Here is a 111,865-nt window from a genome sequence, read left to right on the forward strand (position 1 = left end):
CGGTGCGCTTCATCGCCGTCTCCTTCTACCTGATGGTCACGGCGATCGTGCTGGCGGCCGTCATGGCCGACGACACGCAGGCCCGGCTCGAGGCGCTGAAGCGCGGCTACCTGTTCGCGACCTGGTGCACCGGCCTGCTCGCGATCGTCGGCTATTTCGACATTGCCGGCCTTGGCGACCATTTCACGCTGTGGGGCCGCGCGACCGGCACGTTCAAGGATCCGAACGTGCTCGGCCCGTTCCTGGTGCTGCCGATCGTCTTCGTGCTGCAGGATATCCTGGTGGGACGGCGCGGGCTCGTCGGCGGCCTCACCCTGATCAGCGTGCCGCTCGCTGCTCTGTTCCTGACCTTCTCGCGCGGCGCCTGGGGCAATCTCGCGGCTGCGGTGCTGCTGATGGCGGGCCTGACCTTCCTGACCGCGGGCACGGCCAGGATGCGGGCACGGATCGTCGCGCTGGCCCTGACCAGCCTCGTGCTCGCCGCCGCCACCCTGGCGATCGCCCTCTCCTTCGACGTCATCCGCGAGATGTTCGAGGTCCGGGCCAGCCTCGACCAGAGCTACGACCTCGGCGTCACCGGCCGCTTCGGCGCGCAGCTGCGCTCGATCCCGATGCTGCTCTCCGAGCCCAACGGCTTCGGGCCGCTGCGCTTCCGCTGGCTGTTCCTCCAGCAGGATCCGCACAATGTCTACATCAACGCCTTCGCCTCCTATGGCTGGCTCGGCGGCTTTTCCTGGCTGGCGCTGACCGTGGCGACCTGCTGGGCCGGCTGGTGGCTGGTGTTCCGGCGCGGCCCGTTGCAGGGCCAGGCGATCGCGGTTTGGTCGGTCCTCTTCGTCACGATCCTGCAGGGCTTCCAGATCGACACCGACCATTGGCGCCACTTCTACCTGCTGCTCGGGCTGATCTGGGGCCTTGCAGCCATTGCGCGTCGCCCGGGCGCTGAGACCGCGCCATGACCGGGAAGACGGGGGAAGCCCGGCAGAACCAGGCGATCCAGGTGCTGCGCGGCGTTGCGGCGCTGCTCGTCGTGATCGGCCATGCGATCCATGAGACGCAGGCGATGGGCAGCGCGCTCGGGCGCGCACCGCTCGACGGCTCCCTGCTGCGATGGAGCACGGGCGTCGACATCTTCTTCGTCATCTCCGGCTTCATCATGGTCTACAGCTCGACGCAACTGTTCGAGCGCCCCGGCGGATGGCGCAGCTTCCTCTGGCGCCGCTTCGTGCGCATCGTTCCGCTCTACTGGCTGCTGACGACACTGTTGCTGCTCGGCGCCCTCGTCGCACCAAGGCTGCTGAACGTGCCGATCGACGATTGGCGGCATGTGCTGGCCTCCTATCTCTTCATCCCGTCCCTGCGGGCGCCCGGAGAGATCCGCCCGGTCATGGCGCTGGGCTGGACGCTGAACCTCGAAATGTTCTTCTACGTGCTGTTCGCCTGCACGCTCGCCTTGCCGATGCGCCTGGCGGTGCCGGTGCTGACGGCGATCCTCGCCGTGCTCGCCGGGGTCGGTCTCGCCTTCGAGCCGACGCAGGTCCAGCTCGCCTTCTGGACCCAGTCGATCATCCTCGAATTCGCCTTCGGCTGCCTGCTGGCGCTCGCCTATCTCGGCGGCCTGCGGCTGGGCGCGCCGACGGCGCTCGTATTGGCCTGCGCCGGCATGGCCGGCCTGGTGCAATGGCCCGCTCTGGCCGATCAGCAATGGCCGGACGCGCTGCGCTGGGGCGTGCCTGCCCTGATGATCGTCAGCGCCGCGGCTCTGCACCGAGGCGCCAGCGCGGCGCGCGGGAGGCCGTCACGGCTGCTCGGCGTCGCGGTGCTGCTCGGCAACGCCTCCTACAGCCTTTACCTGGTACACCCCTTCGTACTGCGCCCGCTGCGCAATCTCTGGACGCAAGCCATTGGCGATGCGCTTCCGCTGACGGCCTATGTCGTGGTCGCGACGGCAGCCTCCTGCGTCACTGCCCTGCTGCTCTACCGCTATGCAGAGCAGCCTTTGCTGCGGGCGATGCGGAGCCGGCGGCCGGAGGGAGCCGGCGAGCGCGAAGCGCGCTCGCCCCTGCCAGCTCAGCGTTCCTTGCGAACGACCACATAGGCATAGGTCGTCACCAGGCGCCAATCGGCCTTGGCGGCGAGCTTGTTGAAGGCCGCATCGAGGCCGCGCAGGCCCGGCATCCGCTCGAAGTAGCCGCTGCCCCAGAAGGGCTGGACGTGGACGTCGCGGAAGCCGGCCCGCTGGAGCATCGGCTCCAATGCCGCGCGGCTGCCACGGCACTGATCGTAGAAGGCCGGGAAGACCGGGTCGTCGCCGTCCTGCCGCCGCGCTGGGAAGAGCGCATGCATGATGGCGCGCGACGCCGCCTTCGGCAGGATGTGATTGAGCGCGAAGACCGGCGCCCAGAGCGTCGGCATGAAGGCGAGCCCGATACCGCCCGGCGCCAGCAAGGCATGGATGTTGGCCCAGGCACGCTCAACGTCATGGACATGCTCGAACACCATGCGCGAGATCATCATGTCGTAGCCGCCGCGGGCGACGTCCGGCTCGGACAGATCGCCGGCGATGTCGAAACGCGCGGTGCGCAGCCCTTTCGGCGTCAGCGCGAGTTCCCCCGCATCGATGTCGTTGACGATGAGGTCGAGCCCATGACGGCGCGCGTCCTCGACGGTGAAAAGCGGATCGCGGCCGCCACCGATCTCGCAGAGCCGCCTCAGGCCGAACTGGTGCATCAGCGCCAGGATCGTCGCCTCGTAATGATCCCAGGCCCAGTTGGAATGCCAATCGGGCTGGAGTCCGGCGAAGAAGCTCTCGATCGAGCCCCTGTCCACCGCCGCGGCATCCTGCGACCGCAGCGGCCGACGTTCGGTCAGCGCCATCGACATGACGATATGTCCCGTTTCCTGCTGTGAGGCCCCGACCCTGCGCCCGCTGCACGGGCCGCGCAATCGAAGCCTTAAGGAAGGGTTAACGAGCCACAGAGCCAGCCGCCCCGAAAAGGGACAACTGCGGCATCCCGAACCCGGTCAGCTGCCGACACGCGCGCGCGGAACCTCATGGCAAGAGACTATTGAAACTGGCGTGCGAAGCCGCAGCGCTACCGAGATTATCGCACGCAGCGACTCAGTTCCCGATGGCGACGATGAGCCGTCCGACCCGAATAGGCTGTAGCGGCTCTTCCGGCCGCTCCGGGATCCTGCCGTCTCTGAACCAGAGATAGCCACATTCTGCCGCCCGACGACGCAATAGTAGCCGCAGCTGGCCGGGTTGCGGCAACGCTCACTTCGGCGTTTCAGCCGAGAGCCGATCTGAATCCGCGTCAGCCGGCCGGCCGCGTGGAAAGGAGGTGGCGATACCTCTTACCCATGCCAGCATCGCCTTGTCCTTCTGCTCAATCAGGACGAAGGACCGATCGGCAAGGATTGCCGAAATCGGCAGAACGAGCGCGGCCTGGAGGGCTCCGTAGAAAATGGGATTTGAGAAGGCTTGCGGATAAAGCTTGAGGATACCGACCCAGACGAGCGCCATTACGGGGTAGTGGACCAGATACAGCGAATAGCTTCTGTTCCCGATCCAAAGCAGGCCCCGATAAAGAAGTCCGTCTTTGCCTTGGAAGGCGTTCTCCCGCGACGCCAGCAACGCGGCGAGCGCAAAGCAGATGCCGATGACCGGCTGCCCGACACCCTCCAGCAGTCTGCGCGCGTCCGCGTTGAGCAGATCTCCGCATGCGATCGCAACCGCAAACGGCGCGCAGAGCGCCGCTGCGGCAAGCACCTTCCCAATTCGCCAGTTCGCGACGCTGGTGAGAGACACGAAATAGGTCAGCGCGCCCAGGGCCAAGAAGTCGAAGCGCCAAGCGGTTAGGTATATCAAAGTGTCTGTATTCACTGACCTTACGACGCCGGCCGTCGCTATCGACAGTCGCTCCCAGATGATCAGCGCATAGAGCGCTGCCGTCAGGGAGAAGATCAGCACGCAGGCAAGCCGATGCGAGAGGCGCAGTGCCGCTATCACCGCTAGCACCGCCGCGAAGGCTGCGTAGAACTGGAACTCGACCGAGAGCGACCACATCGCACTATTGAAATAAAGCGGCTGATTCACCCTATTGACGTGGTATCCACCCAGTATCGACAAGGCCTGCGCCAAGAACTCCTTGCGCGTGACGGACAGATTCGCTATCGCCCATGCGTCTTCACTAGCAAATCTATAGGCAACGAGCGCCGTCACTGCGCTGAGTACTATAAATGCGAGAATGGCCGGGAGCAGTCGGAACGCGCGCCGCGACAGGAAGCGGCCCGGGGACATCGATGGGCCTTCGATAATCGTCTTCGTCACAATGAAGCCGGAAATCACAAAAAACAGTTCGACCCCGAAAATTCCGATCCAGAAGGGCGGCAGCGGATTGTTCGGCACCATCGCCAGCAGCGCGGCAGGCAGGCTGAGGTGAGCGCACAGCACCCAAAGGATAGCGAGAGCGCGCAAGATCTGCAGGTCGGCGATCTTTTTGCGCGGGGCAACCGGCAGGCCTGTCGTCGATGACATCGCAGCTTCCTGATGGGGGCGTCTCTATGACATGCCGTAGGAGACACGACAACCAATCTACCTACAGGCCAGCATGTGCGGTTCGCGCGGAAACGTGACGAATCGGATCACCCAATCCGAGCCTCGGCCTGCTGCTCGCTCGGCATGGTCGTCGCCATCTTCCGATAATACTTCCGCGTCATCCAGATGTAAATCGCCACACTGGAACTCATGGACGCGAAGATAGACGTTGCGTTCAGGCTTTCGGCGGCTCCAAGTATCGGCGAAATAATCCAGTTAGCACCGCTGTGACGAATCTCCGGCGGTCTATCGAAAGGCGTGCGGTTTGCTGGTGATCATCGCCGCGCTGGGCGGCATCCCGATCGGGCAGTTGATGAAGCGATGCGAGTAGCCCCCTGCCCGCTCGAATCGGCCAATCGGCAAGAGCGCCTTGCGAACACTGATGGGACTTTTGATGGGACTTTTCGTGCCGAGCGGCGCGATTTGTTCCCGTTTTGTTCCAAATCGAGCAAGCCAAGCCGTTGATGCGACTAGGCTAAATATCTCAACTACAAGAGAAAAAATGGTCGGAGCGAGAGGATTCGAACCTCCGACCCCTTGTCCCCCAGACAAGTGCGCTAACCGGGCTGCGCTACGCTCCGACGGGTCGGCTTATAGAGCGCACGACGCCGCGATGCAACGCGGCAATTGCCGGATCGGGCCGCTGGATTCACAGCTACCTGTCGACATGCGCAGGGGTGCGACCTCGGCCGGCGTGATGCCCCTGCGTCCGGCATGGCGGACGATGGTGCGCACGAGCCCGACAAAGACGGTCGCCAGCGGCAGGGCCAGCGCTGCGTTCCCCTCCAGCGCAAGCCAGAGCGAGGCGGGCAGCGTCGCAATCGTCGCGACGACGAGGAGAGTGCTGGTCATGCCGTGTCCAATCCGGCCCAGGACCGCCGCTGCGGCCTGCTCGACTGCTCCTCGATGGGCTTCGCACCGCGGCCAGGCCACGCTTCAGCCAGCTAAATATGACAAGGGCTTTTCGGGTGCACGCACGAGCGTCAAGCCACCTTCGGCGCTGGACACCGGCAGGTGGGCACCGGCAGGTGGGCACCGGCCCCTGGCCCATCAGTTGCGCCGGACGCGCTGATCGTTTCGTGCCTTCGCCGAACACGCGTCCGGCTCGTCAAGCGCTACCGGCGGTGGCGATGCCGCGATTCCGACCAGAGCGAACCCCCATGGATTTGCGGCCTGCGTCAGCGTCCTCGCGACGATCCGCGCCTGCGCGCTGGCATAGTCGGCAGCCTGATCGCTGACCCGGCCAGCGATCGCCTCGAACAACTGGAACATCATCGCTTTTGCCTCCGTGCCGCAGCGCGGCGTCGCAGGGACAACGCGCGAAAGCGGCACAGGTGCCACCGTACCGCGATAATCTCGGTGCCTTGCCCGGCGTCTTGCCGCATGCTGAGGCGCCTCGAACCAGGGGAAACGCCATGATCCGCCCGGCCCTGCTCGTCCTGTCCGGCCTTCTGCTCCATCCAGGCGACGCCAGCGCCTCGCTGTTCTGCCTCGTCCCGGAAACGGCCGACGGGTTCGTCGCCCTGCGCGCCGCGCCGGGCGCGCAAAGCCGGCTGATCCTGCGCATGAGGGCCGGCGACGAGGTCCAGATCATCGAAGGCGGCCGCGGCGGCTGGAGCAAGGTCAGGCATTGGCCCGGCGATACCAGACTGGCGAAGGGCTATGAGGGCTTCAGCGAGGGCCATGTCGCGCGCCGTTTCCTCAGGGATTGCGGCTGAGCGGCGGGGCCGGGCCGCGGCCGAGTGCGGCCGCCTGCCGCATGAGCAAAAGCCCGCAACGGCAAGATTCTGTTAACGTAGTCCGTTCAAATGAGGTTCACAGAGTGAAGGTTATCTTCATGATACTGGCACCAATTCATGGAGGCCCCGTCATGACCTTGGACTGGCGCAACAGCCTGATGCTCGGCTTCATCGCGGCCGTGTTCGTCACCTGCCTGTTCGGCCCCTATATGATCTCGGTTATGCTCGGCGGGCTCGGCCTGACGTGCTATCTCACCAAGCAAGCCAGGCCCGGAGCCTGAGCCCGTCTCACGCCGCGAGCGCGAGGCGCTGAGCCAACCAATCCCGCACCAGCCCCAGATCGGCCTGTGACAGGCCGTGACCGGTCGGCAGGCTGCGATGCTCCACCGAAGCCCCCGCCCCGGAGAGCGCCGCCGCCAATCGCGCCGCATTCTCCTCCGGGATAATCGGATCGAAGCTGCCGGAAACGATCAGCACCGGCTTGGCCGCCAGCGTCACCACAGGCGGCTTGGCGAAAGGCGACATCGCCCGCAGCAGCACCGCTCCCGACAGCACCTGCGGCCGCAGCAGCAGCATCGCGGCTGCGATGTTGGCGCCGTTCGAGAAGCCGAGCGCGATCGGCGCCGGCAGCCCGTATTCCGCGCGCGCCTGCTCGACGAAATCGGCGAGCTCATGCGTCCGCCGGATGAGATCGTCCTCGTCGAAGACGCCCTCGGCCAGACGGCGGAAGAAGCGCGGCATGCCGGCCTCCAGCGTCCGTCCGCGCGGCGAGAGCAGCGCCGCGCCCGGCGCGACGGTGCGCCCGAGCGGCAAGAGGTCGTTCTCGTCACCGCCGGTGCCGTGCAGCAGGAGGAGCGGCGCCGGGCCAGGCGCAGTCGCCGGCTCGAAGCGGTGGATGAAGGTTTCGGACGCACTCATGGCATCCCTCCTTTCACAGTGAACATCCAGCGAGGGGCGCCCCGCCCGAAGGCGGAGCGCATTCATTGATCAGACCAGAGCCGGCAGGACGGCCTCGATCTCGGCGCGACGCATCTCGTACCGCGCCGGCAGCTTGAGCGCGCCGCCGAGGTCTTCTGCCGGCTCGTCGATGGCGAAACCGGGCGCGTCGGTCGCGATCTCGAACAGCACGCCGCCGGGCTCGCGGAAGTAGACGGAGCGGAAATAGTTCCGGTCCCTCTGCTCGGTGGGGCGCAGGCCGAAGGTTTCGGTCAGCGTCTTCACCATGCGGGCCTGCTCCGCGTCGTCGCCGGCGCGGAAGGCGACGTGATGAACCGAGCCCGCGCCCATCCTTGCGGGCAGGAAGCCACCGGCCGCGCGCAGGTCGACAACCCCGCCATGGTCGGTGCCCTCCGCCCGCATGCGGACGGTGTTGCCCTCGAGCCCGGCCTCGACGAAGCCGAACACGTCGCGCAGGATCGCGACGGTCGTCTCCGTCTTGTCGAGCAGCAGCGTGACGCCGTGGAAGCCGCGGATGGCGGATTCAGGCGGCACCTCGCCGTTGTCCCAGGCCGGCTCGCTCTCGCTGCCGGGCACGCCGACCAGCGCAAGCCGCATGCCGTCGGGATCGCGGAAGCTGAGCACCGTCTCGCCGAAGCGCTTCTGCGGGGCGTCATGGGCAACGCCGTTGGCGATTAGCCGATGCGTCCAGTAGCCGACCGCCGCCGCCGGGATGCGGAAGGCGGTCACTTCCGTCTCGCCGACGCCGAGCCGGCCGGGCGCGACATGCTCCCAGGGGAAGAAAGTCAGGATCGTGCCCGGATTGCCGCCGGCATCGCCGAAATAGAGGTGCCAGGTGGTCGGGTCGTCGAAGTTCACCGTCTTCTTGACCAGGCGCAGGCCGAGCACCCGGCTGTAGAAGTCGAGGTTGCGGCGCGCCGGCCCGGCGATTGCGGTGACGTGGTGGATGCCGTTGATCTGCATGACGATAGTCCTCCGGGCTGCGAGAAGCGGCCCTCGTTGACGCCAAGATGATTGCGGCTCGCCAAATTGCCAGACCTCAATCATTGCACCTGAGCAATGTCATAATCCTGAAATGCCAATTTGAATTGCGATGTCGAAATCGACATTCTCCGCCGCAGACCCAACCGGTCCTTCGGAGAAAGACCATGATCGATACCCGTTTCGCCCCCTATGGCGCCCTCACATTGCGCGTTGCGCTCGGCGTCATGTTCATCGCCCACGCCTATCTGAAGTTCGCCGTCTTCACCGTTCCCGGCTTCACCGGCTTCCTCGGCCAGGTCGGCCTGCCCAGCTTCCTCGCCTGGCCGATCATCCTGGCTGAAGTTCTCGGCGGCCTTGCCATCCTGATCGGTTTCTATGGCCGCTATGTCTCGGTCCTGCTGCTGCCGATCCTGCTCGGCGCACTGTCCATCCACGCTCCCAATGGCTGGGTCTTCAATGCGCCGAACGGCGGCTGGGAATATCCTGCCTTCCTTGCTCTGGCCGCTGTCGCCCACGCCCTGATCGGCGATGGCGCGCTGGCGCTGCGCTCGGCCGGGCTGCCGGTCCCGGCCAAGCCCGCCTTGGCCTGAGCCTCGGCAACCGTCACGACAGAACGGGCGACAGGTTGCTCCAACCTGTCGCCCGTACCATGTATCAGGGGTAGCTGACTCGCCCGGAGCCACCGCTTGCCGACCGCCGCCTCCTCTGTCGCCTGGGACGATTTCCGGCTGATCAAGGCCATCGCCGAGGCGCGCAGCCTGCCGGCAGCCGCCGAGCTGATCGGGCTCAACCATTCGACCGTCTTCCGCCGCCTCGGCCAGATCGAGGAGAGCCTGGGCACGCGCCTGTTCGAGCGGCATCGCTCCGGCTACGTGCCGACGCCGGCCGGCGAGGAGATGGCGGTCCTGGCCGAGCGGCTGGAGACCGACATCGCCGGCTTCACCCGGCGCCTTGCCGGCCGCGAGATCCTGCCGGCGGGTGAATTGCGCGTCACCACCAACGACACACTGCTGGTCGAGCTGCTGACGCCGCTCTTTGCCGCCTTCATGCGGCAATGCCCGGACATCAAGCTTGACGTCCTGCTCGGCAACCAGGCGCTCAACCTCAGCAAGCGCGACGCCGATGTCGCGATCCGTGCCACCGACAATCCGCCCGAAAACCTCATCGGCCGGCGCGCCGCCAAGATCGGCTGGGCGCTTTATGGCCGAAGCGTCGATTTCCCCGATTCAACACCGCAGGCCGAGGAGAGCTTGCGCGATCGCCCCTGGATCTCGCTCGGCGACCAGTTCGGCGCGTTCAAGGTGGTCCAGCACGTGCAGAAGATCGTCCCGGCCGAGCGGGTGATCTACAAGATCAACACCGTGCTCGGGCTGACGGAAGCCGTCGAGGCCGGCATCGGGATTGGTTACCTGCCCTGCTTCATCGCCGACAAGCGGCCGGCGCTGCACCGGCTCGGGCCGCCGCAGGCGGGCTATGCCGCCGATCTCTGGCTTCTGACCCATCCCGACCTGCGCCACTCGCCGCGGGTGCGGCTCTTCCTCGATTTCATGGCGCAGGAACTGGCGAAGCTGCGGCCGCTTATGGAGGGCAGTTCGGCAGCGAGTGAGCCGGTCGTTGAAGCCGGGTCCGATCGAGATCTTTGACTTGCGTCGGCTCTTCCGAAAACCGGATGCCACTTTTCGGGCCGATGCTCTAGGATAACGCCATGGAGCTCCTCATCCCCCTCATCGCGGGCCTGGCGCTGATCTGGCTGATCGGCCGCGGCGTGCCCTGGGACGCCAAGCTGGTGACGATCGTCGTCACGCTGGCCGTCATCGTCGCGGTCGTCCTGCTCGAGCGCAACGGCCTCTGGCCCGAGGCCTTCCGGCGGCGCTGAGACGCCGGAAGGCGGGTACGGCGGGCTCAGGAGACGAGCTTCAACCCCACGATGCCGGCGACGATCAGGCCGACGCAAACGAGGCGCAGGGCCGTCGCCGGTTCGCCGAACAGGATGATGCCGAGGATGGCGGTGCCGATCGTGCCGATGCCGGTCCAGATCGCATAGGCCGTGCCGAGCGGCAGGCTCTTCAAGGCGAGACCGAGCAACCCGAGGCTCACCGCCATGCTGGTGACCGTCAGCACGGTCGGGACGAGGCGCGTGAAGCCGTGCGTGTATTTCAGCCCGAAGGCCCAGCCGACTTCGAACAGGCCGGCGAAGAAGAGATAAGTCCAGGCCATGGCGGCCCTCCTTTTGGAAGGGCGGGGTCGTCCACGCCTAGTGGCAAACGCAGGCCGCAAGCCTGCGGAGGTCGTCCTCGCCCGCTGATCTAGCGAGCCGGGAGCAAAGTTCAAGCACAGGCGCGCTCAACCGTCCTCGCCAACGGTCGCGCCGGCCAGGGCGCCATGCAGCAGACGGCGGCATTCGACCAGCTCGGAGAGTGTCGCCTTCAGGAACGCGAGGTCGTCGGCGTCGACCAGCGGCTGGGCCGCGCGCGGCAAGGAGGACAGAAGCGCCTTCGCCGCGAAACCCGGCTCCATGGCAGGGGCATGCTGATGATGCTGCGTCGGCTGGGCCGCCGGCATCGCTTCGCCCCGCGGCGGCGCCATGTGGGCGGCTGCGGGTGGCTGGGCAGGCGCGTTGCCACCGACGATCTCGCCGCCGCGGCCGATCGCCTGGACGTAACGGGGCCCCTGCTCCTTCAGGATGCGCTGCAGGCCCTTGATCGTGTAGCCCTCGCCATAGAGCAGGCGGCGGATACCCTTGAGCAGGGCGACATCGTCGGGCCGGTAATAGCGCCGGCCGCCGCCGCGCTTCAGCGGCTTGATCTGGGAGAAGCGCGTCTCCCAGAAACGCAGGACATGTTGGGGAATGTCGAGGTCTTCGGCGACCTCGCTGATGGTTCTGAATGCGTCTGGGCTCTTGTTATCCAATTCGGCCTCGAATCCGCTGCCGTGGAATTTTTGATCCTGCATCGGCCTAATCCGAAACCGCACCCCACTTTTCGGGCCGATGCGCCAGAGTCACTCTTCCTCACCCACGCCGTTCAATCCGTTGATCCGCGCCTTCATCACATTGGACGGCTTGAACACCATCACGCGGCGCGGCTCGATCGGGACTTCGACGCCGGTTTTCGGATTACGCCCGATTCGCTCGCCCTTGTCGCGCACGACGAACGAACCGAACGAGGACAATTTGACGTTTTCCCCACGTGCCACCGCATCGCAGATCTCGTCCAGCACCGCTTCGACCAGCTTGGACGACTCCGTCCGCGACAGGCCGATCTTCTGATAGACGGCCTCGCACAGATCAGCCCGCGTAATCGTTTGCCCCGCCATCAGCTCCTCCAAGGCGTTTCTTCAAACAGCGGCGTCCCTAATCAACCATCGCCCCATTGGAGGCGGACGCTAGGCGGCGAGGCGACTACGGTCAATCCTCGACACACCCGCACAGGTTGAAAAACGCGGAAATCCGCGCTGACGACCGCTAAGAAAATGTCATAAATCCAAAGTGCTTAGCCTGGGCGGCCCAACCGGGCCGCTACCAGCGGATCAGCGCCGACCCCCAGGTGAAGCCGCCGCCCATCGCCTCGATCAGGACGAGCTGGCCGGGCTTGATGCGGCCGTCCATATGGGCCTGCGCCAAAGCGAGCGGAATCGAGGCCGCCGACGTGTTGCCGTGCTGCCCGACGGTGACCACGACCCGGTCCTCGCTGATGCCGAGCTTGTGGGCGGTGGCGTCGATGATGCGGCGGTTGGCCTGATGCGGCACGAACCAATCGATGTCGGCGCCGCTGAGCCCCGTCTCCTCGAAAGTATGGCGCACCGTGTCGGCGAGATTGACCACGGCATGCTTGAAGACCTCGCGGCCCTCCATGCGCAGGAAGCCCACGGTTTTGGTCGAGCCAGGCCCGCCATCGACATAAAGCTTGTTCATATAGCGGCCGTCGGAGCGGACATGGGTGGTCAGCACGCCGCGATCGGCGAGCGTGCCGGCGCCCTCCTCCGCCCGCAGCACGACGGCGCCGGCACCGTCGCCGAACAGCACGCAGGTGGCGCGGTCTTCCCAGTCGAGAATGCGCGAGAAGGTCTCGGCGCCGATGACGATGGCGGTCCTGGCCGCACCGCTGGTCAGGAACTTGTCGGCGGTGGCGAGCGCGAAGACGAAGCCGGAGCAGACCGCCTGCAGGTCGAAGGCGGCGCCTTGCGTGATGCCGAGCGCGGCCTGGATCTGGGTCGCGGTCGCCGGGAAGGTGTGGTCGGGCGTCGCCGTCGCGACGATGATGAGGTCGACCTCACTCGCCGGGATGGCGGCGTCGGCAAGCGCGGCCTGCGCAGCCTTCAGGCCGAGCGTGCTGGTGGTCTCGTCGTCAGCCGCGATGTGGCGGGCATGGATGCCGGTTCGCTGGACGATCCACTCGTCGCTGGTGTCGACCTTCTCAGCCAATTCGGCGTTGGTCATGATGCGCGCCGGCAGATAGGAGCCGCAGCCGCGCAGGACGGATCGCATTCTGGACAAGGACGTTTCTCTTCCCTACTCGCCGGCGGCGACTTGTGGGCTTGCCGGTGCTGAGCTGGGCCGCGCCGTCGCGGCCATCATCTCGCGTACCTTCGCCATCAGATTCTCGCGCGCCATCTCGTAGCCGAGTTCGGTCGCGCTGGCGAACCCGACGGCATCCGTGCCGCCATGGCTCTTGATCACGATGCCTTCGAGCCCGAGGAACACGCCGCCATTGACCTTGCGCGGGTCCATCTTGTCCCTCAGCGCCGCGAAGGCGCCGCGGGCGAAAAGATAGCCGATCTTCGACATCAGTGAACGGCCCATCGCCGCGCGCAAGTATTCGCCGATCTGCTTGGCGGTGCCTTCGGCGGTCTTGAGGGCGATGTTGCCCGTGAAGCCCTCGGTGACGACGACGTCGACAGTGCCCTTTCCGAGATCGTCGCCCTCGACGAAGCCGTGATAATCGAGATGCGGCAGCGCGCTCTCGCGCAGGATCCGACCGGCTTCCTTGACCGCCTCGACGCCCTTGATCTCCTCGACGCCGACATTGAGCAGGCCGACGCTCGGCCGGTCGATATCGAGCACCACGCGCGCCATGGCCGCGCCCATCACGGCAAGATCGACCAGATGCTGAGCATCGGCTCCGATGGTGGCGCCGACATCGAGCACCACGCTCTCGCCGCGGACCGTCGGCCACAGGCAGGCGATCGCCGGGCGATCGACCTGCGGCATCGATTTCAGGCAGAACTTCGACATCGCCATCAGCGCGCCGGTGTTGCCGGCCGAGATCGTGACGTCGGCCTCGCCGGTCTTGGTGGCGTCGATGGCGCGCCACATCGACGACTTGTAGCGGCCATAGCGCAAGGCCTGGCTCGGCTTGTCGTCCATCTTCACCGAGACCTCGGTGTGGTGGAAGGTGGTGACGGCCTTCAGCTTCGGATGCGCGTCGAGCAGCGGCATGACCTCGCCCTCGTTGCCGAAGATCACGAATTTCGCGTCCGGGCGACGTTCGAGCGTGAGGGCGGCGCCCGGGATGACCACGGACGGACCGTGGTCCCCGCCCATGGCGTCAAGCGCGATTGTAACCGGGCGTGTCATGCGGGGGTGATCGATTCCAGGGCCTGCGCCCCCTGCCGGGGGCGGCCGGGCGGCGGCGGACAATAGCGGGTTGGCCGCTCGCCGCAAGGGAAAGCGCGGAGGTTTCCGCCGGTCATGGCTCGCGCTTCAGCTGCAACAGGGCAGCAAAAGGCGATTCGGCCGGCGTCTCCGGGGCGGGCTCGCTGAACGCCACGCCGGGCTTGCGCGGATAGGGATCGAGCGACAGCGCCAGGAATTCGAGCGTGACCACACCCAGATCGATCGTGCCGTCGATTATCGGCTCCGGCGGCTCCTCTTCGTTGAGCAGCACCTCGATGTCGATTTCGTCGTCCTCGGACGGCTTCGCCATGGCGGCGATCTCGGCCTCCGGCGCGAAATCGAGCTTGACCGGCACGTTGAGCTCGACCGGGAAGGGCTCGAGCGTGACGACGCAGTTCTGGTGCAGCCCCGCCTTGATCATGCCCTCGAGCTTGAGCCGCTCGCCATTGCGCGACAGCGTGTAGCTCGCCTTCAGCGCCTCGACCGAGGCGACGCCGAGATAGGTCGCGATTGCAGCAAGATCTGCCTGCTCAGGCGTGACCACGACCGGTACCGGGCGCAAGGTGATGCTCTCGACGCGAATCGGACGGTGAAGGGGCAATTTGTCCTGAGGGGAAACGGTCATGCTTCGATACTGCCTGAGAAAGGCGGGAACAACGGATCGGCGGCAAGGATATCGTCGAGCAAGCGCATGGCCAAGACGGCGCCCCCCGCCCTGGCATGGCGGGCCAGCGCCGCTGCATCGATCTGCGGGGCGATGTTGCGGGCGAGCGCGGCTTCGAAGGCTCCAGGCTCCCCGGCGGCAAGCGCCTCCTCATAGCCACTGAGCCGGCCATAGAAACTGCGGCCGATCTTCTTCATCCGCTTCGGCACGGCGACGTCGCTGATGCCGCCCTGGCGGAAACCGAGCTCGAGATAGGCAAAGCTGGCGTCGATCAGGTCCTGCGCCACGTCGGCCGCCGGGGCTGGCAAGTCGCGCAGCCGCCGCAGCACCAGGAAGAGATGCAGCGTCAGCGCCTCGAACCGCCCCTCGAAATCATCGGGCACGCGGCCCTGCAGATACAGGGCCGGCTCGCGCGAGGCGCCGACGATGCGCTCAAGCAACGTGTTGACCGGCGCCATGCGCGCACGCTTCCTGCCGAACAGGCCGAAGATCACAGCCCCTACCCGCCTTTCCCAACCAGCTTGGCTAAAAGTGACTTGCCTTGCCAAAGCCATCCTCGGGCGTTACGCCAAGCGCACCCACCCTGACAAGCGCGGCTGCTCCGCGCGCCTCCCCTTCGGATCCGCCACGCATGACTGCTCCGACCCGCCGTACCGTCCTGATCGGCTCGCTGGCCGCCGCCCTGCCGCTGGCCGGCTGCGGCACGGCCACCAATCTCGGCTTCCGCACCCCGACCTCGGCCGGCCTCAACGAGGAGTTCACCCGCGGCTTCGTCATGGATGACGAGCTGATCGCCAAGGTGAAGGTCGGCATGGACGTGCAGACCGTGCTGACCACGCTCGGCACGCCCTCGACCACCTCGACCGTCGGCAACCGCACCTTCTACTACATCAGCCAGAGGGTTCGCCGGCGCTTCCAGTTCCAGGACTTCGCCGTCATCGACCAGAATGTGCTGGTGATCTATTTCAACAAGGGCTTCAAGGTCGAGCGCATCGCCAATTACGGCCTGCAGGACGGCGTGATCTTCGACTTCATCAGCCGCACCACCCCGACCGGCGGCGAGGAGCAGAGCTTCCTGCGCAACCTGTTCCGCGGCGTCACCAAGTTCACGCCGTTCGGCGCCTGAACCCGTCTCGCCATTCATGACGCAAGAGCCCTGCGGCGACACCGCAGGGCTTTTTCATTGGCGGGCCCCCGCGTTCCGCGTCGTGACGGATGCTTCGTGCTTCCGAGTCGGGCGCTAAAGCAACAAGATAGATTCGCGACCTATCGGATGCGCGGCGATCTAGCCGCCCTTCGGCTTCCGTGCCGGCAGCGTCATCGCGAACACTCCGACGATGACCAGCGCGAGCCCGGCCCAGGCGGTCGGGCTCAGGCGCTCGCCGAGGAAGAGAACGCCCAGGGCAACTCCGGTGGGCACGCGCAGATAGGCGACCGAGGTCGTCCCGACCGTACCGAGCCGGTCGATCAACCGGAAATAGAGGATGAACGCCAGCGCGGTCGAGAACACCGACAGTGCCAGCAGCGCCTGGATCGATGCGGCCGAGGGCCTGATCGTCCAGGGCCGGTCTATGATCAGGCTGAAGGGGATCAGGATCACGGCGCCGCAGATCAAGGAGCCGGCGGCCGGCATGATCGGGTCGAGCCCCTTGAAATTGCGCCCGAACAGCGCCGCTCCGCCATAGCAGGCCGCCGCCGCGACGAGGGCGAGCTGGGCCCAGAGTTCGCGGCCGAAGCCCGAGAGCGCCTCCATGCCGATGATCAGGCAGACACCGAGCATGCCGGCGGCGACGCCAAACAGCTTCCTGCCCGCTGCGGCCTCGGTACGGAAGAGCAGCAGGCTGAGCAGGAAAGCGAAGATCGGCGACCCGGCATTGAGGATCGCAGCAAGGCCGGCATCGACGCTGGTCTCGGCCCAGGCGATCAGGGTGAACGGCACGGCGCTGTTGAGGCAGGCCTGGATCAGGAAGCGCCGCCAGATGACGGGATCTCGCGGCAGGCTGAGGCCGCGCCCGCGGATGACGACGAGCAGGAGCGCGCCGGCGACCAGTGTGCGCGCCGCGATCAAGGTCAGCGGCGGGATCGTCTCGACACCGAGCTTGATGAAGCTGTAGGAGGCGCCCCAGAGCGTCGCCAGAAGAAGCAGAGAGGCCAGATCGATCAGGTGGCCGGATCGTGCGGCGGCGGGAGCGGCTGGGGTGGTCATCGGGTCCTCCTCGGATGGCCGGGACCATGACAGGCGAAGCCAGGCCCGTCGCGCCGGAACGCTACGGCCCCGGCCGTAGCCTCGCAGATCGATTCAGCCGCTTGGCAATCTGATTCCGCAGCCGGGCGCCAATCTTTGCAGCGCAACGAAAAACCCCGCGGATCGCTCCGCGGGGCCAGGCATCTGTCAGGAGATCTGCCGCTCAGCTATGCGCCAGGATGGCGAGCAGCAGCAGCGCGATGATGTTGGTGATCTTGATCGCGGGATTCACGGCGGGGCCAGCCGTGTCCTTGTAGGGGTCGCCGACGGTGTCGCCGGTGACCGAAGCCTTATGCGCCTCGGAGCCCTTGAGATGGCGGACGCCGTCCTTGTCGACGAAGCCGTCCTCGAAGCTCTTCTTGGCGTTATCCCAGGCGCCGCCGCCCGAGGTCATCGAGATGGCGACGAAGATGCCGGTGACGATCACGCCCATCAGCATGGCGCCAACCGCGGCGAAGGCCTGGTTCTTGCCGGCGATGGCATTGATGACGAAGAAGGTCACGACCGGAGCGAGCACCGGCAGCAGCGACGGCAGCACCATTTCCTTGATCGCCGCCCTGGTCAGCAGGTCGACGGCGCGGGCATAGTCCGGCCGATCCGTGCCCTGCATGATGCCGGGTTTCTCCCTGAACTGACGGCGCACCTCCTCGACCACCGAGCCCGCCGCCTTGCCGACGGCGGTCATGCCCATGCCGCCGAACAGGAAGGGGATCAGGCCGCCGAGCAGCAGGCCGACGACGACGTAGGGATTGGACAGCGAGAAGTCGACGGTGACGCCCTTGAAGTACTGGAAGGTCGTCGAACCCGCCTTGTTGGCCTCGGCCACGAAGAAGTTGAGGTCCGAGGTGTAGGCAGCAAAGAGTACCAGCGCGCCAAGGCCGGCCGAGCCGATGGCGTAGCCCTTGGTGATCGCCTTGGTGGTGTTGCCGACGGCATCGAGCGCGTCGGTGGAGTGGCGGACCTCCTTGGGGAGGCCGGCCATCTCGGCGATGCCGCCGGCATTGTCGGTGACCGGACCGAAGGCGTCGAGCGCGACGACCACGCCGGCCAGCGCCAGCATGGCGGTGGTGGCGATGGCGATGCCGAACAGGCCGGCGAGACCGTAGGAGACGATGATGCCGGCGATGATCACGATGGTCGGCAGTGCGGTCGATTCCAAGGATACCGCGAGACCCTGGATGACATTGGTGCCGTGGCCGGTGACCGAGGCCTGGGCGATCGAGACGACAGGGCGCTTGCCGGTGCCGGTGTAGTACTCGGTGATGACGACGATCAGCAGCGTCACCGCGAGGCCGACAAGTGCGCAGCCGAACAGGCCACCCGAGGTGAAGGTCACGCCCTGCACCGTGGTGAACGAGGTGGCGAAGCCGCCGAACATCAGGTAATTGACCGCGGCGATCGCGCCGACGGAGAGCACGCCGGCGGCGATGAAGCCCTTGTAGAGCGCGCCCATGATCGACTGGTTGGCGCCGAGCTTGACGAAGAAGGTGCCGATGATCGAGGTGACGACGCAGGCCGCGCCGATCGCCATCGGATAGAGCATCATCGCGCCGAGCACGGGCTGACCGGCGAAGAAGATGGCGGACAGCACCATGGTCGCGACCAGCGTCACCGCATAGGTCTCGAACAGGTCGGCCGCCATGCCGGCGCAGTCACCGACATTGTCGCCGACATTGTCGGCGATCGTCGCCGGGTTGCGCGGGTCATCCTCGGGAATGCCGGCCTCGACCTTGCCGACGAGGTCGGCACCGACATCCGCGCCCTTGGTGAAGATGCCGCCGCCGAGGCGGGCAAAGATCGAGATCAGCGAGGCGCCGAAGCCGAGCGCGACGAGCGAGTCGATGACGACACGGCTCGAAGGCGCGAAGCCCTTCATCCCGGTGAGGAAGCCGTAATAGCAGGCGACGCCAAGCAGAGCGAGGCCGGCGACCAGCATGCCGGTGACCGCGCCCGCCTTGAAGGCGACGTCGAGGCCGTCGCCGAGCGACTGCATCGCCGCCTGGGCGGTGCGGACATTGGCGCGGACCGAGACGTTCATGCCGATGAAGCCGGCGGCGCCCGAGAGCACGGCGCCGATCAAGAAGCCGATGCCGACATAGGCGCCGAGCAGATAGGTGAGGCCGACGAAGAGTACCACTCCGACCATGGCGATTGTGACGTATTGGCGCTTGAGATAGGCCTGCGCGCCCTCGGCCACCGCACCGGAAATCTCCTGCATGCGCTGGTTGCCGGCATCGCGTTTCATCACGTCGCCATAGGCCCATAAGCCGTAGACGATCGATAACGCACTCAAGACAATGATGATGAGCAAGGCCGACATCGAATTTCCTATCCCTGAGATTTCGTCATCCGGGGTAGGACACCCCGACGGAGCCGGTTTTCCGGTTCTTTGAACGCAGGAAACGGCTCTGTCGGCCTCACGACGAATCAGGCCACAGCGCCGATCACCAGTGTCGGATCGGATTGTTGCCCAGTTTCCGCCAGAATCGCAAACGGGTCGGCTGACAATTCCGGGAGAATGTCAGGTCATCGTGCACCGATCTGCCGATCGGCCGTGACCATTTGAGGGTCACTCTAAAGTGCCACGTCCCGATTGACGTTCTTGTAGAGCAGGTAGCAGGCATCGCCGAAACCGGTCGGATAGAACTGCTGCGGGCAGTAGCCGCCCATCCAGATGAAGTCCTCGGCCCAGATCTCGTGCCAATCCTGCCCGAGGAAGTAGAGCCCCTGCCCTTCCAGCATGTAGAGCCCGTGCTCCATCACATGGGTCTCGACATCCGGGAAAAAGGCGCCTGGCTTGAACCACATCAGGTTCATCTCGAAATCGAAGCGCATGTCGCCATAGGGCAGCAGGAACTGGAAGCCGCGCCCCTCCATGCCGGTATGATTGGTCAGCGGGACCGCATCGCGATGCGACAGGATCGGCTCGGGCACGGCAAGGCCGGGCGCCGGCTCGTAGCGCTTGCGCAGGCCAAGGACGCGCACCGGCCCATCGCTGTCATTGCGCAGCGAGAACCGCGTTCCACCCGGAACATAGGCAAAGCTGCCGGGACCGAAGGCGTTGCCGCCGGCACCGTCAATGGCGAACGCCGCTTCGCCGGACAGTCCATAATAGAAGTGCTGCACGCCGTCCTCGGCGAAAGGCGCAAGCGTGCCGCCGCCGGGCTCGATCTCGAGCACGTACTGCGCAAACCGAGCCCCCAGCACCGGGGCTGCGAGAATGCGCGCAATGGTCTTCTCGACATGCGGCAACCGGCTGACCAGCACGCCCTCGGGCGGCATGAAGGCGTAGTTTCTCTGCACCACGCCGCGGTTGTGACCGATCGCGCCCGCGACGGGGCGACCGGCGCACTGGGGAAGCTGATGAGGGCGCATGCGAGGTCTCCGCTTCAGGCCGGACTATCCAGCAAGGATCACGCCACCACACGTCGCTGCAGGCCTTGCCAGGCGACCAGAGCCAGCGCGACTGCGACCGGCGGGAAGACCAGCCAGTTGACGCTGGTCCAGCCGCCGGCGCTGAGCAGTCCGCCGGAGGAGAAGGAGGCGATCGCGACCGAGCCGAAGACAAGGAAGTCGTTGGCCGCCTGGACCTTGACCCGCTCCTCCGGCCGGTAGCAGTCGGTCACCAGCGCGGTCGCACCGATGAAGCCGAAATTCCAGCCGATCCCGAGGAGGACGAGCGCGATCCAGAAATGCGCGACACTGAGGCCGCTGAGGCCGACGATCGCCGCGAGCGCCGTCAGCAAGAGGCCGGCAGCCGTGATCGTCTCCTTGCCGAAGCGGGCGATCAGGCGACCGGTGAAGAAGCTCGGCGCGAACATGGCGAGCACATGCCACTGGATACCGAGCGCGGCATCGCCGACACTGTGGCCGCAACCGACCATGGCGAGCGGGGCCGCTGTCATCACGAAGCTCATCAGCCCGTAGGCGACGAGCGCCGCGATCACCGAGGCGATGAACTTGGGTTGGCGCATGATCTCGGGAAGCGGCCGGCCGCCACCGGACTTCGCCTCCTTCACTGGTGGAGCGCGCAGCGCCAGCACGACACCAATGGCGATCAGAGCAAGCGCACCCTGCGCCAGAAAGCTTGCGGCAAAGGGCGCGGCCGGCGTCAGGTCACGCGTCCAGTAAACCGATTGCGGCCCGATCACGCCGGCAGCCAGCCCGCCGATCATCACCCAGGAGATCGCACGCGGCCGGAAGCCCTCGCTCGCCGTGTCGGCGGCGGCGAAGCGATAGCTCTGCACATAGGAGCCGTAGAGCCCGCACAGGAAGGTGCCAAGGCAGAACAGCCAGAACAGCCGTTCGGCCACACCGGTCGCGGCGACGCTGGCGCCGACGGCACCGATCAGCGCGCCGACGATATAGCCGCGGCGGCGGCCAAGCCGGCGCATCAGGAACGCCGCCGGGATGACGCCAGTGGCCAGACCGAGCTGCATCAGGCTGACCGGCACGGTGGCGAAGGCCTGGTTCGCGACCAGTTGCGAGCCGACGATGCCGCCGAGCGAGATCACGATCGCCGGGCTCGCGCCGCCGAGCGCCTGGGCGCCGGCGAGCACGAGCGCATTGCGCTTGGCGAGCGTATCGCCGTCCATCACCGGAACATGCTGGTTCATCGCAGCCGCCGCCCTTCGCGGCCGCCCAGCCGCCGTCAGAAATGAGCGAAGGAGCCGCGCGCGAAGCTTCGCGGCCGGCCCGCTTCGGTATAGCGCACGTTCCCCGCCTCGGCGGTGACGCGCCCGATGCGCGCGAGGCTGAGCCCCGCCGCCTCCGCGGCAGCAACCATAGAAGGAAATTCTCCTTCCGGGATCGTACAGAGAATTTCGTAGTCGTCGCCGCCGGTCCAGGCCAGTTCCGCCAGTGCGGGATCGGCCATGACGGCAGAGCGGGCCGCGGGCGAGAGCGGCACGGCATCGAGGTCTATCTCCGCCCCCGCCTTCGAGGCCGCCAGCAGCTTGGCAAGGTCGCCGACCAGCCCGTCGGAGACATCCATCGCAGCCGAGGCATGCGCCTGCAGGGCGGCGGCGAGCGCAACCCGCGGCTGCGGGTGCAGATAGCGATCGGTGAGGAAGGCGCGATCGGCTTCCGGGAGTTGGCCGACCCAGGCGGGCCGATCCGGCCCGTGCGCCTTCAGGCCGAGCGCGCCGTCGCCGATCGTGCCGGTGACGGCGACGACATCGCACGGCTTGGCTCCCGAACGCAGCACCATGCGGCCGGCGGGAACGCTGCCGAAGGCGGTGATCGAGAGGGTCAGCGGGCCGTTGGTCGAGACCGTGTCGCCACCGATCAGCGGACAATCGGCCTCGCCCGCCATGACACCGAGCCCCTGTGCGAAGCCGGCGAGCCAGTCTTCCGTCCAGCCCGTGGGCAGAGCGAGCGTCAGGACGAAGCCGTCGGGCCTAGCGCCCTTGGCGGCGAGATCGGAGAGATTGACGCCGAGCGCCTTGCGCCCGATCGAGGCCGGCGGGTCGTCGGCGAAGAAGTGCACGCCGGCGACGAGCGCATCGGCGGTGACCACGAGCTCATAGCCGCGCGCCGGGCGCAGCAAGGCGGCGTCGTCGATCAGGCCGAGCCCGGCGCGGCCGGCGATCGGCGCGAAATAGCGGGCGATCAGCTCGAATTCGCCGGGGCTCCGGGGTCCGGCCACGGCGCCGCTCACGCTGCCGGAGCGTCGAATTCCTCGGCGCGGACGTCGCGGGCCATCCTGTCGAGCACCGCGTTGACCATGCCGACCTCGTCGCCCTCGTAGAAGGAGCGGGCGACCGCGACATATTCCGAGATCACGGCACGGCCCGGCACGTCCTTGCGGAAGGCGAGCTCATAGGCGCCGGCGCGCAGGATGGCGCGCACCACCGCCTCGACGCGCTTCAACGGCCAGCCGGAGGCGAGGAGATCGTCGACGGAACGGTCGACCAGACGCTGCTCACGGACGACGCCGCCGAGCAGGTCGCGGAAGAAGGCGATCTCGGCCTTGGGGAGCTCGATGTCCTCGACTTCCTTGCCGATCCAGAAGGCTTCGAACTCGGCCATGGCCTCGACCACGCCGCGCCCACCGACCTCCATCTCGTAGAGCGCCTGGACGGCCGACAGCCGGGCGCCGCGGCGCATCTCGGATCGGCTCATTTCGACTCCTCCGCCAGCGAGCGCTTGTAACGCAGCACCGCGAGCGCAGCTTCCGCCGCGCCGCCACCCTTGTCCATCTCGCTGCGGTTGGCGCGGGCCCAGGCCTGCGCGTCGTTCTCGACAGTGAGGATGCCGTTGCCGAGCGGCAGGGCAAAGGCGACCGACAGGTCCATCAGCGCGCGCGAGCTCTCGCCGGCGACGATGTCGTAATGGCCGGTCTCGCCGCGGATGACGGTGCCGAGCGCGACGACGGCCTCATAAGGGTCGACCGCCTCGTCGGCGGCGCGCAGGCCGATGACGATGGCGGAGGGGATTTCGAGCGCGCCGGGGACGGTGACGACATCGACGCGGCAGCCGGCCTTCTCCAGCACGGCGGTCGCGCCGGCGAGCAGTTCGTCGGCGAGGCCATCATAGAAACGGGCCTCGACCACCAGCACACGGGCGTCGTCGAGCGGAGCGGCTGAGGCAGCCGAAGATTGCCGGGATCCGGCCATGGCGTCTTCCTTATGCAAGAGATGGTGCCCGTGAATATCCAAGCACCAAAGCCCTCATCCTGAGGAGCTGTTTCGACAGAAACTGCTCCTCAGGATGAGGGCTGAGCGTTGGGCCGGCTTTAGCCCCCCGGACGCGCCTCCGCAAGCCGCGCGGCATACCGCGCCATCAGATCGACCTCGACATGGACGCCGTCTCCCTTCCTGCGCTCACCCCAGGTTGTGACGCTGAAGGAATGCGGGATCAGCAGCACGGTGAAGACGTCGTCCTCGACCGTGTTGACGGTCAGCGATGTCCCGTCGAGGCAGATCGAGCCCTTGGCGGCGATGAAGCGAGCGAGCCCCTGCGGCGCCCGGATATGGAAGCGGGCCGTCGCGCCCCAGGGCTCGCTCGGGTCGGGCGCGATCTCGTCGATCGTCAGGATGGTGCCGACGCCGTCGACATGGCCGGTGACGAGATGACCGCCGAGTTCGTCGCCCATCTTGAGCGAGCGCTCCAGGTTGATCTTCGTGCCTGACATCCACGCGCCGACGGACGTCTTCGCCAGGGTCTCGGCGGCCGCCTCCACCTGGAACAGGCAGCCGGGCTCGCCATCCTCGCGCGGCTTGAGGGCCGTGACAGTCAGGCAGACGCCGGCACAGGCGATCGAGGCGCCGAGCTCGATGCCGGATGCCTCCCACGGGCACGAGATATCGAACTGCTTCAGGCTCGGGCCCTTGGTCTGCGAGCGGGTGACGGTGCCGATGGCGGTGACGATGCCGGTGAACATCAGGCGATCCTCGTGAAGACTTCAAAACGGTCGCAGCCGATCTGCCCGGCTTCGGTGACGGCGTAGATTTCGGGATCGGCGAGCAGCGCCGCAAGTCCCGGCCTGACGGCGACGACGCCCTCGGCCCCGAGCGGCTTCGGCGAGGTCGAGACGATGACCTCGTCGGCAAGGCCCCGCAGCGCCAGTTGCTCGCCAATCGTCGGGCCACCTTCCGAGAAGACGCGGGTGATGCCGCGGGCCGCCAACAGTCGCAGCGCCTCCGATAGGTCGAGATGGCCGTCGGCGCCGCGCGAGACGCGCATGACCTCGACGCCGGCGGCGACCAGCTTCTCCTCGGCCGCGACCGGGGCATCCTCGGCCGCGATCACCCAGAGCGGCACAGTCGCTGCGCCCTGAACCAGCTTGGCGTCGAGCGGCAGGCGGAGCGAGGAATCGAGCACGACCCGGATGGGCGAGCGGATTTCGAGTCCGGGCAGGCGCACGGTCAGCAGCGGGTCGTCGGCAAGGACGCTGCCGATGCCGAGCATGATCGCATCATGGCTAGCGCGCAGGCGGTGTACCCATTCGCCGGATTCCGGACATGAGATGGCGAGCCTAGCGCCCCCTAACCCGCCGGCGAAGCCATCTGCCGTGCGCGCAACCTTGAAGGTCACCATCGGCCGTCCCTCGGTCACCCGCAGCACATGGCCGCGATGGCTGCGCTGCGCCTGGTCCTCGAGCACGCCGAGCTTGACCTCCACACCTGCCATACGAAGCAAGGCATGGCTGAGACCGGCAATCTGCGGATTGGGATCCGACATCGCAGAGACGACGCGCCGGACGCCGGCGAGCAAGGTGCGCTCGACACAAGGCGTGCCGCCACGGATCGTGCGGTGCGAGCAGGGCTCCAGCGTGACATAGAGCGTGCCGCCGCTCGCCGCTGCGCCGGCGTTCTCGAAAGCCATCGCCTCGGCGTGCGGGCGACCGCCGGGTTGCGTGCGACCCTCGCCGACGACTACCGGGCCGTCCGGACCATCGCGCACGACGACGGCGCCGACGCTGGGATTGGGCCAGGTCTGGCCGAGCCCACGCGCGCCGAGCTCCAGCGCCCGCGCCATGAAGGCGCGGTCGATCGCGTCCTGATCAGGCATCGTCGCGGGCGGGCGCCGGCTTGGTCACGGGCTCGATCTCATCGCTACCGAGCTGGCCGAGCAGCTCCTCGAAATCGCGGGCTTCACGGAAATTCCGGTAGACCGAGGCGAAGCGGACATAGGCGACGTCGTCGAGCGATTTCAACCCCTCCATCACCAGCTCGCCGACGGCCGAGCTCTGGATCTCACCCTCGCCCGAGCTTTCGAGCTGGCGGACGATGCCGTTGACCATGCGCTCGATCCGCTCGGGCGCGACCGGGCGCTTGCGCAGCGCCACCTCGATCGAGGTCTGCAGCTTGTCGCGATCGAAGGCGGTGCGCCGGCCCGAGCGCTTGACCACGGTGAGCTCGCGCAGCTGCACGCGCTCGAAGGTCGTGAAGCGGCCGCCGCAATCTGGGCAGACGCGCCGGCGCCGGATCGAAGCGTGGTCGTCGGTCGGCCGCGAATCCTTCACCTGGGTATCGAGCGAGCCGCAATAGGGACAGCGCATGAATGGGGCCTTCAGGTTAGCTTGAGGGACGATAGCGCCCGCGGCCCTTCCTTGCCTCAGCCATGCCGTCGCAGGCCAGCGAAAAACGACCAGCCGGCGGCAAGGGAGCAAGCACGAGATTGCATGACGCTCCGGCACCGGATCGCGGCCCTCGCCAGAACATGACGCCGGACGATGCGCCTTCCCCATGGCAGGATGTCGTTCTGCGACCCGCCTGCGCCTGCCTCCCGATCCACAAAGCTCGCCAATCGGAGTTACGCAGATGTCCAATGATACTGTCGGCGACGCCTTCGGCGGCCTGGTCGTCCTGGCCTTCGACCTTCTCGACAGCGAAATCCAGAGGTCTCCCGAACGCCTCGCCGAGATCCTCAAGAGCCCTGTCGTCCTGTCGACAGCGCAGAAGGGTCTGCTGAGCTTCGCGAACGCGAAACTCAAGAGCCAGACGACCCAGCTCTCGTCCGAGGACATCCAGAAGCTGCGCTCGATCGGCGACGACGTGCTGTCCAAGGCGGCCGACGAGTATTTCAAGCAGATCAAGAAGTCGTCGAACTACAAGGCTCTGGAAAAGCAGGTCGATGCGTTCAAAGCGGCAGCAAGCTCCTCGGCGCTCGGCGTCTGGGTCGATCAGCACAAGGGCATCGTCTACGTCGTCGGCGCGGCGCTGGCGCTCGGAGCGGGCGCCGCCCTCTTCGTCACCAAGCCGAACAACGGGGCGGTGACGCTCGGCCTGCAGCAGCTGGAAAAGCTCAAATTCGAGGTCGTCAAGCTCGGCGCGCTGAAACTCGGCGTCGGCGGCATCGTCTTCGATCCGACCGCCGAGCTGGTCGGCGCCAAACTGACCGGCAAGCTGAAATGGGACCGGCTAAAGCTCGATCTCTCGATGCAGGTGGTGACCAAGTCGGCCGCGATCGAGAAGGTCGAGGGCGAGGTCATGGTCCAGTACGGCTCGTTCGAGCTCAGCGGCATCGTCAAGAAGGACGTGACCAAGCCGACCGTCGACCTCAACCTCAAGCTGAGCGCGACGGATGACCGCTTCAACGTTTCCGTCGCGGCGCAGGTCAAGGACGGCCAGTTCGGCGGCAGCGCCTCTGCCGGCTACAAGATCACTAAAGGGCTCGACCTCAACGCCGAACTCAGCCGGACCAACCGGAGCGATGCGCCCGGAGGCCCGGAGAACCTGTTCATGATCAAGCTGACCGGGACCTTCCCGTAGAAAGCGGTCCGGACGCCTCCCGCTCAGTAGATCGGGAAGCGCGCCGTCAGCTCGTGGGCCTTGGCCTTGACCGCCTGCTCGACGGCGGCGTTGCCCTCTTCGCCATTGGCGGCGAGGCCGTCCAGCACCTCGGCGATCAATTCGCCGACCTTCTTGAACTCGGCGACGCCGAAGCCGCGCGAGGTCGCAGCGGGCGTACCCAGGCGGATGCCGGAGGTGACCATCGGCTTCTCCGGATCGAAGGGGATGCCGTTCTTGTTGCAGGTGATGTGAGCGCGCCCGAGCGCAGCCTCGGCCGCCTTGCCGGTGACCTTCTTGGAGCGCAGGTCAACCAGCATCAGGTGGTTGTCGGTGCCGCCGGTGACAAGGTCGAAGCCCTTGCTCTTCAGCGTCTCGGCCAGCGCCTTGGCATTGGCGACGACGGCATGGGCGTAGCTCTTGAACTCCGGCTGCAGCGCCTCGTGGAACGAGACCGCCTTGGCGGCGATGACGTGCATCAGCGGGCCGCCCTGCAGGCCCGGGAACACCGCCGAGTTGATCTTCTTGGCGATCGCCTCGTCATTCGTCAGCACCATGCCACCGCGCGGGCCGCGCAGCGTCTTGTGCGTGGTGGTGGTGACGACATGGGCGTGCGGGAACGGCGAGGGATGGGCGCCGCCGGCGACCAGCCCGGCGAAATGGGCGATATCGACCATGAAATAGGCACCGACCTTGTCGGCGATCTCGCGGAAGCGCGCGAAGTCCCAGTGACGGGCATAGGCGGAGCCGCCGGCAACGATGATCTTCGGCTTGTTCTCGACGGCGAGACGCTCCATCGCGTCATAGTCGATCAGCTGGTCGACGACGCAGACGCCATAGGGCACGACCTTGAACCACTTGCCGGACTGGTTGACCGGGGCGCCATGGGTAAGATGGCCGCCGGCAGCGAGATCGAGGCCCATGAAGGTGTCGCCCGGCTGCATCAGCGCCATGAACACGGACTGGTTGGCCTGGCTGCCGGAGTTCGGCTGGACATTGGCGAACTGGCAGTCGAACAGGCGGCAGGCGCGCTCGATCGCAAGCTTCTCGGCGATGTCGACGAACTGGCAGCCGCCGTAATAGCGCCGGCCCGGATACCCCTCGGCGTATTTGTTGGTCATCACCGAGCCTTGAGCCTCGAGCACCGCCTGCGAGACGATGTTCTCCGAGGCGATGAGCTCGATCTCTTCGCGCTGGCGACCAAGCTCGAGCTCGATGGCGCGGGCGATCTCGGGATCGACATCGGCAAGGCCGGCGCCGAAGAAGGAGTTGGAGAGGTGCTTGTCGCGCGCGGCTTCGGTCATATCCGGCTCCTAAGAATGCGGCGGCCGATCCCGGCCGATCCCCGCGCGGTCCCTATCACGCAGAGTGAGGCTGTCCAAGCGCTAGATGGACGCGGCTAAGGAGCTGCCCGGCGCGCGCCCGAACGCCGGACGGACGGGCGGTAGACGAGCTTCCGGCGCGAGGCAGCCTGCATCAGCTTGCGGAAGGTCGGGCACTCCAGATGCGAGGGTGCGGGGCAGTCCGCGATGTGGCGCAGCATGTCACGCAGCGTGCGCAATTCAGCCATCTGGCGCTGCAGCTCGTCGGCCTTAAGGCGCAGCTGGTCGCGCGGAATATCGGGCCTGCCGTCGCGGCCGAACATGCCGGCGATCTCTTCCAGCGAGAAGCCGGCCGCCTTGCCCATGGCGATCAGCGACAGCTTCAGCAGCACATCGGCATCGAATTGCCGCCGCAGGCCCCGCCGCCGGAGCGAGGCGATCAGGCCGATCTCCTCGTAATAGCGAAGGGTCGAGGGCGCGACGCCCGCGCGTTCGGCGACCTCGCCGATATCCAGAACAGTCATGCTTGACCTCAAGTCGACTTGAATTTGTACGCTCTGCCGAACGTATCATTTCGGCAAGAGGTTCATCATGGAAGCTGTTCTCGTTTCAAGGCAAATTCCGATCTGGCAGGATCGGCGCGCCATCGCCCTGCTGATGGCGGCATCGCTCACCACCATGGCGAACGCGACGATCGCCCCGGCCCTGCCCGGGCTGGAACGGCTGTTCGCGGACGATCCCAACGCCGCGCTGCTTACGCGGCTCCTGGTGCCGGCGCCCTCGCTCAGCGTCGCGATTCTTGCACCACTCGCCGGGCTCGCGGCCGACCGCTACGGACGGCGCCGGTTGCTGCTCGTCGGCGTGATCCTGTTCGTGCTGTCAGGCTGCGCCGGGCTCGTCCTGCCCGACCTGCCGACGATCTTCGCCAGCCGGCTCGTATTGGGGGTGGCGGTCGCCCTGATCATGACGGCGCAGACAGCGCTGATCGGCGACTATTTCACCGGCGACGACCGCAATGCGCTGACCGGCCTGCAGATCTCGGCGCGCAATCTCGGCGGGCTCGTCTTCATTCTCACCGCCGGCTGGGCCGCGACGCTGTCGCCGCGCCTGCCCTTCGCGATCTACGGTCTGGCGGCTGCCTTCCTGCCGCTGATGTGGCTGGTGATCGTCGATCCGTCGCGCTTGTCGCCGACCAGCGGCGCGAAACCAGGCGCCCTGAGCGACGACAACCGCAGCTGGCGACTGCCCCTCGCGTTGCTGGTGCTGCTGCAGGGCACAACGAACATGATCTTCTTCATCATGCCGACGCAGCTGTCCTTCTTCCTGGATGCGCGAGGCCATGACAGCGCGATCATGACCGGCTCGGCGCTAGGCGTGCTGATGCTGTCGGGCGGCGGCTTCGCCCTGCTCTACTCCCGCATCCAGCGCGCTGTCGGCTACGCCGGCATTTTCGCTCTCGGCTATGGCGCGATGGCGCTGGGTTTCCTCATGCTGCTGCTCGCCGCGACCAATCCGGCGATCTTTGCGGCCGTGGCAGCGATCGGCGCGGGCTATGCGCTGGTCTCGCCGAGCTTCGTCGCCCTCGCCCTCAATCTCGCACCGACGCGGAAGCGCGGGCTCGCCGGCGGCATCCTGACCGCCTCGATCTTCATCGGCCAGTTCTGCTCGCCCCTGCTCAGCACGCCAGTGATCGCCGGGTTCGGTTACGCGAACCTGTTCGGCATCACGTCCGCCCTGCTGACGATCATGACCGTCACGGCCGCGCTGACCGGTGCCGCTGACAGGCTGCGCCGGCGATAGTGCGGCGATATGGAGTGCTGCCTCGTGCGCGGTCTGCTTTATTCACAACCCGGAGCAGCTGACTCGCTCCTTTGGCGCAATCCTCGGCTGCAATCGAAACGACATCGGGGTGTCGCAGCAGCCGGGTGAAACGGAAACCGGCGGAAGGAGAACGGCGTGGTGCAGCAGACCGACGAGATCGAAGCTCACCAGCCCGAGTGGCCGCCGAAACGCCGCTCGCCCTTGCACGCCTTCCTTGAAAGCGGTGCGGCGGCCGGTGTCCTATTGGTCTTCTCCGCCGCTCTGGCGTTGATCATCGCCAATTCGGCGCTCGGCCCGGTCTATTTCAAGCTGCTGGAGGCGAAGGTCGCCGGCCTTTCGATCCTGCACTGGATTAACGACGCGCTCATGGCGCTGTTCTTCCTGCTCGTCGGGCTGGAGATCAAGCGCGAGTTCATCGAAGGCCAGCTCGCAACCTGGAGCCGCCGCGCCCTGCCGGCTCTGGCTGCGCTGGGCGGCATGATCGCGCCCGCCTTGATCTATGCCACGCTCGCCCGCAGCGACCCTGAAGCCTTGCGTGGCTGGGCGATCCCCGCTGCCACCGACATCGCATTTGCGCTCGGCGTGCTCGCCATCCTGGGCTCGCGCGTGCCGGTCTCGCTCAAGATCTTCCTGACCGCGCTCGCCATTCTCGACGATCTCGGCGCGATCCTGATCATCGCCCTGTTCTATTCCGGCGATCTCTCGCTGCCGATGCTGGCCGGCGCCGCCGCCTGCCTCGCCATCCTGATCGCGCTGAACCTGCGCGGCGTCCGCCTGCTGCCGCTCTATCTCGCCATCGGCGCCGTGCTCTGGTTCTTCGTGCTGAAATCCGGCATCCACGCCACGCTCGCCGGTGTCGCGCTGGCGCTGACCATCCCGCTCGGCGGCCGTGGCAAGGAGAGCGACGAGCCCGAGCATTCGCCGCTGCACACGCTGGAGCACCGGCTCCACCCCTGGTCATCCTATTTCATCGTGCCGGTCTTCGGCTTCGCCAATGCCGGCGTCTCGATCGCCGGCATGTCGCCCTCGCTCCTGCTGACGCCAGTGCCGCTCGGCATCGTGCTCGGACTTTTCCTCGGCAAGCAGATCGGCGTCTTCGGCTTCGCCTGGCTTGCGGTGCGGCTCGGCCTCGGCACCATGCCAGCCAAGGCGACATGGGCGCAGCTCTACGGCGTCTCGCTGCTCTGCGGCATCGGCTTCACGATGAGCCTGTTCATCGGGGCGCTGGCCTTCGCGAACAGCGCCGCGCTCAACGACGCCACCAAGATCGGCGTGCTCGCCGGCTCGGCGCTGTCGGCGGTGATCGGCTATGTCGTGCTCCATCTCGCCGGCCGGCATCTGGTCAAGGAGGATGTGCCCGTGGCGGCGATCGCTCCACAAAAGCGAGCCCGCTGAGGCGATCTGACGATCACACAATCACCGCAGCTGCGGCGGAACCAAGGCGGCGCCTCGACGTTGTCTGCGCAGTGGCGGAGGTGGCAATGGGCTTCAGTCTTCTGGAAATCTCGATCGTGATGGGGTGCATATCGCTGCTCGGCTTCCTGATCGCCGATAATCTGGCCTGATTCGATCCAACCGCAGGCGGGTCAGCTCGCCTGCATCAGCCGCCGCAGCCGTTCGCGGCCAGCGGCTCTGATGTGATCGCGGGCGGCAGCCTCCGCCCTGATCGGATCGCGAGCTTCGATCGCCGAGACGATCGCGTCATGCTCGGCATGGGCCTGTCCCGCCCGATCTGCATCGAGCAATGTCGAGGAGCCGAGCAGCGCACGCGCATCGCGCAGCGCGTTCAGGGCCTTCAGCAGATATCGGTTATGCGCGGCGCCATTGAGTGCTGAATGGAAGCGCTCATTGTGGCGCGCCAGCTCCTGCGGGCGGGTGAGCAGCCCAGCCTCGATCGCGTGCAGATCCCGCATCAGCGCGACATCGCCCTCGGAGGCGTGGCGCGCGGCGAAGGCGGCGACAGTTCCCTCCAACACCTCGCGCATCGCATAAAGCTCGGACACCGCCTGATGGTCGAGCGTCATCACGACGAGCGTGCGCGAATCGCGGGTGAAGAAGCCTTCGGCCTCGAGCCGGCGGACCGCCTCGCGCAAGGGCGTACGGCTCATCTCCAGACGGGTGGCGAGATCCTCCTCGCGCAGGCGCATGCCCGGCCTGAGCTCGCCGGCGTCGATCGCCTCGCGCAGGCGCGCATAGGCCTGGCCCGCGAGCGAGCGTACCGGCTGGACATCGGCGAACACCGTCAAACTGCGCCCTCTCCCATTCCTTCAGGCCCGATGCCCTGATCGCCCGGCCCTGCGCCGAAATCAACGCTTGCCTCTGCGGCTCAATTCAGCATACTTCGGTATACTGACAAATCAAAACAATGTGGGAGGCATCATGTCACGCCGGTTTCCAAGGTTCCTGCTCGCTGCCGCATTCGCCGCGCTGCCGGCCATCGCCGCGAAAGCGCAGGACTGGCCGAGCAAGGCAATCACCATGGTCGTGCCTTATGCCGCCGGTGGCGGCACCGACGTGATCGCCCGGGCGGTGGCGCAGAAGCTGCAGGATCGGCTCGGGGTCGGCGTCGTCGTCGAGAACCGTGCCGGAGCCGGCGGCAATCTCGGCACCACGGCCGCGGCGCAGGCCCCGGCCGACGGCTACACAGTGCTGATCAGCAATATCGGCCCGATGGCCGTCAATCCGAGCCTGTTCAAGAACCTGAAGCACGACCCGGCCGAAGTGCTGGAGCCGGTGACGCTGATCGCCAAGGCGCCGCTGCTTCTGCTGGTCCACCCTTCGGTCAAGGCCAACTCGGTCGCGGAATTGGTCGCGCTCGCCAAGGCGCAGCCGGAGGGGCTGACCTATGGCACCGCCGGGCACGGCTCGGCCAACCACATCGCCACTGCGCTGTTCGAGCTGATGGCAGGCGTCAAGCTGAAGCACGCTCCCTATCGCGGCGCCGGCCCGGCGCTCAACGACCTGCTGGGCGGCCATATCCCGATGATGTTCGCGACGCTGCCCTCGGCGATCGGCCATGTGAACGGCGGCGGCCTCAAGGCGCTCGCCGTCACCACGGCCGAGCGGGCTCCGGCGCTGCCGCAGGTGCCGACGCTCGCGGAAGCCGGCGTGCCCGGGTACGAGGCGAGCGGCTGGTACGGCGTCTTCGTGCGCAAGGGCACAGCGCAGGCGATCGTCGACAAGCTGCGCAGCGAGGTCGCGACCATCATCAACCTGCCGGAGGTGCGCAGGAACCTGGAGCTGGAAGGCGCCCAGCCGATCGGCAATACGCCCGCCGAGTTCGCCGCCTTCGTCAAGGCCGAGCGCGAGAAGTGGTCGAAGGTCGTCGCCGAGGCCGACATCAAGATCGAGTGACGCCTCCTCGTCCCCTTTCCCTTTCATCACTTCCGGACTGACGCCGACATGACCGACGCAACCTCACCTGCCCTGCGCCTGCTCGTCCTCGAAGGGGATGGCATCGGTCCCGAGATCGCGGCGGCGACCTGCAAGGTGCTCGACGCGGCAAGCAAGCTCTTCGGCTTCGGGCTCGCTTTTGAGCGTGCCGAGATCGGCTTCGCGGCGCTCGCCAATCAGGGCACGACCTTCCCCGAGACCGTGCTCGCGGCGGCAAAACGGACGGACGGCGTCATCCTCGGCCCGGTCTCGCACAACGAGTATCCGCCGGCCGAGAAGGGCGGGCTCAATCCATCCGGGCAGCTGCGCAAGCGGCTCGACCTCTACGCCAATATCCGCCCGGCCCGCTCCCGCGAAGGTTTCGCGCCGCGCTGCGGCAAGCCGCTCGACCTCGTCATGGTGCGCGAGAACACGGAAGGCTTCTATTCCGACCGCTCTATGCATCTCGGCCCCGGCGAGATCATGCCGACGCCGGACCTCGCCATGTCGTTCCGCAAGGTGACGCGGCAGGCTTCCGTACGCATCGCCGAGAGCGCCTTTGCACTGGCCCGCCAGCGTCGGCGCAAGGTCACGGCCGTGCACAAGGCCAATGTGCTGCGCATCTCCGACGGGCTCTTCCTCGAATGCGTGCGCTCGGTGGCCGAGCGTTATCCCGATGTCGCATACGAGGAGAAGATCATCGACGCCATGGCTGCGCTGCTGGTGCGCGACGCCAGCGTCTTCGACGTCATCGTCACCACCAACATGTTCGGCGACATCCTCTCCGACCAGGCCTCGGAAATCTCCGGCAGCCTCGGCCTCGCCGCTTCGCTCAATGCCGGCGAAGATCACGCGGTGGCGCAGGCCCAGCACGGCTCGGCGCCTGATATCGCGGGTCGCGACCTCGCCAACCCGGCCTCACTGATCGGCTCGGCCGCGATGCTGCTCGCCTGGCTCGGCGAGCGGCGGCAGGCCCCTGCCCTGCTGCAGGCCGGAGAGGCTATCGAGCGGGCGATCGACCTGACGATCAAGGCGCCGGAGCTGCGCACGCGCGATCTTGGCGGCCCGCTCGGTACGCGAGCCTTCGCGGAACAGGTTCTCGGCATGCTGGCAGAGGCCGCAGAGGCGGCCTGACTCTGGCGCAATCGGCGGTCCCACGGAGGTCATGGCAAGGCGGGAACGTCCCGCCTGCTCGCGGATTGAGAGGAGGCGCTGCCAGGGCCGGGGCGCGGCCGGAGCCTAACGATGCAGACTGCCGATCATTCCGTAACCGCGATCAAGCGCCTTGCCTGCGACCTCCAGAAATGGCCCTCCTCCCTGACTGCCAAGGCGCTCGCCCGTACGGCGAAACGGGCCGGCAGCTGCGCGGACGAGCTCGCCCCCTATTTCGAACGAATTCATCTGGCGGCCACCGATCTGCTGAAACCGGGCGGCAGGCCCGATCCGACCTATGCCGAACTGCGGCAGGCGGTGGCGATCCTCGACACGGTCGCCAAGGTCAGACGGCAGACAAAGAGCCGGCTGCAATAATCTGCCAGATCAACAGAAAAGCCCCCGGCTTTCGCCGGGGGCTCGTGATGTCGACCGGCCGAAGCCAGGATCAGATGTCCTGGTCGCCCTGCAGGGCGGCGACGGCCGCCGGGCCGAGGCCATCCTTGTTGTAGATGTCATCGCGGAACTGCACGCCGCCGTCGGGCGTGGCCCAGGCGGTGATGTAGACCCAGTAGCACGGCACCGGATTGGCGATGCGGGCATTGACGCGCTCGCCAGACGCAATGGTCTCGTCGATCTTGGCGCGATCCCAGCCGGGCGTCTCCTTGAGCAGGAAGGCGATGTAGTCGCGCACGTTCTGGACGCGGATGCAGCCCGAGGACACGAAGCGGTAATCGTCGCCGAAGATGCCCTTCGACGGCGTGTCGTGCATGTAGACGCCGTGCGGGCTCGGAATGTTGATGCGCACGAAGCCGAGCGAGTTGAACTCGCCGCCCGGATCCTGGCGGAAGGTGTATCGGGTCGCCTCGTCCGAGCGCCAGTTGACGCGCTCGGGCGGGATCTCGCCATTGGGACCGATGATGCGGATCTTGTTCTCGGTGAGGTAGGTCGGCTCCTTCTGCATCTTCGGGATCAGATCCTTGCGGATGATCGAAGCCGGAACCGTCCAGGTCGGGTTGAAGTTGACCTCGGGAATCTTGGTCTGCAGCAGCGGCGACTGGCGGTCGATCTTGCCGACGCCGGCGGCATGGCGGGTCGCGACATGGCCGTTCTCGACCGTCTCGACCGCAGCGGCCGGGATGTTGGCGACGACATAGCGGTTGCCGAGATTGCCCGACCAGGTGCGCAGGCGCACGATATTGGTCTCGAGCTGGCGGATGCGCCGGTCGACCGGCACGTTGAGCGCCGCCAGCGTCGCGCGGTTGATGCTGCCGGTGGTCGACAGGCCCATGCGCGACTGGAAGCGGCGCACGCCGCCCTCGACGTAGGAGTCATAGATATTGCTGTCACCGGCCGAGGCGTCGAGATCGCCGGTGATGATCAGCCGCTGGCGCAGGGCGACCACGCTCGGACCGCGCGAACCGACGGAAAGCCGCTCGCTGACCTGCAGCGTCGGCCAGCCGCCGCGCGCGGCGATCTCGCGATAGGTCTCGACGGCCTGCTCGGTCGCCGCCAACGCGGCCGGGGAGAGCATCGGGGTCGAAGAGCGGTGGACGGCATTGCGCGAGCCGGCATCGTAGCTCTGGCGCCACTCGGCCTGCTGGGCGAAGGCCGGCAGGCTCGCGCCGGCGGCAGCAGTCGAGAGCAGGGCCAGAACCGTCTCGCGGCGGGTCAGGCGGATATTCGGCATCGATCGTTACCCCTTGGACTTCGCAATATCATCGGAGCGGGACGCGATCCGCCCCTTCGGCCGGGCATTTGCCACGGCCGGTCGCTGGGGACGATCCCTTACCACAGTTAACACGGTATGATGAGCGCGGCATTTTTGGGGCGGCGATGCGTCGCGCTCACGCGGGTTTGATCGCTGTGGCCGAAGGGAAATCGCTGTTGCCGTAAAGAAACAGGCGCGCGCCCCGGCCGGGAGGCCGAAGCGCGCTGCGGGGGATACTGTCGAGACCGGGCCCTTGGCCCGGCGCTCAGAGCTTGTAGCGGATCTGGTCGGTCCAGAAGCGCTCGAGGCGCAGCAGGGCGTTGTTCATCCGCTCGAAATCGTCGGCCGCGATGCCGCCGATCTGCTCGACCGTGCGGACATGCTTGTCGTAGACGCCCTTGACGATGTGATGCACCTCGCGGCCCTTGTCGGTCAGGCTGATGCGCACCGAGCGGCGGTCGATCCGCGAACGGGCATGATGGAGGAAGCCGAGCTCGACCAGCTTCTTGACATTGTAGGAGACGTTCGAGCCGAGATAGTAGCCGCGGGTGCGCAGCTCGCTGGCCGAGAGCTCGGCGTCACCGATATTGTAGAGCAGCAGCGCCTGCACGCTGTTGACGTCGTCGCGGTTGCGACGCTCGAACTCGTCCTTGATCACGTCGAGCAGCCGGCGATGCAGCCGCTCGACCAAGGTGAGGGACTCAAGGTAAAGCGGCTTCACCTTGAGCTGAACCTCGTCAGATGCGGCCGGCTCCACAGTCTTTACATTGCTCTTCATGGTAATATCCCGCCTGTTGATGACCGGCCAGGATTGTCTCCCGGTCCGCTTCTGAGAGACACCATAGGCGGAGCCGATGAAAACGAGTTTAAATATCAGGATGAATCAGGGATTTACCCATTTGGGTGAATCCGAAATGAACCGCAAATCCCTTAAGCTAAAGCGATTCTTACTATCGCCCAGCGTATTCGAGGCAGGCGCGCGTCTCAGGGTTCCTGGTTCTCGGCGGCCCAGGTGGCGAGGAAATAGGCCAGCATCAACGCGACATAGGTGCCGATCAGCGCCGGCGACAATGTCAGCCAGCGCGGAAAGAAGAAGCCGAGCAGCAACTGGCTGACGGCAGCGAGCAGCCAGAGCACGCCGCCCCAGGTCGCGGTCAGCCAGAGGCCGACGCCGGCGACGAGATCGAAGACCGCGAAATAGACGGTGATCGCCTGGAAGGTCAGCGGGCGCGTCTCGAAAGCGGGGCCGGGCTCGAACACCAGTCCGAGCCCAAGGATCGTCATCCAATGCATCAGGCCCTTGCCGATCCAGACCACCGAGAGCAGGCGCAGCAGCCAGACCAGCAGCAGGCGCCAGCGAACCCGGCGCTTCACCTCACCCGCCTGCCCCGGGCCGCGCAGAACCTCGCCGTCGCGTATCGTCATTTCAGCCGCCCAGCGCCAACTCGGCCGCGCCGAGCGGAGCGAAATAGGCCGCCACATCAGCCGGATCGAGTTCCTCCAGCGTCCGCGGCCGCCAGGACGGGGCCTGGTCCTTGTCGATCACCACGGCGCGCACGCCCTCGTAGAAGTCATGGCCATGCGGGATCCGCGAGACGATACGGAATTCGAGCTGCATCGCCTCGGCGAAGCCGAGCGAGGCGCCGCGGCGCATCTGCTCGAAGGCAATGGCGACGCTGGTCGGCGACTTCGCCCGGATCGTGGCGAGCGTCTTGGCGGCGAAGGCATCGCCAGCCGCTGCCTTCGCGTCGAGCCGGCCGAGGATATCCGGCAGTGTCGCGGCGCCGAAGCAATGCGCGATCGTCGCGCGCTCCGGTGCGAGCTTGCCCGGCCCGGGATCGACCGCGAAACCGGCGATCGTCGCATCGACAGGCTCGGAGCCGGTCAGGGCCTCGGCGAGCTCGGCCATGCGGGCCGAGGGAACCGCCTGCGTCGCCAGCGCGAGCGCCAGCGCATCGGCCTGGCCGACGCGGTCTCCGGTCAAAGCGAGATAGGTGCCGGCGTGATCAGGCAGGCGCGGCAAGGCATAAGTCGCACCGACATCGGGAAAGAAGCCGATGCCGACCTCGGGCATGGCGAAGAGCCAGCGCTCGCCGGCAACACGGTGGCTGCCATGCAGGGAGAGGCCGACGCCACCGCCCATGACGATACCGTCGACCAGCGCGATGTAGGGCTTGGGATAGCTCTGGATCCGGGCGTTGAGGATGTATTCCTCGCGCCAGAAGGTCAGCATCTCGTCATGCTGACCGGCCTTGCCGAGATCGTGCAGCGAGCGGATATCGCCGCCGGCGCAGAAAGCCTTCTCGCCCGCTCCGGTGACGACGATGCGCGTCACGGCAGGATCGTGCTCCCAAGCATCGAGCGCCTTGGCCAGCTCGCGCACCATGGGAAGATTGAGCGCGTTCAGCGCCTTCGGCCGATTGAGCACGACGAAGCCGGCGCTGCCGCGGATGTCACAGATGATCTCGGGCGCGTCCGACATGGCGTTCTTTCGTCTCGTTCGGCTTGAGGGCGTGTTTGGGCGCTGGCCGGGTGGCTGTCAACGCGGAGCGCCGCACGATGCGCCTTGGTAAAGCGCGGCCGGAGCCGGGTTGGCCATGCGACCATCGCGCCTGTTTTGGACGCCTTCCGATATGCTAAGGGATCGCCGGCAAGCCACTATCGCATTCACGGCGGAGGCGTCGATGACTTCCCGGGCACAGCCCCTCTCCGCGCCGCGGGCCGCAAGCTCCGCAGCCGATTCGCTCGGCCTCACCCGCCGCATGCGCCGCAACCGCAAGGCCGAGTGGTCGCGCCGGCTGGTGCGCGAGAACCGCCTGACCAGCGACGACCTGATCTGGCCGATCTTCCTGATCGATTCCGCGGAAGCCGTCTCGCCTGTCGCCTGGATGCCGGGCGTCGATCGTCTCAACATCGACGAAGCCGTGCGCCAGGCCGAGGCGGCGGCCACGCTCGGCGTTCCCGCCATCGCACCTTTTCCTTATGTCGACCGGACCTTGCGCGACGCGACCGGCTCGGAAGCGCTGAACAGCCGCAACCTGATGTGCCGGGCAGTCCGCGCGATCAAGGCGGCGGTGCCGCAGATCGGCATCATCTGCGACGCGGCGCTCGATCCGTATACCTCGCATGGCCATGACGGCGTGATGGATGGCGAGCGCATCCTGAACGACCCCAGCGTCGGCATCCTCGTCCGGCAGGCGCTCGCTCTCGCCGACGCCGGCGCCGATTTGATCGCGCCCTCCGACATGATGGACGGGCGCGTCGGCGCGATCCGGGCCGCGCTCGACGCCGGCGGCCACGAGGACGTGCAGATCATGGCCTATTCGGCCAAATACGCCTCGGCGTTCTACGGCCCGTTTCGCGACGCGATCGGCACCAACGCCACGCTGATCGGCGACAAGCGCACCTACCAGATGGACCCGGCCAATAGCGACGAGGCCATCGCCGAGGTCGCGCTCGATCTCGAGGAGGGCGCCGACATGGTGATGGTCAAGCCCGGCCTGCCCTATCTCGACATCATCGCGCGGGTGAAGGACACGTTCTCGGTGCCGACCTTCGCCTACCAGGTCTCCGGCGAGTACGCGATGATCATGGCGGCGGCCAATAATGGCTGGCTCGACGGCGACAAGGCAATGCTGGAGAGCCTGCTCGCCTTCAAGCGCGCCGGCGCCGACGGCGTGCTGACCTATTTCGCGCCGAAGGTCGCGAAGATGCTGAAGGAGCGCGGCTGAGCTAGCCCGGCAGGCGATAGACCGAGACGTGCGAGCGTGACTCCGCCGTGAAGGGCGCCCCGTTCCAATCGGCATGCCGGCTTTCAAGCGCAAAGCCGGCAAGCTCAGCCATCAGGTCGAGCTCCGCCGGCCAGATGTAGCGGTGCGGCGAGCGGAACAGCTCCGCCTTCTGGCCTTTGCCAAAGCGGACATGGTGCGAAACCAGCTGCTGATTCAGTACGTCATAGGTATCGAGGCCGATATAGCCGGCCTCGGACTGCCAGACGACGGCCTGTTGCCCGGGCGGCAGCTTGCGCAGCTCCGGCACCCACAGCTCGATCACGAAACGGCCTCCGGGCGAGAGATGGCGCGCCGCATTGCGGAAGCAGGCCACCTGCTGCGCCTGCGTGAGCAGGTTCGAGATCGTGTTGTAGACGAGGTAGACGAGCGAAAAGCTGCCCGGACAAGTCGCCGTCGCCATGTCGCCGCGGACGACGGGAATCGTGGCTTCATCGACCTTGGCCCGCAGCTCGGCGATCATCGCAGGCGAGAGCTCGATGCCCGCCACCGGCACGTTCCGCTGGGCGAGCGGCACGGCGACGCGGCCGGTCCCGATCGCGAATTCGAGTACCCTGCCGCCCTCCGCCAGTTGCGCCAGTCGCTCGACCGCCGGATCCAGCACCTCCGGCGAGAACATCCCGGTTCCCGGCGTGTCATAGGTCCTGGCCGCGTCGGCGTCCCAGATCTCGTCCTGCTGCATGCCGGATGTCCCGCTGCGTGCCCGTGCTGGCTGTGCTCCAGCGCGGATCGGATGTGCATCGTCCTGTCGATTTATCAAGCCCTGCGATTGCTCGCCCGGCGCGCGTGCCGCGAGTTCCAACCTCCTGGTTCTCGCGCTAGCGTGCGCCACGATGCGCGCCCTGTTCACGTCGATTCTGCTCTGTCTCGCGCTCGCCGCCTGCGGGCGCTTCGATACCGATCAGATTCGCGCCTGCCGGCTCGCGATCCCGGCGCTGAACCCGACCGACACCGTCATCACCATCGAGGGCACCGGCAGCGGCCCGCGTGCCGACATCCTGCGGATCGTCTACCGGGCGCAGGCGCCGGACGAGCCCCCGCGGCAGCGCACCATCGACTGCATCTTCGCCGGCGAAGGGACCGCGCTGCAGCGCGGCGCGCTGGCGGGCCTCGCCTCCGACGGCGTGCCGATGACCGATGCCAGCTTCCTGCTGCTGCGGCGCTTCTATCTCGAATACAAGGCGGAGCCGCCCGTCGATCCCGGCATGTCGCCCGGAGCCGATCTCGTCACCGTACCGCCCGGCCTCGCCTATGGCCTCCAGCAGGGTCTGGCCGCCCTGCCCTCGGCCGCGATCTACGCGCTGCTCGCCAGCGCCTATGCGCTGATCTACGGGCTCAACGGCCGCATCCTGCTGACCTTCGGCGAATTCTCGGCGCTTGGCGCACTCGCCGCGGTGGTCGGTGTGGCGCTGACCCTGTCGCTTTCGGTCTCGACGCCGGTCTCCGGCCTGTTCATCGCCTTTGCCGTCGCGATCGTCGTCAGTGCGCTGCACGGCTTCGCCATGGGCCGTTTCGTGCTGCGCCATCTCGACAAGAGCAACGGCCAGCAGGTGCTGATCGCGACGATCGGGCTCGCCATCGCGCTGTCGGAATACCTGCGCCTCGCCCAGGGCGCCGAATTGCGCTGGCTGCCGCCGGTGTTCAACGAGCCCATGCCGCTGGTGCGGGCCGAGCAGTTCATCGTCACCGCAACGCCGGTCTCGCTCGCCATGGCCGGGCTCGGCTTCTGCGCCGCGACCTGCCTCATCCTCTATCTCGCCCGCTCGTCCTATGGCCGGGCCTGGCGCGCAGTCTCCGACGACGCCAGGACCGCCTCGCTGTTCGGGATCGATCCGCGCGCAGTGCACGACCGGGCGCTGATCATCGCCTGCGCCATCTGCGGCGCGGCCGGCGTCATCGTCACGGTGATCTATGGCGGCATGGGGTTTTCAGGCGGCTTCACGCTCGGCCTCAAGGCACTCGTCGCCGCGGTCCTGGGCGGCATCGGCTCGGTGCCCGGCGCCTGCCTGGGCGGCCTCGCCATCGCCGCCTTCGAGGTGCTGTGGTCGGCGACGATGCCGCTCGAACAGCGCGACATCGCAGTCTATAGCTTGCTCGCCGTGACGCTGATCCTGCGCCCCGGCGGCTTCTTCGGCGACGGCGCGCTGACGCCGCGCCAGGTCTGAAAACGACACGACGGGGTAACGGATGGGCAGCGGCTTCGCGATCAGCTTCGCCGATATCGAGGCGGCTGCGCAGACCATCGCAGGCCATGTGCTGAAGACGCCGCTGATGCCGGCGCCGCGCCTGTCGGCCCTGACCGGTGCCGAGGTTTTCGTCAAGCACGAGAACATGCAGGCGACCGCCTCCTTCAAGGAGCGCGGCGCGGTCAACAAGCTGCTGAGTCTGAGCGAGGACGAGAGGCGTCGCGGCGTCATCGCCATGTCGGCCGGCAACCATGCCCAGGCCGTAGCCTACCATGCGCGGCGCTTCGGCATCCCGGCGACGATCGTCATGCCGGAGACGACGCCGCTGGTGAAGGTGGAGAATACGCGTGCCCATGGCGCCGAGGTCGTGCTGTTCGGCGAGACGCTCTACGAGTCCACGCAGAGGGCGCGCGAGATCGCCGAGCAGAAAAGCCTCGTTTTCGTCCACCCCTATGACGACGCGGCTGTGATGGCCGGCCAGGGCACCGTCGCGCTGGAAATGCTGCGCGAGGTCCCCGAACTCGACACGCTGCTGATCCCGCTCGGTGGTGGCGGGCTGATGGCCGGCAACGCCATCGCCGCCAAGGCGCTGAAGCCGTCGATCGAGATGATCGGCGTCGAGGCGGCGCTCTATCCCTCCTTCCACAATGCCGTCGATGGCGCCGACCTGCCGATCGGCGGCGCGACGCTGGCCGAGGGCATCGCGGTCAAGACCGTCGGCGCGCAGACCCTGCCGGTGGTGAAGGCGTTGGTCTCCGACATCGTGCTGGTGAGCGAGGACCTGATCGAGCGCGCCGTCAATGCCTGCGCGACGCTGCAGCACACGCTGGCCGAAGGCGCGGGCGCCGCCGGCCTCGCGGCTATGCTGAAGGAACCGGAGCGCTATCGCGGCCGCAAGGTCGGCCTCGTGCTCTCGGGCGGCAATATCGATGCGCGCCTGCTCGCGGCGATCATGGTACGCGAGCTCGAGCGCGAGCAGCGCATCGCCGCATTCCGCCTCACCGCCAGCGACCGGCCAGGGCTGCTCGGCAAGGTCGCGAGCCTGTTCGGCACGCTCGGCGCCAACATCCTGGAGGTCAGCCATGGCCGGCTCTTCCTCGACGTTCCCGCCAAGGGCGTGATGCTCGACGTCACCATCGAGACTCGCGACGAGGCGCACACCGCCGCGATCGAAGAGGCGCTGCGCCAGGAAGGCTTCGCGCCGCGGCGGATTTACCCCCGCGGCCTTGCGGAACCGGCCGGCTGATCAAACATTATTGTCCGGTGGGCCATCCTGGCCCCTGAGCAATGAGGAATTCAACGTCGATGTCGAACCCGTCCTATCGCCAGCCGCCGATCGTCGCGCTGGAGGACCGGCCGCTGCAGGATACGCGCGGCGTGCTCGGGTCGCGCCTGTTCGCCTGGATCGGCGACGTCGTCGTGCTGTTCATCCTGGGCAGCATGGTCTGGTTTCTGCTCGCCATCCTCGGCATCGTCACCTTCGGCCTGACCTGGCTGCTGATGGGCGGCGCGACGATCGCGGTCGCGCTCGGCTATGCCGCCATCACCATCGGCGGGCGCAAGCAGGCGACGCTCGGCATGCGCATGGCCGGCCTGCGGGTCGAGACCGCCTCTGGCGGCCGACCCGATGCGCTGGCTGCCGCCGTGCACGCGCTTTTCTTCTATGTCGCGGCTGGCACGGTCGGCCTCTGGTTCCTCGATGTCGCCTGCGGGCTGGTGCGCGAGGACCGGCGCCTCGGCCACGACATCCTGACCGGGCTCGTGGTGGTCCGCGCCTGAGCCGATCTCAAAAGCGATAGCGCAGCAGCAGGCCGATGCGGGCCAGCGGCGGGATCAACGAGAAGAACTGCATCGTAAAGCGTGCCGGCCATGACATGCGAGCGATCTGGGCGGGATCGTAACCATCAGGGTCGTAGGCCGTCATTTCGGTCACCAGTTCCAGTCCCGGCACCTGCCGCTCGAGTTCGCAGGGATCGTCGAGCGACCAGTGCAGCGCCGCGCCGGTCGCCTTGATCGAGGGCTGCATCGCGATCAGCCTGAGGCCGAACGGACTATAGGCGTCGAAGACGATCTCCGCGCTCGGGGAGCGCTGAACCAGCCGCTCCAGCAGCAATGGCACCTCTTCTTCGGGCAGATAGAGCAAAAGCCCCTCGGCCACGATCATCGTCGGGCGATCCCGCGGCAGCCCGGCGATCCAGCCTGGCTCCGTCACCGACGAGCCGATCAGATGATAGCCGTCGCGCGCCGGGTAGAGCTTTTGCCTGAGCGCGATGACATCCGGATAGTCGATGTCGTACCAATCGACACCGGCCGGCGGATCGATCCGGAAGACGCGGCTGTCGAGCCCGCAGCCGAGATGCAGCACCAGAGCCTCGGGGTGCCTGCCGAGAAAATCGCGTGTCCAGCCATCGAGCGCGTGAGCACGCATGGCGAGGCCGACCATCAGGTCGCGGTTGACCTTGAGCCTGGCGAAATCATAGTCGATGCGAGTTGCAGCCTCGGCGGCGAAACGATCCTTGAGCAGGGAATCGGGCAGCAGGCTCTCGCCGGCCTTGGCCCAGAGCGTGATCAGCAGGGTTTCCTTCTCGCGGGTCAACGCGACCGTCTCGGCCTGCATCGCATCACCCCCGCCTCTGGGGTCTCAAGGGAATCCCTGCGAGCGCAAGCTAGCACTGATTCAGGGGTTATCCCATGCGGAGTGGCCGCTCCCGGCTTCCCGCTTGTTGCCGCCGCACCGGCTGCTAAACTCAGGTTCAATTCGGCGGTTCCGGAGCCTGCCTGACGTGACACGTCCCTTGCGGGATGCCCCGCAATTCTACCTGACCTCGCCGACGCCCTGCCCCTACTTACCGGGCCGCGAGGAGCGCAAGGTGTTCACCCATCTCGTCGGGGCGCGGGCGCGCGACCTCAACGACGTACTCTCGCAAGGCGGCTTCCGGCGCTCGCAGAGCATCGCCTATCGGCCGGCCTGCGAGACCTGCCGGGCCTGCATCTCTGTCAGGATCGTCGTCGCCGACTTCCGGCCTTCGCGCACCTTCCGCAAGATCCTCTCTCATAACAGCGACCTGATCGGCGAGGCGCTGCCGCCGCAGCCGCGCTCGGAGCATTATTCGCTGTTCCGCGGCTATCTCGACGACCGCCATCCCGATGGCGGGATGGCGACGATGTCGGCGCTCGACTTCGCCATGATGGTCGAGGATACCCATGTCGAGACCAGCCTGATCGAATACCGCCGGCGCAGCCCTGACAGCGGCTTCACCGGACGAGGCCAGGGCGACCTCTTCGCCTTCGCTTTGACCGACCGGCTGAGCGACGGGCTCTCCATGGTCTATTCGGTCTATGACCCCGCCCTCGAAGCGCGATCGCTCGGCACCTTCATGGTGCTGGAGCATGTCGAGCGCGCCCGCAAGCTCGGCCTGCCTTACGTCTATCTCGGCTACTGGGTCGAGGGCTCGCCGAAAATGGCCTACAAGGCCCGCTTCCTGCCGCAGGAGCGGCTGATGCCGCAGGGCTGGGAGCGCGTGGGCTGACAGGTCGGCGCGTCATTCTCGGGCGAAGCGAAGCGCAGACCCGAGAATCTCAGGACGAGAAGGCGCTGACAGGAGCCCTTCTGGCATGAGATGCTCGGGTCAAGCCCGAGCATGACGAAAGTCACGATTTAAATCGTTTAATGCGCGCGACTGCGCTGCAAAATCCGCACTTGCCTGCTAGCCCGCCGCTGCGCAAGGTGCCTGCAAGGCCGCCGAAACGGCCGCACCGGAGGAACCATGACGGACACGCTGACCGAGCGCCTCGAACGCTGCTACACCGGCATCATCCACGATACGATGCGCGCCATGGGGCTGAAGGACTTCACCTTGCCGCCGGCGCTGCGCCCGCTGCTGCCCGGCGTGAAGCTCGCAGGCCCGGCCTTCACCGTCGAGGGCAAGACCGGCGAGTTCGATGCGCACGAGACCCTGCTCGGCTGGACCGGACTGCTCTCCGCCGCCAAGCCCGGCCATGTCTGGGTCTGCCAGCCCAACACCGAAGAGGTCGCGCTGATGGGCGAGCTCTCGGCCGAGACGCTGAAGAACAAGGGCGTGCGCGGCTGCGTCATCGACGGCCTGTCGCGTGACACCGAATTCATGGTCGAGATGGGCTTCCAGGCCTATTTCAAGGCCTATACCCCGCGCGATATCGTCGGCGTCTGGCTGCCCAAGGCGGTCGACGAGCCGATCAAGATCGGCGACGTCTGGATCCGGCCCGGCGACTACATCCTCGCCGACCGCGACGGCGTCGTCCGCATCCCCCTGGAGATCATCGAGGAAGTGCTGGAGAAGTCCGAGACCGCGATCTCGGCCGAGAACAAGGTGCGCACCGCGATCCTCGCCGGCACCGACCCGCAGCAGGCCTATCTGCAGTTCGGCAAGTTCTGATGTCCCAGCACGATCCCCGCCTGATCCTGCTAGACCCGCGCGACAACGTCTTCGTCGCGCGCACCCGCCTGCCGGCAGGCGAGCCGATCGAGACCGGCATGGGCCCGGCGGTGATCGACCGCGACATCGCGCTCGCCCACAAGATCGCCCGGCGCGCCATCGCGCCCGGCGAGAAGATCCTGAAGTACGGCGCGCCGATCGGGGTGGCGACAAAGGCGATCGCTGCGGGTCACCATGTCCATGTCCAGAACATGAAGAGCGACTACACGCCGACCTATCATCTCGAGGACGAGCGCAAGGCGGGAGCGGCGGAATGAGCGGACTGCAAGGCTATCTCCGCAGCGACGGCCGCAAGGGCATCCGCAACGTCGTCGCCGTCGCCTATCTGGTCGAATGCGCCCACCATGTCGCGCGCGAGATCGCCCTGCCCTGGCGCGAGCATGAGGTGCACGCCATCGGCTTCCCGGGCTGCTATCCCAACCCCTACGCCGAGAAGATGATGGAGCAGCTCTGCACCCATCCCAATGTCGGGGCGGTGCTGCTGGTCTCGCTCGGCTGCGAAAGCTTCAATAAATATGCGCTGGAGCGGGCGGTGCGCGCCACCGGCCGGCCGGTGAAGACCATCGTGATCCAGGGCACCGGCGGCACCCGCGCCTCGATCAAGGAGGGCCGCGGCTGGGTCGAGGAGCAGCGCATCGCGCTCGACGCTGCCGAGACCGTGCCGATGCAGGTCAGCGAACTGGTGATCGGCACCGTCTGCGGCGGCTCCGACGGCACTTCCGGCATCACCGGCAACCCGGCGGCGGGTCGCGCCTTCGACCAACTCATCGCCGAGGGCGCCGCCTGCATCTTCGAGGAGACCGGCGAGCTGATCGGCTGCGAGCACATCATGGCGGAGCGCGCGATCACGCCCGAGCTCGGTGTCGAGCTGGAGAAATCTGTGGCCAAGGCGGCGCGCTACTATGCGACGCTCGGCTACGGCTCCTTCGCCGCCGGCAATGCCGAGGGCGGGCTCTCGACCATCGAGGAGAAGTCGATGGGCGCCTATGCCAAATCGGGGGCGTCGCCGATCTCCGGGCTTCTGAAGCCAGGCGACGTGCCGCCGCGCGGCGGGCTCTATCTACTCGACGTGGTGCCGGACGGCGAGGTCCGCTTCGGCTTCCCCAATATCAACGACAACGCCGAGATCGCAGAGCTGATCGCCTGCGGCGCGCATTGCGTGCTGTTCGTCACCGGGCGCGGCTCGGTGGTAGGCTCGGCGATCTCGCCGGTGGTGAAGATCTGCGCCAATCCGGAGACCTATCGCCGGATGAGCGACGATATGGACGTCGATGCGGGCCGTATCCTCGAGGGCCGAGCCAGCCTCGACGAGGTCGGAACCGAAATCCGCGATCTCGTCGTCTCGCTGGCTCAGGGCGGGCGGACGAAGTCTGAGGAGCTCGGCCATCAGGAGTTCATCCTGACCTACAAGAGCTTCGAGCCGCTCGGCCCGGCCTGCCTGCCGGCCGCATAAGCCAAGTTGCCTTGCAGCCATCCTTGCCCCCTCCCCGAGCCCGGAACTAACCTTGAGTCACCGGGGACGGGCAGGATCGAGATCACGGCGCTCGCGTCACCGCGCTTCTCGCACAATGCGCTGATCGATCTCGGGCTGGCGATGCCGAACTCGACCAGCCAGGGCCGCACCCTGCCCAACGCCATCATCGGCCCGTTGACCATGGCGGCGCTGGAGCGCGCCATCATCGCGCAAAGCGCCCTCAACCGGCGCGCCGACGCCAACAAGGCACGCAGGCACGGTGCCGCCGTTCGCTAGATCGACGCTCCTGGCCTCATCGGCCCGGGATCACCGGGACGCCCGATATCAGCAGGAGTAGCCATGGTTGTCGCAATCGCTCCCGGCACCGCCACGATCACCGCCAACAAGGGCTTCCTGGTGACCTACAAGCTCGGCGACCACCGCAACAATCCGTTTCCCCCGCGTCAGACCAATGCCGTGACGCATTCACCGAACGTCCTGCTCATGGCGCGGCGGGACGAGGGCTTCCTCGCCCATTTCGTCGCCAGGGAACGCGGCACGACGGTGAATCATCTGGCACAGATCGGCTGGCACATCATCTGGCATGGCATGCTGGGCTGGGCCACACCGACCGCCAAGCGGACAGTCGCCATGGTGACGTCGCGCATCGATATCGGCCAGCCGACCACCGACGCGGTAGACAACACCGCTTTCCCGAAATCAGCCGCGATCGCCAAGAACCCGCAGCGGCCGACCTGCAACGAGCAGGACGGCACCGCCTTCGACTGGGGCTATGGGTCGGGCGCGCGCGAGCCGGTGAGGGTTGAATCGACCGCGCGCACCGGCAACCTGCCGAGCGTCTTCTTCCCGGCGCCGTAGATCGTCACGCGGCCGGCGCAGTCCAGCTCGTCGTCCAGGTCTCGCTGAGCGTCGCCCTTGGCGTGCGCAGGAAGATGCGCAGATCGGTGCTCTCGCCGGGCCGGAGCGTGACATCGACGATGACGCGGAAGCCTTTCGCCGCGAAGTTCGGATCGATGGTCGCCCGGGCGACCGTGCCGGTGGACACCGTCGCGACCACGGAGACGCGCTTGGGGTCGGACAGATAGTATTCGAGATCGCCGGCGTTGAAGTCGACAATGAAGCGCCGCTTCGCCAGCCCTGCGGCTGCGTCGAGCTCCTCGCGAGCGGCGATGCTGCTCTGGACTTGCGCCATTGCGTGCAGGGTCTCGGTCGTCGACACCGTGGTGATGCGATAGCTCAGCTCGGTCGGCTGGCCGCTCGGCAACGGCGTCTTCGGCGTCCAGCAGCAGACGATGTTGTCGAACTCCTCGCCCTGGGTCGGGATCTCGATCAGGTCGACGCGGCCCTCGCCCCAGTCGCCCGACGGCTCGACCCAGTAGCCGGGGCGGGCGTGGTAATGCGCCTCCAGATCTTGGTAGTGGCCGAATTCGCGGTCGCGCTGGATCAGGCCGAAGCCGCGCGGGTTGCGATCGTGGAAGGATGAGATCGTCAGCGCCTGCGGATTGCGGATCGGCCGCCAGATCCATTCTCCCGCACCGGTCTTCAGCATCAGCCCGTCGGAATCGTGGACCTCGGGCCGGAAATCGGTGCGTTGCTCCCGGTCGCCCTCGCCGGCGAGGAACATCGAGGTCAGCGGCGCGATACCGATGCGCTCGATCGTCCGGCGCGGCACGATCGTCGCCGTGACGGCGACGCTGGTCTGCTGACCGGGGGTGACGACATAGCGGAAGGCACCGCTGACGGACGGCGAATCCAGCAAAGCGTAGATGACGAGATCGACGCTGTCGGGCTGCGGCTTATCCAGCCAGAGCGCGCGGAAGAACGGAAACTCCTCGGCCTGCTCGCCACCGACATCGAGGGCGAGCGAGCGAGCCGAGAGACCATAGCGGTGGCCGCGTCCCAGAAAGCGGAAATAGCTGGCGCCAAGGAACGAGATAACCTCGTCCTGCACTTTCAGATCATTCAGCGTCGTGGTGACGGCGAAGCCGGCGAAGCCGAGCGAGACCGGCAGCTTCTGCGGAACCTGGGCCTTGCCATACTCGAACAGCGCCATGTTGAACGGCAGCGGAATCGCATTGCCGTCGCTGATCACATGGATCGGTACAGGCTTGTCGTGCAGGAAGCCGAGGTGGAATAGGTGAAGGCGGTAGTCAGAGCCGCCATCCTGCCAGAGCGCCTTCTCGCGCCGGAACCTGATCTCGCGATAGCTGTCATAAGTCAGCGATGTCAGCGCATCGGGAACGGCGGGGGCGCTGGTGTCGAACGGACGGGCCGCGAGCTCGCGGGCCTGGCGGACGACATCCTCATAGCCGAAATTGCCACGCCGTGGCTCGACAGTCGGCGCGGCGGCCGGCGGGCGGCCATCCTGGGAGCGGAGGGGCGTGGCGAGCCCGATCGAGCCCAAGGCAGCCAGCAACGTCCGGCGCGACAACCCAGTTACTGCATCGCCCGAGCCATCGACGAGTAAACGCCTGTGCGCGTCAGATCGGCTTGTCATCATGCTCCGCATCATGGGCTGTGTCGATGGCCGCAGAAGGACGGCAACCTGCCAACGTGAGCCGGGCGAGGATGTTCCGCCCGCGACGACCAAAGCCATATATCTTTGGTTGTATAAATATAAAACTGCAATCTAAAGATTGCCCTCTTGACCCTTAAATACTGGCGATTCTTCGGCCGGCTTAAGACTAAATCAAATGGCGCTGGGTAAAGTCTGCCAGGTCCCGCAAACGTGATACTTCGCCGGAAGCCACGCCGATGCTCAACACTCTGACCCGCATGCCCGCGGACATGTCGTCGGACTCCCGACGCAAGCTGCTCAATGCGGTGACGGATTTGTTCCTGCTCGATGCCGACCCAAGCGAGGAATCGAAGGATCACTACGGCGACATCGCGCTGCGTTCGTTGCCGCATCTCGATGCCGACGGCCGCCGCGAATACGCTGACTCGGTTGCCGCGACCGGAACGCTGCCGCGGCAGGTGGCGGTGACGCTGGCTAACGATGCGGATGCCGACGTGGCGCGGCTGGTGCTCAAGCTCTCCCCGGTCCTGACCGACACCGACCTGGCAGCCATCGCCGTCAGCCAGACGCAAACCCATCTCGCGGCGATCGCAGAACGCGCCCGCCTGTCCGAAGGCGTGACCGATATCCTGGTCGAGCGCGGCGACACGACGGTGCTGCGCACGGTCTCCGGCAATGAAGGGGCGCAATTCTCCGACCACGGCTTCGACCGGCTGCTGCAACGCGGCGGCGACGATGCGGGCGTAGGCGAAGCACTCTCACGCCGCTCCGACCTGTCGCCGCAGCGGGCCCAGCGCGTGCTGCGCATCGTGGAGCAGATCTCCGACCAGTCCGAGCGCAACGAGGAAACCGAGACCCTCGCGAAGCAGGCGCGCCAGCAAAGGCTCGAGGTCAAGCTGCTGCTCTCGGACCTGCGCGCGAAGACCCGCACGCTCGACGACGTCGTCACGATGCTGGCGGAGGAGGATCGCGCATTCCACCTCGCCCAGGTGATCGCGACCAGCGCCGAGGTCACCAACGAGCAGGCGCTGCGCGTGCTGATGCAGCGCGACGTCAGCGGCATCGCCGTGCTGGCGCGCATACTGGAACTCGGCAAGCACAGCTTTCACGCCATTCTGGAGCTGCGCGCACGACGCCTCTATTTCAAGGCCAAGGACATCGAGGACGATCTCAAGGACTATGAGCAGCTCGACATGGCTACCGCCGAACGGACGATGCGGTTCCTGCGCCTGAAGACCAAGCTGAGCTGACGACCTGGTGTCGCGCCACAAAAGCGCGACAATCCCACCTTCACCTGCTATGCCATGAGCATGATCCCGGTCATCGGCACCGCACGCATGAAGCTACTTTCAGCCGGCGCAGCCTTGGCCGCGCTGCTCGCGACCGGCGCCACGGCGCAGGCGCAAGCCTTCCTGCCGCTCTCCGGCTTCGGCGTCCTGCCCTCCTTCGCCTGGTCGCAGCCGACCCTGTCGCCCGGCGGCGTCAAATGGGAAGGCTCCTATGCCCGCATCTCCAGCGGCTTCCAGGTCACCAGCTCGAAGCATTACGGGACGTCCGCCGGACCGGTGATCGGGCTGGAAGCCGGCAAGATGTGGCGCGACGGCGACTTCGTCTACGGCATCGCCGGAGCGCTCGAATTCTCCCCCGCTTTCGGCGGCTACGCCAATCCCGGCTTCAACCGCGCAACTTATACCCGCGACATCGCCGGCGCGTTCCAGGTCAAGGCCGGCGTGTTCGCGACACCGGACGTGCTGCTCTACACCAAGGTCGGCCTGGCGGCAGCCAACGAGACCTTCCGCTATGGCGCGACCTCGTTCTCGGCGCCGTTCTCGCGCTCCGACATCGCCGTCAGGCCGGAGGCGCGCGCCGGCGTCGAATGGGCGGTCACCGACAAGATAACGCTCGGACTCGAAGTCGGCGTCGTCGGACCGGCGATGCGCTGAGGATGCGATTCAAGACGCTGGCGAGTTGATTCAAGCTGTCGCCCCAAGCCTTTGAAGTACGGTCATTCTCGGACGAAGCGAAGCGCAGCCGCGAGAATCTCGTGACGGTACGGCCAAGGCAGCCGCTTCAGGCCTGAGATGCTCGGGTCAAGCCCGAGCATGACGTCCTGCGTCAGCCCCCGAACTTGTTGTTCTTCGGGAAGCCCTTGGGCGGCAGGCGGCCTGCCTCGGCGCGGTGGCCGAGCCATTCGAGCAATTCGGCCTGCGCCACCGTCCAGGTCCGACCGGAGGTGTCGAGCCAGGTCAGCCCATCCTCCAGCTTGAAGACCTTGGCGTCCGACAGGCCGCCATCCTTGTAGCGCTGCAGCCTGACACCCTTGCCGCGCCCCATCTCCGCAACCTCGGAGAGCGGGAAGCAGAGCAGCTTGCGGTTCTGGCCGATGATCGCGACATGGTCGCCTTCGGCCGGCACCGCCAGCATCGCCTCCATCGGCGCCTCGACGTTCAGCACCTGCTTGCCCTTGCGGGTGTTGGCGACGACGTCGTCGGTCGGAACGACGAAGCCGCGCCCCTCGGTCGTCGCAACCAGCAGTTTCAGGCCCGCCCGGTAGGGGAACGCGGCGACGATCTCGGCGCTCTCCTCCAGCTCGATCATCAGCCGGATCGGATCGCCGAAGCCACGCCCGCCGGGCAGCTTCGAGGCTTCCAGCGTGAAGACCTTGCCGTTGGTCGCCATCACCAGGATCTTGGACGTCGTCTCGCTGAAGAAGGCGGTGCGCAGACCGTCGTCCCCCTTGAAGGACAGGGTCGAGAGGTCCTGGACATGGCCCTTCAGCGCCCGGATCCAGCCCTTCTTCGAGATCACCACCGTCACCGGCTCGCGTTCCACCATGGCCTGGGTCAGGTCGATATCGGTGGTGTCCGGCATGTCGGCGAAAGTGGTGCGGCGCTTGCCGATCGCCGTCTCCGGGCCGAACAGCTTCTTCACCTCGCGGATGTCCCAGGAGATGGTCTTCCACTGCTGGGCTTCGGAGGCGAGCAGCCCTTCGATCTGGCCCTTCTCCTGGGTCAGCTCGTCGAACTCGGTCTTGAGCTGCATCTCCTCCAGCTTGCGCAAGGCGCGCAGGCGGGTGTCGAGGATGGCGTTGGCCTGGACCTCGTTGAGCGCGAAGACCTTCATCAGCTCGATCTTGGGCTCGTCCTCCTCGCGGATGATTTTGATCACCCGGTCGAGATCGAGATAGACGATCAGGAGGCCCGCGAGGATTTCAAGCCGCTTGTCGATCTGGCCGAGACGGAAGCGCGAGCGCCGCTGCAAGACCTCGCGGCGGTGGTCGAGCCAGGCCCGCAACGCTTCAGCCAGGCTGAGCACGCGCGGCACGACGCCGCCGGTCAGCACGTTCATGTTCATCGGAATGCGCGATTCCAGCTCGGAGAGCCTGAACAGCGATTCCATCATCAGGTTGGCGTCGACATTGCGGGCGCGCGGCTCGATGACGACGCGGATGTCCTCGGCCGACTCGTCGCGCAGGTCCGCGACCAGCGGCAGCTTCCGGTCGCCCAGCAATTCGGCGATCTTCTCGATCAGCCGGCCCTTCTGGACTCCATAGGGGATTTCGGTGACGACGACGAACCAGGTGCCGCGCCCCTGGTCCTCGACATGCCAGCGCGCCCGCGTGCGGAAGCCGCCACGGCCGGTGCGATAGGTCTCGGCCATCGACGAGCGCGTCTCGACGATGATGCCGCCGGTCGGGAAGTCCGGCCCGGGCACGAAGGTCATCAACTGCTCGGACGTCGTGTCCGGATGCTGGATCAGATAGAGCGCCGCGTCGCAGAGCTCGGCGGCGTTGTGCGGCGGGATCGAGGTCGCCATGCCGACCGCGATGCCCTGCGAGCCGTTGGCGAGCAGGTTCGGGAAGGCGGCCGGGAGCACCATCGGCTCCTCGTCCTCGGCATTGTAAGTCGGACGGAAATCGACCGCGTCCTCCTCGATGCCGTCGAGCAGGAGGCGCGCGACCTCGGTCATGCGTGCTTCGGTATAGCGGTAGGCAGCGGCGTTATCGCCGTCGATATTGCCGAAATTGCCTTGCCCGTCGATCAGCGGGTAGCGCTGGGCGAAATCCTGGGCGAGGCGGACCAGCGCGTCATAGACCGACTGGTCGCCATGCGGGTGAAAGCCGCCGATGACGTCGCCGACGATCTTGGCGCATTTGCGGTGGACGACGTCGGGGTTCAGGCGCAGCAGGCGCATCGCATAGAGAATGCGGCGATGGACCGGCTTCAGCCCGTCGCGCGCATCCGGCAGGGCGCGATGCATGATCGTGGAGAGCGCATAGGCGAGGTAGCGCTCCTCGAGCGCGCTCTTCAGATCGACGCGTTCGGCTTCCTCCTCCGGAGGCGGCTCGACGGGTTTGCCCATGCTTCTATCAACCTAGTTCGACACGCAGCCCAGAGAAGGGGCCAACACCGGTCCATACCTCGCGAGGCGAGGGAATAAGGGCCCGAATCACTTGATGCAACGATGCAGCCGGGATGCAAGCGACGCAAAGCGCCGCAGCCCGAAAACCAGCGGAAATCAGTGGATTTTCGCTGCCAGCTCCAGCAGGCGCGCCCGCTCGGGCGGCTCCTGCAGGCCGCGCGGCTCATAGAGGTCGCGGCGCAGGAAAAAGCCGGTCAGGGCGAAGCCGGCAGCGATCTCGGCCGGCGCCGGCCGGCGCGCCCCCTGTCCCTCGCTCAGGAAGGGCGGCAAGGCGAGGAGCCGGTCGAGATAAGGCTCGGCCGCCTTGCGGCTGACCGCCTTGCCGGATTTCGGCGAGACATGGCTCAAGTCCTCACGCAGGCCGGTGACGGCGCAGCGTTCGAGCGAGAGCCCATAGCCGAGCTCGGACAGCATGGCGAGTTCGAAGCGCACCATCAGCGCCGGCGCGATCGCGATCTCGTCGAGATGGGCCAGCAGCACTGCCAGCCCCTCATAGAGACCCGGATGCGGATCGCGCTCCGGCAGCAGCCGCAGCAGGCCCGCGACATTGGCGAGGCCGTAGAGCGCGACCGGCTGGGCCATCAGCCTCGCCGCATGGGAGGTCAGGAGTTCGACCTTGTATTCGCCGAGATGCTCGTCGAGCCGCGCCCGCCAATTCAGCGAGACGAGATTGCCGGGCTGGAGCACCGGTTGCTGCTTGCTGGAGCGGCCACCGCGGACGAGGCCGAGATGGCGGCCATGGTCACGCGTCATCACCTCCAGGATCACGGCGCTCTCGCCATGACGCCTGACGCCGATGATCGTGCCCTCGTCGCTCCATTCCATGCAGCGGTGTTATGGTCCCACTCGTGCATAGGTCAAATGATGCGACTCGTCCCGGGCGGAGCGAAGCGGAGACCCGGGACCCATTCCGGAACCCCTTTCGGAAAAGCTCAGGAATGGATCCCGGATCGGCGCCGCTCCGCGGCTTGTCCGGGATGACTAATATTGTAAGGCGCTACGCCACGTACTGCGCGATGCCGCCGCCGAAGGACCAGTCCTCGCGCTTGACCTCGACGAGGTTGATGAAGATGTCGTCGGCCTTCAGGCCCGGCTCCTTCTGCAGGTTCTCGGCGATAGCGGCATAGAGCGCCTTCTTCTGGGTGACGCCACGGGTGTTGGCGACATTAAGCTGGATGATCACCAGGGCGTCGCTGCGGTTGAAGCCAAAAAAATTGTTGTCGAAGATGAACTCCTCGGCCTCGTGCTGGTGCACCACGGCAAAAAGGTCGTTCTCCGGCACCTCGAAGGTGGCGCGCAGGGCGCGATAGACGCCGTCGACGATGGCGGCGGGGTGCGAGGCCGGGCGGCCGCGGCGCATCGAAATCCGGATCAGAGGCATGACAGGCTCCATGTGGCAGGGGCGGTCTTTGCCGCCGACACTTGGAAACTAGGCTTGAAATCTTAATCTGAAAATCGTATTTTTGGCGATATCAATAATCGCGATTTCAGATTTATCATGAGCAACACACTCGACCTCGACGGCGTCGCCGCCTTCCTGCGCGCAGCGGAGTTCAGCAGCTTCACCCGCGCCGCCGAGGCGCTCGGCACGGCGCAATCGCTGGTCTCGACGCGCATCAAGAAGCTGGAGGAGGCGCTTGGCCAATTGCTGCTGCAGCGGCATCCGCGCCTCGTCCGGCTGACCGCCGAAGGTGAGCGCTTCCTGCCGGCGGCGCGTGACTTGATGGCGGCGCATGAGCGGGCGCTGACCTCGTTCCGGCAGGTCCAGGAGCGCATCACCATCGGCATCAGCGAGCAGGCGGTGGGAGCCGACGCCCCTGCCCTGCTGGCGCGGCTGGCCCGCCACGACCCTTCTCTGGTGATCGGGCTGCGCATCGAGCCCTCGGCGGCGCTCGATACGGCGTTCGAGCGCGGCGAGCTCGATGTCGCGGTGATCCGCCGGCTGGGCTCGGGCCGCACCGGCGAGGTGCTGCGCCGTGACGCCTTCGGCTGGTTCGGCGCGCCCTCGCTGACGAAGCCCAACGGGCCCGTGCCGCTGGTCAGCCTGATGCCGGAATGTCGCCTGCGCCGCCATGCCATGGAGGCGCTCGACAGCGCCGGCCTGCCCTGGCGCGAAGCCTTCATCGGCGGCGGCATGGCGGCGGTGCTGGCGGCGGTCGAAGGCGGCCTCGGCGTCTCGCCGCTGGCGGCCAGGATCGCCCCGCGCGGGGCGATCGATCTGGGGCCGGACTGGGGGTTGCCGGCGCTAGACACCTTCGAGGTGGTGCTGCGCAGCAATGTCGCCACGCCCCGCGCCAACGCCTTCGTCAGGGAGCTCGCGGCGGCGTTCCGGGCGGGGTGATTCAGGCCGCGTGCGCAAGCAAATAGGGTATGCGCGGGATCCCCTCTCCCGGATGGGAGAGGGGTAGGGGTGAGGGACCGCCGCGAATTATTGAAACTCAGCGGCGCCGCTGCGCCTTCTGCGGATAGGGCGGGCCCTCATCCCTACCCTTCTCCCACACGGGAGAAGGGTTCCCCGCGCCCGTGATCCCACCCTCGCGTCAAGCAACCGCGGCTCGACGCAGAGCATGACGCCTTTCTCTACGCCACGACCCTCTCGACCCTGCTGATCACGCGCTTCTCGCGCAGTTCGCTGATGATCGCGCTGAGGTGCTTCAGGTCCCAGACCGTCAGGTCGATGGTGACGTCGGTGAAATCCGGCGTCGGGCGCACCATCGAGACCGCGTCGATATTGCCGTCATGCTCGGCGATGGTGGTGGTGATCTGGGCGAGCGATCCCGGCTCGTTGATCGAGTTGAGCTGGATGCGCGCCGGAAAGCGCTGCGGGCGCTTGTCGTCGAGGTCCCAGCGCACGTCGAGCCAGCGCTCCGGCTCGTTGTCGAAGGCGGCGAGCGAAGGCGACTGGATCGGATAGATCGTCACCGCCTCGCCCGGCGTCAGGATGCCGACGATGCGATCGCCCGGCACGGCGCCGCCGCCCGGCGCGAAACGGACCGGCAGGTCGCCGCCGAGGCCGCGGATCGGGATCGCGTCGCTGCCGGGCGTCTCGTTCGGCAGCTTGAACTTGAGGTTCTCGCCCTGGCGCAGTTCGAACCAGCCCTTGCCGGAGGGCTTGGCCTTGGCGTCGCCGGTAGCGCCGCGCTTCTCCGGTTCGAGATCGGGGTAGACCGCCCGCACCACGTCGCCGGAGAACATCTCGCCGCGCCCGACCGCCGCCAGCACGTCGTCGACCGCCGTGCGGGCGAGCCGCTTCAACGCCGCCTTGAGCTTGTCGTCGGAGAACGGGCGCTCGGCCCGCATGAAGGCGCGCTCCAGAATCTGGCGGCCGAGGCCGGCATATTGCCGGCGCACGGCGACACGGGTGGCGCGGCGGATGGCGGCCCGGGCCTTGCCGGTGACCACCAGCGATTCCCAGGCGGCGGGAGGCGCCTGCCCCTCGGCGCGGGTGATCTCGACCTCGTCGCCGTTCTGGAGTTCGGTCAGCAGCGGCGCGATCCGCCCATTGATCTTGGCGCCGACAGCCGTGTTGCCGACATCGGTATGGACGGCATAGGCGAAGTCGATCGGCGTCGCCCCGCGCGGCAGTGCGATCAGGCGCCCCTTGGGCGTGAAGCAGAAGACCTGGTCGTGGAAGAGCTCGAGCTTGGTGTGCTCGAGGAACTCCTCGGGATTGTCGCCCTCGGCCAGGAGATCGACGGTGCGGCGCAGCCACTGATAGGCGCGGCTCTCGTCGGCGGCGGCGACGACCCCGGCGGTGCGCCCGTCCTTGTAGCGGGCATGGGCGGCGATGCCGAATTCGGCGACGCGGTCCATGCCGTCGGTGCGGATCTGCAATTCGACGCGCTGGCGGCCGGGACCGACGACGGTGGTGTGCAGCGAGCGGTAGTCGTTCTGCTTCGGCGTCGAGATGTAGTCCTTGTAGCGGCCTGGCACCATCGGCCAGGTCATGTGGACGATGCCGAGCACGCGATAGCAGTCCTCCGGCTTGTCGACGATGACGCGGAAGCCGAAAATATCGGAGAGCTGCTCGAAGGAGACGGATTTGCGCTCCATCTTCTTCCAGATCGAATAGGGCCGCTTGCGCCGGCCATAGACCTGCGCCTCGATGCCGCGTTCGGCGAGCTTGGCCTTGAGATCGCTCTCGATCTCGCCGATGACCTTGCCCTCGCGCTGGGTCACCTCTTCCAGCCGCTTGGTGATGGTGGCGTGCGCTTCCGGCTTGATATGGCGGAAAGCGAGCTCCTCCAGCTCCTCGCGCAATTCCTGCATGCCCATGCGGCCGGCGAGCGGCGCATAGATCTCGATCGTCTCCTCGGCGACGCGCAGGCGCTTCTCCGGCGGCACGTAATGCAGCGTGCGCATGTTGTGCAGCCGGTCGGCGAGCTTGACCAGCAGCACCCGGATATCGTCGACGATGGCGAGAAGCAGCTTGCGGAAGTTCTCGCCCTGCGCCGCCTTCTTGGAGACGAGGTCGAGCTTCTTGATCTTGGTGAGACCGTCGACGAGGCGGCGGATATCGGGCCCGAACAGGGTCTCGATTTCCTCCAGCGTCGCCTCGGTGTCCTCGACGGTATCGTGCAGGACGGCGGCGACGATTGTGGCGTCGTCGAGCTTGAGCTCGGTGAGGATCGCCGCGACTTCGAGCGGATGGGCGAAGAACGGGTCGCCAGAGGCGCGCTTCTGCGTCCCATGCGCACGCATGGCGTAGACATAGGCGCGGTTGAGCAGCTCCTCGTCGGTGTTCGGGTTGTAGCGCTTGACCCGGTCGACAAGCTCATATTGCCGCATCATGCCCATGCGGGCGCAACTCCACCGCTCAACTCGATTGGATTCGCTTCAATATCGACGATCGCGGCAGGTCGCGGCAAGATCAATCCGTCCGGTACAGGCATGAAAAAGCCCGGCAGGGCCGGGCTTTAGCAAACGTCATAAACGCTTTCCGACAGTTCAATCTTCGTCGTCGGCGCTCTCGGTCGGCGGGACGAGCCCGTCGAGACCGCGCAGCAGATCGTCTTCGCTCATCCGATCGAACTGGACTTCTGAATCGGGGGTGGCGACATGCGACTGCGAGGTCAGCAGCGGCACGGTGTCGGCCTCAGGCTCGTCGACCTCGACATGCTTCTGCAGCGAGTGGATCAGGTCTTCCTTGAGATCCTCGGGGGTGAGCTTCTCGTCGGCGATCTCGCGCAGGGCGACGACCGGGTTCTTGTCGTTGTCGCGCTGGACGAGGATCGAGGAGCCCGAGGCGATCATGCGGGCGCGGTGGCTCGCGAGGAGAACCAGCTCGAAGCGGTTCTCGACCTTGTCGATGCAGTCCTCAACGGTGACGCGAGCCATTCGCGGCTCCTTCTGATCGTGCGCGATGCGATGGAAAGGTTGAACGGCGCTCATACAGGTTGAAGCGGAGGGATGCAAGAATTTCGCTGCTGCCATGCGAGCGCGTCGGTCATTGCTTGAATGGGGCTCTCCAACTGTCTTCGCCGGAGGTTTCGGTTTGACCAGTTCCTCCCGCCCCCGCAGCCTGTCCGGTCGGTGCTTTTGCGGCGCGGTGTCCTACAGCGTTACAGACGCCTTCGACTACGCCATGAACTGCCATTGTTCGCAGTGCCGCCGGACCACCGGAGCCGCCTTCAAACCATTCGCCGGCATTGCGAGGCGGGGGCTCGACGTCACGCAGGGCGTCGACGCCCTGCTGCGCTATGGCAGCGACGAAGCCCATGACGTTCACTGCGGGCGGTGTGGCTCGCTGCTGTATTCCGTGGTCCGCAAGGGTGCTTTCGTCCATGTCACCCTGGGCACGTTGACCGACGCACCCAGCATCAGGCCGACGGCGCACATCTTCGTCGCTTCCAAGGCACCGTGGTTCGAAATCACCGATGCCCTGCCGCAATATGCCGAGTTCCCCGGCGGCCCGCTCATCGCATCCGGTTGACGATGGCGTCAGAGTCCGCGCATGCGGGCGACGAGCTCCTCGACCAGCGGCTCGCGATGCTCCGGCTGTGCCGGCATACGACCAGCCATCGCCGGCAGTTCCTCGGGTCGCTGCTCCAGGAAGCGCATACGCATCGTCGTCGCGACCGCCTCGCCGAAGGCGATCGCCTCGCGATTGCCGATCGAGGAGAGGAAGGCGATGGTGCTGGCCGAGGCATCGGCGATCGCGGCCCGGATGATCTCCTGATCGCGATCATTGCCGAGACGCATGGCGAAGACGGTCGAGCATTGCGACAGGATGGTCGGGTCGAGCTCGCCGGGACGCTGCGTCACGAGGCCGAGATAAGCGCCGTATTTGCGCCCCTCCTTGGCGATGCGGGCGATGGCCTGGCGCGTCGGCGCGAAGCCGAGCGCCTGATCCTGCGGCACATAGCGATGCGCCTCCTCGCAGAGCAGCAGGATCTCGTAGCTGCCGCGGCTCGCCATGGCGAGATCGAAGGCGAGCCGCGCCAGGCTGGACGCAACGGCGTTGACGACCTCCGAGGGCAGCCCGGCGAGCTGGAAGACGGTGATCGGCCGGCCCCGATGCGGAACGCGGAAGACCTGGCTGATCACCGGGGCGATCGTCTCCATGCTGTTGGCATGGGCGAAGAGGAAGCCGTAGCGCGGGTCGCCGTGCAACGTCTCCAGCCGCACCCTGAGCGCCCGCAGGGTCGTACGCGGATAACGCAGTTCGTGGAGACCGATCAGCTCGTCGATTGCCGCGAAGAGATCGGCGAGGCGATACGGCGCGGCGAGCTCGGCAGATCCGCTGGCGTCGGCCGGACGACGGGCGGCGCCGAACTCCAGCGGTCGCTTCAGCACGCTGCTGCCAAGATCGCGCGCCATGTCCTGCGGCGACACGGTGCGGTAGCGGCTGCGCGCAACGGCGATGACTTCGCGCAGGATCTCGGCCTCGTCCTCCAGCGGAGAGCGGCCGCGGAAGACGATGTCGGCGAATTCCTCGAAGCGGAACAGCCAGAACGGCAGGTCGAGCGTGCTCGCATCGATCCGCGCGGAGTTTTCGGGGAAGGCGTGGGCGTACTCGTTGTGGGGATCGAGGATCAGCACGCGCAGATTCGGCTTGGCCGCGACCGCCTTGCGCAGCATCAGCGCGACAGCGCTCGACTTGCCGACGCCGGTGGTGCCGAGCACGGCAAAATGCCGCGACAGCAGGCGCTCGATGTCGACGCTTGCCGCGACGCCCGCATCCTGCGTCAGACTACCGAGGACGATGCCCTTGCGCTGACCGAGATCGTGGATGCGCTCGAGGTCGCGCGAGCGGATGCGGTGCGCCGGCGCCCCGATCGGCGGATAGCTGGTGATGCCGCTGTCGAAGCGCGCAGTGCCGTTCTCGCCATCGACGACCTCGCCGAGCAGCTCGACCTCGACTGCTATGGAATTGCACCCGGCCTCGTTCCAGGCCGATTCCAACGCACGCATCTCGTAGACCAGGCCAACGATTCGGCTGGTGCCGAGATTGATCGAGAGCAGGCGGCCGATCGCACAGCCGTCCAGCGTGCCTGGCCCTGCCCCGGACGCGCTTGCCGCTATCGTGGCGCGCGCCCCCGAACAGGCAATCACGCGGCCGAGCGCTCGGTCGGACGACCGGTTCGCATCGCGCCGATCGGGGGTAACCTCGCTCTCGAACTGCCGATGGTTCGCGGGAAGCTGCATGAAAGGTCTGAAAACGCCCAAGGGAATTTTCGGAGGCTAGTTTCCAGGACTTAACAACAATCACGCCGCAGATTTCGCGCATCCTCCGATAACACACGCATTGCGTGCATCAATTGATCAAGAACGCTGACGGTGTCGATCACATTGCTTGCCTTGAACCGCTGCCGAGTGCGGCGTAGACGGCAGAGGACGGAGGGGCGACCATGACCGAGAACCGCTTGCGCCTTGGCGTGAACATCGACCATGTCGCGACCGTGCGAAATGCCCGCGGCGGCGCCCTGCCCGATCCGGTGCGTGCCGCCCTTCTCGCAGTGGCCGCCGGCGCCGACGGCATCACCGCCCATCTGCGCGAAGACAGACGCCATATCCGCGACGCCGACATGGCAAGGTTGGCAACCGAATTGTCCAAGCCGCTCAATTTCGAGCTGGCCGCGACGGAGGAGATGATCGGCCTCGCCGAGAGATTCAAACCGCATGCCGCATGCCTGGTCCCCGAGAAGCGCGAGGAACGCACCACCGAGGGCGGGCTCGATGTCGTCGGCCAGGCGCAGGTGCTCGCTGCCCCGATCGCCCGCCTAAAGGCTGCGGGTTGCCGCGTATCGCTGTTCATCGAGGCTGACGAGGCGCCGATCGCGATGGCGGCGAAACTCGGTGCCCCCGTGGTCGAGCTGCATACCGGCACCTGGTGCCACGCCGTGGCGGACGGCCATGCCGCCAAGGCGCAAGCCGAGTTCCAGCGGCTCGCCAATGGCGCAGCCTTTGCCGCCTCGCTGGGCCTCGAAGTCCATGCCGGCCATGGGCTCGACTACGACACCGCCCGAAAGCTCGCCGGGGTCGCCGATTTCGTCGAGTTCAACATCGGCCATTTCCTGATCGGCGAAGCGATCTTCGTCGGGCTTGAAACGGCCATCGCCGTGATGCGGCGAGCGATGGACGAAGGACGTGCGGCCAGCTAGACCGCTGGCATGATCCTCGGCATCGGCTCCGATCTCTGCGACATCCGTCGTATCGAGAATTCGCTCGCCCGCTTCGGCGAGCGTTTCACGCAGCGCATCTTCACGCCGGGCGAGCAGGCGAAATCCGATCGCCGCGCCACTCGCGCGGCGTCCTATGCCCGTCGCTTCGCCGCCAAGGAGGCCTGCTCGAAGGCGCTCGGCACCGGCATTCGCTCCGGCGTGTTCTGGCGCGACATGGAGGTGGTGAACCTGCCGAGCGGGCGGCCGACCATGCGGCTGACCGGGGGCGCCGCAGCGCGTCTCGCGCAGATGGTACCGCCGGGCCATGAGGCGGTCGTGCATGTCTCGCTGACCGACGATCCGCCTCTGGCCCAGGCCTTCGTGGTGATCGAGGCCAGGCCGATCCGGGCCTGACCTCGTTTCGCATAGCGCTATTCGGCGGGAGCCGGGTTGACGCCGGTGATCTGGCCCTTCGGCTCGTCGCTCAGCCAGCGGTAGAGAGCGCCGCCGAGCACGCCGCCGATGATCGGGGCAACCCAGAACAGCCAGAGCTGCTGCAAAGCCCAGCCGCCGACGAAAAGCGCCGGGCCGGTAGAGCGCGCCGGGTTCACCGAGGTGTTGGTGACCGGGATGCTGACCAGGTGGATCAGGGCGAGGCCGAGGCCGATGGCGAGCGGGGCGAAGCCGGCCGGCGCCTTGCCATGGGTCGCGCCCATGATGATGAACAGGAACATCATGGTCATCACCACCTCGGTCAGGAAGGACGAGGCCAGGCCGTATTTGCCGGGGGAGTGCTCGCCATAGCCGTTCGAGGCGAAGCCCTTGGCGAGATCGAAGCCGGGCGCACCGACTGCGATGAAGTAGAGCACGGTGGCGGCGAGGATGGCGCCGACGACCTGGGCGACGATGTAGGGCACCACCTGACCGGTCGGGAAGCGCCCGCCGGCGGCGAGGCCGATCGTGACGGCCGGGTTGAGATGGCAGCCGGAGATATGGCCGATCGAGTAGGCCATGGTGACGACGGTCAGACCGAACGCTAGCGAGACGCCAAGCAACCCGATGCCGACTTGCGGAAAGCCCGCCGCGATCACGGCGCTGCCGCAGCCCGCGAAAGTCAGCCAGAAGGTTCCGATCGCCTCTGCGACATAATTTCTCGTGCTCATGCCGATTCCCCCCCTTGGTTGCAATCACGGGACTGTGATCGCAGGCGGACCCAGCGTCAATCTGGCGCAGACGCAGGGGGTCGCGGAGGGCAGCGTTTCGCCAAGGCCCCGGCCTAAGGCCGGGCATGCCTTCGGCAGCGCTTGCAGAGGCACCCTGCACTGAGGACACCACCTCGGGGCTTTTCGGCGACGGCCGATAGGAGTATCGGCACAGCATGCCTTCGGCCCGTGCAAGGGCCGTCTCTTCTTCCATATCGCCTTGTCATATCACGCGTTCGTTGTCCGCCGCCCGATAGTCGGCTAGACCGCGCAATCGAAACGCATCCAGCAGGAGCCCCCGCGTGGCGAACGACGCCGAGATCAAAAGCAAGACCAAGGACGAAGGCGGCATCCTCGAGACGGTCAAGGTCGTCGTCCAGGCGCTGCTGATCGCCCTGGTGATCCGCACCCTGCTGTTCCAGCCCTTCAACATCCCCTCGGGCTCGCTGATCCCGACGCTGCTGATCGGCGACTACCTGTTCGTCTCGAAATACACCTACGGCTATTCGAAGCACTCGATGCCGTTCAGCCCGCCGCTGTTCCAGGGCCGGGTCTGGGCCGCGGAGCCCAAACGCGGCGACATCGCGGTGTTCAAGCTGCCGAGCGACGGATCGACCGACTACATCAAGCGCGTCATCGGCCTGCCGGGCGACCGCATCCAGATGATCGACGGCATCCTGCACATCAACAACGCGCCGGTGAAGCGAGAGCGCATCGCCGATTTCGTCACCACCGACGCCTGGGGCCGCTCGGCGCCCGTGATCCAGTATCGCGAGACCCTGCCGAACGGGGTCAGCCACAACATCATCGAGCGCGAGGGCGACACTGGCACCTTCGACAACACCCCAGTGTTCACGGTGCCCGCCGGCCATTTCTTCATGATGGGCGACAATCGCGACAACTCGCTCGATTCGCGCGACCGCAGCGTCGGCTATGTGCCGTTCGAGAACTTCGTCGGCCGCGCCGAGATCATCTTCTTCTCGATCGACGAGGGCGCGTCGGCCTGGCGCATCTGGGAGTGGCCCTGGACGGTGCGCTGGAACCGCATGTTCTCGACGATCAAGTGAGCAAGCCCAGCGATAGCGGCCGCAAGCTGCCCGAACTCTCGCGGCTCGAGGACAGGCTCGGCTACCGCTTCCGCGACCGGACCTTGCTAGAGACGGCGCTCACCCATATGAGCGCCGATCCGCGCCGGCTCGCGAGCTATCAGCGGCTCGAATTCCTCGGCGACCGCGTGCTCGGTCTCTCGATCGCCGACATGCTGTTCACCACCTACCCGCAGGCTGAGGAAGGCGACATGTCGCGCCGCCTCGCCGACCTGGTCCGCAAAGAGACCTGCGCGGCGGTGGCGGGCGCCTGGGACGTCGGCCCGCATCTTCGCCTCGGCGAGGGCGAGATCCTTTCCGGCGCGCGCAAGAACAAGGCGATCCTGGCCGATGCCTGCGAGGCGATCATCGGTGCCGTCTTCATCGACGGTGGCTATGATGCCGCGCGCAAGCTGGTAGAAGCCGGCTTCGGCGAGCGGCTGCTGACGCCGGTCACGCCCTTGCGCGACGCCAAGACCGCGTTGCAGGAATGGGCGCAGGGCCAGGGCCATCCGACGCCGACCTATGCCGAGCGCGGCCGCTCCGGCCCCGACCATGCGCCGATCTTCCGGATCGCGGTAAGAATCGGCTCGCTGGTGGAAGCAGAGGCCGAAGGCCGCTCGAAGCGACTGGCCGAGCAGGCGGCGGCCGAAGCCTTCCTGCGGCGGCAGGGATTGTGGAACGAAGGGGCGGAGGCCGACCATGGCTGAGGGCGACCAGCAAACCCGCTGCGGCTTCGTCGCGCTGATCGGCGCGCCCAATGCCGGCAAGTCGACGCTGCTGAACCAGCTCGTCGGCGCCAAGATCTCGATCGTTTCGCGCAAGGTGCAGACGACGCGCACGCAGGTCCGCGGCATCGCCCTCTCCGGCCCGACACAGATCATCTTCGTCGACACGCCCGGCATCTTCGCGCCCAAGCGCCGGCTCGACCGCGCCATGGTGACGAGCGCCTGGGGCGGTGCAACCGATGCCGACCTGATCGGCGTGCTGATCGATGTCGGCCGCTTCGACCATGAGGAGAACACCGCGCTGCTGGAAAGGCTCGCCCAGCTGAAGCAGCCGAAGTTCCTGATCCTCAACAAGATCGACACGATCCCGAAGGAGAAGCTGCTCGCCATCACCGTAGCAGTAAACGAGCAGTCCAAGTTCGAGACGACCTTCATGGTCGCGGCGCTGACCGGCTATGGCGTCAAGGACATCCTCGCCTGGCTGGAGAGCCGGCTGAAGCCCGGTCCCTGGCTCTATCCTGAGGATCAGATCTCGGATGCGCCGCTGCGCTTCCTTGCCGCCGAGATCACCCGCGAGAAGATCTTCGAGCGGCTGCACGACGAGCTTCCCTATCGCTCGACCGTCGAGACCGAGAGCTGGCAGCAGCGCCCGGACGGCTCGGTCAGGATCGAGCAGACGATCTATGTCGAGCGCGAAGGCCAGCGGAAGATCGTGCTCGGCGAAGGCGGCCAGACGATCAAGGCGATCGGCCAGAAGGCGCGCGTCGAGATCGCCGAAGCGGCCGAGGCGAAGGTGCACCTCTTCCTTTTCGTCAAGGTCCGCGAGAATTGGAGCGACGATCCGGAGCGCTATCGCGAGATGGGATTGGACTTTCCAAAAAGCTGAATATTGCAGCGCTCGCACGTGAAAATGGTAAAATCTGCTCCCAATCTTGCGCGGTACGCCACATTCACCACATAAGCGCCGAAGGATCGCTCGATTTGGAGCGTCAGCCTGACATTATTCGACCCAGATCCGTGCCGATTCTTATTGATCGACCGTATTTAAGCCAGGAGCCATTGCATGGCAGGTGAACCGCGTATCGCGCTCTTCATCGACGGAGCTAACCTCTACGCGACGTCGAAGCAGCTCGGCTTCGACATGGACTATCGACGCCTGCTCAAGGAATTCCAGGGACGCGGCAATCTGATACGTGCCTTCTACTTCACAACACTTGTGGAAAGCGAAGAGTACACCTCGATCAGACCGCTGGTCGACTGGCTCGACTACAACGGCTACCGCGTCGTCACCAAGGCTGCCAAGGAGTTTACCGACGCGACCGGCCGCCGGCGCGTCAAGGGCAACATGGACATCGAGCTCGCCATCGAGATGCTCGAGCTCGCCCCCCATCTCGACCAAATCTACCTGTTCTCCGGCGATGGCGATTTCCGCCCGCTGGTCGAGGCGGTCCAGCGCAAGGGCGTCAAGGTCTCGGTGGTCTCGACCATCAACACCAATCCGCCGATGGTCGCCGACGATCTGCGCCGGCAATGCGACGAGTTCGTCGAACTCGCCAGCCTGATGCAGAAGGTCGGCCGCGACCCGGCCGAGCGTGCGGCGCGCGCGCCCGGCGCCGGTAATCCGGGGCTGGAGCGGCGCTACGGCATCCGCCAGGGGGACGAGCTGCCGGAAGGTTGAACCTGCCCTGCCCTGTCGCGTTGTCGATGCAGGGAGCAGCGACCTTGAGCCGCGGGCACTTGACCGCAGCTGCGGCTCGCGCAACCTCTGTTTCCGCAACGACACCCGGAGGGCACGCCTTGGAACGCCGCAGCTTTCTCACCGGCCTCGCCGCCGGTTCAGCCTTCGTGATTGCCCGTCCGGCGCTGGTCCTGGCGCAGGCGGCCCCTGCGCCGGCACCCGCCGCTCCGCCGCCGGTCTTCACACTGCCGAAGCTCTCTTACGCCTACGAGGCGCTGGAGCCGACCATCGACGCGCAGACCATGCGCATCCACCATTCGCTGCACCATCAGGCTTATGTGAACGGCGCCAACGCGGCCGCGGGCCAGTGGGAAGCGCTGCGCACCACGCCGATCGAGACGGTGCTCGCCGATCTCAGCGTTGCCCCGGATAATGTCCGCACCGCCGTGCGCAACAATGTCGGCGGGCACTGGAACCACAGCTTCTTCTGGGAGCTGATGACGCCGGGCGGCGCGCAGCAGCCCGGCGCGGAGCTGAAGAGCGCGATCGACGGCGCCTTCGGTTCGATGCTCGAGCTGGTGCAGAAGGTCAATCAGGCCGGCGCGACGCGCTTCGGTTCGGGCTGGGCCTGGCTCGTCGTCGACAAGGACAAGAAGCTCGCCATCATCTCGACGGCCAACCAAGATACGCCGCTGGAGCTAGGCGCCAAGGCCGTGCTCGGCATCGACGTCTGGGAGCACGCCTACTACCTGAAGTACCAGAATCGCCGACCCGAATACCTCGCCGCCTGGTGGAAGACGGTGAACTGGGACAAGGCGAACGAGAACTTCAAGAAGGCGATGGGCTGACAGAGGGAACTTGCCCAGACCTCTCCCGTCACGGTTGCAACGGAAAAAGGGGGGCAGTTCCATGTCGGATGTCAGCGCGATCGCGCGCGCCTGCTACGAAGCTTATGTCGACAAGGATCGGGCAGCGATCGAAGCCCTGCTCGACGAGGACTTCCATTTCACCAGCCCGCTCGACAATCGCCTCGATCGCGCGACCTATTTCGAGCGCTGCTGGCCGAACAGCGAGCGCATCCGCGCCTGCACGTTCAAGCACCTGATCGCGAGCGGCGAGACGGTCTTCGTGACCTATGAGGGCGAAGGCCGCGACGGCAAGGGCTTTCGCAACACCGAGATCCTGACAATCCGGAACGACAGGATCGTCGAGGTCGAGGTCTATTTCGGCTGGTCGCTGCCTCACTCGGCGCCAGAGGGAGGTTTTGTCGAGCCTGACGGGCTGACCGCCGGATAGGCATGAATTGGGCGCCTATCCGCCCGTCTTCAGGATGCGCGCCTTGTCGCGGTTCCAGTCGCGGGCCTTCTCGGTCTCGCGCTTGTCGTGCAGCTTCTTACCCTTGCCGAGGCCGAGCTCGACCTTCGCCCGGCCCTTGTCGTTGAAATAGACCTTGAGCGGGATGACGGTGTAGCCCTCGCGCTGGATCGCGCCCATCAGCTTGTCGATCTGGCGGCGGTGCAGCAGCAGCTTACGCGGCCGGCGGACATCGTGGTTGAAGCGGTTGGCTTCGAGATATTCCGGGATATGGGCGTTGAACAGGAAGAGCTCGGTGCCCATCGGCCCGGCATAGCTCTCGCCGATCGTCGCCTTGCCGCCGCGCAGCGACTTGATCTCGGTGCCCTGGAGGGCGATGCCGGCTTCCAGCGTCTCGGTGATGGCATAGTTGTAGCGCGCCTTGCGGTTGTCGGCCGCAAGCTTGTAGCGCTCGGGATCGGGCTTACTCATCGAAACACTCCGGCAACCGGCGGCCGCAAATAGCGGGACCGATCACCTTACTTAAGCATTCAGCAGGCCGGCGTGAACCATGGCGCTGCGAATGACCTCGCCGGTCGCCGGCGTCACCGGCATCAGCGGCAGACGGACTTCCTCCTCGATCCGGCCAAGACGCTTCAGACCGTGTTTGGCGCCGGCGAGGCCGGGCTCCTTGAAGATGGCGTCGTGCAGCGGCACCAGCCGGTCCTGGATCTTCAGGGCACCGGCATAGTCGCCCTTGAGCGCGCAAGCCATCAGGTCGGCGCAGAGCTTGGGCGCGACATTGGCGACGACCGAGATGCAGCCATGGCCGCCGGCAGCCATATAGGCCAGCGCGGTCATATCCTCGCCCGAGAGCTGGATGAAATCGGGGCCGAGCACATGGCGCTGAAGCGAGACACGCGCGAGATTGGCCGTCGCATCCTTCACGCCCGCGATGTTCTTGAGCTCGTAGAGGCGCGCCATGGTCTCGACCGACATGTCGACCACCGAGCGCGGCGGGATGTTGTAGATGATGATCGGGATGCCGATCGCGTCGTTCACCGCCTTGAAGTGCTGGTACATGCCTTCCTGGGTCGGCTTGTTGTAATAGGGCGTGACCACGAGCACGGCCTGGGCGCCCGCCTTCTCGGCGTGCTTTGCCAGCGAGATCGCCTCGGTGGTGTTGTTCGAGCCGGCGCCGGCGATGACCGGCACCCTGCCCCTGGCCTGGTCGATGACGATCTCGGTGACTTGGCCGTGCTCGTCATGGCTGAGCGTCGGGCTTTCGCCGGTGGTGCCGACCGGAACGAGCGCGGTCGAGCCGCTCTCGATCTGCCAGTCGACCAAAGCGCGCAACGTCGCCTCGTCGATCTTGCCGCCCTTGAACGGCGTCACCAGCGCGGGCATCGAACCGGTGAGTGGCGCATGCTTGGTCATGGACGGTCCTGAAAACGACAAAGTTCGGCGTGAAACGGGCGACAGACATAGCCTTTCAGCCGCAGTCCGCAAAGCCGGCAACCCATCAAAAATCGTGGCGGCATGGTTAGGACTTCATAAAGCTCCCTGCGGGAGCATGGCCTACTGCTACGATCCGGCTTGCTTGGGGGGACCCCTTGATGGCGCTATCGCCGGGCCGACGGTTCTTCGGAGCTGGCCTGACGCTTATCCTCGTTGCTGTTGGACCCTGCTCCGCGGGCCCTGACGGCTCGCACCCATTGCAGATCGAGCGCCTGGCGCGCGTCAATACGAGCGACGATCCCGGACCTGCGAGCGTCGATGTCGGCGTGACGGCCTCGCTCGCGCCGCAGACCGAGCCGCCTGCGTCGCCCGTGCCGCCAGCCACGATCCTTCGGCCGGAGGAGCGCATCGATCTCGAGCCGCTGAAGAAGGCCGTGGCGGCCTATCGCGCCGGAAAGCTGGAGGATGGCGACGCCATCGCCCGCGGCATCGACGACAAGGCGGTGCGCGGCATGCTCGAATGGGTGGCGCTGCGCAGCCTCGCCAATGTCGTCAGCTTCGAGCGCATCGCCGAATTCCTCGACGCCTTCCCGAACTATCCCGGTACGACGCCGTTCCGCCGGCGCGCCGAAGCAGCGCTGCTCACCGACCGGCGCTCGCCCGAGACCGTGCGTGCCTTCTTCCACGGCCGCGAGCCGATCAGCCCCGCCGGACGCGTCGCGCTGGCGCGAGCCCTCGCCGCCGAGGGCAAGGCGAACGAGGCACTGGCGCTGGCGCGCCGGATCTGGCTCAAGGACCATCTCGGCGCCGGGCTCGAGAAGATCGTGCTCGACAATTTCGGCGAGAAGCTCACCGTCGCCGACCATCGCCTGCGCACCGAGCGCTATCTCTTCGCCGGCAAGAGCGAAGAGGCGCTGCGCAACGCGGCACGCGTCTCGCAGGACTATGTCGCACTGGCCAAGGTCCGGCTCGCCAGCGCCAAGGCCAAGGGCCCGATCGCGCAAAAGCAGATCGACGCGGTGCCGGCCGCCCTGAAGAAGGACATCTCCTTCGCTTTTCTGCAGGCGCAGCAGGCGCGCCGCTCCGGCAAGCCGGCCGATGCGGCCAAGGCGATCGCCGAGGTGCCGCGCGACCCAGGCGTGCTCGGCGACGGCGATGGCTGGTGGGAGGAGCGCCGGCTGATTGCCCGCAAGCTGCTCGACGACGGCGACGCCAAGGGCGCCTATGCGGTCGCGTCCGGCCATGGCGCCGAGGATGCAGCCGAGCGCATCGACGCCGAATGGCATGCGGGCTGGATCGCGCTGCGCTTCGAGAAGGATGCTGAGCGGGCAGCCAAGCATTTCGCCGAAGCCGCCAAGATCGCGGAGACGCCGATCTCTGTAGCCCGCGCCACCTATTGGCAAGGCCGTGCCGCCGATGCGCTGAACAAGAGCGATGAGGCCAGGACCTTCTACGCCCGCGCCGCCGAGCACCCCGTCGCCTATTACGGCCAGCTCGCCCGCGCCCGCCTCGGCCTCACCGACCTGCCGGTCCGGCGCACCATCGCGGCGCCGCTGGCGCATCTGCCTGGCTTCAAAGCGGCCAAGCTGCTCTATGCGATCGAGGCACCCGATCTCGCCGGCCAATTGCTGATCGACCTGTCGCAGCGCCTGCACGATGCCGCCGCGCTCGAGGCGATCGCCGATATCGCGCGCCAGCGCGCCGACGCCAGGACCCTGCTGACCATCGGCAAGATTTCGCTGCAGCGCGGCTTCCCGCTCGACGAGGCCGCCTTCCCGACCTTCGGCGTACCGGAATTCCCGTCGGTTGGCGATCCGATGGAGCGCGCCATCGTCCACGCGATCGCCCGCCAGGAAAGCGCCTTCGATCCGGGCGCGGTCTCGCATGCCGGCGCGCTCGGGCTGATGCAGATGATGCCGGCAACGGCGCGCGAGACGGCGCGACGGGCGCAGATGCCCTTCGAGCTCGACAAGCTGACCAAGGACCCGCTCTATTCGGCCAAGATGGGCGCGGCCCATCTCAACGACCTGCTCGGCGACTGGCGCGGCTCCTATATCCTGACCTTCGCCGCCTATAATGCCGGCTCCGGCAATGTGAAGAAGTGGATCGCCGCCTATGGCGATCCACGCACGCCCGAGGTCGATGCCGTCGACTGGGTCGAGCGCATCTCCTTCACCGAGACCCGCAACTATGTGCAGCGGGTGATGGAAAACCTGCAGGTCTATCGCCAGCGCCTCAACCAGCGCACGGCCTATATGATCGACTACGATCTGAAGCGCGGCAGCAAGCGGGATTGAGCGCCTGACCGCTGCGCCGCGCTATTCCGCGACCAGTCGTGCATGCGCCCGCACCGGGAAGGTGCCCATGCCGCTGATCTTGGGCGGAACGGCGGAAAAGCGGAAACCGGAGGCCGGCAGCCCGCCCAGCCCGGTGAGATGCTCCACGATCGGGATATCGGCGCCGAGCAGGACGGAGTGCACCGGCCGGGCCCCACCGGCGGTGTCGTCGATATTCAGTGAATCGATCCCGACGAGCACGGCGCCCTGGTCGCGCAGATAGAGAGCCGCCTTCTCGGTCAGGAACGGATGCCCTTCGAAATAGGCGTCCGTGCGCCAGTGCCGGTCCCAGCCGGTATGGACGAGCACCGCATGTCCGGTGCACGCGACAGGGACGAAATGGTGCCAGTCGATCGCCCGCCCGGCCGCGCCTTCGACCCGAACCACGACGGCCGGCACATCCGACACACGCCGCAGCTGCAGCCCCGCCAGGTCGTGGCCAGTGGCATAGCGGTGGAACGGCATATCGATATAGGTGCCGGTATTGGCAACCATGTCGATGCGGCCGATCTGAAACTCGGTGCCTTCGGCATAGAACTCGCGCGACTTGCCCCGGGAAAGATGGTCGCAGATCAGCGGGGCAGGCATCTCCTTGTAAGTGATCATCCCCGACTCGATCGTATGGCTGAGATCGACGAAAAGGTCGTCGAGCCGTTGCACCACCGCGTCCGGCGACTGCGGCGCCCGCTTGTGACGCTCTTCTATGATCACCTTGTTGAGAATGCGGACCTCGCCAACCATCAGCAGGCGCAGGTCCTTGATGATGTAGGCCGCAAGCTCGTCGTCCGAGATATCGTCACCGGCAATGTCGAGACGAAAATCCTGCCCCTGAATGCCTCCGCCATTGGAGAAGGCCACCTCGAAATCGAAACAGACCCGCTTGTCGACCATGGCCCCCTCGCTGCTGGCGATGCCGCGCGCTCGAACGAGCGCATGACGCTCCCGCATTGTCCATGCGGACCCCTGCAAGGCTCATTATGCAGACAGGCATAGCCGCGAGCCGGCCAGGCCTGCTTTCCTGTCGCTTGCGGCCGTGATTAAGGTGCGGGCTGGCGACGACGCGTTCGAGATTATGATGACCGCCTATACCGGCTTCCGCTCCCTCTTCATCAGCGCCCGCGACGGGCTGAAGCTGCACATCCGCGAGTATGGGCCACAGGCGGCGCCAAACCTCCCGATCGTCTGCCTCGCGGGGTTGGCGCGCACCTCCGCCGATTTCCACGAGCTCGCGCTGGCGCTGGCGGAAGACGGGCCGAGGCGTGTCTTGGCGCTCGACTATCGCGGCCGCGGCCGCTCCGACTACGCCAAGGACTGGCACGACTACGACATCCGCGTCGAACTCGACGATCTCATGCAGGTCCTGGCAGCGACCGGCGTCGAAGAGGCCGTTTTTGTCGGCACGTCGCGCGGCGGGCTCCTGACCATGGCTCTCGGCGCGGCACGGCCTGCAGCGATCCGCGGCGCCGTTCTCAACGATGTCGGGCCGGTGATCGACGCGCGTGGCCTGCTGCGCATCCGCGGCTATGTCGGCAAGCTGCCGACGCCGCGCAGCTTCGCCGAAGGCGCCGAGATCCTGAAGCGGCTCTCGGACCAGCAGTTCCCGCTCTTCGGCGAGGCCGAATGGGAGATCATGGCGCGCCGGACCTGGACCGAGCGCAACGGCGCGCTGGTCCCGGACTATGATCCGCGCCTGCTCAAGACGCTGGAGGAGCTCGACCTCGAAGCGCCCCTACCCGAGCTCTGGCCTTATTTCGCGGCGCTGAACCATGTCCCGGTGCTGGCGATCCGCGGCGAGAATTCCGACCTGCTGGCGGAAAAGACGCTGGACGAGATGGGCCGGCGCCATCCGCGCTGCGAGACCTTCACCGCGCCGGGCCAGGGTCATGCACCTTTGCTCGGCAGCAAGGACATGGTCCGCCGCATCGGCCGGCTGATCGCGAAGGCGGAGAAGCAGGCGGCCTGAGCCGCTCAGCGCTTCCTCTTGCGGCGCTTCGCCTTGACCGCCCGCGAATGCTCGGTCTCGCCGCCGCCGGCGAGGATCTTCGCCTCGGCCTGCCACTGCTCCGCGACATCGCGGCCCGGGAAGCCGGTGTGATGGGCGAGGAAACGCAGTTCGTCCGGTCCCAGCGCGACGATCTGGTCGAAATGCCAGATGCCGAGCGTGTTCAGGGTCTCGGCGATCGCCGGACCGATGCCATCGATCAGGCCGAGATCGTCCGGCTTGCCGCCGCGAGCGCCCGGCAGGAGGTTGCTCGGGCGCTTGCCTTCGAGCGCCGCTCCGGAGAGCGGGATCGCCGTCACCGGCTCGACCGTCGTCGCGGTTCGTGCCAGCGCAGCCGCCTGTGCCACCCAGCCCTCGCGCTCGATCCGCCCCGGGAAAGCGAGATAAGTGCCGACCCACTCGACGTTTTCAGGGGTCCAGGCGGCGATCTGGCTGAAATGCCAGATTCCGAGCGCGTGCAGGCGCGCCTCGTTCTGCGGGCCGATTCCCTTGATCAGCTTGAGATCGTCGGCCTGCCCGCCGTGGGCGGCGATGAAGCCGGCCGGGCGCTTGCCGGCGATCGCATCCTCGCCCTCCACCTTCGGCATGGGAGCCGGCTCGCCCGTCGCTGCCTCGCTGGCCTTGACCTTCGCGACCGGTGGGCGAAGAGCCGGAGCAGGCTGCGGCAAGGCAAGGCGGGGTGCCGGGGCGGCAAGCACCGGGAGCGCCTCGCCTTCACCGGCGAACAGGCTGCCGATCAGGCAGCCGGCGGCATAGGCGAGCAGATAGAGCAGCGCCGTCTCGATCCAGAACGCCGCCTGATCGTTGACGAGCCGAAGCCAGACCAGCGCCGCCAGCGCGGCCCAGAGCATGGCGAGGCCGAGGACCGGGCCGCCAGCGAAACCACGCGGGCCGCCGCGGCCGGTCAGCCAGCCAAAGACGAGGCCCATCGCGAAGGCGGCGAGGAGAAACCAGGCGAACTGGGTCGCGAGATAGAGCATCGCTCCCTCCTTACTTCGCCACGGTGAACTGGACGCGGCGGTTCTTCACCCGCGCCTCCGGATCGCCATGGGCTACCAGCGGACGGTCTGTGCCGTAGCCCTTGACCTCGAGTTGGGCCGGCCCGATGCCGCGACGGATCAGCTCCTCGCGGACCCGCAGCGCCCGCCGGCTCGACAGATCGAGATTGTTGAAGCCGCTGCGCTCGCCGTCGAGATTGGCATGGCCCTCGATGGTGACACGCGAGGCCGGGCACTGCTTGAGGATGGCGGCAGCCTCCGTCATCGCCCGCTCGGTCACCGGATCGAGCGTCACGACCGCCGTGCCTTGGCCGAACATCACGTAGTAGCGCTGGGTCAGCGCATCGAGCTCGTTCTGGCAGTTGCTCGGCGGATCGATGACGCAGCCGGTCTGGCGCATGCCGATCTCGGCCTTGCCGGAGAAGCTGTCCGGCAAGCCGCTCGCCAGATTGGTCTGCACCTCGTCGCGGATCAGCGCGCGGCAGGTCAAACCGCGGACATTGACCTCGCGATCGACTACGCTGGCCGAGCCCAGATCGAGCCGCAGCAGGTCCTGGACCGCGCCGCGCGCCGCAACCCCGAATCCGGTCGGAGCCGCCGGCAGAATCTCGGTCTCGTCGCTGATGCGACCGCGCAAGGGCGAGGCCTCGATCAGAGCCGCGATGGCGTCCTTCGCCGCGGCGTCGGGCAGATAGCCGCTGAGATAGCCGCCGGATCTGTCGATCGAGGCGCTGAAGCCATAGCTGCGCAGGGTGAGCGCGGGCCGGCCCGAGAGCGAGAGCCCGGCCGGCAAGGCCTTGCCTTTCAGAGCGTCGTCCAAGACCTGCCAGCCGGCCTTGTCCGCAGCCGCGCCAGTGAGGCTGAGTGCAGAACCCGCCAGCGAGACACTGCCCTGCGCCATCCTGCCGAGGAGTCCGAGGGCGAAGCGGGTCGCCTCGCCATAATCGGGACCGCCGCGCTGACCAGCTTCGATCACAGTCCGATCGATGACCTCGCCGCCGGACAACGCCGCGCGCGCCGCCTCCAGTGCAGCCGCCTTGGCCGCAGCGTCGGGCGCGGCACCGGACAGGACGATACCGCTTTCGGACTTCTCGGCCCGCCATTGCAGCGGCCGCGGGGCGATAGGCGGCGCTGGCCGCGGCTCGGCGGTTGCAGCGGGACCAGGCGCGGCAGGGATCGGATTGACCGGAGCCGATGGCTGGCTGGCCGGAGCCGATGGCTGGCTGGCCGGAGCAGGCACGCTCGGTGTTGCCGGCCCGGTCGGCGGCACGTCGACCGATGGAACCGGCGCAGGCTCGCTCTTAGGCGCCGGCGGCGGAGGTGGCGGGCAAGTGACGCTGGCGAGCGCGACAGAATCGGGACCGTCGCCTTGCGCGATGTTCAGCTTCAGTGCCTCGCAGGCCTCGTAACCGTCCGGTCCCTGTCCGGAGATGCGATAGGCGGCGCCATCGAGCTCGACCTTGCCGCTGCGCAGACGAGCGAGATCGGCGACGGCACGCGCCACCCTGCTCGCAAAAGCAGGCGGCTCGCCAGCAGCCTGCAGCATGCGATCGGTCACGGCTCCGGCGGAGGAGAAAGTGCGGCCGAGCAACGCTCCGATCTCGCGACGCGCCGCATCGGAGGGGTAGTAGCCGGTGACCGTGACGGCGCCGGACGCGGTCTTTTCCGCGCTCCAGCGATAGGGACTCACCGTCGCCGGGCTGAGCATGCAGTCGACGCGCGTGAAGCCTTTCGGCGACGCGCTGGCAGCGCCCTCGCGCAAGGATTGGAAGCTCTGCGGCGTCGCAGCCGTGCCTTCGACGCAATAGCGAGTGTCGTCTAGCGCGACCTTGCCGGTGGAGAGCTGGCCGAGGTCGCGCATCAGCTGGGCTGCGAGCTCGGCGAAACCGACGGGGGCTCCGAACGCGACCTTCTGCTGGTCGTCGACCTTGAACCCCGGGCCCAGCGCCCGCGCCGCCGCCAGCGTCGCCATGGCCGTCGCCTCGTCGGGCACGAATCCGGACAACGTCACGAGATTGCCCTGCCGCGTCGCTGACCAGCTATAGGGTTTCTGAGCGATGACCTGAGTCAGCCCGCCCAGCACGCGCCGGACGCCGAATTCCGATTGAAGCTGGGCCAGCGCCTTGCTCGCGCCATCGGCCGTGACAGCCTCGCCATCCAGATAGACGTCGCGCCCGCTGACGCGGACCGAGACGCCGCGCGCGCCCGCGGCTGACCCGGCGACCGCGCTCGCCGCAAGCGCCCTCGCCTCGATATCACGGCGGACGGGCTCGGTGTTCAGCGCATTGGCGGCCGCCCAGACCAAGGACAGCGGAACGAGCCCCCAGAGCCACCCGGCCTGCCGCGCCATGCCGAAATCCCCGCCTCGTCCTCGGGCCGCACGCGTCGAATCCCGACGCTCGCAACCTGTTCCAATCACGCCCTATCGTATCCCTGAGTCAAGCAAGGGACCGCCCCAGCCCTTGTGACGATCAGATGGGTTTTTGCGCTGCGAATATCGGCCCAAAACGAAAGAAGCCCCGGGTTTCCCCGGGGCCTCCATTGAACGATCGGATGATCGATCAGAAGTCGCGCTGGATGCGGAGACGACCAGCCCAGGCGTCGTCGCTCTTGACGCCCGCCAAGCCACCGACGCGAGCGCCGTTGTTGTCGACCTGCAGAACGCGCGAGGCCAGCTCGGTACGGGTGTAGAGAACCTCGACACCGATATCCAGGCCCGAAACCGGCGACCAGATCAGGTTACCAGCAACGATGAGCTCCTTCGGATCAAGCGAGCGGACCGGAGCGCCAGCGGCGTAGAGGCCGGCGGCCTGGACGTAGCCGAGCTTGACTTCCGAGTACGAGCCGTAGAGCTCCGAACGCAGCTGCGGGGTCCAGAAGTGACGCAGACCGGCCACAACCGACCAGCCGGTCGAGGTCTTGGCGCTGCCGAGCACCGAGACGCCAAGATCGCCGATCACGAGCTGGTTGCCAGCGATCGAGGAGGTCTGGCGGCCCGAGCCGTACTGACCACCCCAGCCGAGGTAGCCGAGAGCGCCGTCGGCGTAAGCGGCCTGCAGGAACAGGTGATCGCCAGCCGCAAGCATCGGCAGGTTGATCTTCACGCCGCCCTGGATGGCCCAGCCGTACTCGTCCGAGCTGGCCTGGGTAAGAACGCCAGCAGCGGTGAAGGTCGAAAGGACCTTACGCTGGGTGAACGCACCCGACAGCTGAGCCGAACCCCAGCCCTGATCGACGCGGAGCGAGGCAACGATGTCCGGGAAGTCCTGACCGCCGAGGGTCAGACCAGCGCCGGTGAAGCGACCGAAAGCGCCGTTCTCACGCTGGCCGGTGCCGGTGTTGCGATCTTCCAGCGAGACCGTGGCCGAGAAGCCCGAACCGAAGGTGGCGGTGTAAGCCAACAGGTTGAGGCGCGAGTCAGCCGTGCGGATCGTCGAGAAGCCGAAGTCGTTCGCATAGAAGTCGAAGAACGACTGAGCGCGACCGGCGGTGATCGGACCGAACTGGATGAAGGCCAGATCGAGGTTCGAGGCAGTGCCCGGGCCGGCGGCGCCGTTACGAGCCTGACCGGGGGCGATGATGCCCTGGTTGCCACCGATGGTGCCGGCATAGAAGCCCGAGCTGACCGTCAGCTCGTAGCGGAAGAACGTACGCAGCGTGCCGTAGGCGGTCGCGGTGCGGGCGTCGACGTTCAGGCGACCGCGCGAGCGGGTGCCGTAAGCGTCCTGGCCGTCGCCGTAGCGGGTGCCGACCGTGTATTCAGCACGGACACGACCACCGACGCGCAGGCAGGTGTCGGTGCCCGGGATGTAGAAGAAGCCCGCGCCGTAGGCGGAGCAAACGCGAACGTATTCGACCGGAGCGGCCTTCCGCGAAGGAAGGTCGGCGGCCTGAGCCCCGGCAACCGCGGCGATGCCGGCGGCGGAACCGAGGAGGAGGCTCTTTACGAGCTTCATTTGATAACCTCCAAAAGAGTTTCGAGACCCTCGGGCGTCGGCGTGTTCCTATCCGGTGGCCCCAGGAGACCTGTCCGGCGAACCCGCCTATCCCGGTCTTTCGCCCGCGTCCCCGAACCGTTCGGAGGCGAAGACGAAAAACAGCGACCGGGAACGTCCCGCCGCACAGTCACCATTACGAATGCCCGGCCGCCAATCAACCACGATCACGCCACAGTCCCCGCCGAGGACCCGCTTTACCCCCCGGTGTTGCAGCCGGGCCACGCTTTGACCGGCAAACTTAAGAGGGCGTTAACCGAACCGGGCCGTTTGCGAGCTTCCTGGCCCGCCTGGCGGCGAATCTCATGGGTCATGGCCTGCGCCTGAGTCGCCCGACGGCGCCACGCAGCAGACGAATCTCGCCGTCCTTCCGAAGCGGGCCAAAGGCGCGAGCTCGGGCCACGGCACCTTTTCATGCCACCATCGTGTTCATGGGTTCCGGGCTCAAGCGCTGCGCGCTGCCCCCGAATGACGGAGGAGGCTTCGGCGGGCGGCGGAGCGAATGCGGGGCTCAGTATTCCCACTCGGCCCCGACGCCGACAGCAGCGCTGCCGTCGGCATTGGTCTCGGCCTGGAGCTTCAGGCGCCGGGTCACGTCGATGCCGACCGAGACGCCGCTGTCCTCGGGCTTGGCGCCAGCCTTCACCCCGAGGGTGATGTTGTCGGAGATCGCGCGGGAGACGCCGACCGTCGGGCCGCCCGGCCCCACCTGCACATCGAGATTGTCGACGCCGAGCGAGCGACGGATGCGTTCGAAGACATCGTCGCCTCCGGCGCCGGAGAATTGCGCGGCAGTCTGCGCGAGCTGAAGCGCCTGGAAAGGCGAGAGCGAGCCGGAGGCGCGAGCGAAGAGCAGGCGCGACAACACCTCGTCAGGCGGCAGCTCGGGCGAGGAGGTGAAGGTGAACTCCGGCGCCGAAGCCTCGCCGGAGACAATGATCCGCGCGGTGACATCGGCGGCTCTGGTCTCGGCGACGAAGTCGAGCGTGGGCATGACGTCGCCGGAGAAGGTGACGCGGCCCTTGCTGAAGTCGAGGCGCTGGCTGGCGAGGTTGAGCCGTCCGCGCCGGAGATCGAAGCCGCCGATCAGGGCCGGCGCGCCGGAGGTGCCGCCGACGCGCAGGTCGCCGCCGAGCTCGGCATCGATGCCGCGGCCGCGGATGAAGACGCGCCCCGGAGCCGAGACGGTGATGTCGAGCACGGCGTCGAAGGCCGGCGCGCGCGCGCCCTTGCGATTCGCCACAGCGCGGGCCTTGCGCTCGGCGGCGAGGCGGGCCGCTGCCTGGCCCTTGGCATTGACATGGCGGATGCCGTCGACCGGCCGCGAGCTCGACGGCAGGCGATCGGGCACCGCGACCTCGATGGTGACGACATCGATGCGTCCGCCGATGCGTGGCCGCTGCGCCAGCGGGCCGGCAAGGTCGAGATTGAGATCGGCGACCGCCCGGACCAGCCCGCTGTCGACGAGCTGGGCGCGCCGGCCCTCGATGCGGATCGTGCCGGGGAAACCGGCCGCGGGATCGAGCTTGACATTGCCGCGGGCCGAGAGCGTGCCGCCGCCGGGCGTCTGCGCCGCGAAACGCTCGATGACCAGATCGGGCCCGTTGGCCGCGACGCGCGCCTCGAGCCCGGTCAGCTTCACGCCCTGGAGCGCATCGCTGAAGCTGCCGCCGGAGAGTGTCGCGCCGCCGGACAAACGCGGTGCGGCGAGTGTGCCGCCGGCACGCAGGTCGAGCGCGAGCTGGCCGGTCAAGCGTCGGCCGTCGGCTGCGAGCTGGGCGTTGGCGAGCTGAGCGTCGGCTTTTCCCTGTATGGAGAGGTCGAGCGCGCCGTCGCCGCCGAGCGGCGCCCTGCCCTTGGCGGTCAGGCTGACGAAGCGGCCGGCATTCAGGCTGGCGTCGAGGCTGGTGTGGCGGCCATCGAGCGCGCCCTGCCCCGAAATCTCTATCGGCGGCAAGCCGGCGGAGCGCGTCTGCGGCGCGACGAGGCGGGCGATGCGGACCCGCCAGGGGCCGGTCGGCGCCTCGGGCGTGCCCTTGATCGTCGCTTCCGCATCGAGCGTGCCGGAGAGATCGAGCGTCGGCGACGCCAGGCGCGCGGCCGAGAGCGGCACGTTCTGCGCGGCAAAGCGCAGGTCGAGCGCCTTGCCCACCTCGCCGTCGAGGGCGATCCGGCCGCCGTCGAGCGCGATGGAAAGATCGCGGATGGAAACACCGCCGTCGATCGCGGTGAAGCTCGCCGGCCTGGCCAGCGCGATCCTGCGGCCGTCGCGGGTCGCGGTGAAACTGGCGAGATCGAAGCGCAGGGGATCGGCGACCGAAAGCCGTCCCTTCGAGGCGAGCGAGAAGCCACGTGCGGTGGCATCGAGTCTGATGTCGCTGGCGTCGGCGCCGCCCTTCGAGACCAGGCGGATCGCGCTCACCGGCTCGCCGGCGATGACGGCGCGGTCGATCTGGACGGCGCCGTTGATCAAGGGCTTACGCAGCGCGTCGACAATGGCGATGTCGGCGTCGAGCCGATCGAGCGAAACGCTAGGTGCAACAAGCTTCTGCGCGCTGGCCTTGAGATCCAGATTCTGGCCGCCGGTCGGGCGCGCCAGCTTCACATCGGCCTCGATCCGGCCGCCCAGCTTGGCGAGCGCCAGAGCCGAGAGATCGTCGAGATTGCGCGCCGCGAGCTTGAGGTTGCCCTCGGCCAGATTGGAGGCGTCGAGATCGAGCGCTCCGTTCAAGGTGACCGAGCCTATGGCGATATCGAGCTGCGGCAGCGCCCAGCCACCCGGATCGCGCTTGGCGAAGCGCAACACACCTGTCGCCGGCCTGCCATCGACCTCGCCGGAGAGCCTGGCATCGCCGGAGAGCGCGCCCTGCAGATCGCGCAGCGTGGCGTCGAGCGCCAGGCGGGGCACCGGCCGGCCGAGCGCGGTCGCGTTGCTGATGCCGGCTTTCAGCGTCGCATCGAGCTTGTCGAGGGGGCCGGTCAGCGTCGCATCGAAAGCGCCCTGCCCCGAGAGTTTCGGATCGGCGCGGCGCAGATCGGGAATGGCGATGTTGGCCTTCAGGCTCGAGCCTTGCGCGCCGAGTGCGCCGTCGGCCGTCGCCGCGACATGGATGCCGGCGATGCGCAGTCCGTTGACGACGAGCCCGCTGCTGGCGGGCACCCGGATCTCGCCACCGAGGGTAAGCTTGCCGGCGAGCAGCCGGTCGAGCGCCTCCTGGCCGAGCGTCAGCGATTCGGCGCCGCCATCGAGCTTGACCGCATAGAGGCGCTTCTTCGGCTCGGCATCGACATCGGCGCTGATGGCGGCGGAGCCCTTGAGCGTGCGGCCAGCGAGCATGCTGAGGCGCGACAGGTCCGGCAGGCGCGCCTGCACCTTGCCGAGGATGCGGGCCGGATCGAGGCGGCCGGCATAGCCGAGCTCCGCCCCGCCGAAGGCAAGCTTCAGCGTCTCGAACTCGCCGCCACCGCCCTCAGAAGCCGTGCCGCGCAAGGTGAAGCGCAGGCGATCGCCGATGAAGCGCGCCAGGCCGGGATCGGTCAGCGCGACGCCGGAGGCTTCGCCGTCGGAGACGAGCACGGTGCGTGTCGCCGGATCATTCAGCGCGCCGGTCGGCGTCGCGGTGAAGGTGAAATCGAGCTTGCCGAGCTTGCCCATGGGAACGCTCGCGCCCTCCGCCTGCAGGCTGGCGTTGATGCGCGGCCCGGCGGCCGGCCCGCGGATCGTCGCATCGAAGGCGAGCTTGGCGATCTCGGCGCCGGAGGCGACGGTGCGCCCTTCGGCATTGGGACGGGCGGCGGCGGTGATCTTGAAGTCGAGGTTCTTGTCGGCGCCATAGAGGCCGTTCACGTCGAGCCGGGCCAGCGCCGAGACCAGAGCCATCTGGTCGACGGAGACGGCACCGCTATCGGCGAATGCGAGCGTGCCGTCGAGGCGGGTCGAGCCCTCGAAGACCGGCGCGACCGGCGGCGGCATCAGGCCGGCTATGCGGGAATCGAGCGCGAGCAGGAGCCGGCGTGCCGCCCCCTGGCGGCTGAGATCAGCCGTGCCATTGGCGCCGATGGTCGGGCCGGCAGCAAAGGCGAGTGTCGCGCGGAAGCGGTCGAGCGGGCCGTCGCCGGTCAGGTCGAGCTTGACCGGCGGGCGGTCCGGCAGGTCGGCAATGGTCGAGATCAGCCCGCCGGCCGGCTCGTCGAGCTTGACCGCGAGCTGGAGCTGCGTCGATTGCGGCACGAAGCGCAGATTGACATCCAGGCTGCCGCCCATGTCGAGCCGGCGCCCGGCGAGCCGGAAGTCGAGGCCTTCATTGGGCGGGCCGAGACGGGCCGCCCCGGTCGCCGACAATCTGGCGGGCGCGCCGATCACGGTCGGGCCGAGCGCGAGCTCGCCGAGATGGAAGGCCTCGACGATCACCTTGAGCGGCAACTCCGGCAGGATCGGCGCGTTGTCGGCCGGCGGGGGGGCGCCCGGTTCCGGCACGGGCTTGCGCAGGATCTCGAGCTTGCCGATCTCCAGCCGGTTGACCTCGAGCCGGCGCAGCAGCAGCGCCGAGCGGGTCCAGATCAGCCGGGCGCGATCGAGCCTGAGCCAGGGGCCGTCGCGGTCGGAGATGACGATGTCGCGGATGGTCGCGTCGGAGGAGAGCGCGCCGTCGACAGCGCCGATCGAGACCTGACTGCCATCGGTGGAAAGCGCCTTCGAGATCAGATCGGCGAGGACGCCGCGGTCGCCGGCGTTCTGGGCAAAGCCGCCAAGGCCGGTGAAGACGACCAGCGTTGCGGCGATGAGCAGGGCCCCCAGGCCAGCGAGCAGTCGCGAGATGCGGAGCTTGCCCATCAGAAGGCCTGCCCGATGCTGATATAGAGCGCGACCGGCTTGTCGCCCTTGCGCGGGTTGAGCGGCGCGGCGACATCGAGACGGATCGGCCCGATCGGCGTGTAGTAGCGCAGGCCAAGTCCGGCCGCGTACTGCATCTTTTCCTTGAAGCTCGGGAACTGCGACGCGAAGGCCATGCCCGCGTCGAAGAAGGGCACGATGCCGATCGTGTTGGTGATCTTGATCCGGGCCTCGACCGAAGCTTCGAACAGGCTGCGCCCGCCGGTCAGGCGGTTGAGCGGGCCGAGCGGCGAAAGCGTGCGATAGGCGTAGCCGCGCACCGAGCCACCGCCGCCGGCATAGAAGCGCCGCGTCGCCGGCACTTCATCGAGGTCGGCGCCGGCGATCGAGCCGAGCCCGATCCGGCCGGCGAGGACGTAGCGGGCGTCTTCGTCGAGCGCGTAATAGCCGGAGATCGAGGCCTTGCTCTGGATGAACGGCGCAGCGTTGTCGCCGAAGGCGGCATAGGGCGTGACCGAGGCAGCGACCCTGATGCCGCGGGTCGGGTCGAGCTGGCTGTCGGTCGAATCGTAGCGCAGGGAGAGCGGCACGCCGACCAGCATGTAGTCGACCTGCCCGAGCACGTCGCTGGTCTGGCCGCGCTCGGCCTCGATGCCGGCCTGGATCGAGAAGACGTCGCTGAAACGATGGCGAATCGCGGCGGTGACGTTGGCGTAGCGCGCGGTGTAGCCGCCATAGCGGTTGGTGCCGACGCGCTCGCGCACCCCGGTCGCGTCGATCAGCAGATCGTTGCGGCTGCCGCCGAGCGCCGGCTTCAGGAAGCTCGCCGAGAAGCGGGCGCCGAGATCGCTCGGCTCGAAATCGCCGAAGCGCTGGATCTTGGTGCCGTCGATGCGTGGCGCGAAGAAGACGGAGGCTTCGAGCCGCAGGCGCTCGGCGCCGCCGAACAGATTGCGGTGCTCCCAGTAGGTCTTCACCGCCGGGCCGTCGATCGTCGAATAGCGGGCGGAGAAGCCGAGCAGGCGCTTGGGCCGCTCGTTGACCTCGACGAAGATCGGCAGGTTGCCGGCCTGGTCCAGCCCCTTGTCCTCGCGGATGCGAACCGAGCCGACGGCGGGGATCGTCGCGATCGACTTGCGCGTGTCGGCGAGCGCCTTGGGCGAATAGGGTTCACCGGGCTCGAGATAGATGAAGGACCGGATCACCTCGGGCGGGATGTCGCCGGTCTCGGTGATCGAAACGTCGCCGAAACCGGCGACCGGGCCGGGATCGACGAGGACCGAGACGTCCATGATCTTCGCGGCGTGGTCGACGACCGGGCGAACCTCGACGACGCGCGCGAGCGGGCGGGACTTGCCCCGCCAGTAATCGACCAGCGCCGCCTGTGCCGCCCGGATCGAGGACGACGTCGCCGGGGCACCGGGCACGAGGCCGGACACCTTGCCGGGATCGGGAATCACCGCCTCGGGATCGCGGCGCCCGCTCGGCACGATATCGACATTGCGCAGCGAGAATTGCGGGCCGGGATCGACTGTGACCACGATCGGCGCCGGGGCACGGTTGCGGTAGCGCTCGGCGGTGGGTGCGAGCCCCGGCGGCGGTTCGCCAGCCTGCGTCACCGCGACGCCGTCGACCGCAATCGCGACCTGCGCGTTGAAATAACCCTGCGCCCAGAGCGCATCGATCAGCGGATTGATGTCGGCGGCGGCGCGGCGGGCCAGGGTCTCGCCGTCCGGAGGCGCATCCTCGCGCAGGCGATAGAGCAGCGAGGCGTCCTGCAGGCTGCGCTTCAGCGCGCCGGCATCGGGCACGTCGCCGAGCTCGAACTTCAATTCATAGGGAAGCGTCGTTTCGCTGACCGGCGGCGGCTTGTCCTTGCTGCCGAAGAGGTTGAAGACGTCGAGCGACGACAGGTCGAAGGCGCGGGCCGGCGAAACCTCACCGGCAAGCATCGCCGCGAAAGCAACCAAGCCTCCGCCGGCAATACCGATCCTGCCCCTTCGCCATGACCGCATCAAACCTCCAACTCAACCCAACTCAAACGCAGCGAATGCGTTGATTTTGTGATCGCGCCTCCGATTGATCACAATTCGACGCTCGGGATCAGGCTACCGTCAACCGAAAACCTGAACGAATCGTTGGCCATCCGGACATTGTCGAATGGCCGGAATCGCGGCCCTTTCAGTCGCCCTGCTCGGCCAGCGCAAAGGAGATCGCGGTGACCGGGTCGAGCCGGGCCACGACCGGGCCGACCGTCGGCGCGAGGACGCCGCCGCACAGGCTGCCGGTGGTGATGATCTGGCCGGCCTTGAGCGGGCCGAGCGGCCCCTCGACCGAACGATTCGCCCAGGCGAGCGCGGTGACCAGCGGATCGCCATTGGCATGCAGGGCCTGGCGGTCATAGAGCACGTCGCCGTCGAGCTCGACCGTGCAGGTCAGCGCCGGGACGTCGTCGAAGATGCTGAAGGGAACCTCGGGGCCGAGCAGATAGCCGCCATGGCCCATCGCGTCGGCCAGCCAGAGCGGGAACGGCACATTGGTCCAGTCGGCGATGCGGCTCTCGACGATCTCGATGCCGACGAGCGCGGCGTCGCAATGGTCGATCAGCTCCTCGCGGGTATAGGGCTGTCCGGGGCGCAGCGGCATGTCGCGGCCGAGACGGATGGCGAGCTCGATCTCGACGCGCAATTCGGCGCCGTGCACGCCGCGATAGGTGTCGCCGGATTTGAGATAGGGGCCCTGCATCAGTCCGGCCATCGGCCGGCCGCCCTCGCCGAGCGAGACCTTCCAGCCGGCGAGCGGATAGCCCATGCCCTTGTTGACCTCGGCCTGAGCGGCGAAGCCGGCATCGACATCGGCGGGGACCGGCAAGGTCGCGATGTCGACCAGCTTGTGGCCGCGACGGGCGGCGATGAAGGCGCCAGCAAGATTATCGGTCGTCACAGCCATGGTCGTCTCGTCCCTGTCGCCAGCAAGCAGGTTCCTGCCGGCTCATGCTCTCTGGCTACAGCATCGACCGGCTTGCGGGAACCCGGAGATCGCTCAACAGCTATTTGCGGCTGGCGAGCACGACGCCGAGCACCGCGACCGCCATGCCGACGAGCTGGACCAGGCTCAGCGTCTCGCCGAAGAGGATCCAGGCCTCCACCGCCACCGCGGGCGGCACGAGGTAGAGGAAGGTCGCGATGCGCGAGACCTGGCCACGGCGGATCATCACGAGATAGAGCCCGATCCCGCCGAGCGAGAGCGCCAGCACCGACCAGGCCAGCACCAGCCCCATGGTCAGGTTCCACTCGATCCGCATCGGCTCGAGCAGGAAGGCGAAGGGCAGCGTGAACAGGAAGGCGGAGATGTACTGCACCGCGGTCACCGTGCGCAGGTCGCCCTCGACGATGCGGGCCTTCTGCCAGAACGAGCCGAAGGTGACGGCGAACATGCCGACGATGTTGACGATCACCGGCAGCGCAATGGCTGAAAGCGCCTCCGGCGCGACGCCGACAAGCTTCGGCTCCAGCACCAGCGCGACGCCGACGAAGCCGAAGACGATGCCGAGCCAACGGATCGGCGAGATGCTCTCGCGCATGATCAAGGGCGCGAACAATGCGGTCAGGACCGGTTGCAAGCCGGCGATCAGGCCGGAGACGCCGGCCGGCAAGCCATGGCGCACTGCCCACCAGACGCCGCCCAGATAAACGGCGTGCAGCAGGATGCCGGCGACGACGCAATCGAAAAGGGCGCGTCGCGTCTTCGGCCAGGGCGCGCCGAGGGCGACGGCGAACACGGCGAGCGCCAGGCCGGCACAGCCGAAGCGGACCGAGAGGAAGGTCAGCGCATCGGAATAGCGGGCCGAATAGCCCGCGACGATCCAGCCGCTCGACCAGAGGAAGACGAACAGAGCCGGCGACAGGCGCAGGAAGAGCGAGGAATCGAACATGGCGGCAGCCTTCTAGGCGCCTGATAGGCCCGATAGCGGCAGTTGTCGCCGTATGCGGACGCGGTGAGGCCATGTCTCTCGCGCTCTTCGTCTTGCGCATGCTCCCGTCTTGCCAGCAGCCCCGAACCAGCGACAATCACCGCGCTGCCCCGCCCGAGACCCGCATGTCGCTGCGCTCAGTCCCCGCCCTCGCCTTCGAGCGCTTCATCGCCCATGACGGCTGGGCGATCGCCAGCCACATCGCGCTCTCGGTGCTGATGTCGCTGTTTCCGTTCCTGATCCTCGTCACCGCACTCGGCGGCTTCTTCGGCTCGCAGGCTGCCGCCGACGAAGCCGCGCAATTGCTGCTGGAAGCCTGGCCGCGCGAGGTGGCAGAGCCGATCACGCGAGAGGTCCGCTCCGTGCTGACAGCGGTGCGCAAGGATGCGCTGACGCTCGGCGCGATCCTGGCGCTCTACTTCTCCTCGTCCGGGGTCGAGGCGGTCAGGATCGGGCTCAACCGCGCCTACGAGGCCTATGAATGGCGCAGCTGGTGGCGCACCCGGCTGGAATCGATCGTCTATGTCGTCGGCGGCGCGGTCTTCATGCTCGCCTTCTCGCTGCTGGTCGTGCTCGGCCCGCTGATCTGGCGCGGCATCGTCGGCTTCGCGCCGGCGCTTGCCCCGCTCGGCTTCCTGCTCGCCTTCTTGCGAATCGCCGGGGCGACCGTGCTCGTCGTGCTGGCGCTCAGTGTCGCTCACAAGCTGCTGCCGGCCCGCGCTCCGCATATCCGGGCGATGTGGCCGGGCATATTGATGACGCTGGTGGTCTGGCTGATCGGCGGTGTCGGCTTCGGCTGGTATCTCGACTCGTTCGCCGGCGCTTACGTCACAACCTATGCCGGCCTCGCCACCGCGATGATCGCGCTGGTCTTCCTCTATTGGCTGGCGGCGATCTTCCTTTATGGCGCCGAGCTCAACGCCGCGATCGCACTGCGCCGGGCACCGGAGAAGTCGAGCGGAGACGTCTTGAGCGGGCTATGAGCCCCTCCCACCCGCGGAAGGATCAAGACGTCAGCGCGACCAGGCCTTCACGGTAGCGGCGGCTGCCGGAGAAACTCTCTCCTGTATCCATCTCGACGTCGAAATCGCCGGAGGGCTTACCGGCGATGCGCCGAATGCGGGCTGTATTCACCAGCCTTGTTCGGTGGATGCGGGAAAAACCGAACGGACGCAGCCGCTGGTCCTCACCCTGCAGGGTCGCGCGGATCAGGTGGCGCTTGCCGCTCGCCAGGCAGTACTCGACGTAATTTCCGGCGGAGACCACGGCGATGATCTCCGCCGGTTCGAGCCGCAGATCGACCGTGCCGTCGCGCAGCCAGAACCCAGAGGGGGCGCCGGCCAATACGGTCGCGGCTTGCGGCTGCGGGCGCCGCCCCCAGAGCTCGCTCAGCCAGAAGAGGGACGCGAGCAAGAGGTAGACGAGAATATCCTTGCGCAGCTCGTAGAACAGGTTGCCGCCGGAGAAGCCGAAATTGTAGTCGCCGGCGCCGGCGGCCCAATAGCCGAGCTTGCGCAGCAGAACCATCCCGCAGACATGCACGGCCGAGAACGCGAGGATCGCGGTAGCGTGCAGCGGCCCGAGGAGCCATGGCCGATGCGGCCAGGCGAGCGAGACCAGCACCAGCCGATGGACGAGCGGCGCCAGCGCGACGACCAGGATGCCACTCGAAATTTCCCAGAGCAGGGGTTGCCACAGCGGAACGGCGCGGCCGAGGCGGCTGAGATCGTGCGCGGTCGAGAACGCGTTGACCAGACAGGTCAGGGCGGTGCCCAACGCGATCGCCAGATAGGGCGGCCAGCACCGGAGACGACCCGAGCTGCCATTCGTCACGACCGCGTCGCCGCTCGTCCCAGCGCGCTGGCTTTCATCCCGCAGCATCGACTGCTCGTCCCGCACCGTCTCGACCTGCGCGCTGGCATGCCGGCCTGCTCGGGGCGAGCAGGGAACAGCCGCCATGCGGACACAAACCGATCATTCGCCCCCACAGAGCGCCGGGCGCCGACTCGATCTCGACTGGATCAGGATCGGCGCCTTCGGCCTGCTGATCCTCTACCATACCGGCATGCTCTATGTGTCATGGGACTTCCATGTGAAGAGCGCCGACCGTCTGCGCGAGCTCGAGCCGCTGATGCTGCTGCTCAACCCGTGGCGGATGGCGCTGCTCTTCCTGGTCTCGGGCGCCGCGACGCGGTTCATGCTGGGCAAATACGAGGTCGGAGCCTTTGCGCGGCGCCGCTCGGCGCGGCTGCTGATCCCCCTCGCCTTCGGAATGCTGGTGGTGGTGCCCCCGCAATCCTGGGCGGAGATCGTCGAAAAGCTCGGCTTTTCCGGCGGCTATCTCGACTTCTGGTTCGGACACTATCTCGCCTTCGACCAGAGCTTCTGCCGGATCGAGAACGGCCGGCAGGTCTGCATCATCCTGCCGACGTGGAACCACCTCTGGTTTGTCGCCTATCTCTGGCTTTACACGATGGTGCTCGCCGGCCTGCTTGCGCTGGCCCCAACTCTGGCTGCACGCGCCGAGCCGCTTCTGGAGCGCGCCTTGCCCGGCCTGCTCCTGCTGACAGCGCCGGCGCTGCTACTCGGGCTCAACCGCTTCCTGATCTTCCCGGCCGCGCCACCCACCTACATCGTCGTCGGCGACAGGTACCAGCACGCCCTGTACGGCTTCTGCTTCCTGTTCGGCTTCCTCGCCGCGCGCTCGCAAGCGCTGGCCGAGCGGACCGAGCGGCTGCGCTGGCTGGCGCTCGCCCTCGCCGCCATGGCCTTCCTCGCCACGCTCTGGCTGCGCGCGCAGCCGCAGGGCGAGTTCCAACGCCTGGTCAGGCCGTTCGTCTATGGGCTCGATCAATGGTGCTGGATCGTCGCGATCCTCGGCTTCGCGCGCCGACACCTCTCGCGGCGCGACGGGCCGGTGCGGCGCTACCTCGTCGAGGCCGTGTTCTGCTGGTACATCGTCCACCAGACCGCGATCATCCTCGCCGCGCACTGGCTCAAGCCGCTCGCGCTGCCGGCCGGGCAGGAAGCGGCACTGGTCATCGCCATCACGGCGCTGAGTTGCGCCGCGACCTACGAGATTGCGCGGCGCGTCGGCTGGTTGCGGCCGCTGTTCGGGATCGCAGCGGACCAGCGCGGGCGCCTGCCCGCTTCTAGCCTTCAGCCCTCCAATGCCTCGGCGACGTCCTCATAGGTGCGCAGGCCCGTGCGCGGCGCATAGACCAGCACGGCCATATTGCCCGGCGCGTGCTCGTTCTTCCACATCTTGTGATGGGCGAGCGGAATCTTGTCCCAGGGGAAGACCTCGGACATGCAGGGGTCGACGCGGCGGTCGATGACGAACTGGTTCGCGGCGGAAGCCTGCTTCAGATGGGCGAAATGCGAGCCCTGCACGCGCTTCTGCCGCATCCAGACATAGCGGGCGTCGAAGGTGATGTTGAAGCCGGAGGTGCCGGCGCAGAACACCACCATGCCGCCGCGCTTGGCGACGAGGCAGGAGACCGGGAAGGTCGCCTCGCCCGGATGCTCGAAGACGATGTCGACGTCCTTCTTGCCGGTGATGTCCCAGATCGCCTTGCCGAACTTGCGGGCCTCCTTCACCCAGGCGTCGTATTCGGGCGAGTTGACCGTGGGCATCTGGCCCCAGCAGTTGAAGTCTTTGCGGTTGATCACGCCCTTGGCGCCGAGGCCCAGCACATAGTCGCGCTTGGTCTCGTCGGAGATGACGCCGATCGCATTGGCGCCGGACGCAGCGCAGAGCTGCACGCCGAAGACGCCGAGCCCGCCCGAGGCGCCCCAGATCAGGACGTTGTCGCCTGGCTTGATCGTGTGCGGGGCGTGGCCGAAGAGCATGCGATAGGCGGTCGCGAGCGTCAGCGTGTAGCAGGCCGCTTCCTCCCAGGAGAGGTGCTTCGGCTTCAGCATCAGCTGGCGCGACTGCACCCGGCAGAACTGGGCGAAGGAGCCGTCCGGCGTCTCGTAGCCCCAGATGCGCTGGGAGGAGGAGAACATCGGGTCGCCGCCATTGCACTCCTCGTCGTCGCCGTCGTCCTGGTTGCAGTGGACGATGACCTCGTCGCCGACCTTCCAGCGCTTCACCTTGGAGCCGACGGCCCAGACGATGCCCGACGCATCCGAACCGGCGATGTGCAGCTGGCCCTTGTGGACGTCGAAGGGCGAGATCGGCTGGCCGAGGCCTGCCCAGATACCGTTATAGTTAACGCCGCCGGCCATCACGAGGAGCAGCACCTCTTCCTCGCCGATCGACCAGGTCGGCACGACCTCGACCTTGAAGCTGTCCTGCGGCGGACCATGGCGCTCGCGGCGGATCGTCCAGGCGTACATGTTGGCTGGGACATGGCCGAGCGGCGGCAATTCGCCAAGCTCGTAGAGATCCTTCAAAGCGGGCTTCGCAACGGGTTGCAGCTGTGCCATCTCACCTCTCCCTTGTCGCCACGCCGCTGATCCGGTGGCGTTGCCGGCATCATGCAGGTCAATGCTGCACTGCGCCATACGCCTATCGAATTATGCCGCAGCGCAAAAAACAAGAGGAAATGCGGAAAGTTCCCCGCCGTTTGCCTTCTGGCGAGGCCACGGCGATACCACCTGTATGGACATGATTCGAGAGCTTCACGGCACGACCGTGCTCATCTGCGCCGAAAACGGCTCGCCACTTGCCGCCGAGCGCGACATCAACGACTTCCTCGGCGCCGCCTGGGCGGCTGACGCGGCGATGGTGGCGATCCCGGTCGCGCGGCTCGATCCCGCTTTCTTCCAGCTCGCGACGCGGCTCGCCGGCGAGGTCGCGCAGAAATTCGTCAACTACCGGATGCGCCTGGCGATCGTCGGCGACATCAGCGCTCAGTGCTCACAAAGCAAGGCGCTGCGCGACCTCGTCTACGAGAGCAATCAGGGCCAGGCGCTCTGGTTCGTCGAGGACCTCGCAGCGCTCGACGCCAGGCTGGCAGCCTGAAGGCGATCAGGCCTGGCGGCTCGCCGCCAGCATGTAGTTGACGTCGAGATCGCGCGAGCGCGACCAGCGATCGGCGAGCGGGTTGTAGGCGACGCCCTCGCGGGCGAAGACCGAGAGCCCCCCGGTCTCGATCGCCGCTTCCAGCTCGTCCGGCGTCACGAACTTCTCCCAGTCATGGGTGCCGCGCGGCAGCCAGCGCAGGATGTACTCGGCGCCGACGATGGCGAGCGCATAGGATTTCAGCGTGCGGTTGAGCGTCGCCATGACGAGCAGTCCGCCCGGCTTCACCGCCGCGCAGCAGGAGGCGACGAAGGCCTCGACATCGGCGACGTGCTCGACGACCTCCATGGCGAGCACGATATCGAAGCGCGCGCCGGAGGCGACGATCGCCTCGATCGTCTCCTCGCGATAATCGACGCCGACGCCGGCCTTCTGCGCATGCGCCCGCGCTACGGCGATGTTGGTCGTGGCCGGATCGAGCCCGGTCACCTGCGCACCGAGCCGCGCCATCGGCTCGGACAGCACGCCGCCGCCGCAGCCGATGTCGACGACGCTCAGCCCTTCAAGTGCGCGCAGCGACTTGGGATCGCGATCGAAGCGCTCGCTGGCGAGGTCGCGGATGAAGGCGAGCCTGACGGGATTGAATTTGTGCAGGACCGCCATCGGCCCTTTCGGATCCCACCAGCTCTTCGCCAGCGCGTCGAAGCGCGCGACCTCGGCCGGGTCGATGGTGGAGCCTTCGCGTGCCGTTGCGGTCATCGCCTTTGATATCCCGTTTATGCGCGTGCGGGCCGTGGCTGCATTGACACTTTCCGCGCTGCCCGTCATCTACACCCGCCCTTCGCTAGGTGCGAGGGGACGTTTCGTCCCGGCCCGGCCGGGCGCAGATTAGAGAGCCTTTAGACGTCATGGCCCGTCTGGTGATGAAGTTCGGCGGCACATCGGTCGCCACTGTCGAGCGCATCAAGAACGCGGCCCGCCACGTCAAACGCGAATTCGACGCCGGCAACCAGGTCGCGGTCGTGGTCTCGGCCATGTCGGGCAAGACCAATGAGCTCGTCGCCTGGTGCAAGGAAGCGTCCTCCGTCTACGACCAGGCCGAATACGACACCGTCGTCGCCTCCGGCGAGCAGGTCACCTCCGGACTTATGGCGATCGTGCTGCAGGAGATGGGCCTGCCCGCCCGCTCCTGGCAGGGCTGGCAGATCCCGCTCTACGGCTCGGACGCGCATGGCTCGGCCCGCATCGAGGGCGTCGACGGCGCCGGCATCCTCGCCGGCTTCGACCGGAACCGCGAGATCGCGGTCTGCTCCGGCTTCCAGGGCGTCAACCCGCGCAGCCACCGCATCGTCACGCTCGGACGCGGCGGCTCGGACACCAGCGCCGTCGCGCTCGCCGCGGGCCTGAAGGCCGATCGCTGCGACATCTACACCGATGTCGACGGCGTCTATACCACCGATCCACGCATCGTCCCGAAGGCGAGACGGATGGACAAGGTCTCGTTCGAAGAGATGTTGGAGATGGCCTCTCTCGGCTCGAAGGTGCTGCAAGTGCGCTCGGTCGAGATCGCCATGGTGCAACGCGTGCCGACCTATGTGCGCTCCTCCTTCGACGACCCCGAAAACCCCAATCCAGGCACCCTCATCTGCGACGAGGACGACATCGTGGAACAGCAGATCGTCACCGGCATCGCCTTCTCGCGCGACGAAGCCCAGATCACGCTCCGGCGCGTGGCCGACAAGCCCGGCGTCGCCGCGGCGATCTTCGGGCCGCTGGCCGACGCCAACATCAATGTCGACATGATCATCCAGGTCGTCTCCGACGACCAGGCGACCACCGACATCACCTTCACCGTACCGACCGCCGATTACGAGCGCGCCCGCAAGCTGCTCGAAGATCGGCATAACGACATCGCCTATCAGGCGCTGCAGGGCGCGACCGACGTGGTGAAGATCTCGGCCATCGGCGTCGGCATGCGCAGCCATGCCGGCGTTGCGGCCCGTGCCTTCCGGGCGCTGGCCGAGAAGGGCATCAACATCCGCGCAATCACCACCTCCGAGATCAAGTTCTCGGTGCTGATCGACGCCGCCTATACCGAGCTGGCGGTGCGCACGCTGCACTCGCTCTACGGGCTCGACGCCGCCTGAGCACAGGTCGAATTCCCGGCGGCGCCGCCCTGTTCGCGCCGCCGGATGGTCACGAAATGACCTGATCACCTCCAGCCTCTCGTCCCATCGCTGGTGTTCAATCGCCCTTCCGCAACCGATGGAAGGACATGTCATGCGTATGATCACGATCGCTGCCGCGAGCGCCGCCACGATCCTGGCCGGCGCCGCCTATGCCCAGGCGCCGTCGACGGAGCGCCCCTCGGCCAAACCGCCCGCCTCCTCGCAGGAAGCTCCTGCAGGCGCCCCGACGATCACCTCGGTCAAGGTCGTCGAGATCGACGAGCTTCCCGAAGCGAGCAAGGCACAGGTCAACCAGCTGGTGGCGACCCGCACCGCGGCCGAGCTCGAGACGCTGCGTCAGGCCGTCGAGAAGGCGCCGGCTGCCAAATCGGCCGTCGAAGCCAAGGGCTTCTCGACCCGCGACGTCGTCCTGGCCCAGGTGAGCAACGAGGGCGAGCTGACCATCGTCACCAGGAAGACGAGCTGATCGGGCCGAAGCCGATCGGCTGGATGCGAACCGTGTAGCGAGCCCGGTACGGACTATGTCCAGAACGGGTTCGCCGCCTCGAATCTCCGCCAGCGCTTCTTGAGCTTGCGGCCGGCTTCGATGGTATGGCGGGATTGCCAGCCATGGATGGCGCCGGCGGCGAAATGCAGCTCCGGCCCCGGCGCCTTGCCATCGCGCAATTCGGCCAGGAGGTGCTGCGTCGTCGCCGCGTCGTTGGCGAGGCCGAGCGCCTCCTGCAAGCGCGACAACCGAGCCAGGTATCGTCGCGCCGCCGGGCCTTCATGCAGCGGCGGGAAGAATTCCGCGGTGTAGCGGAGCTTCTTCAAGGCCAGCCGCAATTCGTGACGCCCCTCGGGCCGGAGGCTGCCGAAGCCGCGGCCACGCTTCAGCGCCTGGCGATGCGTGCGCGCCAGCACCCGCCCGGCGAAATCATCGGCCGGCTCGGCGAGCACCGCCATGGCCTCGCTGGGAAGGCCGCTGCGCCAGCCGCGGCGCTCGATCAGGGCGCCGAAGGACAGCAGGAACCGGCTGGTCTGCGGGTTCTCCATCCGCTTGGCGATATCGGCATAGCTTTTCGTCTGGAATGGCTCCGCAGCCTTGCGCAGCGCCGACAACCCGGCATCGTCGAGCCCGTCGGCCTCGATATCCGGCACGGTCTGGGTGATGAAGACATCCCAGTTGCGGGCCGGCCCCAGCACATGGCCGAGGCGCTTCGCTTCCCGCCCGACCGGCTCGAATGCAGGCGAAGCGACCTCGCGCTTCAGCACCGACAGCGCCGAGCGCAGGCGGCGCAGCGACACCCGCATCTGGTGGACACCCTCAGGCCCCGAGCGCGTCGCCACCGCCGCAAGATTGCCGAGAAGCTGCCTGTAGGTGTTGGCGAGGATCGCGGCGATCGCCGCATCAGCATTGTCGTGCGCGCCGATCTCGACCGGCCTGGCCTTCACCGCCTGCGGCAGGCGCGCGAATGCGAGCCCGTAACCGCGCGCTGACTTGCTTTGCGTCGCGAGCTGCAACGGGGCGACGTCCAGCATGGCGAGCCCGAGGTCGTAGAGCGCCGCCGCCTCGCCTTCCTTCAGTTCGAGTTCGACCTCGCTGACCTGCAGGGTCTTCTCGCCGGCTTCGATCGTGCCGTCGTCGAAGGCGATCTCGATCAGCGCGCCGGCATAGTCGAGGCGGCGCAAGCGTCGCCTGACGCGCGTGGCGAAGACCGGCGCGAGCTGCCCGGCCGACAGGCTGGCGAGCGGCTCGCCGATCTCGGCGAGCGGCAGCAGAGCAAGATCGAGCGTGCCATCGGGCAGCGCGACCTCCCACTCGTCACGCGCCAGCGGGCCGCCCGAGCCCGAGCGCTTCAGCGTCTGGACATGGCGCTTGCCGCTGCGGCGCACCCGCAGCGCCAGGCCGTTGCGGTCGAGCAGACGGTCTGGCGTGTCGTAATAGACCGCGTCGAGCCGGCGGGTGACGCCCTGATTTCGGGCATGGCGCGCAATCAGATCGGCGCCGCGCAGCGCCTCCAGCGCCTCGGGCGACGCGGCCAGTTTCAGCTCGATCTCGCGCGGCGGCTGCGTCTGCGGCTCGGAGGCTGCGACACCCTCGGGCTGGGCGGCATCGTCTCTCGGCACGGCGTCCAAGGCTTCTCTCCACCGGGCAGTGCGTGAGCCGCGACACTAGCTGCGCAGGCGGCAGCTTGTCACCACTTCGCCCGAGGACCGAGCCCCGGGCGAAGTGGCGCAGGCGTCAGAGTCCTTGCCGGATCGCGGCCTCGACGGGCGAAGAGGCGCCATCTTCCCGATCCAAACGGAGCGGCTCACGCGGCAACAGCGGCGGCTGCGCCATGAAGCGCGGCGTCTCGCCGCGATGCGGCTGAGCGGAATGCACCAGGAAAGGATGGCAGAGATAGACCGTGCCGGCCTGCCCCGTCGCCAGCAGCTCCTCGCACCCGGCGCTGCCGGTGAAGCCGTCGGCGGCCAGTTCGCGCAACGACAGGCCGGCCTCGCCCGCCGGCGCGAGCTGGCGGGCGATGTGATGATGCGAGCCCGCCCTGATACGCGTCGGCGCATCCTGCTCGCCGACATCGGAGAACAGGAAAAGCATCAACAGCGCCCTGCCCTTCGAGGCGAGATTGACGCGCCAGTTCATGAAATCGGGATCGTCGAAGCCGAAGCTGACATCGACATGCCAGCCGGCATCGCCCGGGTCCTCCGCTGAGGGAAAGCGCACCGGAAAGGTACCCATGGCGCGACAAGGCAGCCAGCGCCCTGCGCCGACAAGTTGGTCGAAGGCGCCATGCAGCAACGGCGTGTTCGCCGCCGCGACGAAGGGCGCAGCGCTGTACATGCCGAGCCGGATCACCGGCTCGGTCCAGCTCGACGGATCATGCGGATCGCAGGCGAGATCGCGCCAGAGGATGGCGCGAGCCTCATCGGCAAGCGCAGGCGGGAAGGCATGATCGAGCCGGACGAAGCCGCGCTCGACGAAATGGGCGATCTGCGCGGCGTCGAGGACGCGGGCGCCGGTTTCAGGATGAACCATTGACGGATGTCTTTCGATATCGGCCAGCCGAGACGCCCGCCGCGCGGGCAGGCTGGCAAAGGACCTTCGGATGCGCAGCATCCGTTTGCGGTGCCGAGCGCGAGACGCGCTGCAGGTCCGCAGGAAGGTCAGACGAGATCGAAGACGGCAAACATCATCATGATGCGTGCAGTATCGCAGCGGCCGCCGGGGCGATCAACCCTGCGGGCCTCGGTCTGAGCCGAAAGGCGCGCTGGCCAAGCCGGCAGCTGCCCTGCCACGATATGGCATCCCCGGATTCGGGCCCGGATACTGAATGCGGATCGCCATCCTCTCCGACATCCACGCCAACCGCGAGGCGTTCGAGGCGGTGCTGCAAGCGGTGCGCCGGCTCGCGCCGGACACGCTGGTGCTGCTCGGCGATATCGTCGGATACGGCCCCGATCCGGGGTTCTGTGTCGATATCGCACGCGAACTCGTCACCGCCGGCGCGATCTGCATCCGCGGCAACCATGACCAGGCCGCCGTGCGCGGCCCCGCCGGCATGACGCCGAATGCGCATGAGGCGGCGCTGTGGACCAGGGCGCAACTCTCAGCAGGGCAAAGCGCCTTTCTCGACAGCCTGCCGCTGACGGCAAAGCTCGACGGCGTGCTCTTCGTCCATGCCAGCGCCCGCGACCCCGACGCCTGGCACTATGTCCGCGACCTCCGCAGCGCGGAAGCGTGCCTGGCGGCGACAGACGCGGCAACAGTGGTCTGCGGCCACACCCATCTGCCGACGATCTTCTATGCGAGGGCCGGGCGCGAGCCGGTGGCGTTCATCCCCCTGCGCGACGTCCCGGCGCCGCTTTCGGCCGTACACCGGCATGTCGTCGTGGTCGGCGCCGTCGGCCAGCCGCGCGACGGCGACCCGACGGCATGCTTTGCCCTGCTCGATACGCAGGCGCGCGAGGTCACCATGGTCCGCGTGCCCTACGACACGCAGGATACCGTGCGAAAGATCAGGGCGGCAGGCCTGCCCGACTGGCTCGGCCTGCGCCTGCAGATCGGCAGATAGGGGGCAAGATGGAACGGCCTCACACCGGCTCGGTCATCGATGGCTTCACCTTGGGCGAGCGGCTGAAGGCCGGCGGGATGGCAAGCCTCTGGCACGCCAGCCATCCGGATCATCCCGGACCGCTGGTCGTGAAGATTCCGGTGCTCGACCCCGGCGCCGACGTCTCTGCCATCGTCGGCTACGAGACCGAGGTGCTGATCCACAAGCGCCTGTCGGGCCCGCATGTGCCGCGCTTCGTCGCGTCGGGCGATCTTTCCCGCATCCCCTTCATCGCCATGGGTCTCGTTGCCGGCACAGCCCTGGCCGATCGCATCAGGCAGGCACCCCTACCCTTTCCGGAGATCCAGCGCATCGGCATCGCGATCGCGACGGCGCTGGCCGATCTGCACCGGCAGCACGTCGTCCATCTCGATCTCAAGCCCGAGAACGTGATCCTGACCGACAAGGGCGCGGTGCTCCTCGATTTCGGCCTCGCCCGCCATGCCGAATTGCCCGACCTGCTCGGCGAGGAGAGCACCGAGCCGATCGGGACATCAGCCTATATCGCGCCGGAGCAGGTGCTGGGCGAACGCTCCGACCCTGCGAGCGATCTCTTTGCGCTCGGCTGCCTGCTCTATCAGATGGCATCGGGCGAAGAGCCGTTCGGCCGGCCCAAGACCGTGCCCGGCATGAAGCGGCGGCTCTATCATGCGCCCAAATCCTTGCGCGCGGTCAATCCGCAGGCGCCGGCCTGGCTCGAGGCAATCATCGCACGCTGTCTCGAGGTCGATCGCGGCAGGCGCTATGCCGATGCGACCAGGCTCGCCTTCGACCTGCGCCACCCCGAGCAGGTCACCGTCTCGCGCAGGCGCCCGACCGCCGGGGAACGCAGCCTCGCCAAGCGGCTGGTCGACCTCTTCCAGAAGCGCCACGAAGCCGAGGTCACCGGCACGCCGACGGTGGCGCGACGCAAGGCCGGCCCCTCGATCGTGCTGACCGCCGTCGATCTCTCGGAGGGGCTGGATGCGCTGGCCGCCGCGATCCTCGCCGAGACGAGCCGGCTCTTGGCCGCCCGGCCAGACTCCGCCCTCGCCTGCCTGACGGTGCTCAAGACCGAGATCATCGGGGAGACCAAGACCGTCGATGCGGAAGGTCGCTCGCTCTACATTGGCCGGCTGGTAGCGCTGAAGGACTGGGCCCGGCCGCTGCACCTGCCGGAGGACCGCGTCAGCTATCACGTGATCGAGGCTGTCAGCGCCGCCGATGCGATCCTGCGCTATGCCGGGCACAACGACATCGACCATATCGTGCTGGGCGCGCGCTCCTCCTCGGCCGTGCGCCGCCATCTCGGCAGCGTCTCGACCAAGGTGGTGGCGGAAGCGCTTTGCTCGGTCTCGGTGGTGCGGGTGAAAGGCGGGGCGAGCGAGAAAGATCCCGAGAAGGATTAAATCGTACCAGGATCAGAACCGATCGGAGGTCTCATGAGCAGGACCCGATCTCTCAGCATCACTCTGCCGCATGAGATGGCGCGGATAGAGCGTCGACGACTATCTCGAGCCCCGCGATGGAGAGCGGATCGCACGCGATCATGTCGCCCGCCTCTACGTCCGCCGTAGATCGGAGCGAAGAATCGGCACCTTGGCCCCGTCCAACGCGGCTTTGGACTGAAATCCCGCAGCCGGTGGCGACGTTCTATGATCGGTGCTAGGACTTTTGGTTATCCAGCCTGACCTACGTTCATGCAGCTGAATCCGCTTCGTCACGCCGAACTCGTCACGGGCCGCAGACAGTCGGCTCTCATCGACCTCTGGGCGACGACGGGCTTTGCCGCGGCCGTCAGCGAGGTCACCGGTCCGCATCTCTACGAATTCGGGCAACTGCCGGTCCCGACGGTCGCGATCACGCTGTATGATGTACGGCGTCACGTGCTGATCGAGAACGGCAGGGTTCGGCGCGACGCGCCGGTGCGCGCTGGCCGATTTCGGATCGGCCAGCCGGGATGCAGCGTGGTTGTGGATGCCGTGCCCGATGTCGGCTCGGGCAAGCTGCTGCTGCTCTATCTCGGCGAAACCGTGCTCCGGGACGTGGCCGCCGCGCGCGGATCGACGGAGCCGATCGCCCTGATGGACAGGGCCTGGGACACCGAAGACCCGATGCTGGAGTTTTCCGCGAAGCGCCTGGTCGAGGCGAGCGCAAGCGGTCATCGCCCCAATCCGCTGCTGGCCGAACAGGTCGCCTACACGCTCGCGCTGCACCTGTCGGATCGCTACGCGATATCCGGCCCACCGAAATCCGAGCCTATGCCGCCCCTGGACGGAACGATGCGCCGGCGCATCGCCGAGTTCGTGCGCGCCGATATCGGCGCTCCCGTCACCTTGGCGGCCATGGCGAAGGTCGCCGGCATGAGTCCCTCCAGCTTTATCCGGAGTTTCAAGCGCTCGACGGGTCTCACGCCCCATCGTTTCGTGATCGAGGAGCGCGTCGGCGCGGCGAAACAATTACTGGCGACCTCCGACCTGCCGATCGTCGACATCGCCCTGGCGGTCGGCTTCTCGTCACAATCGCATTTCGGTGTCGCCTTTCGGGCGGTGACCGGCGCGAGCCCGGCACTCTATCGGCGCCAGATAGGCGGGCGTTGAGCATTTTTCGACAAAATTCCGGCATTCGAGCCGGCGCCGGAGAATTTTCCGGCAGACCGACCCGAAGGTTTTGAGAGACCTCTCCTGACGAACCTATCGCCCATCGAAGGCGAAGCGTGGGAGGTAACGACCAGTGACATCCTCAAGTACAGTCACGCCGATCGAAGACACGAGTCTGACCGGCTTCTACAAGGACATGACCGTCCCCGAAAAGCGCACCTTCTGGGCCTGCGCGACGGGGTGGGCGCTCGACGGCATGGATTTCATGATCTACCCGCTGGTGATCGGGACGATCATCACGCTGTGGAAGGTCGATGCGGGGACCGCCGGTCTCGCAGGCACCGTGACATTGCTCGCCTCGGCGGTCGGTGGATGGGGCGCCGGCTATCTCGCCGACCGGATCGGCCGCGTGCGCACGCTGCAACTCACCATCGTCTGGTTTTCCTTCTTCTCGCTGCTGTGCGCCTTCGCCCAAAACTTCGACCAGTTGCTCGTCTTCCGTGCCCTGCTAGGGCTCGGCTTCGGTGGCGAATGGGCCGCCGGCGCCGTGCTGATGGGCGAAACAATCCGGGCGCAGTACCGGGGACGTGCGGTCGGCTCGGTCCAGTCCGGCTGGGCTGTCGGCTGGGGGCTCGCCGTGCTGGCGCAGGCGGCACTGTTCTCGCTGCTGCCGGCGGAGCAGGCCTGGCGCTGGATGTTCGCGATCGGCGCACTACCGGCGCTGCTGGTCCTGTATCTGCGCGCCTATGTGAAGGAGCCGGAGGTCTCGGTCGAGACGCGCGCCAAGGGGGCAGCCTCCGGCGACAGGCCTTCGATCCTCGAGATCTTCAAAGGCCCGATTCTCAAGACGACCATCCTCGCCTCGCTGGTCGCGACCGGCTGCCAGGGCGGATATTACGCGATCACCTTCTGGGTCCCGCGCTTCCTGACGACCGAGCGCAAGCTCTCGATCGTGAGCTCCACCGGCTATCTCGCGGCGCTGATCATCGGTTCGTTCGTGGGCTACCTGGTCGGCGCCTGGTTCGCCGACAAATACGGCCGCCGCAACCTGTTCCTGACCTTTTCGCTCGGAGCGATGGTGGTGGTCCTGGCCTATACGCAGCTTCAGCTGTCGAACGAGCTGCTCTGGGTTCTCGGTTTCCCGCTCGGCTTCTTCGCCTCTGGCTATTTCTCGGGCATGGGCGCCTTCCTGACGGAGCTCTATCCGACCAGGCTGCGAGGCTCCGGCCAAGGCTTCTGCTATAATTTCGGCCGAGGCGTCGGGGCTCTCTTTCCCTTCCTGGTGGGCTATCTCTCGCAGATGACCTCGCTCGCCAACGCCATCTGCCTGTTCGCGCTCATCGCCTACGTCCTGTTCTTCCTGGCCGCCTATGCGCTGCCGGAGACGCGCGGCAAGGTGTTGCAAGCCGATGCGTGAACAGCCTCCCTCGACGGATCGGGCCCCGGCTTGCCCTGGGCCCGATCCTCATCCGCACCGGCCGACGCGCTTCGTCGTGCCGCAAGGCGCGGTCGATACCCACGCGCACGTCATCGCGGCGCCGCCGGCCCATCCCTTGGTGAGTGGACGCAGCTACACCCCTCCCCCGGCGACTCCGGAGAGCTATCTGGCGATGCTGGACGCGACCGGCATGAGCCATGGCGTCCTGGTTCAGGTCAGCGTGCACGGCACGGACAACAGCCTGATGGTCGAGACCCTGACGGCGAACCGCGATCGGCTGCGCGGCATCGCCGTCATCCCTCTCGGCCTGCCCGACAGGGAGCTCGCTGCGCTCAAGGCGGCCGGCGTCGTCGGCTTGCGCCTGAACGTCCTTTATGGCGGCGGCGTCGGCTTCGATCAGCTGGATCAGTACGCGGCGCTCGCCCGGGAGATGGGCTGGCACCTGCAATTCCTCGTCGACGCGAAGGACCTTCCGGACCTGAGCCCGAGATTGGGCAAGCTGCCCGTGCCCTTCGTCGTCGATCATTGGGGGCATTTCCCGACCTCCCGCGGGATCGCCGACCCGGGCTTTCAGGCCCTCGTCTCGCTCGTTCGCGATGGTGCCTGGGTCAAGCTCTCGGGCGCCTATCGCAACTCGGTCGGGGGCCCGCCCTATGCCGACACCGTGCCCTTCGCCCGCCTGCTTCACGAGGCGGCGCCGGAGCGCTGCGTCTGGGGCTCCGACTGGCCGCATGTCGCGCATTGGCAGCACATGATGAATGTCGGCGACCTGCTCGATCTGCTCGCCGACTGGGTGCCCGATCCGGTAGCTCGCGCTCGGGTGCTCACTGACAATGCGCACCGCCTCTACGGCTTTGCGCCCGCGGGCCTGACGACGGCCTCTTCGCCCCCTGCGGCGACGGAACCGGGACGGCAGCCCTCATGACCGGCGATTCGCGCGCCACTGAGGAGGTGCAGACGGCCCTGCATCGGCTTCTGGGCGATGCCGGGCTCGCCTCGAATCAGGCCATGGCGTCCTATTGTGTCGACCGGCGTAGCGAGTTCGGCGCCCCCGCGCTCGCCGTGGCGCGCCCGAAGACCGCCGATCAGGTCGCGGCCATGGTCCGGCTCTGCGCCCAACGGAGCATCGCCATCTTGCCGCAATGCGGCAACACCAGCCTGGCGGGCGGTGCCGTGCCGATCGCCGGGCGGGCGCAGATCGTGCTCAATCTGTCGCGGATGAACGCGATCCGTTCCGTCGATCTCATCGGCATGACCATGACGTACAAGCAGCCCGCACAGCTCGAGCTGATGCAAACGATCAAGCAAGCGCCGGACCCGCACGCCATCATCAACCCGGGCAAGATCCAGGGCTAGAGCAATTCCGCAATTCCTCGACTCGTGGAATTTCCATAAGCTATTGTTTTATCGCATTTTCTTCACGCGAACCGGTACGACTTCGCTCGAAAGTGCTCTAGAATTCGGCAGGAGGCGCGGCGAGCTGGACCGCGACCGTGCCGAACCAGCGCGTCTCGACCTCGAAGCGCACCGGCACGGGGAACTCGCCGCCCTCGCGCAGCGCGAGCAGGACCGAGCCCTTCAGAGGCCGCATCGCCGCCTCGCGATCATCGTCATGCCGGAAGCCGGCGATGGTCCGGACGGTGAAGTCGCAGCGCAGCCCGCGGCCGTCCAGTGGCCCATGGTTGCTGACCTGCACCCTGGCCGAGGAGGTCATGACCGCGAGCGAGCGGCGGCGGCCGTCATAGATCGCCGTCGAGCCGTCGCAGCTTTCGCTCTCCGCCACCTTCTTGAGCATCCCGGCGAGGCCGGAGAGCGAGTCGACTGTGCCGCGGATCAGCTCGGGCGGGACAGCCTCGCGATCCTCGTTCGACGGCTCCAGCCGCCGGATCGTCGGCACGCTGCGCGGATAGTGCATCTCGCTGACATAGGCCCGGCCGCGCCATGAGCCGTTCGCCTGGTAGAGCCGCGGCTCGGGACCGCCGCGGCCCCAGCGGCCTTCGACCTTGCCGGATTGCTCGGCCGCCCCGACGAGCTGGGCCGCCCGGTAGGGGCGCGTGCGGATCTCGATACGATAGCCGGCGCGGTCGAGCAGCGAGGTGACCTCGATCTCGCCCAGCGTGACCCCGCCCAGCACCGTCACATCGTAGCGAAGGCGCAGCTCGCGCGCCGAGGCGGCCGAGGGAGCAGCGCAGCCGAGCGCCCCGGCGATCAGGGCCCCTGCCACGAGGGCCCTGGCCTGTCTCGATGTAACGCCGGCTGCCCTCCCGCCGCGCTCGGACTTCATCGCCCTCGCCAAAGAGGCTGAGCAGCCTCGCAGCCGCTGCGCGTCGTCACTGTCGAAGCCGCACCCGAGCATCCGCCTCATCCCGCACAGGACCGGCAGGTCCCCTTCCCTCCGCGTGGCCGCCCAGCATGACAGAGCCGAGGCGATGTGCCGTTGTAGCGTGAGGGACGAGAGACCAGCCATGCACAAAGGCGCGACGGCCCACGGTTTCGGCTCAGGCGATGCAGGGCCTCAGGGCCGACGGGTTCTGCAGGGATGCGCGCTGGCCTTCACCGACAGCCCGGCGCGGCCAATTCAACCCCTTCCAGGGCTAAGTCGTGAGCACCGTTCCAGCCGCGGCTTCCGGTCAGTAGGGCGTGACGTTCGCCGGGATCGTGACGATGGTCTGATCCCGCGGCAAAGGCGGGCCGGCGGGTTTCGTTCTGCCCAGCATTTCGAGAAGCGGCAGCACCGGATCGCGCGCAAGTTCACGGATAACGCGCCGCTCCAGCCAGTTCAGCCGCCAGGGCAGCACGGCCGCCTTGAAGAGGCGGCCACGATTTCTCAGCTCCAGCCCGTCCGGCGGCCCCTTTCCCAGGGCTTCCTTCGTCAAGGCCGCCCGGATGAAATCCAGGCCCGCGAGCGTCATGACATCCATTCGGAACCAGAAGCGCGGATTGCTCTCGATGAAGAAGACCTGACCATCGGCTCGTTCTCGCAGGTCGAACCCGATCACCCCATCGAGCTTGAGATGGGCGGCGACGACCCGGCTGAAAGCATTGACATTGGGGCGTCGAACGAAACGGATGCCATGGCGCGCAAAGGTGTAGGCGACTTGACCCGTGATCTCGCCGCGCTCGCACAGATAGAAGACGCAGAGATCACGGCCTGGAATGAAATCCTGTGCCAGGATCGGACTGTAGTCGATCCGCCCGAGCAGATCCTCCGGGCCGTTGATCCGGCGCACGCCCCATCCGCCATCGAGGTTCGTCGGCTTGACGATGAAGGGGTAGATCAGTGCGCCCGTGGCGGCGGCGGCGCGCAGCTCGGACCAGGTCTCGAAGATTCTCGTGCCGGGCACGGGCAGGTCGAGATCACGGCAGAGCTGATAAAAGGTGAGCTTGTTGTTCAGCAGATCGAACGCCTGCCCAGCAGGAACAGGGAAGCAAGGCGTCTCGAAGCTGTCCGGATAGGCTGCCAGAAAGCGGGTCGTGTGCCCACAGGTCGGAAGGATACAGGAAATCTGATGATCTTTTGCGTAGCTGTCTATCGTAGACGCCTCACCAGGACCAGCAAGCGCGAACGGTTTTCCTAGATCATGGAAGGCCCGACAGTGACGAGAATGCCTGAGCCAGGACCCATCGCCAGTCCCGATGATATGAATATCGTCGAAATACGAGGATACTGCTTTCAGTATCCTGTATTCCATCCGAAATCTGTCTGCCAGAAGGATTGCGCGACCGCTCATTGCTCGACTTCCCGCTGCGGGCGCCAAATGAGGATGAGGCACATCTGAAATTTCTTTTTCCGATTATCGGATTTCCTCATATTCGCCTGCCTGCTCCCCTCCCGCAACCGATCTGCCCACGAACCAATGGTGTTAAGCCGATTGATCTCTGGAAGGCGCGAGGCCTTCGTAGATCATGAGGCAGCGCATTCGGTCCTTGGGGTCGCAGGTGGACGAGGCCGATCCTATCAACGCAATGAACAGGCAGTCGGGCACGGCGTGGCGCGGCGACCTGCCCTCTCGCCTGCCGCGCTCCTCCGGGGCCGTCCGAGCGTATCCCGCGCAGCCACTCGGCCAGGCCGAGAGGCTTGAATCGGAGATCGTCACTGCCTCGGATTTCGCGCGCTATCAGGATGACTGGGACGATCTTGTCCGTCGCGCCCTGATTCCGAACGTCTACATGCACCCGGCGGTTGCGCTCGCCGCCGAACGGCAGGCTGGACGGCCTGTCGTCGTCGCGCTGGCCTGGCGGGTATCCGGGCTCGGTCGGATTCTCGTCGGCGCCTGGCTTCTGGGCGAGTTCACAGAGCGGCGCGGCTTCTTCAGGGTTCTCGATACGGCGTTGAACCGGCTCGTCTTCTCGGGCACGCCGGTCGTCGACGCCGGCCTGGTGCCGGACGTGCTCGACAAGCTGCTGGACGCCATCGCCGACCAGCCGAACCTTCCCGGGATCATCGTCGCATCCGATCTGAATGCGGACGAGCGCTTGCTGCCGTGCCTGCGCGAGGTTCTCGCCCGGCGCCGGTCCCGCGCCGTGGTCGTGGGGCGGCGACGGCGAGCCGTCCTGACGCGCGGAACCGAGGCGGAGTTCCCGAGGCATCCGGAGGCCTCCGCGAAGCAGAAGCAGAGCTTCCGCCGGAGAAGCCGGCGAATGGCGGAGTCCGGCATCCTGCCTGTCACCCTGACGCGCGGGCCGGAGATCAGGGACGCGCTCCGGGCCTTCCTCCAGATCGAGGCCGACGGCTGGAAGGGCAAGCGGGAGTGCAAGGGCTGGGCGATCCGGCTCGATCCGGCGCTGGAGCCGTTCGCGGCCGAGATGATCGAGGGCCTGGTGCGCGCCGGATGCGCGAGCATCGAAGGCTTGCGGCAGGGCGAGCGCTGGATCGCCTTCTCGATCTGGCTCCGCTCCGGCTCGCGCGCCTTCGGCTGGAAGATGGCCTATGACGAGGCCTTCGCCAGCCTCGGCCCCGGGCGCCAGCTCTCGGAACGGGTGACGGCGACGTTCACGTCCGATCCCGCACTGGCCGATTTCGACAGCTGCAACGGCTCGGAGACGTCCTTTCACGCCACGATCTGGCCAGAGCGGCTCGACCTGGTCGACATCGTCATCGACGCCCGCCGCGGCGGCTCGGTGCCGGGCACGCTCTTCATGATCGTCGAACTCGCGTATCGCCGCGGGCGAGAATGGCTGAAGGCCGCGCGCGATACGGTGCGCGCATCTTGGCGTCGCTTGCGCTCAGGACGCTGACCACGCCTTGGCTGAGGCAGTTTCGCGACATGGCGATAGCGCGGCCTTCGGCTGAAAACGGCCCTGTCTCGATGCGATGCCGGCTGCCCCCTCCCCGCGCAAGGTCGCCGTCGCCGGAGCAACTGCACAGCCTCGCAGCCGCTACGCGTCGTCGCTGTCGAAGTCGCGCCCGAGCATCCGCATCATCCCGCACAGGACCGGCTGGTCCCCTTCCCTCCGCGTGACCGCCCGGCGTTACAGCGCCGAGGCGATGAGCCGTTGTAGCGCGGACGATAAGAGCCCCGCCATGGACGAAGGCGCGACGTGTTGCGGGTCGGGTGGTGTGCGGCTCGGTGCTGACGGATTCTTCAACGACACGCCGCTGGGCGTCATCTGTTCTTCAAGCCAGCACTGCTCCAGAGACACGCCGGACGAGGTGAACTTGCGCGCCCTCGCGCCAACTGGAATCTAGCAGCGCAATAAGAACAGACGGAGCGCGTTTGGCGACCAGGGCGTAGTCAGGCCTCGGGTGAAGGAGCGCTATAGATACCGCGCTTGTCACTCGTTCGAGCAGATAGTCCACGAGCTGGCGGACTGCCAACAATCAAGGAATCGGCCTGCACGAGCGAATCCTGACTGCCCAGTCGAGAAGCGGGCCAGCGCGCAATATCGCAACCAACAATATACAATACACTATCAATAAATATATCTAGTTGAATTTTGAATTTCATAAATTGAATTTGAAATTGACTTTTTTGAAATATTTTATTGCGAGACTGAATGAGAATGCCCCTTCGCATTCAACCATGAGCGCGGATCAGCGCCTGAGTGGGCACCCATGACGACACGCACCCGTTGGCAGTTTTCCCATCTGCGACTCAGCCATCAGATCATCTTGATGCTGTGTACCGTCCTCGGGCCGTTTGGACTGATGACATATCTCTACGTCACTAACGCCAACAAGGACATCACGTTCGTTCAGAAGGAGATGCAGGGTCTTCGCTATATCAAGACCCTGATACCCCTGTTAAACTTGAGCGATTCAGTCTATTCGTCGCCTTACGGTCCGGAAAGCTTGGCCGAAGCGCAGCGCGCCGCAGCCGAACTTGACGCAGAGCTCAAGTCGGGCGCCGCCAGCGCAGTCTTCTTCGCTGCGATGCGTAGCAGCGACAAACTGACCGCAATCGACGCTGGCGCGGCAGTGTTCACGAAAATCGCTGACGGCTCGAATCTGACGCTGGACCCAGATTTGGACAGCTACTATGCGATGGATACTCTTGTCACACGTTGGCCGGAGCTTATCGCGGCTGCAGCCGCCGTTCGCGAGAGAACCGCGAGCTTCGCCAAGACGGGCGACGTAGGGCTATTGCCATTTGCAGAGTTCGTCAGTTCCATCTCTCGCTTCGAGCGGGCCGCAGAGGCCGTGCGGACCTCGTTGTCGAACGGTTTCGAGGGAAACGCTGACGGAGAGCTGCGCACGAACCTGACTCCCTCGCTGCGATCGTTGGAGGAAATTGCCCGCATAATAACCTCCGCAGCCGACGGCGTGATCAGCGCGCCCGTGGCGTCGACTCGACAGGCAAAAGCAGCAGAGACAGCCGCGGGCGCCGAGCGCCTTATCGCAACAAGTCGTTTCTTTGCCGATGGCACGGCTTCTGAACTTAATCGCTTGCTACAAAAGCGTCTTGACGGCCTACAGTCGGACCGGGCGAAGAAACTCGGCATCGAGGCTGGCTTTCTATTGCTAACTCTACTCAGCGTGGTCGTCATTATTCGTTCGATCAACCAGCCTGTAAAAGACTTGATCCTCACGATCGGACGCTTCGAGATCGGCGACTTCCAGCTTCAGGTGCCGCATACTGAGCGTCGGAACGAACTCGGCGAGATCGCGCGCGCGCTTTATCGCTTCAAG

The 111,865-nt window shown here is 66.9% G+C and carries 108 protein-coding genes and 1 tRNA gene (2 of these 109 running past the window's edge); 51 read left to right on the forward strand and 58 right to left on the reverse strand.

Features of this window, described 5'->3' with window-relative positions:
• Positions 1-959: the 3' portion of an O-antigen ligase family protein gene (locus tag BMZ21_RS04330; RefSeq protein ID WP_091830046.1), read on the forward strand. Its footprint begins 274 nt before the window's first position; only the last 959 of its 1,233 coding nucleotides appear in the window; the start codon falls outside the window, past its left edge; the stop codon is at positions 957-959.
• Positions 956-2,098: an acyltransferase family protein gene (locus BMZ21_RS04335; RefSeq protein WP_091830048.1), complete on the forward strand. Its 1,143-nt coding sequence runs from the start codon at positions 956-958 to the stop codon at positions 2,096-2,098. The genes BMZ21_RS04330 and BMZ21_RS04335 overlap by 4 nt, the downstream gene beginning before the upstream one ends.
• On the opposite strand, the gene BMZ21_RS04340 is transcribed toward BMZ21_RS04335, so the two are convergent.
• The 5 genes from BMZ21_RS04340 to BMZ21_RS04360 all read right to left on the reverse strand — a co-directional run bounded on the left by BMZ21_RS04340 (position 2,071) and on the right by BMZ21_RS04360 (position 5,863).
• Positions 2,071-2,883, reverse strand: coding sequence for a methyltransferase domain-containing protein (locus BMZ21_RS04340; protein WP_091830050.1), 813 nt, complete (start codon positions 2,881-2,883; stop codon positions 2,071-2,073). The genes BMZ21_RS04335 and BMZ21_RS04340 overlap by 28 nt on opposite strands.
• Before the next feature lie 394 nt (positions 2,884-3,277).
• Positions 3,278-4,540 carry an acyltransferase family protein gene (locus BMZ21_RS04345; RefSeq protein WP_091830052.1) on the reverse strand — a complete coding sequence of 421 codons (1,263 nt, stop codon included), beginning with the start codon at positions 4,538-4,540 and terminating at the stop codon, positions 3,278-3,280.
• 563 nt (positions 4,541-5,103) lie between these two features.
• Positions 5,104-5,181: transfer RNA gene (locus BMZ21_RS04350), tRNA-Pro, on the reverse strand.
• Between the two features lie 10 nt (positions 5,182-5,191).
• A complete protein-coding gene (locus BMZ21_RS04355) occupies positions 5,192-5,452 on the reverse strand; it encodes a hypothetical protein (protein WP_091830054.1) in 261 nt (86 codons plus the stop codon).
• A 198-nt stretch (positions 5,453-5,650) separates the two neighbouring features.
• Positions 5,651-5,863, reverse strand: coding sequence for a hypothetical protein (locus BMZ21_RS04360; protein WP_143079648.1), 213 nt, complete (start codon positions 5,861-5,863; stop codon positions 5,651-5,653).
• 152 nt (positions 5,864-6,015) lie between these two features.
• Here BMZ21_RS04360 and BMZ21_RS04365 point away from each other — a divergent pair, with 152 nt between their 5' ends.
• On the forward strand, positions 6,016-6,318 hold the full coding sequence (locus BMZ21_RS04365; protein ID WP_091830058.1) for an SH3 domain-containing protein: 303 nt from the start codon (positions 6,016-6,018) through the stop codon (positions 6,316-6,318).
• 152 nt (positions 6,319-6,470) lie between these two features.
• Positions 6,471-6,620 carry a hypothetical protein gene (locus BMZ21_RS30225; protein ID WP_167561518.1) on the forward strand — a complete coding sequence of 50 codons (150 nt, stop codon included), beginning with the start codon at positions 6,471-6,473 and terminating at the stop codon, positions 6,618-6,620.
• Positions 6,621-6,627: 7 nt separating this feature from the next.
• On the opposite strand, the gene BMZ21_RS04370 is transcribed toward BMZ21_RS30225, so the two are convergent.
• On the reverse strand, positions 6,628-7,257 hold the full coding sequence (locus BMZ21_RS04370; RefSeq protein WP_091830060.1) for an alpha/beta hydrolase: 630 nt from the start codon (positions 7,255-7,257) through the stop codon (positions 6,628-6,630).
• Positions 7,258-7,326: 69 nt separating this feature from the next.
• Complete coding sequence (locus BMZ21_RS04375; RefSeq protein ID WP_091830062.1) at positions 7,327-8,259, reverse strand: ring-cleaving dioxygenase; 933 nt, start codon at positions 8,257-8,259, stop codon at positions 7,327-7,329.
• A gap of 185 nt (positions 8,260-8,444) precedes the next feature.
• Between BMZ21_RS04375 and BMZ21_RS04380 the strand changes: the two genes are divergently transcribed.
• The 3 genes from BMZ21_RS04380 to BMZ21_RS30230 all read left to right on the forward strand — a co-directional run bounded on the left by BMZ21_RS04380 (position 8,445) and on the right by BMZ21_RS30230 (position 10,156).
• Positions 8,445-8,870, forward strand: coding sequence for a DoxX family protein (locus BMZ21_RS04380; RefSeq protein ID WP_091830064.1), 426 nt, complete (start codon positions 8,445-8,447; stop codon positions 8,868-8,870).
• Between the two features lie 96 nt (positions 8,871-8,966).
• Positions 8,967-9,923, forward strand: coding sequence for a LysR family transcriptional regulator (locus BMZ21_RS04385; RefSeq protein WP_091830066.1), 957 nt, complete (start codon positions 8,967-8,969; stop codon positions 9,921-9,923).
• Positions 9,924-9,985: 62 nt separating this feature from the next.
• On the forward strand, positions 9,986-10,156 hold the full coding sequence (locus BMZ21_RS30230; RefSeq protein ID WP_167561519.1) for a hypothetical protein: 171 nt from the start codon (positions 9,986-9,988) through the stop codon (positions 10,154-10,156).
• 26 nt (positions 10,157-10,182) lie between these two features.
• On the opposite strand, the gene sugE is transcribed toward BMZ21_RS30230, so the two are convergent.
• From sugE to BMZ21_RS04420, 7 genes are all read right to left on the reverse strand, one after another.
• On the reverse strand, positions 10,183-10,497 hold the full coding sequence (gene sugE, locus BMZ21_RS04390; protein ID WP_091830068.1) for a quaternary ammonium compound efflux SMR transporter SugE: 315 nt from the start codon (positions 10,495-10,497) through the stop codon (positions 10,183-10,185).
• Between the two features lie 126 nt (positions 10,498-10,623).
• Positions 10,624-11,232 (reverse strand): MerR family transcriptional regulator, encoded by a 609-nt coding sequence (locus tag BMZ21_RS04395; protein ID WP_091830070.1) that lies wholly within the window; start codon positions 11,230-11,232, stop codon positions 10,624-10,626.
• A 48-nt stretch (positions 11,233-11,280) separates the two neighbouring features.
• Positions 11,281-11,595, reverse strand: a complete 315-nt coding sequence (locus BMZ21_RS04400) for an integration host factor subunit alpha (protein ID WP_057192231.1) — start codon at positions 11,593-11,595, stop codon at positions 11,281-11,283.
• A 202-nt stretch (positions 11,596-11,797) separates the two neighbouring features.
• Positions 11,798-12,775 carry a beta-ketoacyl-ACP synthase III gene (locus tag BMZ21_RS04405; protein ID WP_091830072.1) on the reverse strand — a complete coding sequence of 326 codons (978 nt, stop codon included), beginning with the start codon at positions 12,773-12,775 and terminating at the stop codon, positions 11,798-11,800.
• Between the two features lie 15 nt (positions 12,776-12,790).
• Positions 12,791-13,855: a phosphate acyltransferase PlsX gene (gene plsX, locus BMZ21_RS04410; protein ID WP_091830074.1), complete on the reverse strand. Its 1,065-nt coding sequence runs from the start codon at positions 13,853-13,855 to the stop codon at positions 12,791-12,793.
• 112 nt (positions 13,856-13,967) lie between these two features.
• The gene (locus BMZ21_RS04415) at positions 13,968-14,519 is read right to left on the reverse strand and encodes a YceD family protein (RefSeq protein WP_091830076.1); all 552 of its coding nucleotides are present in this window, start codon (positions 14,517-14,519) and stop codon (positions 13,968-13,970) included.
• Positions 14,516-15,016, reverse strand: coding sequence for a ubiquinol-cytochrome C chaperone family protein (locus BMZ21_RS04420; protein ID WP_167561520.1), 501 nt, complete (start codon positions 15,014-15,016; stop codon positions 14,516-14,518). The genes BMZ21_RS04415 and BMZ21_RS04420 overlap by 4 nt, the downstream gene beginning before the upstream one ends.
• A 173-nt stretch (positions 15,017-15,189) precedes the next feature.
• Here BMZ21_RS04420 and BMZ21_RS04425 point away from each other — a divergent pair, with 173 nt between their 5' ends.
• The gene (locus tag BMZ21_RS04425) at positions 15,190-15,684 is read left to right on the forward strand and encodes an outer membrane protein assembly factor BamE (RefSeq protein WP_091830080.1); all 495 of its coding nucleotides are present in this window, start codon (positions 15,190-15,192) and stop codon (positions 15,682-15,684) included.
• Between the two features lie 159 nt (positions 15,685-15,843).
• Here the strand turns inward: BMZ21_RS04425 and BMZ21_RS04430 are convergent, their stop codons facing one another.
• From BMZ21_RS04430 to nrdR, 10 genes are all read right to left on the reverse strand, one after another.
• A complete protein-coding gene (locus BMZ21_RS04430; protein ID WP_091830082.1) occupies positions 15,844-16,764 on the reverse strand; it encodes a DMT family transporter in 921 nt (306 codons plus the stop codon).
• 202 nt (positions 16,765-16,966) lie between these two features.
• Positions 16,967-19,123, reverse strand: coding sequence for a sodium-translocating pyrophosphatase (locus tag BMZ21_RS04435; RefSeq protein WP_091830084.1), 2,157 nt, complete (start codon positions 19,121-19,123; stop codon positions 16,967-16,969).
• A 254-nt stretch (positions 19,124-19,377) separates the two neighbouring features.
• A complete protein-coding gene (allE, locus tag BMZ21_RS04440) occupies positions 19,378-20,178 on the reverse strand; it encodes a (S)-ureidoglycine aminohydrolase (RefSeq protein WP_091830086.1) in 801 nt (266 codons plus the stop codon).
• A gap of 38 nt (positions 20,179-20,216) precedes the next feature.
• Complete coding sequence (locus BMZ21_RS04445) at positions 20,217-21,419, reverse strand: MFS transporter (RefSeq protein ID WP_244543689.1); 1,203 nt, start codon at positions 21,417-21,419, stop codon at positions 20,217-20,219.
• 35 nt (positions 21,420-21,454) lie between these two features.
• A complete protein-coding gene (gene thiL / locus BMZ21_RS04450) occupies positions 21,455-22,450 on the reverse strand; it encodes a thiamine-phosphate kinase (RefSeq protein ID WP_091830616.1) in 996 nt (331 codons plus the stop codon).
• A gap of 8 nt (positions 22,451-22,458) precedes the next feature.
• Positions 22,459-22,926, reverse strand: a complete 468-nt coding sequence (gene nusB / locus BMZ21_RS04455; protein WP_091830088.1) for a transcription antitermination factor NusB — start codon at positions 22,924-22,926, stop codon at positions 22,459-22,461.
• A complete protein-coding gene (ribH, locus tag BMZ21_RS04460; protein ID WP_091830091.1) occupies positions 22,923-23,420 on the reverse strand; it encodes a 6,7-dimethyl-8-ribityllumazine synthase in 498 nt (165 codons plus the stop codon). The genes nusB and ribH overlap by 4 nt, the downstream gene beginning before the upstream one ends.
• A 119-nt stretch (positions 23,421-23,539) precedes the next feature.
• Positions 23,540-24,187: a riboflavin synthase gene (locus BMZ21_RS04465; protein ID WP_091830093.1), complete on the reverse strand. Its 648-nt coding sequence runs from the start codon at positions 24,185-24,187 to the stop codon at positions 23,540-23,542.
• Positions 24,187-25,317: a bifunctional diaminohydroxyphosphoribosylaminopyrimidine deaminase/5-amino-6-(5-phosphoribosylamino)uracil reductase RibD gene (ribD, locus tag BMZ21_RS04470; protein ID WP_091830095.1), complete on the reverse strand. Its 1,131-nt coding sequence runs from the start codon at positions 25,315-25,317 to the stop codon at positions 24,187-24,189. Before ribD ends, BMZ21_RS04465 begins: the two co-directional genes overlap by 1 nt.
• Complete coding sequence (gene nrdR, locus BMZ21_RS04475) at positions 25,310-25,807, reverse strand: transcriptional regulator NrdR (protein ID WP_091830097.1); 498 nt, start codon at positions 25,805-25,807, stop codon at positions 25,310-25,312. The genes ribD and nrdR overlap by 8 nt, the downstream gene beginning before the upstream one ends.
• A gap of 262 nt (positions 25,808-26,069) precedes the next feature.
• Here nrdR and BMZ21_RS04480 point away from each other — a divergent pair, with 262 nt between their 5' ends.
• Positions 26,070-27,020: a hypothetical protein gene (locus BMZ21_RS04480; RefSeq protein WP_091830099.1), complete on the forward strand. Its 951-nt coding sequence runs from the start codon at positions 26,070-26,072 to the stop codon at positions 27,018-27,020.
• Positions 27,021-27,043: 23 nt separating this feature from the next.
• Here the strand turns inward: BMZ21_RS04480 and glyA are convergent, their stop codons facing one another.
• Together glyA and BMZ21_RS04490 are read right to left on the reverse strand one after the other, a co-directional pair.
• Entirely contained in the window at positions 27,044-28,342 is a 1,299-nt protein-coding gene (gene glyA / locus BMZ21_RS04485) for a serine hydroxymethyltransferase (RefSeq protein ID WP_091830101.1), read from the reverse strand.
• A gap of 95 nt (positions 28,343-28,437) precedes the next feature.
• The gene (locus BMZ21_RS04490; protein ID WP_091830103.1) at positions 28,438-28,884 is read right to left on the reverse strand and encodes a helix-turn-helix domain-containing protein; all 447 of its coding nucleotides are present in this window, start codon (positions 28,882-28,884) and stop codon (positions 28,438-28,440) included.
• Between the two features lie 67 nt (positions 28,885-28,951).
• On the opposite strand from BMZ21_RS04490, the gene BMZ21_RS04495 reads away from it, so the two are divergent.
• Positions 28,952-30,160 (forward strand): MFS transporter, encoded by a 1,209-nt coding sequence (locus BMZ21_RS04495; protein ID WP_091830105.1) that lies wholly within the window; start codon positions 28,952-28,954, stop codon positions 30,158-30,160.
• 156 nt (positions 30,161-30,316) lie between these two features.
• The gene (gene nhaA, locus BMZ21_RS04500; RefSeq protein WP_425285402.1) at positions 30,317-31,576 is read left to right on the forward strand and encodes a Na+/H+ antiporter NhaA; all 1,260 of its coding nucleotides are present in this window, start codon (positions 30,317-30,319) and stop codon (positions 31,574-31,576) included.
• A 191-nt stretch (positions 31,577-31,767) separates the two neighbouring features.
• On the opposite strand, the gene BMZ21_RS04505 is transcribed toward nhaA, so the two are convergent.
• Entirely contained in the window at positions 31,768-32,421 is a 654-nt protein-coding gene (locus tag BMZ21_RS04505; protein ID WP_244543713.1) for a GntR family transcriptional regulator, read from the reverse strand.
• A gap of 139 nt (positions 32,422-32,560) precedes the next feature.
• Here BMZ21_RS04505 and BMZ21_RS04510 point away from each other — a divergent pair, with 139 nt between their 5' ends.
• The 3 genes from BMZ21_RS04510 (at position 32,561) to BMZ21_RS04520 (ending at position 35,083) form a co-directional block, all read left to right on the forward strand.
• Positions 32,561-33,535, forward strand: a complete 975-nt coding sequence (locus BMZ21_RS04510) for a Bug family tripartite tricarboxylate transporter substrate binding protein (protein WP_091830107.1) — start codon at positions 32,561-32,563, stop codon at positions 33,533-33,535.
• Between the two features lie 48 nt (positions 33,536-33,583).
• Positions 33,584-34,687 (forward strand): isocitrate/isopropylmalate dehydrogenase family protein, encoded by a 1,104-nt coding sequence (locus tag BMZ21_RS04515; protein ID WP_091830109.1) that lies wholly within the window; start codon positions 33,584-33,586, stop codon positions 34,685-34,687.
• A 111-nt stretch (positions 34,688-34,798) separates the two neighbouring features.
• Complete coding sequence (locus tag BMZ21_RS04520) at positions 34,799-35,083, forward strand: hypothetical protein (protein ID WP_091830111.1); 285 nt, start codon at positions 34,799-34,801, stop codon at positions 35,081-35,083.
• 70 nt (positions 35,084-35,153) lie between these two features.
• On the opposite strand, the gene BMZ21_RS04525 is transcribed toward BMZ21_RS04520, so the two are convergent.
• The 4 genes from BMZ21_RS04525 to BMZ21_RS04540 form a co-directional block, all read right to left on the reverse strand.
• Positions 35,154-36,395: a L,D-transpeptidase family protein gene (locus BMZ21_RS04525; protein ID WP_091830113.1), complete on the reverse strand. Its 1,242-nt coding sequence runs from the start codon at positions 36,393-36,395 to the stop codon at positions 35,154-35,156.
• A 286-nt stretch (positions 36,396-36,681) separates the two neighbouring features.
• Positions 36,682-37,194: a transcriptional regulator LdtR gene (gene ldtR, locus BMZ21_RS04530; protein WP_057192211.1), complete on the reverse strand. Its 513-nt coding sequence runs from the start codon at positions 37,192-37,194 to the stop codon at positions 36,682-36,684.
• Positions 37,195-37,400: 206 nt separating this feature from the next.
• On the reverse strand, positions 37,401-37,841 hold the full coding sequence (locus BMZ21_RS04535) for a DUF6163 family protein (RefSeq protein WP_091830115.1): 441 nt from the start codon (positions 37,839-37,841) through the stop codon (positions 37,401-37,403).
• A gap of 1 nt (position 37,842) precedes the next feature.
• Positions 37,843-38,898 carry an enoyl-CoA hydratase/isomerase family protein gene (locus BMZ21_RS04540; protein WP_091830117.1) on the reverse strand — a complete coding sequence of 352 codons (1,056 nt, stop codon included), beginning with the start codon at positions 38,896-38,898 and terminating at the stop codon, positions 37,843-37,845.
• Positions 38,899-39,100: 202 nt separating this feature from the next.
• Here BMZ21_RS04540 and hemB point away from each other — a divergent pair, with 202 nt between their 5' ends.
• Positions 39,101-40,147, forward strand: a complete 1,047-nt coding sequence (gene hemB, locus BMZ21_RS04545) for a porphobilinogen synthase (protein ID WP_091830119.1) — start codon at positions 39,101-39,103, stop codon at positions 40,145-40,147.
• Position 40,148: 1 nt separating this feature from the next.
• Here the strand turns inward: hemB and BMZ21_RS04550 are convergent, their stop codons facing one another.
• A complete protein-coding gene (locus BMZ21_RS04550; RefSeq protein ID WP_091830121.1) occupies positions 40,149-40,886 on the reverse strand; it encodes a class I SAM-dependent methyltransferase in 738 nt (245 codons plus the stop codon).
• A gap of 151 nt (positions 40,887-41,037) precedes the next feature.
• On the opposite strand from BMZ21_RS04550, the gene BMZ21_RS04555 reads away from it, so the two are divergent.
• The 3 genes from BMZ21_RS04555 to BMZ21_RS04565 are packed head-to-tail and all read left to right on the forward strand — an operon-like array spanning position 41,038 to position 44,169.
• Positions 41,038-42,369, forward strand: coding sequence for a branched-chain amino acid ABC transporter permease (locus BMZ21_RS04555; protein WP_158673521.1), 1,332 nt, complete (start codon positions 41,038-41,040; stop codon positions 42,367-42,369).
• Between the two features lie 22 nt (positions 42,370-42,391).
• Positions 42,392-43,636, forward strand: coding sequence for a threonine ammonia-lyase (locus BMZ21_RS04560; RefSeq protein ID WP_091830124.1), 1,245 nt, complete (start codon positions 42,392-42,394; stop codon positions 43,634-43,636).
• 59 nt (positions 43,637-43,695) lie between these two features.
• Positions 43,696-44,169: an RDD family protein gene (locus BMZ21_RS04565; RefSeq protein WP_158673520.1), complete on the forward strand. Its 474-nt coding sequence runs from the start codon at positions 43,696-43,698 to the stop codon at positions 44,167-44,169.
• A gap of 7 nt (positions 44,170-44,176) precedes the next feature.
• On the opposite strand, the gene BMZ21_RS04570 is transcribed toward BMZ21_RS04565, so the two are convergent.
• A complete protein-coding gene (locus BMZ21_RS04570) occupies positions 44,177-45,007 on the reverse strand; it encodes a class I SAM-dependent methyltransferase (RefSeq protein ID WP_091830128.1) in 831 nt (276 codons plus the stop codon).
• Positions 45,008-45,173: 166 nt separating this feature from the next.
• Here BMZ21_RS04570 and BMZ21_RS04575 point away from each other — a divergent pair, with 166 nt between their 5' ends.
• The 6 genes from BMZ21_RS04575 to BMZ21_RS04595 all read left to right on the forward strand — a co-directional run bounded on the left by BMZ21_RS04575 (position 45,174) and on the right by BMZ21_RS04595 (position 49,197).
• Complete coding sequence (locus BMZ21_RS04575; protein ID WP_091830130.1) at positions 45,174-45,920, forward strand: arginyltransferase; 747 nt, start codon at positions 45,174-45,176, stop codon at positions 45,918-45,920.
• Between the two features lie 237 nt (positions 45,921-46,157).
• A complete protein-coding gene (locus tag BMZ21_RS04580; protein ID WP_091830132.1) occupies positions 46,158-46,805 on the forward strand; it encodes an RraA family protein in 648 nt (215 codons plus the stop codon).
• On the forward strand, positions 46,805-47,122 hold the full coding sequence (locus tag BMZ21_RS04585; protein WP_091830134.1) for a UxaA family hydrolase: 318 nt from the start codon (positions 46,805-46,807) through the stop codon (positions 47,120-47,122). The genes BMZ21_RS04580 and BMZ21_RS04585 overlap by 1 nt, the downstream gene beginning before the upstream one ends.
• Positions 47,119-48,318: a UxaA family hydrolase gene (locus tag BMZ21_RS04590; RefSeq protein WP_091830136.1), complete on the forward strand. Its 1,200-nt coding sequence runs from the start codon at positions 47,119-47,121 to the stop codon at positions 48,316-48,318. Before BMZ21_RS04585 ends, BMZ21_RS04590 begins: the two co-directional genes overlap by 4 nt.
• A gap of 141 nt (positions 48,319-48,459) precedes the next feature.
• The gene (locus BMZ21_RS30235; RefSeq protein WP_167561521.1) at positions 48,460-48,615 is read left to right on the forward strand and encodes a hypothetical protein; all 156 of its coding nucleotides are present in this window, start codon (positions 48,460-48,462) and stop codon (positions 48,613-48,615) included.
• Positions 48,616-48,678: 63 nt separating this feature from the next.
• Complete coding sequence (locus tag BMZ21_RS04595) at positions 48,679-49,197, forward strand: hypothetical protein (RefSeq protein WP_091830138.1); 519 nt, start codon at positions 48,679-48,681, stop codon at positions 49,195-49,197.
• A 4-nt stretch (positions 49,198-49,201) separates the two neighbouring features.
• On the opposite strand, the gene BMZ21_RS04600 is transcribed toward BMZ21_RS04595, so the two are convergent.
• Entirely contained in the window at positions 49,202-50,755 is a 1,554-nt protein-coding gene (locus BMZ21_RS04600) for an OpgD/OpgG family glucan biosynthesis protein (protein WP_244543690.1), read from the reverse strand.
• Positions 50,756-51,093: 338 nt separating this feature from the next.
• Here BMZ21_RS04600 and BMZ21_RS04605 point away from each other — a divergent pair, with 338 nt between their 5' ends.
• Complete coding sequence (locus BMZ21_RS04605) at positions 51,094-52,107, forward strand: DUF2336 domain-containing protein (protein ID WP_091830140.1); 1,014 nt, start codon at positions 51,094-51,096, stop codon at positions 52,105-52,107.
• 54 nt (positions 52,108-52,161) lie between these two features.
• On the forward strand, positions 52,162-52,800 hold the full coding sequence (locus BMZ21_RS04610) for an outer membrane protein (RefSeq protein WP_091830142.1): 639 nt from the start codon (positions 52,162-52,164) through the stop codon (positions 52,798-52,800).
• Between the two features lie 172 nt (positions 52,801-52,972).
• Here BMZ21_RS04610 and parC read toward each other — a convergent pair whose 3' ends face one another.
• The 3 genes from parC to BMZ21_RS04625 form a co-directional block, all read right to left on the reverse strand.
• The gene (gene parC, locus BMZ21_RS04615; protein ID WP_091830144.1) at positions 52,973-55,219 is read right to left on the reverse strand and encodes a DNA topoisomerase IV subunit A; all 2,247 of its coding nucleotides are present in this window, start codon (positions 55,217-55,219) and stop codon (positions 52,973-52,975) included.
• 156 nt (positions 55,220-55,375) lie between these two features.
• Positions 55,376-56,104 (reverse strand): DNA repair protein RecO, encoded by a 729-nt coding sequence (recO, locus tag BMZ21_RS04620; RefSeq protein ID WP_091830146.1) that lies wholly within the window; start codon positions 56,102-56,104, stop codon positions 55,376-55,378.
• A 172-nt stretch (positions 56,105-56,276) separates the two neighbouring features.
• A complete protein-coding gene (locus tag BMZ21_RS04625) occupies positions 56,277-56,660 on the reverse strand; it encodes a tautomerase family protein (RefSeq protein WP_091830148.1) in 384 nt (127 codons plus the stop codon).
• A gap of 117 nt (positions 56,661-56,777) precedes the next feature.
• On the opposite strand from BMZ21_RS04625, the gene BMZ21_RS04630 reads away from it, so the two are divergent.
• Positions 56,778-57,620 (forward strand): LysR substrate-binding domain-containing protein, encoded by an 843-nt coding sequence (locus tag BMZ21_RS04630; protein WP_091830150.1) that lies wholly within the window; start codon positions 56,778-56,780, stop codon positions 57,618-57,620.
• A gap of 239 nt (positions 57,621-57,859) precedes the next feature.
• Here the strand turns inward: BMZ21_RS04630 and BMZ21_RS04635 are convergent, their stop codons facing one another.
• Together BMZ21_RS04635 and rpoZ are read right to left on the reverse strand one after the other, a co-directional pair.
• Positions 57,860-60,070 carry a RelA/SpoT family protein gene (locus BMZ21_RS04635; protein WP_091830622.1) on the reverse strand — a complete coding sequence of 737 codons (2,211 nt, stop codon included), beginning with the start codon at positions 60,068-60,070 and terminating at the stop codon, positions 57,860-57,862.
• 156 nt (positions 60,071-60,226) lie between these two features.
• Entirely contained in the window at positions 60,227-60,616 is a 390-nt protein-coding gene (gene rpoZ, locus BMZ21_RS04640) for a DNA-directed RNA polymerase subunit omega (RefSeq protein WP_057192190.1), read from the reverse strand.
• Positions 60,617-60,773: 157 nt separating this feature from the next.
• On the opposite strand from rpoZ, the gene BMZ21_RS04645 reads away from it, so the two are divergent.
• Positions 60,774-61,211: a GFA family protein gene (locus tag BMZ21_RS04645; protein ID WP_244543691.1), complete on the forward strand. Its 438-nt coding sequence runs from the start codon at positions 60,774-60,776 to the stop codon at positions 61,209-61,211.
• 8 nt (positions 61,212-61,219) lie between these two features.
• Here the strand turns inward: BMZ21_RS04645 and BMZ21_RS04650 are convergent, their stop codons facing one another.
• On the reverse strand, positions 61,220-62,926 hold the full coding sequence (locus BMZ21_RS04650; RefSeq protein ID WP_091830155.1) for an ATP-binding protein: 1,707 nt from the start codon (positions 62,924-62,926) through the stop codon (positions 61,220-61,222).
• A 203-nt stretch (positions 62,927-63,129) separates the two neighbouring features.
• Between BMZ21_RS04650 and BMZ21_RS04655 the strand changes: the two genes are divergently transcribed.
• Positions 63,130-63,882, forward strand: a complete 753-nt coding sequence (locus BMZ21_RS04655) for a pyridoxine 5'-phosphate synthase (protein WP_091830157.1) — start codon at positions 63,130-63,132, stop codon at positions 63,880-63,882.
• Between the two features lie 9 nt (positions 63,883-63,891).
• A complete protein-coding gene (gene acpS, locus BMZ21_RS04660; RefSeq protein ID WP_091830159.1) occupies positions 63,892-64,296 on the forward strand; it encodes a holo-ACP synthase in 405 nt (134 codons plus the stop codon).
• A gap of 17 nt (positions 64,297-64,313) precedes the next feature.
• On the opposite strand, the gene aqpZ is transcribed toward acpS, so the two are convergent.
• Positions 64,314-65,045, reverse strand: coding sequence for an aquaporin Z (gene aqpZ / locus BMZ21_RS04665; protein WP_091830161.1), 732 nt, complete (start codon positions 65,043-65,045; stop codon positions 64,314-64,316).
• A gap of 341 nt (positions 65,046-65,386) precedes the next feature.
• Here aqpZ and lepB point away from each other — a divergent pair, with 341 nt between their 5' ends.
• The 6 genes from lepB (at position 65,387) to BMZ21_RS04695 (ending at position 69,871) form a co-directional block, all read left to right on the forward strand.
• Positions 65,387-66,151 carry a signal peptidase I gene (gene lepB / locus BMZ21_RS04670; RefSeq protein WP_091830163.1) on the forward strand — a complete coding sequence of 255 codons (765 nt, stop codon included), beginning with the start codon at positions 65,387-65,389 and terminating at the stop codon, positions 66,149-66,151.
• On the forward strand, positions 66,148-66,879 hold the full coding sequence (gene rnc, locus BMZ21_RS04675; protein ID WP_208862214.1) for a ribonuclease III: 732 nt from the start codon (positions 66,148-66,150) through the stop codon (positions 66,877-66,879). The genes lepB and rnc overlap by 4 nt, the downstream gene beginning before the upstream one ends.
• Positions 66,872-67,783 (forward strand): GTPase Era, encoded by a 912-nt coding sequence (era, locus tag BMZ21_RS04680; RefSeq protein WP_091830167.1) that lies wholly within the window; start codon positions 66,872-66,874, stop codon positions 67,781-67,783. Before rnc ends, era begins: the two co-directional genes overlap by 8 nt.
• 177 nt (positions 67,784-67,960) lie before the next feature.
• The gene (locus BMZ21_RS04685; protein ID WP_091830169.1) at positions 67,961-68,575 is read left to right on the forward strand and encodes a LabA-like NYN domain-containing protein; all 615 of its coding nucleotides are present in this window, start codon (positions 67,961-67,963) and stop codon (positions 68,573-68,575) included.
• A 119-nt stretch (positions 68,576-68,694) separates the two neighbouring features.
• Positions 68,695-69,423, forward strand: a complete 729-nt coding sequence (locus BMZ21_RS04690) for a superoxide dismutase (protein ID WP_425285403.1) — start codon at positions 68,695-68,697, stop codon at positions 69,421-69,423.
• 61 nt (positions 69,424-69,484) lie between these two features.
• On the forward strand, positions 69,485-69,871 hold the full coding sequence (locus BMZ21_RS04695; RefSeq protein WP_091830174.1) for a nuclear transport factor 2 family protein: 387 nt from the start codon (positions 69,485-69,487) through the stop codon (positions 69,869-69,871).
• Between the two features lie 15 nt (positions 69,872-69,886).
• Here the strand turns inward: BMZ21_RS04695 and smpB are convergent, their stop codons facing one another.
• Positions 69,887-70,360 (reverse strand): SsrA-binding protein SmpB, encoded by a 474-nt coding sequence (smpB, locus tag BMZ21_RS04700; RefSeq protein ID WP_091830177.1) that lies wholly within the window; start codon positions 70,358-70,360, stop codon positions 69,887-69,889.
• A 51-nt stretch (positions 70,361-70,411) separates the two neighbouring features.
• Positions 70,412-71,305, reverse strand: coding sequence for a 4-hydroxy-tetrahydrodipicolinate synthase (gene dapA, locus BMZ21_RS04705; RefSeq protein ID WP_091830179.1), 894 nt, complete (start codon positions 71,303-71,305; stop codon positions 70,412-70,414).
• Positions 71,306-71,583: 278 nt separating this feature from the next.
• Here dapA and BMZ21_RS04710 point away from each other — a divergent pair, with 278 nt between their 5' ends.
• On the forward strand, positions 71,584-73,623 hold the full coding sequence (locus tag BMZ21_RS04710; RefSeq protein ID WP_091830181.1) for a lytic transglycosylase domain-containing protein: 2,040 nt from the start codon (positions 71,584-71,586) through the stop codon (positions 73,621-73,623).
• Between the two features lie 21 nt (positions 73,624-73,644).
• Here the strand turns inward: BMZ21_RS04710 and BMZ21_RS04715 are convergent, their stop codons facing one another.
• Positions 73,645-74,553, reverse strand: coding sequence for a cyclase family protein (locus BMZ21_RS04715; protein WP_091830624.1), 909 nt, complete (start codon positions 74,551-74,553; stop codon positions 73,645-73,647).
• A gap of 184 nt (positions 74,554-74,737) precedes the next feature.
• Between BMZ21_RS04715 and BMZ21_RS04720 the strand changes: the two genes are divergently transcribed.
• Positions 74,738-75,625, forward strand: a complete 888-nt coding sequence (locus BMZ21_RS04720; RefSeq protein WP_091830183.1) for an alpha/beta fold hydrolase — start codon at positions 74,738-74,740, stop codon at positions 75,623-75,625.
• Between the two features lie 5 nt (positions 75,626-75,630).
• On the opposite strand, the gene BMZ21_RS04725 is transcribed toward BMZ21_RS04720, so the two are convergent.
• From BMZ21_RS04725 to BMZ21_RS04755, 7 genes are all read right to left on the reverse strand, one after another.
• Positions 75,631-76,644, reverse strand: coding sequence for a hypothetical protein (locus tag BMZ21_RS04725; protein ID WP_091830185.1), 1,014 nt, complete (start codon positions 76,642-76,644; stop codon positions 75,631-75,633).
• A gap of 10 nt (positions 76,645-76,654) precedes the next feature.
• Positions 76,655-79,012: an OmpA family protein gene (locus BMZ21_RS04730; protein WP_091830187.1), complete on the reverse strand. Its 2,358-nt coding sequence runs from the start codon at positions 79,010-79,012 to the stop codon at positions 76,655-76,657.
• A gap of 211 nt (positions 79,013-79,223) precedes the next feature.
• The gene (locus BMZ21_RS04735; RefSeq protein ID WP_091830189.1) at positions 79,224-80,618 is read right to left on the reverse strand and encodes a porin; all 1,395 of its coding nucleotides are present in this window, start codon (positions 80,616-80,618) and stop codon (positions 79,224-79,226) included.
• A gap of 550 nt (positions 80,619-81,168) precedes the next feature.
• Complete coding sequence (locus BMZ21_RS04740) at positions 81,169-85,491, reverse strand: translocation/assembly module TamB domain-containing protein (RefSeq protein ID WP_091830191.1); 4,323 nt, start codon at positions 85,489-85,491, stop codon at positions 81,169-81,171.
• Positions 85,491-87,461, reverse strand: coding sequence for an autotransporter assembly complex protein TamA (locus BMZ21_RS04745; RefSeq protein ID WP_342029020.1), 1,971 nt, complete (start codon positions 87,459-87,461; stop codon positions 85,491-85,493). The genes BMZ21_RS04740 and BMZ21_RS04745 overlap by 1 nt, the downstream gene beginning before the upstream one ends.
• Positions 87,462-87,672: 211 nt before the next feature.
• Positions 87,673-88,440, reverse strand: a complete 768-nt coding sequence (locus BMZ21_RS04750) for a fumarylacetoacetate hydrolase family protein (RefSeq protein ID WP_091830193.1) — start codon at positions 88,438-88,440, stop codon at positions 87,673-87,675.
• Positions 88,441-88,540: 100 nt separating this feature from the next.
• A complete protein-coding gene (locus BMZ21_RS04755) occupies positions 88,541-89,425 on the reverse strand; it encodes a DMT family transporter (RefSeq protein ID WP_091830195.1) in 885 nt (294 codons plus the stop codon).
• 164 nt (positions 89,426-89,589) lie between these two features.
• Here BMZ21_RS04755 and BMZ21_RS04760 point away from each other — a divergent pair, with 164 nt between their 5' ends.
• On the forward strand, positions 89,590-90,447 hold the full coding sequence (locus tag BMZ21_RS04760; protein WP_091830197.1) for a YihY/virulence factor BrkB family protein: 858 nt from the start codon (positions 89,590-89,592) through the stop codon (positions 90,445-90,447).
• Between the two features lie 22 nt (positions 90,448-90,469).
• Here the strand turns inward: BMZ21_RS04760 and BMZ21_RS04765 are convergent, their stop codons facing one another.
• Positions 90,470-91,423 (reverse strand): LytTR family DNA-binding domain-containing protein, encoded by a 954-nt coding sequence (locus BMZ21_RS04765; protein ID WP_091830199.1) that lies wholly within the window; start codon positions 91,421-91,423, stop codon positions 90,470-90,472.
• On the opposite strand from BMZ21_RS04765, the gene BMZ21_RS04770 reads away from it, so the two are divergent.
• On the forward strand, positions 91,422-92,657 hold the full coding sequence (locus BMZ21_RS04770; protein ID WP_091830201.1) for an acyltransferase family protein: 1,236 nt from the start codon (positions 91,422-91,424) through the stop codon (positions 92,655-92,657). The genes BMZ21_RS04765 and BMZ21_RS04770 overlap by 2 nt on opposite strands.
• Here BMZ21_RS04770 and ccrA read toward each other — a convergent pair.
• Positions 92,624-93,898: a crotonyl-CoA carboxylase/reductase gene (gene ccrA, locus BMZ21_RS04775; protein WP_091830204.1), complete on the reverse strand. Its 1,275-nt coding sequence runs from the start codon at positions 93,896-93,898 to the stop codon at positions 92,624-92,626. The two genes, BMZ21_RS04770 and ccrA, sit on opposite strands and share 34 nt — an antisense overlap.
• A 175-nt stretch (positions 93,899-94,073) precedes the next feature.
• Here ccrA and BMZ21_RS04780 point away from each other — a divergent pair, with 175 nt between their 5' ends.
• A complete protein-coding gene (locus tag BMZ21_RS04780; protein ID WP_091830206.1) occupies positions 94,074-94,436 on the forward strand; it encodes a DUF4180 domain-containing protein in 363 nt (120 codons plus the stop codon).
• A 6-nt stretch (positions 94,437-94,442) separates the two neighbouring features.
• On the opposite strand, the gene ubiG is transcribed toward BMZ21_RS04780, so the two are convergent.
• A complete protein-coding gene (gene ubiG / locus BMZ21_RS04785; RefSeq protein WP_091830207.1) occupies positions 94,443-95,195 on the reverse strand; it encodes a bifunctional 2-polyprenyl-6-hydroxyphenol methylase/3-demethylubiquinol 3-O-methyltransferase UbiG in 753 nt (250 codons plus the stop codon).
• A 149-nt stretch (positions 95,196-95,344) separates the two neighbouring features.
• Between ubiG and BMZ21_RS04790 the strand changes: the two genes are divergently transcribed.
• Together BMZ21_RS04790 and BMZ21_RS04795 are read left to right on the forward strand one after the other, a co-directional pair.
• Positions 95,345-96,583, forward strand: coding sequence for an aspartate kinase (locus tag BMZ21_RS04790; RefSeq protein ID WP_091830209.1), 1,239 nt, complete (start codon positions 95,345-95,347; stop codon positions 96,581-96,583).
• Between the two features lie 133 nt (positions 96,584-96,716).
• Positions 96,717-97,091 (forward strand): hypothetical protein, encoded by a 375-nt coding sequence (locus BMZ21_RS04795; RefSeq protein WP_091830211.1) that lies wholly within the window; start codon positions 96,717-96,719, stop codon positions 97,089-97,091.
• Between the two features lie 53 nt (positions 97,092-97,144).
• Here BMZ21_RS04795 and BMZ21_RS04800 read toward each other — a convergent pair whose 3' ends face one another.
• Positions 97,145-98,734, reverse strand: a complete 1,590-nt coding sequence (locus BMZ21_RS04800) for a CYTH and CHAD domain-containing protein (RefSeq protein ID WP_244543715.1) — start codon at positions 98,732-98,734, stop codon at positions 97,145-97,147.
• Positions 98,735-98,849: 115 nt separating this feature from the next.
• A complete protein-coding gene (locus BMZ21_RS04805; protein ID WP_091830215.1) occupies positions 98,850-99,644 on the reverse strand; it encodes a phytanoyl-CoA dioxygenase family protein in 795 nt (264 codons plus the stop codon).
• A 295-nt stretch (positions 99,645-99,939) separates the two neighbouring features.
• On the opposite strand from BMZ21_RS04805, the gene BMZ21_RS04810 reads away from it, so the two are divergent.
• The 6 genes from BMZ21_RS04810 to BMZ21_RS04835 all read left to right on the forward strand — a co-directional run bounded on the left by BMZ21_RS04810 (position 99,940) and on the right by BMZ21_RS04835 (position 106,092).
• Entirely contained in the window at positions 99,940-100,680 is a 741-nt protein-coding gene (locus tag BMZ21_RS04810; RefSeq protein ID WP_091830217.1) for a metallophosphoesterase family protein, read from the forward strand.
• An 8-nt stretch (positions 100,681-100,688) separates the two neighbouring features.
• Entirely contained in the window at positions 100,689-102,107 is a 1,419-nt protein-coding gene (locus tag BMZ21_RS04815) for a bifunctional serine/threonine-protein kinase/universal stress protein (protein ID WP_091830219.1), read from the forward strand.
• A gap of 291 nt (positions 102,108-102,398) precedes the next feature.
• Complete coding sequence (locus BMZ21_RS04820) at positions 102,399-103,298, forward strand: helix-turn-helix domain-containing protein (protein WP_091830221.1); 900 nt, start codon at positions 102,399-102,401, stop codon at positions 103,296-103,298.
• Between the two features lie 133 nt (positions 103,299-103,431).
• Positions 103,432-104,715: an MFS transporter gene (locus tag BMZ21_RS04825; protein WP_244543692.1), complete on the forward strand. Its 1,284-nt coding sequence runs from the start codon at positions 103,432-103,434 to the stop codon at positions 104,713-104,715.
• Positions 104,708-105,661: an amidohydrolase family protein gene (locus tag BMZ21_RS04830; RefSeq protein WP_091830223.1), complete on the forward strand. Its 954-nt coding sequence runs from the start codon at positions 104,708-104,710 to the stop codon at positions 105,659-105,661. Before BMZ21_RS04825 ends, BMZ21_RS04830 begins: the two co-directional genes overlap by 8 nt.
• Positions 105,658-106,092: an FAD-binding oxidoreductase gene (locus BMZ21_RS04835; RefSeq protein ID WP_143079649.1), complete on the forward strand. Its 435-nt coding sequence runs from the start codon at positions 105,658-105,660 to the stop codon at positions 106,090-106,092. Before BMZ21_RS04830 ends, BMZ21_RS04835 begins: the two co-directional genes overlap by 4 nt.
• A 97-nt stretch (positions 106,093-106,189) precedes the next feature.
• On the opposite strand, the gene BMZ21_RS04840 is transcribed toward BMZ21_RS04835, so the two are convergent.
• Both BMZ21_RS04840 and BMZ21_RS04845 read right to left on the reverse strand, forming a co-directional pair.
• Positions 106,190-106,960: a DUF3108 domain-containing protein gene (locus BMZ21_RS04840; protein WP_167561522.1), complete on the reverse strand. Its 771-nt coding sequence runs from the start codon at positions 106,958-106,960 to the stop codon at positions 106,190-106,192.
• A gap of 406 nt (positions 106,961-107,366) precedes the next feature.
• On the reverse strand, positions 107,367-108,428 hold the full coding sequence (locus BMZ21_RS04845) for an ATP-grasp domain-containing protein (protein WP_208862215.1): 1,062 nt from the start codon (positions 108,426-108,428) through the stop codon (positions 107,367-107,369).
• Positions 108,429-108,702: 274 nt separating this feature from the next.
• Between BMZ21_RS04845 and BMZ21_RS04850 the strand changes: the two genes are divergently transcribed.
• Together BMZ21_RS04850 and BMZ21_RS04855 are read left to right on the forward strand one after the other, a co-directional pair.
• Positions 108,703-109,974, forward strand: a complete 1,272-nt coding sequence (locus BMZ21_RS04850; protein WP_167561523.1) for a GNAT family N-acetyltransferase — start codon at positions 108,703-108,705, stop codon at positions 109,972-109,974.
• 817 nt (positions 109,975-110,791) lie between these two features.
• On the forward strand, positions 110,792-111,865 hold the start of the coding sequence (locus tag BMZ21_RS04855) for a methyl-accepting chemotaxis protein (protein ID WP_091830232.1). The gene runs 1,482 nt beyond the window's last position; 1,074 of the gene's 2,556 nt are visible here — the first part of the coding sequence; the start codon lies at positions 110,792-110,794; its stop codon lies off the right edge, out of view.

Source organism: Allobosea lupini (assembly GCF_900109525.1).
GTDB lineage: Bacteria > Pseudomonadota > Alphaproteobacteria > Rhizobiales > Beijerinckiaceae > Allobosea > Allobosea lupini.

Excerpts from the sequence above, each read along its gene's own strand:
- BMZ21_RS04335 (WP_091830048.1), top strand. The coding sequence starts at position 956 with ATGACCGGGAAGACGGGGGAAGCCCGGCAGAACCAGGCGATCCAGGTG.
- BMZ21_RS04340 (WP_091830050.1), bottom strand. The coding sequence starts at position 2,883 with ATGTCGATGGCGCTGACCGAACGTCGGCCGCTGCGGTCGCAGGATGCC.
- BMZ21_RS04345 (WP_091830052.1), bottom strand. The coding sequence starts at position 4,540 with ATGTCATCGACGACAGGCCTGCCGGTTGCCCCGCGCAAAAAGATCGCC.
- BMZ21_RS04355 (WP_091830054.1), bottom strand. The coding sequence starts at position 5,452 with ATGACCAGCACTCTCCTCGTCGTCGCGACGATTGCGACGCTGCCCGCC.
- BMZ21_RS04365 (WP_091830058.1), top strand. The coding sequence starts at position 6,016 with ATGATCCGCCCGGCCCTGCTCGTCCTGTCCGGCCTTCTGCTCCATCCA.
- BMZ21_RS30225 (WP_167561518.1), top strand. The coding sequence starts at position 6,471 with ATGACCTTGGACTGGCGCAACAGCCTGATGCTCGGCTTCATCGCGGCC.
- BMZ21_RS04370 (WP_091830060.1), bottom strand. The coding sequence starts at position 7,257 with ATGAGTGCGTCCGAAACCTTCATCCACCGCTTCGAGCCGGCGACTGCG.
- BMZ21_RS04375 (WP_091830062.1), bottom strand. The coding sequence starts at position 8,259 with ATGCAGATCAACGGCATCCACCACGTCACCGCAATCGCCGGGCCGGCG.
- BMZ21_RS04380 (WP_091830064.1), top strand. The coding sequence starts at position 8,445 with ATGATCGATACCCGTTTCGCCCCCTATGGCGCCCTCACATTGCGCGTT.
- BMZ21_RS30230 (WP_167561519.1), top strand. The coding sequence starts at position 9,986 with ATGGAGCTCCTCATCCCCCTCATCGCGGGCCTGGCGCTGATCTGGCTG.
- sugE (WP_091830068.1), bottom strand. The coding sequence starts at position 10,497 with ATGGCCTGGACTTATCTCTTCTTCGCCGGCCTGTTCGAAGTCGGCTGG.
- BMZ21_RS04395 (WP_091830070.1), bottom strand. The coding sequence starts at position 11,232 with ATGCAGGATCAAAAATTCCACGGCAGCGGATTCGAGGCCGAATTGGAT.
- BMZ21_RS04400 (WP_057192231.1), bottom strand. The coding sequence starts at position 11,595 with ATGGCGGGGCAAACGATTACGCGGGCTGATCTGTGCGAGGCCGTCTAT.
- plsX (WP_091830074.1), bottom strand. The coding sequence starts at position 13,855 with ATGACACGCCCGGTTACAATCGCGCTTGACGCCATGGGCGGGGACCAC.
- BMZ21_RS04415 (WP_091830076.1), bottom strand. The coding sequence starts at position 14,519 with ATGACCGTTTCCCCTCAGGACAAATTGCCCCTTCACCGTCCGATTCGC.
- BMZ21_RS04420 (WP_167561520.1), bottom strand. The coding sequence starts at position 15,016 with ATGGCGCCGGTCAACACGTTGCTTGAGCGCATCGTCGGCGCCTCGCGC.
- BMZ21_RS04425 (WP_091830080.1), top strand. The coding sequence starts at position 15,190 with ATGACTGCTCCGACCCGCCGTACCGTCCTGATCGGCTCGCTGGCCGCC.
- BMZ21_RS04430 (WP_091830082.1), bottom strand. The coding sequence starts at position 16,764 with ATGACCACCCCAGCCGCTCCCGCCGCCGCACGATCCGGCCACCTGATC.
- BMZ21_RS04435 (WP_091830084.1), bottom strand. The coding sequence starts at position 19,123 with ATGTCGGCCTTGCTCATCATCATTGTCTTGAGTGCGTTATCGATCGTC.
- allE (WP_091830086.1), bottom strand. The coding sequence starts at position 20,178 with ATGCGCCCTCATCAGCTTCCCCAGTGCGCCGGTCGCCCCGTCGCGGGC.
- BMZ21_RS04445 (WP_244543689.1), bottom strand. The coding sequence starts at position 21,419 with ATGAACCAGCATGTTCCGGTGATGGACGGCGATACGCTCGCCAAGCGC.
- nusB (WP_091830088.1), bottom strand. The coding sequence starts at position 22,926 with ATGAGCCGATCCGAGATGCGCCGCGGCGCCCGGCTGTCGGCCGTCCAG.
- ribH (WP_091830091.1), bottom strand. The coding sequence starts at position 23,420 with ATGGCCGGATCCCGGCAATCTTCGGCTGCCTCAGCCGCTCCGCTCGAC.
- BMZ21_RS04465 (WP_091830093.1), bottom strand. The coding sequence starts at position 24,187 with ATGTTCACCGGCATCGTCACCGCCATCGGCACCGTCACCCGCTCGCAG.
- ribD (WP_091830095.1), bottom strand. The coding sequence starts at position 25,317 with ATGCCTGATCAGGACGCGATCGACCGCGCCTTCATGGCGCGGGCGCTG.
- nrdR (WP_091830097.1), bottom strand. The coding sequence starts at position 25,807 with ATGCGCTGTCCCTATTGCGGCTCGCTCGATACCCAGGTGAAGGATTCG.
- BMZ21_RS04480 (WP_091830099.1), top strand. The coding sequence starts at position 26,070 with ATGTCCAATGATACTGTCGGCGACGCCTTCGGCGGCCTGGTCGTCCTG.
- glyA (WP_091830101.1), bottom strand. The coding sequence starts at position 28,342 with ATGACCGAAGCCGCGCGCGACAAGCACCTCTCCAACTCCTTCTTCGGC.
- BMZ21_RS04490 (WP_091830103.1), bottom strand. The coding sequence starts at position 28,884 with ATGACTGTTCTGGATATCGGCGAGGTCGCCGAACGCGCGGGCGTCGCG.
- BMZ21_RS04495 (WP_091830105.1), top strand. The coding sequence starts at position 28,952 with ATGGAAGCTGTTCTCGTTTCAAGGCAAATTCCGATCTGGCAGGATCGG.
- BMZ21_RS04510 (WP_091830107.1), top strand. The coding sequence starts at position 32,561 with ATGTCACGCCGGTTTCCAAGGTTCCTGCTCGCTGCCGCATTCGCCGCG.
- BMZ21_RS04515 (WP_091830109.1), top strand. The coding sequence starts at position 33,584 with ATGACCGACGCAACCTCACCTGCCCTGCGCCTGCTCGTCCTCGAAGGG.
- BMZ21_RS04520 (WP_091830111.1), top strand. The coding sequence starts at position 34,799 with ATGCAGACTGCCGATCATTCCGTAACCGCGATCAAGCGCCTTGCCTGC.
- BMZ21_RS04525 (WP_091830113.1), bottom strand. The coding sequence starts at position 36,395 with ATGCCGAATATCCGCCTGACCCGCCGCGAGACGGTTCTGGCCCTGCTC.
- ldtR (WP_057192211.1), bottom strand. The coding sequence starts at position 37,194 with ATGAAGAGCAATGTAAAGACTGTGGAGCCGGCCGCATCTGACGAGGTT.
- BMZ21_RS04535 (WP_091830115.1), bottom strand. The coding sequence starts at position 37,841 with ATGACGATACGCGACGGCGAGGTTCTGCGCGGCCCGGGGCAGGCGGGT.
- BMZ21_RS04540 (WP_091830117.1), bottom strand. The coding sequence starts at position 38,898 with ATGTCGGACGCGCCCGAGATCATCTGTGACATCCGCGGCAGCGCCGGC.
- hemB (WP_091830119.1), top strand. The coding sequence starts at position 39,101 with ATGACTTCCCGGGCACAGCCCCTCTCCGCGCCGCGGGCCGCAAGCTCC.
- BMZ21_RS04550 (WP_091830121.1), bottom strand. The coding sequence starts at position 40,886 with ATGCAGCAGGACGAGATCTGGGACGCCGACGCGGCCAGGACCTATGAC.
- BMZ21_RS04555 (WP_158673521.1), top strand. The coding sequence starts at position 41,038 with ATGCGCGCCCTGTTCACGTCGATTCTGCTCTGTCTCGCGCTCGCCGCC.
- BMZ21_RS04560 (WP_091830124.1), top strand. The coding sequence starts at position 42,392 with ATGGGCAGCGGCTTCGCGATCAGCTTCGCCGATATCGAGGCGGCTGCG.
- BMZ21_RS04565 (WP_158673520.1), top strand. The coding sequence starts at position 43,696 with ATGTCGAACCCGTCCTATCGCCAGCCGCCGATCGTCGCGCTGGAGGAC.
- BMZ21_RS04570 (WP_091830128.1), bottom strand. The coding sequence starts at position 45,007 with ATGCAGGCCGAGACGGTCGCGTTGACCCGCGAGAAGGAAACCCTGCTG.
- BMZ21_RS04580 (WP_091830132.1), top strand. The coding sequence starts at position 46,158 with ATGACGGACACGCTGACCGAGCGCCTCGAACGCTGCTACACCGGCATC.
- BMZ21_RS04585 (WP_091830134.1), top strand. The coding sequence starts at position 46,805 with ATGTCCCAGCACGATCCCCGCCTGATCCTGCTAGACCCGCGCGACAAC.
- BMZ21_RS04590 (WP_091830136.1), top strand. The coding sequence starts at position 47,119 with ATGAGCGGACTGCAAGGCTATCTCCGCAGCGACGGCCGCAAGGGCATC.
- BMZ21_RS30235 (WP_167561521.1), top strand. The coding sequence starts at position 48,460 with ATGCCGAACTCGACCAGCCAGGGCCGCACCCTGCCCAACGCCATCATC.
- BMZ21_RS04595 (WP_091830138.1), top strand. The coding sequence starts at position 48,679 with ATGGTTGTCGCAATCGCTCCCGGCACCGCCACGATCACCGCCAACAAG.
- BMZ21_RS04605 (WP_091830140.1), top strand. The coding sequence starts at position 51,094 with ATGCTCAACACTCTGACCCGCATGCCCGCGGACATGTCGTCGGACTCC.
- BMZ21_RS04610 (WP_091830142.1), top strand. The coding sequence starts at position 52,162 with ATGAGCATGATCCCGGTCATCGGCACCGCACGCATGAAGCTACTTTCA.
- parC (WP_091830144.1), bottom strand. The coding sequence starts at position 55,219 with ATGGGCAAACCCGTCGAGCCGCCTCCGGAGGAGGAAGCCGAACGCGTC.
- recO (WP_091830146.1), bottom strand. The coding sequence starts at position 56,104 with ATGGAATGGAGCGACGAGGGCACGATCATCGGCGTCAGGCGTCATGGC.
- BMZ21_RS04625 (WP_091830148.1), bottom strand. The coding sequence starts at position 56,660 with ATGCCTCTGATCCGGATTTCGATGCGCCGCGGCCGCCCGGCCTCGCAC.
- BMZ21_RS04630 (WP_091830150.1), top strand. The coding sequence starts at position 56,778 with ATGAGCAACACACTCGACCTCGACGGCGTCGCCGCCTTCCTGCGCGCA.
- BMZ21_RS04635 (WP_091830622.1), bottom strand. The coding sequence starts at position 60,070 with ATGATGCGGCAATATGAGCTTGTCGACCGGGTCAAGCGCTACAACCCG.
- rpoZ (WP_057192190.1), bottom strand. The coding sequence starts at position 60,616 with ATGGCTCGCGTCACCGTTGAGGACTGCATCGACAAGGTCGAGAACCGC.
- BMZ21_RS04650 (WP_091830155.1), bottom strand. The coding sequence starts at position 62,926 with ATGCAGCTTCCCGCGAACCATCGGCAGTTCGAGAGCGAGGTTACCCCC.
- BMZ21_RS04655 (WP_091830157.1), top strand. The coding sequence starts at position 63,130 with ATGACCGAGAACCGCTTGCGCCTTGGCGTGAACATCGACCATGTCGCG.
- acpS (WP_091830159.1), top strand. The coding sequence starts at position 63,892 with ATGATCCTCGGCATCGGCTCCGATCTCTGCGACATCCGTCGTATCGAG.
- aqpZ (WP_091830161.1), bottom strand. The coding sequence starts at position 65,045 with ATGAGCACGAGAAATTATGTCGCAGAGGCGATCGGAACCTTCTGGCTG.
- era (WP_091830167.1), top strand. The coding sequence starts at position 66,872 with ATGGCTGAGGGCGACCAGCAAACCCGCTGCGGCTTCGTCGCGCTGATC.
- BMZ21_RS04685 (WP_091830169.1), top strand. The coding sequence starts at position 67,961 with ATGGCAGGTGAACCGCGTATCGCGCTCTTCATCGACGGAGCTAACCTC.
- BMZ21_RS04695 (WP_091830174.1), top strand. The coding sequence starts at position 69,485 with ATGTCGGATGTCAGCGCGATCGCGCGCGCCTGCTACGAAGCTTATGTC.
- smpB (WP_091830177.1), bottom strand. The coding sequence starts at position 70,360 with ATGAGTAAGCCCGATCCCGAGCGCTACAAGCTTGCGGCCGACAACCGC.
- dapA (WP_091830179.1), bottom strand. The coding sequence starts at position 71,305 with ATGACCAAGCATGCGCCACTCACCGGTTCGATGCCCGCGCTGGTGACG.
- BMZ21_RS04715 (WP_091830624.1), bottom strand. The coding sequence starts at position 74,553 with ATGGTCGACAAGCGGGTCTGTTTCGATTTCGAGGTGGCCTTCTCCAAT.
- BMZ21_RS04720 (WP_091830183.1), top strand. The coding sequence starts at position 74,738 with ATGACCGCCTATACCGGCTTCCGCTCCCTCTTCATCAGCGCCCGCGAC.
- BMZ21_RS04725 (WP_091830185.1), bottom strand. The coding sequence starts at position 76,644 with ATGCTCTATCTCGCGACCCAGTTCGCCTGGTTTCTCCTCGCCGCCTTC.
- BMZ21_RS04730 (WP_091830187.1), bottom strand. The coding sequence starts at position 79,012 with ATGGCGCGGCAGGCCGGGTGGCTCTGGGGGCTCGTTCCGCTGTCCTTG.
- BMZ21_RS04735 (WP_091830189.1), bottom strand. The coding sequence starts at position 80,618 with ATGAAGCTCGTAAAGAGCCTCCTCCTCGGTTCCGCCGCCGGCATCGCC.
- BMZ21_RS04740 (WP_091830191.1), bottom strand. The coding sequence starts at position 85,491 with ATGGGCAAGCTCCGCATCTCGCGACTGCTCGCTGGCCTGGGGGCCCTG.
- BMZ21_RS04750 (WP_091830193.1), bottom strand. The coding sequence starts at position 88,440 with ATGGCTGTGACGACCGATAATCTTGCTGGCGCCTTCATCGCCGCCCGT.
- BMZ21_RS04755 (WP_091830195.1), bottom strand. The coding sequence starts at position 89,425 with ATGTTCGATTCCTCGCTCTTCCTGCGCCTGTCGCCGGCTCTGTTCGTC.
- BMZ21_RS04760 (WP_091830197.1), top strand. The coding sequence starts at position 89,590 with ATGTCGCTGCGCTCAGTCCCCGCCCTCGCCTTCGAGCGCTTCATCGCC.
- BMZ21_RS04770 (WP_091830201.1), top strand. The coding sequence starts at position 91,422 with ATGCGGACACAAACCGATCATTCGCCCCCACAGAGCGCCGGGCGCCGA.
- BMZ21_RS04765 (WP_091830199.1), bottom strand. The coding sequence starts at position 91,423 with ATGGCGGCTGTTCCCTGCTCGCCCCGAGCAGGCCGGCATGCCAGCGCG.
- ccrA (WP_091830204.1), bottom strand. The coding sequence starts at position 93,898 with ATGGCACAGCTGCAACCCGTTGCGAAGCCCGCTTTGAAGGATCTCTAC.
- BMZ21_RS04780 (WP_091830206.1), top strand. The coding sequence starts at position 94,074 with ATGGACATGATTCGAGAGCTTCACGGCACGACCGTGCTCATCTGCGCC.
- ubiG (WP_091830207.1), bottom strand. The coding sequence starts at position 95,195 with ATGACCGCAACGGCACGCGAAGGCTCCACCATCGACCCGGCCGAGGTC.
- BMZ21_RS04790 (WP_091830209.1), top strand. The coding sequence starts at position 95,345 with ATGGCCCGTCTGGTGATGAAGTTCGGCGGCACATCGGTCGCCACTGTC.
- BMZ21_RS04795 (WP_091830211.1), top strand. The coding sequence starts at position 96,717 with ATGCGTATGATCACGATCGCTGCCGCGAGCGCCGCCACGATCCTGGCC.
- BMZ21_RS04805 (WP_091830215.1), bottom strand. The coding sequence starts at position 99,644 with ATGGTTCATCCTGAAACCGGCGCCCGCGTCCTCGACGCCGCGCAGATC.
- BMZ21_RS04810 (WP_091830217.1), top strand. The coding sequence starts at position 99,940 with ATGCGGATCGCCATCCTCTCCGACATCCACGCCAACCGCGAGGCGTTC.
- BMZ21_RS04815 (WP_091830219.1), top strand. The coding sequence starts at position 100,689 with ATGGAACGGCCTCACACCGGCTCGGTCATCGATGGCTTCACCTTGGGC.
- BMZ21_RS04820 (WP_091830221.1), top strand. The coding sequence starts at position 102,399 with ATGCAGCTGAATCCGCTTCGTCACGCCGAACTCGTCACGGGCCGCAGA.
- BMZ21_RS04830 (WP_091830223.1), top strand. The coding sequence starts at position 104,708 with ATGCGTGAACAGCCTCCCTCGACGGATCGGGCCCCGGCTTGCCCTGGG.
- BMZ21_RS04835 (WP_143079649.1), top strand. The coding sequence starts at position 105,658 with ATGACCGGCGATTCGCGCGCCACTGAGGAGGTGCAGACGGCCCTGCAT.
- BMZ21_RS04845 (WP_208862215.1), bottom strand. The coding sequence starts at position 108,428 with ATGGAATACAGGATACTGAAAGCAGTATCCTCGTATTTCGACGATATT.
- BMZ21_RS04850 (WP_167561523.1), top strand. The coding sequence starts at position 108,703 with ATGAACAGGCAGTCGGGCACGGCGTGGCGCGGCGACCTGCCCTCTCGC.